Annotated in this window: 79 protein-coding genes, 1 pseudogene and 1 riboswitch; of the genes and pseudogenes, 29 read left to right on the plus strand and 51 right to left on the minus strand. The window is 70.9% G+C overall.

Annotated elements, in window-relative coordinates; all coding sequences use genetic code 11:
• The 10 genes and pseudogenes from OKJ99_RS22880 to hisD form a co-directional block, all read right to left on the minus strand.
• Nucleotides 1–346: pseudogene (locus OKJ99_RS22880) on the minus strand (LuxR family transcriptional regulator); the annotation flags it as partial.
• A gap of 126 nt (nucleotides 347–472) precedes the next feature.
• Nucleotides 473–1,405, minus strand: a complete 933-nt coding sequence (gene bdeA / locus OKJ99_RS22885) for a bis(hydroxyethyl) terephthalate hydrolase (protein WP_456115197.1) — start codon at nucleotides 1,403–1,405, stop codon at nucleotides 473–475.
• Nucleotides 1,406–1,531: 126 nt separating this feature from the next.
• Nucleotides 1,532–2,287 (minus strand): imidazole glycerol phosphate synthase subunit HisF, encoded by a 756-nt coding sequence (gene hisF, locus OKJ99_RS22890; RefSeq protein ID WP_326019217.1) that lies wholly within the window; start codon nucleotides 2,285–2,287, stop codon nucleotides 1,532–1,534.
• Nucleotides 2,284–2,688, minus strand: coding sequence for a RidA family protein (locus OKJ99_RS22895; protein ID WP_326019219.1), 405 nt, complete (start codon nucleotides 2,686–2,688; stop codon nucleotides 2,284–2,286). The genes hisF and OKJ99_RS22895 overlap by 4 nt, the downstream gene beginning before the upstream one ends.
• Complete coding sequence (gene priA / locus OKJ99_RS22900; protein ID WP_326019220.1) at nucleotides 2,685–3,422, minus strand: bifunctional 1-(5-phosphoribosyl)-5-((5-phosphoribosylamino)methylideneamino)imidazole-4-carboxamide isomerase/phosphoribosylanthranilate isomerase PriA; 738 nt, start codon at nucleotides 3,420–3,422, stop codon at nucleotides 2,685–2,687. Before priA ends, OKJ99_RS22895 begins: the two co-directional genes overlap by 4 nt.
• The gene (hisH, locus tag OKJ99_RS22905) at nucleotides 3,419–4,066 is read right to left on the minus strand and encodes an imidazole glycerol phosphate synthase subunit HisH (RefSeq protein ID WP_326019222.1); all 648 of its coding nucleotides are present in this window, start codon (nucleotides 4,064–4,066) and stop codon (nucleotides 3,419–3,421) included. The genes priA and hisH overlap by 4 nt, the downstream gene beginning before the upstream one ends.
• Complete coding sequence (locus OKJ99_RS22910; protein ID WP_326019224.1) at nucleotides 4,066–4,230, minus strand: hypothetical protein; 165 nt, start codon at nucleotides 4,228–4,230, stop codon at nucleotides 4,066–4,068. The genes hisH and OKJ99_RS22910 overlap by 1 nt, the downstream gene beginning before the upstream one ends.
• Complete coding sequence (hisB, locus tag OKJ99_RS22915) at nucleotides 4,227–4,826, minus strand: imidazoleglycerol-phosphate dehydratase HisB (RefSeq protein WP_326019226.1); 600 nt, start codon at nucleotides 4,824–4,826, stop codon at nucleotides 4,227–4,229. The genes OKJ99_RS22910 and hisB overlap by 4 nt, the downstream gene beginning before the upstream one ends.
• Nucleotides 4,823–5,941: a histidinol-phosphate transaminase gene (locus tag OKJ99_RS22920; RefSeq protein WP_326019227.1), complete on the minus strand. Its 1,119-nt coding sequence runs from the start codon at nucleotides 5,939–5,941 to the stop codon at nucleotides 4,823–4,825. The genes hisB and OKJ99_RS22920 overlap by 4 nt, the downstream gene beginning before the upstream one ends.
• Nucleotides 5,938–7,281 (minus strand): histidinol dehydrogenase, encoded by a 1,344-nt coding sequence (gene hisD, locus OKJ99_RS22925; RefSeq protein WP_326019228.1) that lies wholly within the window; start codon nucleotides 7,279–7,281, stop codon nucleotides 5,938–5,940. Before hisD ends, OKJ99_RS22920 begins: the two co-directional genes overlap by 4 nt.
• A gap of 152 nt (nucleotides 7,282–7,433) precedes the next feature.
• Here hisD and OKJ99_RS22930 point away from each other — a divergent pair, with 152 nt between their 5' ends.
• The 4 genes from OKJ99_RS22930 (at nucleotide 7,434) to ybaK (ending at nucleotide 11,612) form a co-directional block, all read left to right on the plus strand.
• The gene (locus OKJ99_RS22930) at nucleotides 7,434–9,017 is read left to right on the plus strand and encodes an oxidoreductase (RefSeq protein WP_326019229.1); all 1,584 of its coding nucleotides are present in this window, start codon (nucleotides 7,434–7,436) and stop codon (nucleotides 9,015–9,017) included.
• Between the two features lie 273 nt (nucleotides 9,018–9,290).
• On the plus strand, nucleotides 9,291–10,268 hold the full coding sequence (locus OKJ99_RS22935; RefSeq protein ID WP_326019304.1) for a hypothetical protein: 978 nt from the start codon (nucleotides 9,291–9,293) through the stop codon (nucleotides 10,266–10,268).
• Between the two features lie 5 nt (nucleotides 10,269–10,273).
• Nucleotides 10,274–11,059 carry an LON peptidase substrate-binding domain-containing protein gene (locus tag OKJ99_RS22940; protein ID WP_326019230.1) on the plus strand — a complete coding sequence of 262 codons (786 nt, stop codon included), beginning with the start codon at nucleotides 10,274–10,276 and terminating at the stop codon, nucleotides 11,057–11,059.
• A gap of 49 nt (nucleotides 11,060–11,108) precedes the next feature.
• Complete coding sequence (gene ybaK / locus OKJ99_RS22945) at nucleotides 11,109–11,612, plus strand: Cys-tRNA(Pro) deacylase (protein WP_326019231.1); 504 nt, start codon at nucleotides 11,109–11,111, stop codon at nucleotides 11,610–11,612.
• A gap of 140 nt (nucleotides 11,613–11,752) precedes the next feature.
• Here the strand turns inward: ybaK and OKJ99_RS22950 are convergent, their stop codons facing one another.
• Entirely contained in the window at nucleotides 11,753–12,448 is a 696-nt protein-coding gene (locus OKJ99_RS22950; protein ID WP_326019233.1) for a FadR/GntR family transcriptional regulator, read from the minus strand.
• Between the two features lie 162 nt (nucleotides 12,449–12,610).
• On the opposite strand from OKJ99_RS22950, the gene OKJ99_RS22955 reads away from it, so the two are divergent.
• Nucleotides 12,611–13,552, plus strand: a complete 942-nt coding sequence (locus OKJ99_RS22955; protein ID WP_326019235.1) for a dihydrodipicolinate synthase family protein — start codon at nucleotides 12,611–12,613, stop codon at nucleotides 13,550–13,552.
• Nucleotides 13,549–15,015, plus strand: coding sequence for a sialate:H+ symport family MFS transporter (locus OKJ99_RS22960; protein ID WP_326019237.1), 1,467 nt, complete (start codon nucleotides 13,549–13,551; stop codon nucleotides 15,013–15,015). The genes OKJ99_RS22955 and OKJ99_RS22960 overlap by 4 nt, the downstream gene beginning before the upstream one ends.
• A 54-nt stretch (nucleotides 15,016–15,069) precedes the next feature.
• Here OKJ99_RS22960 and OKJ99_RS22965 read toward each other — a convergent pair whose 3' ends face one another.
• The 4 genes from OKJ99_RS22965 to OKJ99_RS22980 all read right to left on the minus strand — a co-directional run bounded on the left by OKJ99_RS22965 (nucleotide 15,070) and on the right by OKJ99_RS22980 (nucleotide 19,019).
• Nucleotides 15,070–15,753 (minus strand): DUF2567 domain-containing protein, encoded by a 684-nt coding sequence (locus OKJ99_RS22965; RefSeq protein ID WP_326019239.1) that lies wholly within the window; start codon nucleotides 15,751–15,753, stop codon nucleotides 15,070–15,072.
• A gap of 34 nt (nucleotides 15,754–15,787) precedes the next feature.
• On the minus strand, nucleotides 15,788–16,624 hold the full coding sequence (locus OKJ99_RS22970) for an ABC transporter permease (RefSeq protein ID WP_326019240.1): 837 nt from the start codon (nucleotides 16,622–16,624) through the stop codon (nucleotides 15,788–15,790).
• Entirely contained in the window at nucleotides 16,621–17,601 is a 981-nt protein-coding gene (locus OKJ99_RS22975) for an ABC transporter ATP-binding protein (RefSeq protein ID WP_326019305.1), read from the minus strand. Before OKJ99_RS22975 ends, OKJ99_RS22970 begins: the two co-directional genes overlap by 4 nt.
• Before the next feature lie 167 nt (nucleotides 17,602–17,768).
• Entirely contained in the window at nucleotides 17,769–19,019 is a 1,251-nt protein-coding gene (locus OKJ99_RS22980) for an NYN domain-containing protein (protein ID WP_326019241.1), read from the minus strand.
• Between the two features lie 278 nt (nucleotides 19,020–19,297).
• Between OKJ99_RS22980 and OKJ99_RS22985 the strand changes: the two genes are divergently transcribed.
• The gene (locus OKJ99_RS22985) at nucleotides 19,298–19,468 is read left to right on the plus strand and encodes a hypothetical protein (protein WP_266720614.1); all 171 of its coding nucleotides are present in this window, start codon (nucleotides 19,298–19,300) and stop codon (nucleotides 19,466–19,468) included.
• An 81-nt stretch (nucleotides 19,469–19,549) separates the two neighbouring features.
• On the opposite strand, the gene dnaE is transcribed toward OKJ99_RS22985, so the two are convergent.
• Complete coding sequence (dnaE, locus tag OKJ99_RS22990) at nucleotides 19,550–23,089, minus strand: DNA polymerase III subunit alpha (RefSeq protein ID WP_326019243.1); 3,540 nt, start codon at nucleotides 23,087–23,089, stop codon at nucleotides 19,550–19,552.
• A 180-nt stretch (nucleotides 23,090–23,269) separates the two neighbouring features.
• On the opposite strand from dnaE, the gene OKJ99_RS22995 reads away from it, so the two are divergent.
• The 4 genes from OKJ99_RS22995 to OKJ99_RS23010 all read left to right on the plus strand — a co-directional run bounded on the left by OKJ99_RS22995 (nucleotide 23,270) and on the right by OKJ99_RS23010 (nucleotide 28,012).
• Nucleotides 23,270–24,595 carry a DUF2252 domain-containing protein gene (locus tag OKJ99_RS22995; RefSeq protein ID WP_326019245.1) on the plus strand — a complete coding sequence of 442 codons (1,326 nt, stop codon included), beginning with the start codon at nucleotides 23,270–23,272 and terminating at the stop codon, nucleotides 24,593–24,595.
• Between the two features lie 55 nt (nucleotides 24,596–24,650).
• Nucleotides 24,651–25,331, plus strand: a complete 681-nt coding sequence (locus OKJ99_RS23000) for a hypothetical protein (protein WP_326019247.1) — start codon at nucleotides 24,651–24,653, stop codon at nucleotides 25,329–25,331.
• Nucleotides 25,332–25,400: 69 nt separating this feature from the next.
• Complete coding sequence (locus OKJ99_RS23005) at nucleotides 25,401–26,252, plus strand: thioredoxin domain-containing protein (RefSeq protein WP_326019249.1); 852 nt, start codon at nucleotides 25,401–25,403, stop codon at nucleotides 26,250–26,252.
• A gap of 86 nt (nucleotides 26,253–26,338) precedes the next feature.
• Nucleotides 26,339–28,012 carry an alkaline phosphatase D family protein gene (locus OKJ99_RS23010; protein ID WP_326019251.1) on the plus strand — a complete coding sequence of 558 codons (1,674 nt, stop codon included), beginning with the start codon at nucleotides 26,339–26,341 and terminating at the stop codon, nucleotides 28,010–28,012.
• Between the two features lie 7 nt (nucleotides 28,013–28,019).
• On the opposite strand, the gene OKJ99_RS23015 is transcribed toward OKJ99_RS23010, so the two are convergent.
• On the minus strand, nucleotides 28,020–28,589 hold the full coding sequence (locus OKJ99_RS23015) for a dienelactone hydrolase family protein (protein WP_326019252.1): 570 nt from the start codon (nucleotides 28,587–28,589) through the stop codon (nucleotides 28,020–28,022).
• A gap of 62 nt (nucleotides 28,590–28,651) precedes the next feature.
• On the opposite strand from OKJ99_RS23015, the gene OKJ99_RS23020 reads away from it, so the two are divergent.
• Nucleotides 28,652–29,758: a mechanosensitive ion channel family protein gene (locus tag OKJ99_RS23020; protein WP_326019253.1), complete on the plus strand. Its 1,107-nt coding sequence runs from the start codon at nucleotides 28,652–28,654 to the stop codon at nucleotides 29,756–29,758.
• A 7-nt stretch (nucleotides 29,759–29,765) separates the two neighbouring features.
• Here the strand turns inward: OKJ99_RS23020 and OKJ99_RS23025 are convergent, their stop codons facing one another.
• The 6 genes from OKJ99_RS23025 to OKJ99_RS23050 all read right to left on the minus strand — a co-directional run bounded on the left by OKJ99_RS23025 (nucleotide 29,766) and on the right by OKJ99_RS23050 (nucleotide 35,404).
• Nucleotides 29,766–30,512: an SDR family NAD(P)-dependent oxidoreductase gene (locus OKJ99_RS23025; protein ID WP_326019254.1), complete on the minus strand. Its 747-nt coding sequence runs from the start codon at nucleotides 30,510–30,512 to the stop codon at nucleotides 29,766–29,768.
• Between the two features lie 41 nt (nucleotides 30,513–30,553).
• Nucleotides 30,554–32,140, minus strand: coding sequence for a Na+/H+ antiporter (locus OKJ99_RS23030; protein WP_326019255.1), 1,587 nt, complete (start codon nucleotides 32,138–32,140; stop codon nucleotides 30,554–30,556).
• A 126-nt stretch (nucleotides 32,141–32,266) separates the two neighbouring features.
• Nucleotides 32,267–32,746 carry a GNAT family N-acetyltransferase gene (locus tag OKJ99_RS23035; RefSeq protein WP_326019256.1) on the minus strand — a complete coding sequence of 160 codons (480 nt, stop codon included), beginning with the start codon at nucleotides 32,744–32,746 and terminating at the stop codon, nucleotides 32,267–32,269.
• Complete coding sequence (locus tag OKJ99_RS23040; protein WP_326019257.1) at nucleotides 32,743–33,684, minus strand: RluA family pseudouridine synthase; 942 nt, start codon at nucleotides 33,682–33,684, stop codon at nucleotides 32,743–32,745. Before OKJ99_RS23040 ends, OKJ99_RS23035 begins: the two co-directional genes overlap by 4 nt.
• Nucleotides 33,685–33,767: 83 nt before the next feature.
• Nucleotides 33,768–34,376, minus strand: a complete 609-nt coding sequence (lspA, locus tag OKJ99_RS23045; RefSeq protein ID WP_326019258.1) for a signal peptidase II — start codon at nucleotides 34,374–34,376, stop codon at nucleotides 33,768–33,770.
• 98 nt (nucleotides 34,377–34,474) lie between these two features.
• A complete protein-coding gene (locus tag OKJ99_RS23050) occupies nucleotides 34,475–35,404 on the minus strand; it encodes a TraR/DksA C4-type zinc finger protein (RefSeq protein WP_326019259.1) in 930 nt (309 codons plus the stop codon).
• Nucleotides 35,405–36,031: 627 nt separating this feature from the next.
• Between OKJ99_RS23050 and ileS the strand changes: the two genes are divergently transcribed.
• Nucleotides 36,032–39,169 carry an isoleucine--tRNA ligase gene (ileS, locus tag OKJ99_RS23055; protein ID WP_326019260.1) on the plus strand — a complete coding sequence of 1,046 codons (3,138 nt, stop codon included), beginning with the start codon at nucleotides 36,032–36,034 and terminating at the stop codon, nucleotides 39,167–39,169.
• A 224-nt stretch (nucleotides 39,170–39,393) separates the two neighbouring features.
• On the opposite strand, the gene OKJ99_RS23060 is transcribed toward ileS, so the two are convergent.
• The 16 genes from OKJ99_RS23060 to rsmH all read right to left on the minus strand — a co-directional run bounded on the left by OKJ99_RS23060 (nucleotide 39,394) and on the right by rsmH (nucleotide 57,401).
• A complete protein-coding gene (locus tag OKJ99_RS23060) occupies nucleotides 39,394–40,572 on the minus strand; it encodes a DivIVA domain-containing protein (RefSeq protein WP_326019261.1) in 1,179 nt (392 codons plus the stop codon).
• A 55-nt stretch (nucleotides 40,573–40,627) separates the two neighbouring features.
• Nucleotides 40,628–40,912, minus strand: a complete 285-nt coding sequence (locus OKJ99_RS23065; RefSeq protein WP_326019262.1) for a YggT family protein — start codon at nucleotides 40,910–40,912, stop codon at nucleotides 40,628–40,630.
• Nucleotides 40,913–40,987: 75 nt separating this feature from the next.
• Nucleotides 40,988–41,632 carry a cell division protein SepF gene (locus tag OKJ99_RS23070; RefSeq protein ID WP_326019263.1) on the minus strand — a complete coding sequence of 215 codons (645 nt, stop codon included), beginning with the start codon at nucleotides 41,630–41,632 and terminating at the stop codon, nucleotides 40,988–40,990.
• A 126-nt stretch (nucleotides 41,633–41,758) separates the two neighbouring features.
• On the minus strand, nucleotides 41,759–42,487 hold the full coding sequence (locus OKJ99_RS23075; RefSeq protein WP_326019264.1) for a YggS family pyridoxal phosphate-dependent enzyme: 729 nt from the start codon (nucleotides 42,485–42,487) through the stop codon (nucleotides 41,759–41,761).
• 6 nt (nucleotides 42,488–42,493) lie between these two features.
• Nucleotides 42,494–43,234 (minus strand): peptidoglycan editing factor PgeF, encoded by a 741-nt coding sequence (gene pgeF, locus OKJ99_RS23080; protein ID WP_407700746.1) that lies wholly within the window; start codon nucleotides 43,232–43,234, stop codon nucleotides 42,494–42,496.
• A gap of 45 nt (nucleotides 43,235–43,279) precedes the next feature.
• Nucleotides 43,280–44,518: a cell division protein FtsZ gene (gene ftsZ / locus OKJ99_RS23085; RefSeq protein ID WP_326019266.1), complete on the minus strand. Its 1,239-nt coding sequence runs from the start codon at nucleotides 44,516–44,518 to the stop codon at nucleotides 43,280–43,282.
• A gap of 298 nt (nucleotides 44,519–44,816) precedes the next feature.
• Complete coding sequence (locus tag OKJ99_RS23090; RefSeq protein ID WP_326019267.1) at nucleotides 44,817–45,620, minus strand: cell division protein FtsQ/DivIB; 804 nt, start codon at nucleotides 45,618–45,620, stop codon at nucleotides 44,817–44,819.
• A gap of 28 nt (nucleotides 45,621–45,648) precedes the next feature.
• Nucleotides 45,649–46,737, minus strand: coding sequence for an undecaprenyldiphospho-muramoylpentapeptide beta-N-acetylglucosaminyltransferase (gene murG, locus OKJ99_RS23095; protein WP_326019268.1), 1,089 nt, complete (start codon nucleotides 46,735–46,737; stop codon nucleotides 45,649–45,651).
• 6 nt (nucleotides 46,738–46,743) lie between these two features.
• Nucleotides 46,744–48,072 carry a putative lipid II flippase FtsW gene (ftsW, locus tag OKJ99_RS23100; RefSeq protein WP_326019269.1) on the minus strand — a complete coding sequence of 443 codons (1,329 nt, stop codon included), beginning with the start codon at nucleotides 48,070–48,072 and terminating at the stop codon, nucleotides 46,744–46,746.
• A gap of 91 nt (nucleotides 48,073–48,163) precedes the next feature.
• Nucleotides 48,164–49,561, minus strand: coding sequence for a UDP-N-acetylmuramoyl-L-alanine--D-glutamate ligase (gene murD / locus OKJ99_RS23105; protein WP_326019270.1), 1,398 nt, complete (start codon nucleotides 49,559–49,561; stop codon nucleotides 48,164–48,166).
• 23 nt (nucleotides 49,562–49,584) lie between these two features.
• Entirely contained in the window at nucleotides 49,585–50,658 is a 1,074-nt protein-coding gene (mraY, locus tag OKJ99_RS23110; protein WP_326019271.1) for a phospho-N-acetylmuramoyl-pentapeptide-transferase, read from the minus strand.
• On the minus strand, nucleotides 50,658–52,058 hold the full coding sequence (locus tag OKJ99_RS23115) for a UDP-N-acetylmuramoyl-tripeptide--D-alanyl-D-alanine ligase (RefSeq protein ID WP_326019272.1): 1,401 nt from the start codon (nucleotides 52,056–52,058) through the stop codon (nucleotides 50,658–50,660). Before OKJ99_RS23115 ends, mraY begins: the two co-directional genes overlap by 1 nt.
• 4 nt (nucleotides 52,059–52,062) lie before the next feature.
• Nucleotides 52,063–53,610 (minus strand): UDP-N-acetylmuramoyl-L-alanyl-D-glutamate--2,6-diaminopimelate ligase, encoded by a 1,548-nt coding sequence (locus OKJ99_RS23120; RefSeq protein ID WP_326019306.1) that lies wholly within the window; start codon nucleotides 53,608–53,610, stop codon nucleotides 52,063–52,065.
• Between the two features lie 190 nt (nucleotides 53,611–53,800).
• Complete coding sequence (locus OKJ99_RS23125; RefSeq protein WP_326019273.1) at nucleotides 53,801–55,831, minus strand: peptidoglycan D,D-transpeptidase FtsI family protein; 2,031 nt, start codon at nucleotides 55,829–55,831, stop codon at nucleotides 53,801–53,803.
• Between the two features lie 4 nt (nucleotides 55,832–55,835).
• Nucleotides 55,836–56,408 carry a septum formation initiator family protein gene (locus tag OKJ99_RS23130; protein WP_326019274.1) on the minus strand — a complete coding sequence of 191 codons (573 nt, stop codon included), beginning with the start codon at nucleotides 56,406–56,408 and terminating at the stop codon, nucleotides 55,836–55,838.
• Nucleotides 56,409–56,444: 36 nt separating this feature from the next.
• Nucleotides 56,445–57,401, minus strand: coding sequence for a 16S rRNA (cytosine(1402)-N(4))-methyltransferase RsmH (gene rsmH / locus OKJ99_RS23135; RefSeq protein ID WP_326019275.1), 957 nt, complete (start codon nucleotides 57,399–57,401; stop codon nucleotides 56,445–56,447).
• Nucleotides 57,402–57,861: 460 nt separating this feature from the next.
• Between rsmH and OKJ99_RS23140 the strand changes: the two genes are divergently transcribed.
• The 4 genes from OKJ99_RS23140 (at nucleotide 57,862) to OKJ99_RS23155 (ending at nucleotide 63,533) form a co-directional block, all read left to right on the plus strand.
• Complete coding sequence (locus OKJ99_RS23140) at nucleotides 57,862–58,437, plus strand: beta-class carbonic anhydrase (protein ID WP_326019276.1); 576 nt, start codon at nucleotides 57,862–57,864, stop codon at nucleotides 58,435–58,437.
• A gap of 226 nt (nucleotides 58,438–58,663) precedes the next feature.
• Nucleotides 58,664–59,707, plus strand: coding sequence for an AAA family ATPase (locus OKJ99_RS23145; protein ID WP_326019277.1), 1,044 nt, complete (start codon nucleotides 58,664–58,666; stop codon nucleotides 59,705–59,707).
• Nucleotides 59,707–61,137, plus strand: coding sequence for a DUF58 domain-containing protein (locus OKJ99_RS23150; RefSeq protein ID WP_326019278.1), 1,431 nt, complete (start codon nucleotides 59,707–59,709; stop codon nucleotides 61,135–61,137). The genes OKJ99_RS23145 and OKJ99_RS23150 overlap by 1 nt, the downstream gene beginning before the upstream one ends.
• Nucleotides 61,134–63,533 carry a transglutaminase TgpA family protein gene (locus tag OKJ99_RS23155; protein WP_326019279.1) on the plus strand — a complete coding sequence of 800 codons (2,400 nt, stop codon included), beginning with the start codon at nucleotides 61,134–61,136 and terminating at the stop codon, nucleotides 63,531–63,533. The genes OKJ99_RS23150 and OKJ99_RS23155 overlap by 4 nt, the downstream gene beginning before the upstream one ends.
• Before the next feature lie 151 nt (nucleotides 63,534–63,684).
• Here OKJ99_RS23155 and OKJ99_RS23160 read toward each other — a convergent pair whose 3' ends face one another.
• From OKJ99_RS23160 to OKJ99_RS23170, 3 genes are all read right to left on the minus strand, one after another.
• Nucleotides 63,685–64,101, minus strand: coding sequence for a DUF3040 domain-containing protein (locus OKJ99_RS23160; RefSeq protein WP_326019280.1), 417 nt, complete (start codon nucleotides 64,099–64,101; stop codon nucleotides 63,685–63,687).
• Between the two features lie 283 nt (nucleotides 64,102–64,384).
• On the minus strand, nucleotides 64,385–65,188 hold the full coding sequence (locus tag OKJ99_RS23165) for a class I SAM-dependent methyltransferase (protein WP_326019281.1): 804 nt from the start codon (nucleotides 65,186–65,188) through the stop codon (nucleotides 64,385–64,387).
• Nucleotides 65,189–65,304: 116 nt separating this feature from the next.
• On the minus strand, nucleotides 65,305–65,868 hold the full coding sequence (locus OKJ99_RS23170) for an SAV_6107 family HEPN domain-containing protein (protein ID WP_326019282.1): 564 nt from the start codon (nucleotides 65,866–65,868) through the stop codon (nucleotides 65,305–65,307).
• Between the two features lie 161 nt (nucleotides 65,869–66,029).
• Here OKJ99_RS23170 and OKJ99_RS23175 point away from each other — a divergent pair, with 161 nt between their 5' ends.
• The 4 genes from OKJ99_RS23175 to OKJ99_RS23190 all read left to right on the plus strand — a co-directional run bounded on the left by OKJ99_RS23175 (nucleotide 66,030) and on the right by OKJ99_RS23190 (nucleotide 71,470).
• The gene (locus OKJ99_RS23175; protein ID WP_326019283.1) at nucleotides 66,030–66,827 is read left to right on the plus strand and encodes an ATP-binding cassette domain-containing protein; all 798 of its coding nucleotides are present in this window, start codon (nucleotides 66,030–66,032) and stop codon (nucleotides 66,825–66,827) included.
• Complete coding sequence (locus tag OKJ99_RS23180) at nucleotides 66,799–68,883, plus strand: YhgE/Pip domain-containing protein (protein WP_326019284.1); 2,085 nt, start codon at nucleotides 66,799–66,801, stop codon at nucleotides 68,881–68,883. Before OKJ99_RS23175 ends, OKJ99_RS23180 begins: the two co-directional genes overlap by 29 nt.
• A 35-nt stretch (nucleotides 68,884–68,918) precedes the next feature.
• Nucleotides 68,919–69,545 (plus strand): TetR/AcrR family transcriptional regulator, encoded by a 627-nt coding sequence (locus tag OKJ99_RS23185; RefSeq protein ID WP_326019285.1) that lies wholly within the window; start codon nucleotides 68,919–68,921, stop codon nucleotides 69,543–69,545.
• Between the two features lie 428 nt (nucleotides 69,546–69,973).
• Nucleotides 69,974–71,470, plus strand: a complete 1,497-nt coding sequence (locus OKJ99_RS23190; protein ID WP_326019286.1) for a phytoene desaturase family protein — start codon at nucleotides 69,974–69,976, stop codon at nucleotides 71,468–71,470.
• A 116-nt stretch (nucleotides 71,471–71,586) separates the two neighbouring features.
• On the opposite strand, the gene OKJ99_RS23195 is transcribed toward OKJ99_RS23190, so the two are convergent.
• The 6 genes from OKJ99_RS23195 to OKJ99_RS23220 form a co-directional block, all read right to left on the minus strand.
• The gene (locus OKJ99_RS23195; RefSeq protein WP_326019287.1) at nucleotides 71,587–72,489 is read right to left on the minus strand and encodes a hypothetical protein; all 903 of its coding nucleotides are present in this window, start codon (nucleotides 72,487–72,489) and stop codon (nucleotides 71,587–71,589) included.
• 45 nt (nucleotides 72,490–72,534) lie between these two features.
• Complete coding sequence (metF, locus tag OKJ99_RS23200) at nucleotides 72,535–73,455, minus strand: methylenetetrahydrofolate reductase [NAD(P)H] (RefSeq protein WP_326019288.1); 921 nt, start codon at nucleotides 73,453–73,455, stop codon at nucleotides 72,535–72,537.
• Between the two features lie 105 nt (nucleotides 73,456–73,560).
• Nucleotides 73,561–74,208, minus strand: a complete 648-nt coding sequence (thiE, locus tag OKJ99_RS23205; RefSeq protein ID WP_326019289.1) for a thiamine phosphate synthase — start codon at nucleotides 74,206–74,208, stop codon at nucleotides 73,561–73,563.
• 80 nt (nucleotides 74,209–74,288) lie between these two features.
• Nucleotides 74,289–74,654 (minus strand): Rv2175c family DNA-binding protein, encoded by a 366-nt coding sequence (locus tag OKJ99_RS23210; protein WP_326019290.1) that lies wholly within the window; start codon nucleotides 74,652–74,654, stop codon nucleotides 74,289–74,291.
• Nucleotides 74,655–74,738: 84 nt separating this feature from the next.
• Nucleotides 74,739–75,980: an NAD(P)/FAD-dependent oxidoreductase gene (locus OKJ99_RS23215; protein WP_407700747.1), complete on the minus strand. Its 1,242-nt coding sequence runs from the start codon at nucleotides 75,978–75,980 to the stop codon at nucleotides 74,739–74,741.
• A 119-nt stretch (nucleotides 75,981–76,099) separates the two neighbouring features.
• Nucleotides 76,100–76,447, minus strand: a complete 348-nt coding sequence (locus OKJ99_RS23220) for a hypothetical protein (protein WP_326019291.1) — start codon at nucleotides 76,445–76,447, stop codon at nucleotides 76,100–76,102.
• Between the two features lie 52 nt (nucleotides 76,448–76,499).
• Nucleotides 76,500–76,613: riboswitch (TPP riboswitch) on the plus strand.
• A gap of 6 nt (nucleotides 76,614–76,619) precedes the next feature.
• Here OKJ99_RS23220 and thiO point away from each other — a divergent pair.
• The 6 genes from thiO to OKJ99_RS23250 all read left to right on the plus strand — a co-directional run bounded on the left by thiO (nucleotide 76,620) and on the right by OKJ99_RS23250 (nucleotide 82,378).
• Nucleotides 76,620–77,798: a glycine oxidase ThiO gene (gene thiO / locus OKJ99_RS23225; RefSeq protein WP_326019292.1), complete on the plus strand. Its 1,179-nt coding sequence runs from the start codon at nucleotides 76,620–76,622 to the stop codon at nucleotides 77,796–77,798.
• A complete protein-coding gene (gene thiS / locus OKJ99_RS23230) occupies nucleotides 77,795–77,995 on the plus strand; it encodes a sulfur carrier protein ThiS (protein WP_326019293.1) in 201 nt (66 codons plus the stop codon). Before thiO ends, thiS begins: the two co-directional genes overlap by 4 nt.
• A 7-nt stretch (nucleotides 77,996–78,002) precedes the next feature.
• On the plus strand, nucleotides 78,003–78,815 hold the full coding sequence (locus OKJ99_RS23235; protein ID WP_326019294.1) for a thiazole synthase: 813 nt from the start codon (nucleotides 78,003–78,005) through the stop codon (nucleotides 78,813–78,815).
• A 136-nt stretch (nucleotides 78,816–78,951) separates the two neighbouring features.
• Nucleotides 78,952–80,907: a Stk1 family PASTA domain-containing Ser/Thr kinase gene (gene pknB / locus OKJ99_RS23240; protein WP_326019295.1), complete on the plus strand. Its 1,956-nt coding sequence runs from the start codon at nucleotides 78,952–78,954 to the stop codon at nucleotides 80,905–80,907.
• Nucleotides 80,908–80,955: 48 nt separating this feature from the next.
• Nucleotides 80,956–81,819 (plus strand): deoxyribonuclease IV, encoded by an 864-nt coding sequence (locus OKJ99_RS23245; protein WP_326019296.1) that lies wholly within the window; start codon nucleotides 80,956–80,958, stop codon nucleotides 81,817–81,819.
• 67 nt (nucleotides 81,820–81,886) lie between these two features.
• Nucleotides 81,887–82,378 carry a DUF4396 domain-containing protein gene (locus OKJ99_RS23250; RefSeq protein WP_326019297.1) on the plus strand — a complete coding sequence of 164 codons (492 nt, stop codon included), beginning with the start codon at nucleotides 81,887–81,889 and terminating at the stop codon, nucleotides 82,376–82,378.
• 46 nt (nucleotides 82,379–82,424) lie between these two features.
• Here the strand turns inward: OKJ99_RS23250 and OKJ99_RS23255 are convergent, their stop codons facing one another.
• Nucleotides 82,425–83,057 (minus strand): sulfite oxidase-like oxidoreductase, encoded by a 633-nt coding sequence (locus OKJ99_RS23255; RefSeq protein WP_326019298.1) that lies wholly within the window; start codon nucleotides 83,055–83,057, stop codon nucleotides 82,425–82,427.
• Nucleotides 83,058–83,232: 175 nt separating this feature from the next.
• On the opposite strand from OKJ99_RS23255, the gene bfr reads away from it, so the two are divergent.
• Nucleotides 83,233–83,712 (plus strand): bacterioferritin, encoded by a 480-nt coding sequence (gene bfr, locus OKJ99_RS23260; RefSeq protein WP_326019299.1) that lies wholly within the window; start codon nucleotides 83,233–83,235, stop codon nucleotides 83,710–83,712.
• Here the strand turns inward: bfr and OKJ99_RS23265 are convergent.
• Both OKJ99_RS23265 and OKJ99_RS23270 read right to left on the minus strand, forming a co-directional pair.
• A complete protein-coding gene (locus OKJ99_RS23265) occupies nucleotides 83,709–83,957 on the minus strand; it encodes a (2Fe-2S)-binding protein (protein WP_326019300.1) in 249 nt (82 codons plus the stop codon). The two genes, bfr and OKJ99_RS23265, sit on opposite strands and share 4 nt — an antisense overlap.
• Before the next feature lie 158 nt (nucleotides 83,958–84,115).
• Nucleotides 84,116–85,468 carry a class II 3-deoxy-7-phosphoheptulonate synthase gene (locus tag OKJ99_RS23270; protein WP_326019301.1) on the minus strand — a complete coding sequence of 451 codons (1,353 nt, stop codon included), beginning with the start codon at nucleotides 85,466–85,468 and terminating at the stop codon, nucleotides 84,116–84,118.
• A 291-nt stretch (nucleotides 85,469–85,759) separates the two neighbouring features.
• Here OKJ99_RS23270 and OKJ99_RS23275 point away from each other — a divergent pair.
• Nucleotides 85,760–86,898: chorismate-binding protein (locus OKJ99_RS23275; RefSeq protein ID WP_326019302.1), on the plus strand; the 1,139-nt coding region annotated here is incomplete at its 3' end.

The following is an 86,898-nucleotide window of genomic DNA, read 5'->3' on the forward strand; positions in this document are numbered from 1 at the left end:
CGGCCAGTTCCGCGCCGAGCGCCGGGTCCGGGTAGGGCGCGCCGAGGAGTCGGTGCAGCAGCCCCGCCGACCGCTGCCGCTCCCCCGTCGCCGCGGCGGCGAGCAACCGGTGCGCGGCCCTGCGCCGCTCCGGCGGCACGGTCTCGTAGAGCCTGCGCCGCCCCGGCAGCCGCAGCTGGCCCTCGGGGCCGCGCCTCAGGCCCGCCCGCTCGGCCGCGTCCAGGGCGTCCGCGCCGAGCCCGGCGGCCGCCGCGGCCCGCAGCACGAGCCCCGCGTCGACGCCGGGCCCCTCGGGGTCGGCCTCGTACGCGGCGGCGGCAAGCAACAGGACGGTTCTTCCGCTCACTTGCCGCACGCTAGTGGCGAACCGCCGCACGCACAGCGCCGGTTGGGCAGCAACCCAACCGGCGCGTTCGTACGCTGTTCCAGCGCACAGGGCGCCGGAACCTCACGACATCACAACGTCACAACGTCACGACGTGTGCGGGCAGTTGCCCCGGTACTCCGCGATCGTCAGGCTCGAACTCGGCAGCGGGCAGAGGAACTGCTCGTACCGGGTGTCGTTGTCGATGAAGCGCTTGAGCCACGAAATGCTGTACTTCGCGATCGTGGTGTTGGACGTGTTCGGCGTGAAGTGGGTGGCTCCGCGCAGCTCCAGGTACGCCTTGTCCAGCGATCCCGGCAGGCTCTGGTAGAAGGGCTCGGAGTGCGAGGCGACGGGCGCGATGGTGTCGCCGTCGGCGCCCACCACGAGCGTCGGGGTCTTGACCTCGGGCCAGGTCTTGTCGGTGTTCCAGCCGGTCAGCGGGATCGCGGCCTGGAGGGACGGCCTGCTCTTGGCCGCTTCGAGCGTGCCGCCACCTCCCATGGAGTGACCCATGACGCCGAGCCGGCTCGTGTCGATGCGGCCACGCACCGAGCTCTGCTGGGTCAAGTAGTCGAGCGCGGACAGGAGTTGGCGGCCCCGGCTGTCGGGCTGGTCGAGCGTGGTGTTGGTGTCGATGGTGAAGACGACGAAGCCCTGCGAGGCGAGGCGCGGTCCCAGCCAGGAGATGGACGACTGGTACGCCGTGTAGCCCGGCGAGATCGCGACCGCGCCGAACGTGCCGTCGGCCGTCGACGTCGGATAGTAGATGGTGCCGCCCCCGAAGCCGCTCACGCTCAGCGAGGAGACGGTGGTCTGCGAGACGGCGTAGGAGCCGCGCGAGGCCTCGATGCTGGAGACGGTGGGGGCGGGGCCGCGCTCGTAGGGGTTCTCTGCGGCCTGAGCGGTCAGGGCCTGCTGGGTGGCGAGGCCGCCGAGGGCCAGCAGGGTGGCAAGTCCCGTACGGATCAAGCGGGTTCGGAACTTGCTCGCGGCTCGCCCGGCGTGCACGGGGGGCGCCGCACTTCTGTGCTGCTGCACGATGACGGGTTCCTCTCGGGAGGGCGGAGCCCGTCCCGAGGGCGCCGCCGTGGTCACTGATTGCGACCACGGTGGCGCCGGTCCCGCCTCACCCGCATCGGCGAAATCACCGGTCTCGCGGGGACGTCAGCGGACGGGGTGCCCCGCCTCGCGCAGCGTGTCCTTGACCTCACCGATGCGAAGGTCGCCGAAGTGGAAGACGGAGGCGGCGAGCACCGCGTCCGCGCCCGCGGCGACGGCCGGCGGGAAGTGGTCGAGCCTGCCCGCGCCGCCCGAGGCGATCACCGGCACCGACACGTGCTTGCGGACGGCCTCGATCATCTCGATGTCGTAGCCGTCCTTGGTGCCGTCGGCATCCATCGAGTTGAGCAGGATCTCGCCCGCGCCCAGCTCGGCGGCCTGGTGCGCCCATTCGACGGCGTCGATGCCGGCCGACTTTCGCCCGCCGTGCGTCGTCACCTCGAAAGAACCCGACTCGGTGCGGCGCGCGTCCACGGACAGCACGAGCACCTGGCGGCCGAAGCGCTCGGCGATCTCACGGATCAGCTCCGGGCGGGCGATGGCGGCGGTGTTGACCCCCACCTTGTCGGCGCCGGCCCGCAGCAGCTTGTTCACGTCGTCGGCGGTGCGCACGCCGCCGCCGACTGTGAGCGGGATGAAGACCTGCTCGGCGGTGCGGCGCACCACGTCGTACGTGGTCTCGCGGTTGCCGGAGGACGCTGTGATGTCCAGGAAGGTCAACTCGTCGGCGCCCTCGGCGTCGTAGACCTTCGCCATCTCGACGGGGTCGCCCGCGTCGCGCAGGTTCTGGAAGTTGACGCCCTTGACGACGCGGCCGTTGTCCACGTCGAGGCAGGGGATGACTCGGACGGCGAGCGTCACGGGGTGGCTCCTCGGAAGGCTTCGAGTTCGACTTCGACCAGGATGCGTGGGTCGACGAAGCCCGAGACGACCATGAGGGTCGTCGCGGGGCGCACCTGTCCGAAGACGTCGTTGTGGGCGCGGCCGACCTCGTCGACGTCCCGCGCGTGGGTCAGATACATCCGGGTGCGGATCACGGACCCGGGGCCGAGCCCGAACTCCGCGATCGCTTCGAGGGCGTTCGCGAAGGCGACGGTCGCCTGCTCGTACGGGTCGCCCTCCCCGTACAGGACGTCCTCGCGGAACGAGACGGTGCCGCCCACGACGACCCGGTCGCCGGCGGCGACGGCCCGCGCGGAACCGAAGGACTCCTCCCAGGGACTCCCGGACCGCACGCGCCGTACGTCGTCGGATGAGGTCATCGGGACACGGCCTCCAGGGCCTCTTCCAGCGTGAACGCCTTGGCGTACAGCGCCTTGCCGACGATGGAGCCCTCGACGCCGAGCGGCACGAGCTCGGAGATGGCGCGCAGGTCGTCGAGGGACGAGACGCCGCCGGAGGCGACGACCGGGCGGTCGGTCGCCGAGCAGACGTTGCGCAGCAGCTCCAGGTTCGGGCCCTGCAGCGTGCCGTCCTTGGCGATGTCCGTGACGACGTACCGGGAGCAGCCCTCGGAGTTGAGGCGCTCAAGGGTCTCGTACAGGTCGCCGCCGTCACGGGTCCAGCCGCGGCCGCGCAGCGTCGTACCGCGCACGTCGAGGCCGACCGCGATCTTGTCGCCGTGCTCGGCGATGATCTTGGCGACCCACTCGGGGTCCTCCAGGGCGGCGGTGCCGATGTTGACGCGGGTGGCGCCGGTGGCGAGCGCGGCGGCGAGCGAGTCGTCGTCGCGGATGCCGCCGGACAGCTCGACCTTGATGTCCATGGCCTGGCTGACCTCGCGGATCAGGGCGCGGTTGTCGCCGGTGCCGAACGCGGCGTCGAGGTCGACCAGGTGCAGCCACTCGGCGCCGGAGCGCTGCCAGGCGAGGGCCGCCTCAAGCGGGGAGCCGTAGGAGGTCTCGCTGCCGGACTCGCCGTGCACGAGGCGGACGGCCTGGCCGTCGCGGACGTCGACGGCGGGGAGGAGTTCGAGCTTGTTCTGGGTTGCGGTCACAGTACGGAGATCCAGTTCTTCAGCAGCTGCGCTCCGGCGTCGCCGGACTTCTCGGGGTGGAACTGCGTCGCCCACAGCGCGCCGTTCTCGACGGCGGCGACGAACGGGCCGCCGTGCGTGGACCAGGTGACCTTGGGCGCACGCATGGACGGGTTGTGGACTTCGAGCTCCCAGTTCTGCACGGCGTACGAGTGCACGAAGTAGAAGCGCTCGTCGGTGTCGACGCCGGCGAACAGCTGGGAGCCCTGCGGGGCGTCCACGGTGTTCCAGCCCATGTGGGGGACGACATCGGCCTTCAGCGGCTCGACGACACCGGGCCACTCGTCGAGGCCCTCGGCCGCCACGCCGTGCTCGATGCCGCGCTCGAACAGGATCTGCATGCCGACGCAGATGCCCATCACGGGGCGCCCGCCGGCGAGGCGGCGGCCGACGATCCAGTCGCCGCGGGCCTCGTTGAGGCCCTTCATGCACGAGGCGAACGCGCCGACGCCGGGCACGAGCAGCCCGTCGGCGTTCATGGCCTTGTCGTAGTCGCGGGTGATCTCGACGTCGGCGCCCGCGCGGGCGAGGGCGCGCTCGGCGGAGCGCACGTTGCCGAAGCCGTAGTCGAAGACGACGACGTTCTTGCTCTTGTCGGCCGACATCAGTAGAGCCACTCCATCCGCAGGACTCCGGCGACGAGGCACATCGCGGAACCGATTCCCATCAGCACCACGACGCCCATGGGCAGTTTCTGCTTCTTGAAGGACCAGGCGCCGCCGCCGAGGAAGAGGCCCACGAAGATCAGCACCGCGGACAGGCCACTCACAGCGCGCCCTTCGTGGAGGGGAGGATCCCGGCGGCTGCCGCGCGCGGGTCGATCTCGCTCGCGTAGCGCAGGGCGCGCGCGAGGGCCTTGAACTGGCACTCCACGATGTGGTGCGCGTTGCGCCCGTACGGGACGTGGACGTGCAGCGCGATCTGGGCCTGCGCGACGAAGGACTCCAGGATGTGCCGGGTCATCGTCGTGTCGTACTCGCCGATCATCGGCGCCATCTTCTCGGGCTCGGTGTGCACGAGGTACGGGCGGCCGCTCAGGTCCACCGTCACCTGGGCGAGCGACTCGTCCAGCGGGACGGTGCAGTTGCCGAAGCGGTAGATGCCGACCTTGTCGCCGAGCGCCTGCTTGAAGGCAGCGCCGAGCGCGAGGGCGGAGTCCTCGATGGTGTGGTGCGAGTCGATGTGCAGATCGCCCTCGGTCTTCACCGTGAGGTCGAACAGGCCGTGCTTGCCGAGCTGGTCGAGCATGTGGTCGTAGAAGCCGACCCCGGTCGCGACATCGACCTTTCCGGTGCCGTCGAGGTCGATCTCGACGAGGACCGAGGTCTCCTTGGTCGTACGTTCAACACGTCCTACGCGGCTCATGCGCCCCGCTCCTGACTGTTCGTTCGGTCCTTCTTCACTTCACGGGCCGCGTCGAGGAACGCGTCGTTCTCCTCGGGGGTGCCGACGGTCACCCGCAGGCGTCCCGGGACTCCGTTGTCACGGATGAGGACGCCGCGGTCGAGGAAGGCCTGCCACACGGCGTGCGGGTCCTCGAAGACGCCGAACTGGATGAAGTTGGCGTCGGCGACGGTGACGTCGAAGCCGAGCCCCTCCAACTCCCCGACCACGCGGTCGCGTTCGGTCTTCAGCTGCTCCACGTACTGGAGCAGCGTGTCGGTGTACTCCAGGGCGGCGAGCGCCGTCGCCTGGTTCACGGCCGACAAGTGGTAGGGCAGGCGCACCAGTTGGACCGCGTCGACCACGGCCGGGTCGGCGGCGAGATAGCCGAGCCGAAGACCGGCCGCACCGAAGGCCTTGGACATCGTCCGCGAGACGACGAGGTTCGGGCGGCCCTCAAGGAGCGACAGCAGCGAGGTGCCGTGGCTGAACTCGGTGTACGCCTCGTCGACGATCACCATCGCGTCCCGCCCGGCGGCCTCGTACAGCGCGAGGACGTCCTCGGCCGCCACCGCGTTGCCCGTCGGGTTGTTGGGGCTGGTGATGAAGACGACGTGCGGCCTGTGCGTCCGGATCGCCTCGACGGCGGCCGGCACGTCGAGCGAGTAGTCCTCGCGGCGCGGGGCGCTCACCCAGCCGGTGTTGGTGCCGCGGGCGAGCAGCGGGTGCATCGAGTACGAGGGCTCGAAGCCGAGCGCCAGGCGGCCGGGGCCGCCGAAGGCCTGGAGGAGCTGCTGGAGCACCTCGTTCGACCCGTTGGCCGCCCACACCTGCTGGTACGTGACCTCGTGGCCGGTCGTACGGGTCAGGTACCTGGCGAGCTCCGTGCGCAGCTCGACCGCGTCCCGGTCCGGGTAGCGATTGAGCTCGCGGGCCGCGTCGGCGACGCGCTCGGCGATCCGCTGCACGAGGGGCTCGGGCAGCGGGTACGGGTTCTCGTTCGTGTTCAGCCGGACGGCGACGTCCAACTGCGGTGCTCCGTAAGGGGACTTGCCGCGCAGTTCCTCGCGTACGGGAAGATCGTCGATCCTGGTCACTGGTTCCGCTGCTCCTTCGACTGCTTCGGCACCTTCCACTCGAAGCGAGCCTTGATCGCCGCGCCGTGCGCGGGCAGGTCCTCCGCGTCGGCGAGCGTCACCACGGTGGACGCGACCTCGGCGAGGGCGTCCTTGGTGTAGTCGACGATGTGGATGCCGCGCAGGAAGGACTGGACGGAGAGGCCGGACGAGTGGCAGGCGCAGCCGCCCGTCGGCAGCACGTGGTTGGACCCGGCGGCGTAGTCACCGAGCGAGACCGGCGCCCACGGGCCGACGAAGATCGCGCCCGCGTTCTTGACGCGCTGGGCCACGGCGGAGGCGTCGGCGGTCTGGATCTCCAGGTGCTCGGCCCCGTACGCGTCGACGACCTTGAGGCCGTCGTCGAGCGAGTCGACGAGGACGATCGCGGACTGCTGCCCCTTGAGGGCGGGCACGATCCGGTCCTCGATGTGCTTGGTGGCGGCGACCTGCGGCTCCAGCTCCCGCTCCACGGCAGCAGCGAGTTCCTCGCTGTCCGTGACGAGGACGGCGGCGGCCAGCGGGTCGTGCTCGGCCTGGCTGATCAGGTCGGAGGCGACGTGCACCGGGTCGGCGGTGGAGTCGGCCAGGACCGCGATCTCGGTCGGGCCGGCCTCGGCGTCGATGCCGATGCGTCCCGTGAAGTAGCGCTTGGCGGCGGCCACCCAGATGTTCCCGGGCCCGGTCACCATGTTCGCCGGGGCGCAGGACTCGGTGCCGTACGCGTACATGGCGACGGCCTGGGCGCCGCCGACCGCGTACACCTCGTCGACGCCGAGCAGCGCGCAGGCGGCGAGGATCGTCGGGTGCGGCAGGCCGCCGAAGTCCTTCTGCGGCGGCGACGCGAGCGCGACGGACTCGACGCCCGCCTCCTGCGCCGGTACGGCGTTCATGATCACGGACGACGGGTAGACGGACCGGCCGCCGGGCGCGTACAGACCGACGCGCTCGACCGGCACCCACTTCTCGGTGACGGAGCCGCCGGGCACGACCTGCGTCGTGTGGCTGCCGCGGCGCTGCTCGCGGTGGACGATGCGGGCCCGGCGGATGGACTCCTCCAGGGCGGCGCGCACGGCGGGGTCGAGATCGGCGAGCGCCTTGTCGATGGCCTCGGCCGGAACCCGTACGGATTCCAGCGTCACTCCGTCGAATTTCTCCCCGTACTCGATCAGCGCCGCGTCGCCACGATGATGCACGGCCTCACAGATCGGACGCACCTTCTCCAGGGCGGCCGAGACATCGAAGTCGGCTCGGGGCAGCAGGGAGCGCAGGGCCTGGCCCTCGGGGAGGGCGGCGCCGCGCAGATCGATTCGAGAGATCACAGAACAATTCTCTCAGACGCGGGTTTACGCTCGGCGCCCTGTATCAGTGGCTGATATCCCGGCATGCGACCTGACCACCGGCGTTCAGACGGTCACACAGCGGGCATGAACAGTTGTACGAACCAGCGGTCGCACGGGGAGGCAGGACAGCAGTGGTCGAGGGGACGACCGGCAACGGCAACGGGGACGTGCCGGACGGGCTGACCGCCACCGAGGTCGGGATGTGGCAGGCATTCCGCAATGGAAGCGTCTACGACCTCCGCACCGGGGACAGCGGACGGGACGATCCGCACGGCGGCCACCCCTGGGGCCCGGAGCGCAGCGTGCGGGCGCGCATCCTGGCGTGGCTGCTGCTCGACGGCCCGCCGGCCCTCGACGGCCGGGTCTCCTCGCTCAAGCTCCAGGGCGTACAGATCACGGACGTGTTCGACCTCGCGGGCGGCAACGTCGTCCCGTACGTGGAGATGAAGGGCTGCCGCTTCGAGAAGGAGGTGCTCCTCCCGGAGGCGCACTTCACGACGGTGCGCCTCATCGACTGCTCGGTGCCCCGCCTGGAGGGCGCGCGGGTCCACACGGAGGGCGATCTGCACCTCGCCCGCTGCCGCTTCCACAACGGGATCCGGCTCACGGACGCGCACATCGGCACGGACCTGCTGCTCAACCAGGCCGTCGTGTTCAGCGACCGGCGCAAGAAGTCGATCATGGCGGACGGGCTCACGGTCGGCCAGGACCTCCAGGCCGAGCTGCTCGAGACGCACGGCGAGCTGAGCCTGCGCGGCGCGACGGTCGGCGTCTCGCTGTCGCTGCGCGGCGCCAGCCTGAGCAACAGCCGGGGCCGCCGGGCCCTGAACGCTCCGCAGGTGTCGGTCGAGCGGACGCTGTACCTCGGCCCCGCCGCGCTCGGCGGCCCGTTCCAGAACGGCGGCGGGACGCCCGCGCGCGGCACCCGCGTGCAGCGCTTCGAGTGCGTGGGCGGGATGCGGCTCGACGACGGCCGGTTCGGCGACGCGGTCGACCTGGACTCGGCGCGCTTCACGATGGAGAACGAGCAGGAAGTCTCCATGCGCCGCATCCAGACCCCGGAACTCCGCTTCCTCTGCGACAAGCCGGAGCGCGGGCGGATCGTGCTGTCCGGGGCGCGGACGACGAACCTGGTCGACAGATCGACCAGCTGGCCGGGCCCCGGCCAGCTCCGCCTCGGCGGATTCCAGTACGAGAACCTCATACCGTCCGGCCCCTTCCCCCTCGCCCGCCGACTCGACTGGCTCGCCGCCGCGACACCCGAGTACAGCCCGGAGCCGTACGAGCAGCTGGCCACGGTGCTGCGCAACAGCGGCGAGGACTCCGACGCGCGCGAGGTGCTGCTCGCCAAACAGCGCAGGCGCCGCGAGACGCTGCCGATCGCGGCGAAGGTGTGGGGCTACATCCAGGACTGGACGGTGGCGTACGGGTACCGGCCCGGCCGGGCCGCGCTGTGGATGGCGCTCCTCTGGGCGCTCAGCGCGGTCGTCTTCTCGCAGGCCCCGCACCCCCGCATCAAGCCGGGCGAGGGCCCGGTCTGGAACCCGGCCCTCTTCACCCTGGACCTCCTCCTCCCGGTCATCGACCTCGGCCAGGCCGGCAGCTGGCAACTCCGCGGAGCCTGGCAGTGGGCCTCGGCGATCCTGGTCCTGCTGGGCTGGATCCTGGCCACAACAGTGGCAGCAGGCGCCACCCGCCTCCTCCGCAGAAGCTAGGCCAATCAAGCCCCGCCGGCGATTGAGGCGCGGGGCTTGATCTATCAAGCCCCTGCGGCGATTGAGCAGCGGGGTCCGGGGCAGAGCCCCGAAACCCCGGTGCCGCGCACCCATGGGGACGCCCCAGGCCACGACACGGCAAAGAACCCCGCACCGCATGCAACCTTCCACCCCCCTCGACCGTCATCCCACCGCGACCCGCAACCACGTCCCCACGCGCAGAAGAAGGAGACCCCCGTGCCCTTCCTGCGCGCCCTCATCCGCACCACCCGCATGCTCCGCCACACCGCCCCCCTGGGAATCGGCCTCCCCCCGGACGAGGAACTCCTCCTCGACGCCCCGGACGACCGCCTCGCCCCCGCCCTCGTGGCCGCCGGCGGCGGCGACCACGGCCCCGCCGCGAAGGCCCTCGCCCAGACCCGCGAGGCCGCCGAGTGGGAGAACCGGGACCGCGCCGTGCAGCGCCTCGCCGCGTTCGCCGCCGCCCGCCCCGAGTGGTTCGAGGCCTGGCAGGAGGCCTCGCCGCACGACCCCGACCTGCTCCTCGTCAAGGCCGAACTCGCCGTCACCCGCGCCCTCGCCTCGCCCGCCCACGCCGAGCTGCTGCGCGAGGTCACCCCGCTGATCCTGGCCGCGGCCGAGTCCGACCCCCGCGACCCGGTCCCCTGGCGCATCGCCCTCGACCACGCCCGCGGCACCAACGCCCCGCACACCGAGTTCGAGCAGCTGTGGGCGCGGGCGGTGCGCCGCTCCCCGCACCACTACGGCTGCCACGTCGCGGCCCTGCGCTATCTGTCGGCCGCCTGGTACGGCTCGCACGTCGAGTGCTTCGACTTCGCGGAGCGCGCCGCGCAGGACGCCCTGCCGGGCTCGCTCCTCAAGGCGCTCCCGGCCCGCGCGGCCCTCGCGTATCTGACGTCCGGCGCCCCGCGGACCGGCATCCCCCGCGCCCGCCTGGACGCCGCAGCCGACCTCGCCGCGGAGCTCTCCCGCTCGTACGAGCCCGCCGACCCGTGGCCCGCCGAGGTGCGCAACCTGCTGACCTGCGTACTGGTCGAACTCGAACGCTGGGAGGACGCCCTCGGGCAGCTGCGGCTCATTGGTCCGTACGCGACGTCGTTCCCCTGGGACCGGCTCACGGACGACCCGCTGGGCCATTTCATGGAGCTGCGCGGACAGGTCCGCCTTGAAGTCGCGGCGACGATGCCACTGCGCGGCGGACCGGCCGGCCCCGACGACCATTACGCTTGACCGACGTGACCACCGTCCGACTTCCGCTGTTCCCGCTCAACTCGGTGCTGTTCCCGGGACTCGTGCTCCCGCTGAACGTGTTCGAGGAGCGCTATCGCGCCATGATGCGCGATCTGTTGAAGGCGTCGCCCGACGATCCGTCGGAGCCCGACACCGAACCGTCCACCTCTGAGGAGCCCCGCCAGTTCGTGGTCGTCGCGATCCGCGACGGCCACGAGGTCGCGCCCACCTCGTCCGGCATGCCGGACGAGGTGACGACGAAGGAAGCGGGCGCGGGCCCGGCCGCGGGCTTCGGCGACGACCCCGTCACGTCCTTCCACGCCATCGGCTGCATCGCGGACGCGGCGACGATCAGGGAGCGCGCGGACGGCAGCTTCGAGGTGCTCGCCACGGGCACCCGCCGGGTGAAGCTGCACTCGGTCGACGCCTCGGGCCCGTATCTGACGGCCGAGGTCGAGGAGTTGCCCGAGGAGGACGGCGAGGAGGCGGGCGCCCTCGCGGAGGGCGTGCTGCGCGCGTTCCGCTCGTACCAGAAGCGCCTCGCGGGCGCCCGTGAGCGCTCGCTGACGACGGGCGCGGAGCTGCCGGACGAGCCGTCGGTGGTGTCGTATCTGGTCGCGGCGGCCGCGGTCCTCGACGTACCGACGAAGCAGCACCTGCTGGAGGCCGAGGACGTGGCGTCCCGGCTGCGCGAGGAGCTGACGCTGCTGCGCGCGGAGACGGCGATCATCCGCCATCTGCCCTCGCTGCCGGCGACCGAGCTCACGCGGCAGTCGACCAGCCTCAATTGACGTCACTCACCTCACTCACCTCACTCAACTCACTCAGGGAAGCGGCACGTTGGCGAAGAAGGCCAAGAAGCAGAACCAGCCCGGAGGCACTCCCGCGACCGTCGCCCTCACCACCGCGGGCACCCCCTTCACGGTCCACTCCTACGAGCACGACCCCGCGCACGCCTCGTACGGCGAGGAGGCCGCGGAGGCGATGGGAGTGTCCCCTGACCGCGTGTTCAAGACGCTCGTCGCGGACGTGGACGGCGCCCTGGTCGTCGGCGTCGTGCCGGTGGCGGGCCGGCTCGACCTGAAGGCGCTCGCGGCGGCGGTCGGCGGCAAGCGCGCCACCATGGCCGACCCGGCGCTCGTGGAGCGCACGACCGGGTACGTACGCGGGGGCATCTCGCCGCTCGGGCAGCGCAAGCAGCTGCGTACGGTCATCGACTCCTCCGCCGACGAGTACGCCACGATCTGCGTCTCCGCGGGGCGCCGCGGGCTGGAGGTCGAGCTGGCGCCTGGGGACCTGGCGGCGCTCACGGACGCGGTCCTCGCGCCCGTCGGACGTGCGTGACCCCTCGACGTATCCCGCCGCTTCGGCTAAGTACCCAGGACATGTCGAAGAAGACACGCAAGCGCAAGTGGCGGATCAAAAAGGGCAAGTCCAACCACGGGCGACGGCCCGCCTGAGAGCCCGTGACCGGGCTCTGAGGATCAGCGCGCGCTCAACCGGCCGCGGATGTCGTCGAAGTGCGCATGCACGGCGGCCTCCGCGGCCTCCGCGTCCCCGGCCCGCACGGCGTCGACGATCCGGCCGTGCATCCGGGCCAGCTCCGCTCCGTCGGCGTTCTCGGGGGCTCGGCCGATGTCCTGCGGCCGCGACTGGTGAAAGGCGCTCCAGAACGCGTCGAGCAACTCGCTGAGCAGCCGGTTCGCCAGCGGCCCGTACAGCGCGAGATGGAACTCCCTGTCGGTCGCGGCGTCGATCGCCCCACCCCCTGCGACCTCCTCGTGCATCCGTCGTACGAGCCCGTCGAGCACGCCGAGCTGCGCCTCGCCGAGCCGCCCGACGAGGCTGCTCATCAGGCCCGCCTCCAGCGCCTCCCGCATCTGCAGCAGTTCGAGCAGGCTGTCCTCGCCCCTGCGGTGCCCGACGACGGTGCGGAACGCGAGCCCGTCGATCAGCGGTTCGAGCGACATCGACCCGACGTACGTCCCGAACCCGCGCCTGATCTCCACGATGTGCTTGGCCTGCAGCGACTTCAGTGCCTCGCGCAGCGAGTTGCGGCTGACCGCGAACCGCTCCATCAGCTCGGTCTCGGTCGGCAGCGGGTCGCCGGGTCCGAGGCCGCCCTCGACGATGAATTCCTTGATCTTCTGCTGCGCGTCGTCCGCGACCAGCGCTCGCATCCAGGCCCCTCCTGTGGTCTCGCCCGTGATCTTTCCTGTGATCCGCCGGACTCTTCGAACCCTTGACAGTGTGCTCGACGGTGGAGCACCGTCACCTCCAGGACGTAGGACATCCTACGTCCCACCTCCGTACACCGTCAGTTAACCGTGGAGACCACCGCCATGACTCTCCGAGCCCCGCTCCCCGCCCCCTTCCGGGGCGTCGTACCGCCGCTGGTCACCCCGCTCACCGCCGAGGGCGAGGTGGACGTCGCCTCCGTGAGCCGGCTCGCCGAGCATCTCATCGGCGCCGGGGTGCACGGCCTCTTCATGCTGGGCTCCAGCGGCGAGACCGCCTACCTCACCGATGCCCAGCGCCGCACCGCCCTGGAGGCCGCCGTCGACGCGGCGGCGGGCCGGGTCCCGGTCCTCGCCGGCGTCATCGAGACGACCACGGCCCGGGTCCTGGAGCGCGCCCAGGACGCGGTGAAGGCGGGCGCCGACGCGCTCGTGGCGACCGCCCCGTTCTACACCCGCACCCACCCGGCCGAGATCGCGGGCCACTTCCGGCGGCTGCGCTCCGGCGCGGACCTGCCCCTGTTCGCGTACGACATCCCGTCCGCGGTGCACACCAAGCTCGGCCGCGACACGATCCTCGAACTGGCCACCGACGGCACCCTCTCCGGCCTCAAGGACTCCAGCGGCGACGAAGGCTCCCTGCGCCGCCTGCTCGCCCCGCTGCGCGCCGCGGCCCCCACGTTCTCGGTGTTCACGGGCGCCGAACTGACCGTGGACGGCGCCCTCCTCGCGGGCGTCGACGGCGTGGTCCCCGGCCTCGGCAACGTCGACGCGCACGGCTACGTCCGGCTCTACGAAGCCGCGCGCGCCGGCGACTGGGACGCGGCCCGCGCCGAGCAGGACCGGCTCGCCGCGCTGTTCTCGATCACGGACGCCGGCGACCCGGCCGTCATGGGTGGCTCGTCCTCGGCGCTCGGCGCGTTCAAGGCCGCCGTCCACCTCCAGGGCGTCATCGACTGCCCCGCCACGGCCGCTCCGCAGATCCCGCTGGGCGAGGCCGAGTTCGCGTACGTCCGCCGCCACCTGGTCGAAGCGGGTCTGCTGTGACGACGGCCGTGCGGGAACCCTGGTACTCCGACATCGGCCCCGCCCGGTGGAAGTCCTTCTTCGCCGCCTGGATCGGCTACTTCCTCGACGGCTTCGACTTCGTCCTGATCACCCTCGTACTGACCGAGATCGGCGACGACTTCGGGCTTTCGTCGGTCGAGCAGGCGAGCCTGGTCTCCGGCGCGTTCATCACGCGCTGGCTGGGCGGCGCGGTCCTCGGCGCGCTCGGCGACCGGTTCGGCCGCAAGGCGGCCATGGTCGCCTCGATCGTGCTCTACTCGGTCGGCACGTTCGCCTGCGGTTTCGCGTGGGACTACACGAGCCTGTTCACCGCGCGCCTGCTGATCGGCATGGGCATGGCCGGCGAGTACAGCGCGAGCGCCACATACGTCTTGGAGAGCTGGCCCGCGAAGCTGCGCAACCGCGCGTCCGGCTTCCTGATCTCCGGCTTCTCGCTCGGCGGCGTCCTCGCGGCCGAGGTGTACGAGCTGGTGGTCCCGGGCCACGGGTGGCGCTGGCTGTTCTACATCGGGCTCTTCCCCGTGGCGATCGCGCTGTGGGTGCGGCGGGCGCTGCCCGAGGCGGAGGAGTGGCAGGAGAGGGTCGCGGAGGCCGGTCAACGGCCCAACCCGTTCCGGCCGCTGTTCGCCACGCGCCGCCTCGCGACGGTCAACACGGTGCTCGCGGTCGTGGCGACAGGCGCCCTGTTCGCGGTGTTCACGCCGCTCGGCGGGGGCGCGGTGCCGCTGCTCTCCGTGGTGGCGGCGGCCTGCCTGCTGGCGTTCACGGTCCAGTTGGGCGGGCGGAAGCGGTGGCTGCTGTACGTGGCGCTGACCGTGACCGTGTTCTGCGCGTTCCTGTACAGCTGGCCGGTGCAGGCGCTGCTGCCGACGTACCTGAAGACCGAGCTGGGCTACTCCCCCGGCGAGGTCACCGACGCCCTCTTCTGGGCGGGCTTCGGCACGGCCGTCGGCTGCGTCGTGGCGGGCTTCATCGGCGACCGGTTCGGCACGCGGCGCGCGTACGCGGTGACGCTCGTCGTCGGCCTGGCCTTCGTCTACCCGGTGTTCGCGGTCCACGACAGCCCGGTGGGCCTCGGCATCCTGCTGTTCTGCATGCTCGCGTGCATGCAGGGCATCTCGGGCCTGCTCCCGAAGTACATCGCGGGCCACTTCCCGACGGAGACGCGCGCGGCGTCCCTCGGCTTCACGTACAACGTGGGGGCCCTCGGCGGCGCGGTCGCCCCGGTGCTCGGCGCGCGGCTGGCCTCGGGGATGTCGCTCGGCCAGTCCCTGGCGATCCTGACGTTCGCGCTCACGCTGCTGGTGATCGTCCTCATCGGCTTCGACGTCCCGAACCGACTGGCACGCTTGGTGAGCGACGAGGGCCCTGCGGACTATCTGGCCGAGGAACCAATCGAGCCACGCGCGAAGGTGGGTAAATCAAGCCCCTGCGGCGATTGAGCAGCGGGGTCCGGGGCAGAGCCCCGAGACCGCAACGCCGGTACGGCTGAGCCGCTACGGGGCCGTAGGCGTGGCGGAGCCGTCGTGCTGCGGCCCGTAGGGCGTAGCGAAATACGGGTCCGGGTCCCGCGGCCCGAACAGCCCGGTAAGGCCCAGGTGCACCACCAGCGCGGCCAACGGCCACGCCAGCAGCGCCCCCTTGGCGTTCAGCTCCAGGGGGGCGTCGAACACCACGCCCTTGCCGACTTCCTTGGCGTGCGCGGCGACGTTCTGCGTCGGCCCGAGCCAGACGCCGAAACGCCAGGCGAGCACCCCGCCGAGCAGGCTGCCCACGGCCAGCGCCACGACCAGCGGCACGCCCCCGCGCCTGCGCCACAGGAAGACGGCGGCGCCGGTGACGACGCCGAACGCGAGCCCGAGCAGGGCAAACGTTCCGTCGATACCGATGGCCTGCTCGCCCTCGGTGTCCTTGAGGTAGACCGCCGAGGCGTCCGAGACCAGCGGGACCCGGGGCGCGAGCCACAGCCACAGCGCGCCGAGCGCGAGCCCCACCACCGCGACGCCGACCGTCACGACGACGGCCTCGCGCAGTTCGGCCCGGAGCCCCGGACCGTCTTCCTGCGGGGCGGCGGGCGCGGGAGGCAGATGTCCGGTCATGGGGTCGGGGGCCTGCCAGGGGTCGCTGTTCCCGTTGTTGTGCGGGGGCTGATGGGGCGGCGGTGTCAGCGGTGCGGTCACCCTGCCATCGTGCCAGGCGTCGCTGTGCGGCGCGTCACCGGACGGCGGCCCGACGGTAGGCCCATGTCGCCACGGCCAGTGAGGCGACGCCGACGGCCGCACAGACGCCCAGGTCGAGCAGGACCACGCCCCAGTCGGGGTGCTCGGCGAAGGTCCGCGCGAACGCCTCGACCCCGTACGTCGAAGGGAGCAGGTCCCTCGCCCACTGCACGAACTCCGGCATCCGGTCGGCCGGCAGCACACCGAGCAGCAGCGCCGCGGACATGCCCAACTGGCCGAGCAGCGTGGCCAGTTCGGGCCGGGGCGCGAGCAGCCCGAGCGCGGCGCCGAGGCCGGCGAGAGCGGCGCCCGCCAGCGGGATCACCGCCGCGAGCACCCACAGGTGGGTGAGCGGCAGCTGGAACATCGCACAGCCGACGACCGCGGTGACCACGGTCCCCGGCACGGTGAACGAGGCGTACGCGCCCGCGGCGCCGAGCACCACGGAGGCGGGCGGCACCGGCAGCGTCGCGTAGTGGTCGAGCCCGCCGGCCGCCCGCAGCTGCCCGAAGTACTGGGCGAGCAGGTTCAGCGCGACGAACGCGACGACGAGCACCGCGGACCCGGCCACCACGGCCTGCGCCTCACGGCCGCCCTGCTCGACGACGCCGCGCATCAGGATCATGATGCCGATGCTCTGGAACGTCGCCACGAAGAGCAGCGGGATCCGGGCCACGCGGGCCCGGCTCAGCTGCGCCCGGTAGACGGCGGCGAGCGCCGGCAGGAAGCGGGCGCGGGGCGCGAGCGCCTCCTCGGCGGGGCCCGGCGCGGGCGCGGGACGCGCGGGCGCGAGTTCGGCGGCGACCGCGGGAGCGGTGGGAACGACGCTCATGCCTTCACCAGGCCCTTCACACCGCTGCGGCTCCCGCCGAGCGCCAGGTACACATCCTCAAGGCTCGGCGTCGCGAGCGTGAAGTCGTCCAGGAAGTCGAAGGCCGGGCCGCCGGTGACGGCGGCGACGGCGGAGCGGGCCGCGTCCGGTTCGAGCCGCAGCGACCAGCGCCGCCCTGATTCCACGGCGTACGCGCGCAGCCGCGCCACCTCGTCGAGCTCCATCGGAGCCTTCTCCCGCCACACGAGTTCCACGCGCACCTCACCGGCGACGCGTTGCTTGAGGCCCGCAGGGGTGTCGCAGGCGATGACGCGGCCCTGGTCGAGCACGGCCACCCGGTCGAGCACGGTCTCGGCCTCGATCACGTTGTGGGTGACGAGCAGCACGGTCGCGCCCTGCTCGGCCCGCCGCCGGTCGACGGCGCCCCAGACCGCGCGCCGCGCGACGGGGTCCATCCCGGTGGTCGGCTCGTCGAGCACGAGCAGCGGTCGCTCCCCGACGAGCGCGGACGCGAAACAGGCGAGCCGCCGCTGCCCGCCGGACAGCTTCTTGATCGGCCGCGCGGCGAGCGGGGTGAGCCCCAGCTCGTCGAGCACGTCGTCGCGGGCGGCCCGCGCGTCCTTGAGCGAGAGCCCCCGCAGCCGCCCGGTGGTCTCGGCGGCCAGCGCGACGGTCAGCTCGTCCAGCGCGGTCGACTCCTGCCCGAGGTAGGCGAGGATCCGGGAGGCCCGCTCGGGGTGCCGCACGATGTCGTGCCCCAGGATCTCGACGCTGCCCGCGTCGGGGCGCATCAGCCCGGTCAGCTGCCGTACGAGGGTGGACTTGCCCGCCCCGTTCGGCCCGAGGAGTCCGAAGATCTCCCCGCGCCGGATGTCGAGCCGTACGTCGTCCGTGGCCCGCAGCTCCGGCGTAGCGGGCACACCGCGGCGCCCGCGTGAGGCCGGATATGTCTTCCGGAGCCCCCGCACCGCGCACACCACAGCGCCCGCGTTACGCTTCGGGGCGACGTCATCGGTGCGCATACTCACGAGGAACGAGCCTACGGGGTCCGGCGTTCACGATTGCACGCGGGGCGGGACATTTCCCACGCTTGCCGTACGCCCTGCTCACCCACCCCTACGCCACGGGGCTCCGCCCCGCCCGCCTATTCGGCGGCAGCCGCGTGCTCGGCGGTGCGGACGTCGATCTCCTGCCAGAATCCGGCCCGGATCGCATACCGGTCGTGCTCGTCGATCTGGTCGTCCTTGTGCGCGAGCAGCCCGAACCGCGCCGCGTACCGCAGCAGCTCGCCGTCGATCCGGTGCGGCACCCGCGGATACATGGTCGCCAGCTTCTGGAGCTGCGTCTGGTCCCCAAGACGCTCCCGCCACCGCCGCGCGAACACCTGCCCGACCTCGTACGGGTCCCCGCCGATCGCGGTGATGTCCTCCTCGCGGTCGGCCCACCGCTGCTCGGCCGTGGTGAGCTGCGCCAGCGTCGGCAAGGACGCCACGTCGGCGGGTTCCCCGCCGCCACCGGGCCGCTCGACCCACCCCTTGTCGGACGACCACCGCAGCGTCGCGTTCGCGGGGTGCTGCGCGGCCTGCGCCCCCGGCCCGCGCAGCGCGGCGAGGTCCTTGGGCGTGGGCACGCCCTTGGCGCCGCCCGCCCGGTCCTCCTCCGATGCCGCCGAAGCCGCCGCACCGTTCTCCCCGTGCGCGGCCGGCGCGTGCTGCACGGGCGCCGCGCCCCCGGGATCCTCCACCGGGCGCCCCGCCGAGGAGAGCGCCGACTCGGGCAGCGGCGCGGACAGGATCGCGGCGATCTCCGGGCGCGGCACGGGCTGCGGCACGCAGATCCCACCGAGCTCCTTGGCGCGTACGGCCTTGGTGATCCAGACCCGGTCGAGCACCCGCCGCTCGTCGGCCTCCGCGACCAGGTCCTCGGACTGGTTGTAGTCACCGTCGGCGGCCTGCACCGCCCACAGGTGGACGGCGACGCCGTGCTCCTTGGCCGCCATCATGCCGGGCAGCAGGTCCCCGTCCCCGGTCACGAGCACGATGTCCGAGCAGGCACGATTGCGGGCCAGCTCGGTCAGCTCGGCGTGCATCGCCGCGTCGACGCCCTTCTGCGCCCACCGCCCGTCGGACCGGGTCAGCGCGCCAAGGCGGACGGTGACCCGCGGCATCACCCGCAGCCGCCGGTGCTCGGGCTGCGGCACCCGGTCGGGCGCCCCGTCGAACCAGTAGATGCGCAGCAGTTCGCGCCCGGTCTCGGCCTCGGCGCGCTCGCGCAGGCCCTGGATGAGGGCGGCGTGATCGACATGGATCCGGGAGCGGGAGGGTTCGCCCGCGAGCAGGCTCGCCGCGGCCCCCAGCAGATATCCGGCGTCCACCAGAACGATGCAACGGTCCACGCGATCCACCCTCTTTCGCCGACTTGCCAGCAGTCCGGACGCGGTCCACGGGGCGGCTCCCGCGGCTTCGCTTCGGGTTTCCTTCGAGTCTGCCCGACCGCGCGGGGGTTAACGGCCCGAACTGGATCTTCGGCGTGGCGGAAGCCGTGAACTCGGGGTAGGCACCCCGCGACGGGCGTCCGCTACGAACCGTAATACCCCGAAATGCGTTCTTGCTCCGCCTGTGTGAATCTGAAGCCGGCCCTGGCCCCTAGATCCCCCGCAGGAGGCAGATCACCATGGCCAAGAACCGTAAGCAGAACCGCCATCAGCAGAAGGCGGCCCAGGCCGCTCAGCCGGACGAGCAGGCCCGGTCCTCGGCCATGGAGGCCCAAGCAAAGTCGGCCGTGGAGGCCACGCCGGGCGACGTCGCCCGGAAGCACCGCGAGCGCCGCTTCGGCCACAACTGAGGCGTATCGCAGGGCAGTTGGCATACAGCGAGGGGCGCACCCGGAAGTCCGGGTGCGCCCCTCGCGCGTGTCTCGTCGAGGTCAGCCTGTCAGGCAGGCCGGGCCGAGCAGCACCTTCAGGTCGCCGTAGAGCGACGGGTCGGGCTTCACCCGGTGCCGGTCGAGCCGCAGCACCGTGGTCTTGCGCGGCCCTTGGAGCTTGATCCGCACCTCGCTGTCGCCCCGGTGGTTGGTGAGGATCTCGCCGAGCCGGCTGATCATCGGCGGGGTCACCTTCAGGGCCGGGATCGTGAGGATCACGGGCGCGTTGGTGCCCGCGTTCGACAGGTCGGGGACCTGCATCTCCATGGCGACCAGGCGCGGCACGTCCTCCCGCTTGTCGAGGCGGCCCTTCACGAACACCACGGCGTCCTCGACGAGCTGCGTGGACACCAGCTGGTACGTCGCCGGGAAGAACATGCACTCGATGGAACCGGCGAGGTCCTCGACGGTCGCGATCGCCCAGGCGTTGCCCTGCTTGGTCATCTTGCGCTGGAGGCCCGAGATGATGCCGCCGACCGTGACGACCGCGCCGTCCCCGAAGTCACCGCCGGTGAGCTGGCCGATGCCCGCGTCCGCCTTGTCGGAGAGCACGTGCTCCAGGCCGAAGAGCGGGTGGTCGGAGACGTACAGGCCGAGCATCTCGCGCTCCTGGGCGAGCAGATACGTCTTGTCCCACTCGTCGGTGGAGAACTCGACGTCGAGGCCGAAGCCCGGCTCGTCGCTCTCCCCCTCGCCCATGCCGCCGAAGAGGTCGAACTGCCCCTCGGCCTCCTTGCGCTTCACCGCCACGACGTTGTCGATCATCGGCTCGTACTGGGCGGTGAGGCCCTTGCGCGTGTGGTTCATGGCGTCGAACGCGCCGGCCTTGATCAGCGATTCCGTCGTCCGCTTATTGCAGGCGGCGGCCTCGATCTTGTCGAGGTAGTCGGGGAACGAGGTGAACTTCCCCTTCGCCTTGCGGGCGCGGACGATCGACTCCACCACGTTCGACCCGACGTTGCGGACCGCCTCCAGGCCGAAGAGGATCACGTCGTCGCCCTGGGCGGCGAAGTTGTGCACCGACTCGTTCACATCCGGCGGGAGGACCTTGATCTTCATGCGCCGGCACTCGTTGAGGTAGACGGCCGACTTGTCCTTGTCGTCCTTCACCGAGGTGAGCAGCGCGGCCATGTACTCGGCCGGGTAGTTCGCCTTCAGGTACGCGGTCCAGTAGGTGACCAGGCCGTACGCGGAGGAGTGCGCCTTGTTGAACGCGTAGCCCGCGAACGGGACCAGGACGTCCCACAGGGCCTGGATCGCCTGGTCGGAGAAGCCCTTCTTCTTCGCGCCCTCCTGGAAGAGGACGAAGTTCTTCGCCAGCTCCTCGGGCTTCTTCTTGCCCATCACGCGGCGCAGCACGTCGGCCTCGCCGAGCGAGTAGCCCGCGACGATCTGTGCGGCCTTCTGCACCTGCTCCTGGTACACGATCAGGCCGTAGGTCAGGCCGAGCGTCTCCTTCAAGGGCTCTTCGAGCTCCTTGTGGATCGGCGTGATCTCCTGCCGGCCGTTCTTCCGCTCCGCGTAGTTGATGTGCGAGTTCATGCCCATCGGGCCCGGCCGGTACAGGGCCGAGACGGCGGAAATGTCCTCGAAGTTGTCGGGCTGCATCTGGCGAAGGAGCGAGCGCATCGGCCCGCCGTCGAACTGGAACACACCGAGCGTGTCGCCGCGGCAGAGCAGTTCGAAGGTCTTCGGGTCGTCCAGCGGGAGATCGAGCATCTCCAGGTCGATGCCCTTGTTGGAACGCACCATCTTGACGGCGTCGTCCATGATCGTCAGGTTGCGGAGCCCCAGGAAGTCCATCTTCAGGAGGCCGAGCGACTCGCACTGCGGGTAGTCCCACTGCGTGATCGTCACGCCGTCGGTGTGCCGGGTCCACAGCGGGGCGTGGTCGACGATCGGCTCGCTGGACATGATGACGCCGGCCGCGTGCACACCCATCTGCCGGACCAGGCCCTCGACGCCCTTGGCGGTGTCGATGACCTTCTTGACGTCCGGCTCGTTCTCGTACATCCCCCGGATCTCGCCGGCCTCGCTGTAACGCGGGTGCTGGGAGTCGGTGATGCCGGAGAGGTCGATGCCCTTGCCGAGGACGTCGGCGGGCATGGCCTTGGTGAGGCGGTCGCCCATCGCGTACGGGTAGCCGAGCACGCGCGCGGAGTCCTTGATCGCGTTCTTGGCCTTGATCTTGCCGTAGGTGCCGATCATGGCGACCTTGTCGGCGCCGTACTTCTCCGTCACGTACCTGATCACTTCGACGCGCCTGCGCTCGTCGAAGTCGATGTCGACGTCGGGCATGGAGACGCGCTCGGGGTTGAGGAACCGCTCGAAGATCAGGCCGTGCGTGATCGGGTCGAGGTCGGTGATGCCCATGGCGTACGCGACGATCGAACCGGCCGCGGAACCACGGCCGGGGCCCACCGCGATGCCGTTGTTCTTGGCCCACATGATGAAGTCGGCGACGACCAGGAAGTACCCCGGGAACCCCATCTGGATGATGATGTCCATCTCGTACTCGACCTGCCGCTGGCGGTCCTCGGGGACGCCGCCCGGGTAGCGGCGGTTCATGCCGACCCGGACCTCCTCCTGGAACCAGGTGATCTCCGTGAAGCCGTCCGGGATGTCGAACTTCGGCATGAGGTCGCGCTTCTCGAACATGCCGGTCGTGTCGATCTGCTCGGCCACCAGCAGCGTGTTCCGGCAGCCCTCCTGCCAGGCGTCCGAGGAGTCGATGGCGTACATCTCGTCCGTCGACTTCAGGTAGTAGCCCGTGCCGTTGAACCGGAAGCGGTCCGGGTCGGAGAGGTTCTTGCCGGTCTGGATGCACAGCAGCGCGTCGTGCGCCGTCGCCTCGTGCGCGTACGTGTAGTGCGAGTCGTTCGTCACCAGCGGCGGGATGCCGACCTTCTTGCCGACCCGCAGGAGGTCCTCGCGGACCCGGTGCTCGATGTCGATGCCGTGGTCCATCAGCTCCAGGAAGTACCGGTCCTTGCCAAAGATGTCCTGGTACTCGGCGGCCGCCTTGACCGCCTCGTCGAACTGACCGAGGCGCAGCCGGGTCTGCAGCTCACCGGAGGGGCAGCCGGTGGACGCGATGATGCCCTCGCTCCACTGGGAGAGCGTCTCCTTGTCCATGCGCGGCCACTTCTGCAGCCAGCCCTCGGCGTACGCGTCCGATGACAGCTTGAACAGGTTGTGCAGCCCCGTGCTGTTCGCCGCCCACATCGTCTTGTGGGTGTAACCACCGGAACCCGAGACGTCGTCGCGCTTCTGGTGCGGCTGGCCCCACTTGACCTTCTGCTTGTTGCGCCGGGACTCCGGGGCGACGTAGGCCTCGATGCCGATGATCGGCGTGATGCCCGCCTTCTGCGCGGTGTGGAAGAAGTCGTACGCCCCGTGCAGGTTGCCGTGGTCGGACATCGCGATGTGCGTCATGCCCATGTCGCCGGCGGCCTTGAACATGTCATTGAGCCGCGCCGCACCGTCCAGCAGCGAGTACTGGGTGTGCACATGCAGGTGCGTGAAGGGCGGCTTGGACACGGTGGGGGCCTCCAATGGAAAACACCGGGCGACTGACGGGGGACAGCTTGGAAGTCTACGACCGGTCACTGACAACGGCCGGGCACTCCGGAGTACGGTCGTGCGTTGGACAGGCCAGAACATCTGTCCCACGCGTCAGTACGGCGTACCGGACCATCCCGCACCAGGAGGCACCCAGCGATGTCGGAACCGCAGCCCACCGCTGAGCAGCGCGGCGAGCAGATCCTCTCCGTCTTCGACACCGCGTTCGGCGAGCTCCTCGCCGCCGACCCCGCGGCCTTCCGGGTCAAATTCCGCAAGATGGCGGCCTCGGCCTTCGCCTTCTACCGGGGCACGGCCTGCCTGTTCTACGGGGACGTGGAGCGCGAGCAGCACGGCGGGCCCTACCTGGACGAGCGCACCAGCCGGGTGTGGATCCACGGCGACCTGCACGCGGAGAACTTCGGCACGTACATGGACTCCACGGGCCGGCTGATCTTCAACGTGAACGACTTCGACGAGGCGTACGTGGGCCCCTTCACCTGGGACCTCAAGCGCTTCGCCGCCTCCGTCGCGCTGGTCGGCTACTCCAAGGCGCTGAGCGACGAGCAGATCACGGACCTCGTGCGCACGTACGCGGCGGCCTACCGCGAGCGCATCCACGCGCTGGCGACCGGTGCCAAGAGCGACGAGGTGCCGCCCTTCACGCTGGACACGGCCGAGGGGCCGCTCCTGGAGGCGCTGCGCGACGCCCGGTCGCTGACCCGTTTCAGCCTGCTGGAGTCCATGACGGAGATCCGCGAGTTCGAGCGCCGCTTCGCGGAGGGCGGCGGCTCCATCGAGCTGGACGCGGCGACGCGCTACAAGGTGCTCGCGGCGTTCGACGGGTACCTGGAGACGCTGCCGGAGGCCTCCCTCTCCCGTCCGGACTCGTACCGGGTGAAGGACGTGGTCGGGCGCCGCGGCATCGGTATCGGCTCCGCGGGCCTCCCCTCGTACAACATCCTTCTCGAGGGCAACAGTGACGCCCTGGAGAACGATGTCGTGATCTACATGAAGCAGGCCCAGACCCCGGCCGTCTCGCGGCACATCACCGACCCGGCGGTCCGCGGGTACTTCCAGCACGAGGGCCACCGCACGGTCATCTCGCAGCGCGCCCTGCAGGCGCACGCCGACCCGTGGCTGGGCTGGACGGAGCTGGACGGCGCCGGGCAGCTGGTCGCCGAGATCTCGCCGTACGCGGTGGACCTGGACTGGAGCGACATCGACGACCCGGAGGAGATCGCGGCGGTCGTCGCCGACCTCGGCCGGGCCACGGCGACGATGCACGCGGCGGCGGACGACCAGTCCGGCGAGTCGCTGGTGCCGTTCTCCACGGAGCGCGCCATCGACGCGGCGATCGCGGCCGACGAGGAGGGCTTCGCTCCCCTGCTGGTCGACTTCGCGCACTCCTACGGGGCACGCGCGCGTGCGGACCACCAGATCTTCGTGGACCTGTTCCGCAACGGCCGCATCCCCGGCCTGTAACGCACAGGAACCCTTTAGGCATCGCTTACCGGAAGGCATGGCACACTCTGCCGCGATGGACGACATATCCGGGACCCAGCTACGAGTGACGCGCGCGGCGCTGTTCACGGCTTGCGTCGTGACGCTGTCCGTCGCGTCGCACGTGCTGCTGTCCCGGGCCCCGCTGCCGCTCACGACGATCGCGGCGATCGCCGCGGCCGTCTTCGTGATCGCGTACGCGCTGGCGGGACGTGAGCGCGGCTTCGGCCGGATCGCGGCCCTGCTCGTCCCGCTGGAACTGGCCGCCGACACGGTCTTCACGACCGGCCAGCACGTCTGTTACGGCCAGGCCGGCGGCCCCGTCGCGGGACCCCTGCGCCAGTTCGGCTTCGACGTGCTGTGCGCCGGGAACGTGGGCACCCCGCTGGCCCGCATGACGGGCGGCGGCACGGAGCGGGCCGCCGCGCTCTTCGCGCACACCGACCCGGCGGCCTCCTGGCTGCTGCTCGGCGCGCACGTCGCCGTCGGCCTGCTCGCGGCCGCCTGGCTGCGCCGCGGCGAGCAGGCCCTGGCCCAACTGCTGCGCGCGGTGGCCGCCTTCGCGTTCCGGCCGCTGCTCATCGCGTTCGCCGCGGTCACCGTCCGGCGCGAGCCGGATGTGCGGCTGCCGCGCCCCGCCACGCGCGTACCGGCTTCCCGCACCCGGCTCTGGGTGCACTCCGTAGGACGGCGCGGGCCGCCGTGCCCGGCCGCCTGAGCCACCACCCGGCTCGGGCTCCGGCACGGCAGTCCCTCTACGTATGTCACTTACCTACGGAGCACGACCATGAGCAAGCGCAACACCCAGCAGTCGAAGTCCGCGGCCCGTGAGCGGCTGCGCGCCGAACGCGAGCGCCAGGCCAAGCGGGACAAGACGAAGCGGCAGGCGATCGTCGGCGTCTCCATCGTCGCGGTCCTGGCGATAGCCGGCGGCGTCGGCTACGCCGTGATGCAGGCCAACAAGCCCTCCCACTGGGAGACGGCGATGGACGCCAAGTCCTCCGCCGTGAAGGCGCCCAAGAACACCTCGGGCAAGGACGGCACGACCGTCGTCATCGGCAAGGCCGGCGCCAAGAAGACCATGAAGATCTACGAGGACTCGCGCTGCCCGGTCTGCGCCTCCTTCGAGCAGACGGTCGGCCCGCAGCTCCACAAGGACGTCGAGGCCGGCAAGTTCAAGCTCCAGTACGTCGGCGGCACGTTCCTCGACGGCGACGACTCGGCCAAGGGCGACGTCGGCACCAACGGCGAGGGCTCGAAGAACGCGCTGAGCGCGCTCGGCGCGGCCCTCAACGTGAGCCAGGACTCCTTCCTCGACTTCAAGACGGCGCTCTACTCGGCGAAGTTCCACCCCGAGGAGAACGAGGACAAGCTGAAGGACGACGACTACCTGATCAAGATCGCCGACACCGTGGACTCGCTCAAGGGCAACAAGGCGTTCCAGAAGGACGTCACGAACGGTACGTACGACGACTGGGCCATGAAGATGTCCAAGTCGTTCGACACGAACAAGGACGGCGTCACCGGCACGCCGAGCCTGGTCGTGGACGGCAAGAAGCTGACCGGTTCGGACGGCCAGAACGCTCCGATGACCGTGGCCGAGTACAAGACCGCGACGGAGAAGGCCCTCAAGGGCTGACGCCGGGTCCACGCACGGACGAAGAGCGGGCGAACCTTTCGGGTTCGCCCGCTCTTTGTATCTACCAGTCAGTAGTCTGACCGGCTGTGACCAGTCGACTTCAGCAATCCGTTCCCAGATCCACACCGGGCGCGCCCAGCGCCCCGAGCCGCCGTACGGTCGTCAAGGCCGCGGCCGCGGGTGCCGCGCTCGCCGCGCCGTTCGCCGCCGCGGCCCCCGCCCACGCCGCCGAGGCGCCCGCCTTCCTGCACGGCGTCGCGTCCGGCGATCCGCTGCCCGACGGGGTCCTGCTGTGGACGCGCGTGACGCCGGGCGCCGACGCGGTGCCCGGCTCCGGCAAGGGCCCCGACGTGCGGGTGAGCTGGGAGATAGCAACGGACAAGGCCTTCCGGCAGATCGTCGGCCGGGGAACCGTGACCGCGAGCGCCGCCTCCGACCACACGGTCAAGGCCGATGTAAGGGGCCTGCGCCCGGCGACCGCCTATTACTTCCGCTTCTCCGTGGACGCCACCCGCTCCCCCGTGGGCCGCACCCGCACCACCCCCGCCACCGACGCCTCCCCCGACGGCCTGCGCTTCGGCGTCGTCTCCTGCGCCAACTGGGAGGCCGGCTACTACTCCTCGTACCGGCACCTTGCCGCCCGCACCGACCTGGACGCGGTCCTGCACCTCGGCGACTACCTCTACGAGTACAAGACGGGCGAGTACCCGACCGCCGACTACACCGTCCGCGAGCACCGGCCGGCCCACGAGATCGTCTCGCTCGCCGACTACCGCACCCGGCACGGCCAGACCAAGACCGACGCCGACGTCCAGGCGATGCAGGCCGTGCACCCGCTGATCGCGATCTGGGACGACCACGAGTTCGCCAACGACGCCTGGTCGGGCGGCGCGGAGAACCACACGCCGGGCACCGAGGGCGACTGGCAGGCGCGCCAGCAGGCCGCGAAGCAGGCCTACTTCGAGTGGATGCCGGTCCGGCCGTCCACCGCGGGCACGGTCTTCCGCCGCCTGCGCTTCGGCAACCTGGCCGACCTCCACCTGCTCGACCTGCGCTCGTTCCGCTCCGAGCAGTCGAGCGTCGGCAACGGAGCGGTGGACTCCCCGGAGCGTACGATCACCGGCCGCGCCCAGCTCGACTGGCTGAAGTCCGGGCTCACCGCGTCGAACGCGCGCTGGAAGCTGGTCGGCACCTCGGTGATGATCTCGCCGGTCGCCTTCGGTTCGCTGCCCGCCCACATCGCGGGCCCGCTGGCCGAGTTGCTCGGCCTTCCGAAGGAAGGCCTGGCGATCAACGTCGACCAGTGGGACGGCTACACGCACGACCGCGCCGAGCTCATCTCCCACCTGCGCGAGCACGCCGTCCGCGACACCGTCTTCCTGACCGGCGACATCCACATGGCGTGGGCCAACGACGTGCCGGTCAAGGCGGCGACGTATCCGCTGTCCCCCTCCGCCGCGACGGAGTTCGTGGTCACGTCCGTGACCTCCGACAACCTGGACGACATCCTGCACGTCGCCCCGGACACGCTCTCCACGGTCGCCGAGGGCGCCATCAAGGCTGCCAACCGGCACGTGCGCTGGCTGGACATGGACCGCCACGGATACGGCGTCCTGGACGTCACGGCCGAGCGGACGCAGATGGACTTCTACGTGATCTCCGACCGCGCGGACCGGAGCGCGACATCGGCCTGGCAGCGCTCGTACCGCACCCTCACCGGCACCCAGAAGGTCGAGCGGGCGGACGCCCCGGTCGCGTAACGAGCGCCTACAGCGTTTCGAGGAAGCCGAGCGCCACCCGCCAGGTGGCCTCGGCGGCCTCCTCGTCGTAGTCCGGCAGATCGGGGTCGGTGTAGATGTGCCCCGCGCCCGCGTAGCGGTAGACCTCCACGTCGGCCCCCGTGCGCCCCATCTGCAGGTACCAGGCGGTCAGCCAGTCGTCCGTCTCGAACGGGTCGGGCTCGGCGACGTGCAGCTGGACCGGGAGCTCGTCCACGCTGACGCCCTCCGCGATGTCGGACGTGCCGTGCAGGAGCAGCAGCCCCTTCGCCTTGTCGTCGCCGAGGGCGAGGGTCTGCGCGGTCGCGGCGCCGAACGAGAACCCGGCGTAGACGAGACCACGGTCGGAGTAGGGCGCGGCCGCGAGGACGGCGCGCTTGAGCAGCTCGTCCTTGCCGATCTCGTCCTTGAAGGCCATGCCCTCCTCGACGGTGTCGAAGGTGCGGCCCTCGAAGAGATCAGGGGTCCACACCTCGTGTCCGGCGGCCCGCAGCCGGTCGGCCGCGGCCTCCACGGCGGGCCGCAGACCGAACGCCGAATGGAAAAGCATGATGTTCATGGGCTCCATGGTGCCAGGGCCCCCGCAGGTTGGGCGCGCCCGATCCCGGTTACCGTCGTGGCATGGAGAACGTACTGCGTCCACTGATCGTCATTGGTGGCTCGGTCGTGCTCACGCTGTTGGTGGGGTGGGCGGTCGACCGGCTGCTGCTCCGCACCGACCAGCGCCACCACGAGACGCCGTTGTGGGGACTGCTGCGCCGCTGTCGGCTGCCGCTCCAGGTCGTGCTCTGCGCGGCGCTCCTGAGGGGTTCGTACGACCAGTCGGGGCTCGCGAAGGGGCACGGCGGCACCGTTGGAGAAACGCTCAACCTGGTCCTGATCGGCGCCACCGCCTGGCTCGCCGTCCGGATCTCCTCGGCCGTCGTCGAGTCGTCCTACGCCCGCTACGCCACCGCCCAGCGCGACCCGGCCCGGGTCCGCCGCGTGCGCACCCAGGTCACCCTGATCCAGCGCGTCGTCATCGCGGTCGTCGGCGTGGTCGCGGTGGCCGCGATGCTCCTGACGTTCCCCGCCTTCAGAGCGGCCGGGGCCTCACTGCTCGCCTCGGCCGGCATCCTCGGCATCGTCGCCGGTGTCGCCGCGCAGTCCACGCTCGGCAACCTCTTCGCGGGCCTGCAGATCGCGTTCGGCGACATGGTGCGGATCGGCGACACCGTGGTCGTGGACGGCGAGTGGGGCACGGTCGAGGAGATCACCCTCACCTTCCTCGCCGTGCGCACCTGGGACGAGCGCCGGATCACCATGCCGGTCTCGTACTTCACGTCGAAGCCGTTCGAGAACTGGTCGCGCGGCGGCGTCCAGATGACCGGCACCGTCTTCTTCCACCTCGACCACAGCGCGCCCGTGCCCGAGATGCGCGAGAAGCTGCACGACATCCTGCGCGAGTGCGCCGCCTGGGACGGCCGCGACTGGGGCCTCGCCGTCACCGACACGACGCCCAGCACGCTGCAGGTCCGCGCCCTGGTCACCGCCAAGGACGCGGACGACATCTGGACGGTGCGGGTCACCGTCCGCGAGCAGCTCGTGCGCTGGCTGACCGAACAGCACCCGTACGCGCTGCCGCGGATCAACACGGCGACGGCCCTGGTCGCCCCGGACGAGGCGGACTCCCTGCCGGACCACGTACTCAGCCGCAACGGCCGCGCGCCCCGGACGGGCCGGGGCTAGTGCCGTTCTAACGTCCCAGGAACTCCCCGCCGTTGACCTGGACGATCTGCCCGCTGACATGGCCGCCGCCCGGCGACGCCAGCCACAGCACGGTGGCCGCGATGTCGTCGGGCGTCCCGGCGCGACCGGTCAGGGTGGCGTCGACCCGGCGCCGGTACTCCGCCTCGGGCATCGAGGGCCCGAAGAAGTCGGTGTCCTCGATGTAGCCGGGCGCGACGGTGTTCACCGTGATGCCGCGCGGACCGAGGGCCTTCGCGAGGTCGTACGTGTACGGGTGCAGGGCCGCCTTCGAGGCTCCGTACGAACCCTGGCCCGAGCCGCGCAGCGCCGCGATGGAGGACACGAACACGATCCGGCCGCCGGGCGAGGCAAGGTGCTCGCGCAGCGCCTCGGTGAGCAGGACCGAAGTGAGCGTATTGATCCGGAAGTTGGCGTTCCAGTCGTGGGCGACGGCGTCGAGCGGATCGGCCCCTTCCGGAGCCGGGAGCAGCCGGCCGCCGAGCCCGCCGGCGCTGTGCACCATCACGTCGACCGTGCCGTCGAACGCCTCGAGCGCGAAGTCGGCGGCGCCGCGCGCCCCTTCGACCGTACTGAGGTCGGCCGGGTACTTCAGGGCGCCGATCACCCCGGCCTTCTCCAGGACCTCGATCCGCCGCCCGACCAGCAGCACCCGGTCCCCCTCCGCGGCGAAGGCCCTGGCCGCCGCGAGTCCGATGCCCGTACCGCCGCCGGTGATTATCACGTTGCGTGCCATACGCACGAGCCTAGGCCGCCACACGGTCCCCGGCCCGATCTCTAGCGCAAACTGCGCACATCCAGTTTCCTGAGCACCCGGTCGACCACCTCCGGATCGGAGCCCGCTTCGCTGCGGGCCGCGAGCACCTCGTGCCGGGCCGCCGACATCATCTCCGCCTGGATCCGGCGGATCCGCTTGATCCGGGCGTCCCGCTTGGTCTGCTTCTCGCGCCGCTCGTCCGCACCGATCTCCGGGTTGATGCGCAGGCCGATGTCGAACGCGCGGCGCAGCATCTGCTCCTGCACCTCCTCCGGCAGCTCCTCGACCTCCTCGATCTCCTTGAGCCGCCGCTTCGCCGCCTTCGCGGCCCGCACCGCGAGCTGCCGCTCGTACTCCCGCTCGGCGGTGTCGTCGCTGCGCACCCCGAGCTTGCGCACCAGCCACGGCAGGCTCAGGCCCTGCAGCACCAGGGTCGCCATGATCACCCCGAACGCGAGGAAGACGATCTCGTCCCGGTCCGGGAAGGGCGAACCGTCGTCCATGGTCAGCGGGATGGCGAGGGCCAGGGCCACCGAGGCCACGCCGCGCATTCCGGCCCACCACATGACGACCGTCTCGCGCCAGCTCACCGGGATGTCCTCGTCGACATCGCGCCGCAGGTGCATCCGCCGTGTCACCCATGTCATCGGCAACAGCCACAACAGCCGTACGACGATGACGACCCCGACGACCGCGCCCGCCCAGCCGAGCATCTCGCCCCAGCGGCCCTCCGCGGTCCTGACGACGTTGTGCACCTCCAGGCCGATGAGGCCGAACGCGACGCCCGTGACGAGGGTGTCCACGACGTCCCAGAAGGCCCGCCCGGTGAGCCTTGTGAGCACGTCGTCGGCGTCGAAGGCGTGCTCGGCCAGGAACATGGCCGTGGTCAGGACCGCGAGCACGCCCGAGCCCTTGAGCTCCTCGGCGAGTACGTACGAGGCGTAGGGGATCAGGAGCGTGAGGCCGATCTGGAGCGTGGCGTCGCCGAGATAGCCGATGAGCTTGTTGGCGATCCAGCCGAGGGCCCAGCCGACGGCGATGGCGACGACCGCGGACAGGACGAGTTCCAGCGCGGCGTGCGGCAGCGAGAAGGTGCCACTGACGGCGGCGGCGATCGCGACGTGGTAGAGCACGATCGCGGTCACGTCGTTGAACAGTCCCTCGCCCTCCAGGATCGACACCATGCGCCGGGGCAGGCCGAGTTGGCCCGCGACGGCGGTCGCGGCGACCGGGTCCGGCGGCGCCACCAGCGCGCCGAGCGCGACGGCCGCGGCGACCGGCAGGCCCGGCACGATGGCGTCGGCGGTGAAGGCGACCGCGGCCGTGGTGACGAAGACCAGGGCGACGGCGAGCAGGAAGATCGGCCGTTTATTGGCCGCGAACTGGCGCCAGGACGTGCGGTGCACGGCCGCGTAGAGCAGCGGTGGCAGCACGAGCGGAAGGATCAGATCCGGGTTGATGTCGACGTTCGGCACCGCCTGGATCAGCGCCAGGGCGATGCCGAGCAGGGTCATCAGGACCGGGGACGGCAGGCCGAGCCGGTCACCGAGCGGGACGGTCAGCACTGCCCCGAGCAACAGCACGAACAGCAGGGCCAATTGATCCACAGGGGACTCCGACCAGACTCGACGATCATGTGCGTTCCGGCCTCAAGAGTGCCACGCGCTTCAGATCAAACCGGTCTTTTTGGGTCCGGGGGCCGCGACGCCGCAAGGCCGCGATACCGCCGCCGACTAGCCGAGCGTCTTGCGCATCGCCCGGTGGTCGATGCCGGCGTCGAGGAACTCGGGCCCGTACGCGACGTATCCCAGGCGCTCGTAGAACCCCAGCGCGTGCGTCTGCGCGTGCAGATCCACGGCGGCGAGCCCGCGCGCGCGGGCCGCGTCCTCGATGGCCCGCACCAGCGCGGCGCCGACGCCGAGGCCACGCGCCGCCTTCGTCACGGCGAGCCGCCCGAGAGCGCCGACGTCCCGCGCCCCGCCGTTCTTCACGGCGGCGGCCTCGCCCGTCAGCAGCCGCCCGGTGCCGAGCGGCTCCCCGTCCTGCCGGACGGCCAGGACGTGCACGGCCCCGGCGTCGTACGCGTCGTACTCGATGTCCTCGGGCACGCGCTGTTCGACGACGAAGACCTCCTTGCGGACGGCGAAACAGGCCTGCCGGTCCACTTCGTCCTCGGCGACACGGATCACATACGCGGGGAGGGGGGTGCTCACTCGCTCTCCGCCCTGACCCTGTCGAGGGCCGTCTGCAGATCGTCCGGGTAGGCGCTCTCGAACTCGACCCACCGGCCGTCCGCCGGGTGCTCGAAACCGAGCCGCACCGCGTGCAGCCACTGCCGCGTGAGACCGAGCCGCTTCGAGAGCGTGGGGTCCGCGCCGTACGTCAGGTCGCCCACGCACGGGTGCCGGTGAGCGGACATGTGGACGCGGATCTGGTGGGTGCGCCCCGTCTCCAGCTTGATGTCCAGGAGCGAGGCGGCACGGAAGGCCTCGATGAGGTCGTAGTGCGTGACGGACGGCTTGCCCTCGGCGATCACGGCCCACTTGTAGTCGTGATTCGGGTGGCGCCCGATCGGGGCGTCGATGGTGCCGCTCATGGGGTCGGGGTGGCCCTGCACCAGCGCGTTGTACCGCTTGTCCGGGACGCGCTCCTTGAACTGGCGCTTCAGCGACGTGTACGCCCGCTCCGACTTGGCGACGACCATCAGTCCTGACGTGCCCACGTCGAGCCGGTGCACGATGCCCTGGCGCTCGGCGGCGCCGGACGTCGAGATCCGGTACCCGGCGGCGGCGAGGCCACCGATCACGGTCGTCCCGGTCCAGCCGGGGCTGGGGTGGGCGGCGACTCCCACGGGCTTCATGATCACGACGATGTCGTCGTCGTCGTGCACGATCTCCATGCCCTCGACGGGCTCGGCGACGATCTGTACGGGAGCGGGCGCCTGCGGCATCTCCACTTCCATCCAGGCGCCGCCGTGCACCCGCTCGGACTTGCCCACGACCGAGCCGTCCACCGCGACCTTTCCGGCGGCGGCCAGCTCGGCGGCCTTGGTGCGGGAGAAACCGAACATGCGGGAGATGGCGGCGTCTACGCGCTCGCCCTCCAGGCCGTCGGGAACGGGCAGGGTGCGGACCTCGGGAATCGTGCTCACCCATCGAGTATGCAGGAGCCCACCGACACTCCCGCACACGAGCCCTGTGACCTCGGTCTTCGTGTGCCTGTGGGACCCGCGCCTCAGTCCTTGTGGACGGACCCGTCGGGGTCGATGCCGCGGAAGGACAGCAGCACGATCAGGATGCCGCCGCACACGATCGCCGAGTCGGCGAGATTGAACACCGGGTAGTGCTTCGGCGCGATGAAGTCCACCACGGCGCCCTCGAAGACGCCCGGTGCCCGGAAGATCCGGTCCGTGAGGTTGCCGAGCGCCCCGCCGAGCAGCAGGCCGAGGGCGATCGCCCAGGGCGTGCTGTAGAGCTTGCGGGCGAGCCGGGCGATCACGACGATCACGGCGGCGGCGATCAGGGTGAAGATGATCGTGAAGGCCTCGCCGATGCCCCAGGCGGCGCCCGGGTTCCTGATCACCTCGAGCTGCAGCCAGTCACCGATGACGTGGATGGCGTCGCGGTGCTCCAGCTTCGCCACCACGATCAGCTTGCTGCCCAGGTCCAGGACGTACGCGAGCGCGGCCACGATGAACAGCGCGGCGATCCGCCGCCTGCCCCTCGGCGCGTCCTGGACCTGCTCCTCGGCCTGTTCCGGAACCTGCTTCTCGGCCTGCTCCGGCTCGGGTGCCCCCGCATCCGGGGAATCCGGCGTACCGATGATGCGCTCCGCCTCTGCCACGTGAGTCCCTCAACCTAGTACCTGACTGAGGACGAGAGTACGGCACGCCCGGACGCACCCACACGGTGTGGTACCCGGGCGCGGGCCCAGCGCGATGCTCAGTTGCGCCGCTCCTGCTTCTGCTTGCACTCGACGCACAGGGTCGCGCGCGGGAACGCCTGCATGCGCGCCTTCCCGATCGGGTTCCCGCAGTTCTCGCAGAGCCCGTACGTCCCCGCGTCCAGGCGCTCCAGGGCCCGCTCGGCCTGGAGCAGCATCTCGCGGGCGTTGGCGGCGAGCGACATCTCGTGCTCGCGGGTGATGTTCTTGGTGCCGGTGTCCGCGTCGTCGTCGCCGGCCCCGTCCCCGGAGTCGCGCATCAGCCCCGCGAGGCCCTCCTCCGCGGCGGCGATCTCGCTCCCCAGCTGCAGCACCTCGGTCTGCAGCTCGGTGCGCGCCTCCTCGGCCTCCTCCGGGGTCCAGGGATCCTCGCCCGGGCGGACGGCCAGCTCACCGGGTTCGGCGGTGCCGCGCGCCTTGGGAACCGCGCCCGGCTTCTTGGTCGCCGTGGCCGTGCCCTGAGTCTTCTTCGCAACCACTGTCGTGGCTCCCGTCGTCTTCGCGGCCTCGGCCGCGTCCTCGGTCGCGGAGGCGACCGTCTTCTTCGCGGCCGTGGTCGACCTCGCCGCGGCCTTCTTCTTGGGCGCGGACTTCTTGGCGCCCTCGACCCCGGCCTTGCCCGTAGCCGTCTTGCTCGTAGCCGTCTTCTTGGTCGCGCTCTTCGCCGGCGCCGCCTTCGTGGTCGTGGCCTTCTCCGGTGCCGCCTTCGTAGACGTGGCCTTCGTGGACGTGGCCTTCGCACTCGTCTGCTTGCGGGCCGTCGTGTGCGACGCGGCGGTCGACTTCTTCTTGCCGGTGGGCGTCTCCTTCGGCTCGGGCGTCTCCGACGCCCTCGCTCCGGCTGCGGCCTTCCCGGCACCGCCGGAGGCCGCCGCGCCCGTGGTTCTGCCGGACTCCGACTGCTGAACGGCGGTCTTCTTCGCCACCATGGTCGCGGCCCCTTCACAATTTGTGATCTTGCTCGCGAATCGTGCTGGGACGATAAATCGACTCCAGGCCCGCGGCAACGGGGCGCACCACAGGACCCGGCCCCGCGCGACGGTTTCGTGACCGCCCCGCGACGAACCTGCAAGCGTTGTGCCCAGCTCCCCGCTTGGTAATCCGCCGGTATCCCGTCCGCCCCGGGCCCGCCCGGCGACCGGCCGGGATCGGACGGCCGGCGTATGGCCATTCGGGTCACCGGACGCACCCGCACCCCGCCCTCCCGGGCCCCCGCGAAATCCGGTCGGCCGCCTCCTCCCGGGCGCCGTACACTGGGCGGAGCGAGAAGCGTGGATGGGGCCGAGTAGCGGCGTACGCAGCCAAGAGCGAACCGGGGACGGTGGAAGCCCGGCGGCGAGCGCGACGCGAAGATCACCCCGGAGCCGCCGGAAGAACGCCGCAGCGCACAGCCAGCGGCCAGTAGACCCGGCATCGCGACCCCAATGAGGGGGCTCACCGGAGCGCAGCACGCCCCGGCGGGCCAAGGAGGGTGGTACCGCGGGAGCGCGCCGCACACGGCGCAGCAGCCTCTCGTCCCTCCGACGGAAGAAGGCAGATCCGCCGGAGGAAGACTGATGACGCAGTACCGCCAGGTGCCCGCCCAGGTCGACCTGCCCGCCCTCGAGCACGCGGTGCTCGACTTCTGGGACGAGCAGAAGATCTTCGCCAAGACCCTGGAGCAGTCCGAGGGGCGCCCCGAGTGGGTGTTCTACGAGGGCCCGCCCACGGCCAACGGCATGCCGGGCGCCCACCACATCGAGGCCCGCGTCTTCAAGGACGTGTTCCCCCGGTTCCGTACGATGCGCGGCTACCACGTGGCCCGTAAGGCGGGCTGGGACTGCCACGGCCTCCCGGTGGAGCTGGCGGTCGAGAAGGAGCTCGGCTTCAGCGGCAAGAAGGACATCGAGGCGTACGGCATCGCCGAGTTCAACGCCAAGTGCCGCGAGTCCGTGACCCGGCACACCGACGCCTTCTCCGACCTGACGACCCGCATGGGCTACTGGGTCGACCTCGAGGACGCGTACCGGACGATGAACCCGGAGTACGTCGACTCGGTCTGGTGGTCGCTGAAGGAGATCTTCAACAAGGGCCTCCTGGTCCAGGATCACCGCGTCGCCCCCTGGTGCCCGCGCTGCGGCACCGGCCTCTCCGACCATGAGCTGGCCCAGGGCTACGAGACGGTCGTGGACCCCTCGGTCTATGTCCGTTTCCCCCTCACCTCCGGTCCGCTGGCGGGCCAGGCCTCGCTCCTCATCTGGACGACGACCCCGTGGACCCTGGTGTCCAACACGGCGGTCGCCGCGCACCCGGACGTGACGTATGTCGTCGCCACGAACGGCGAGGAGAAGCTGGTCGTCGCCGAGCCGCTCGTCGAGAAGGCGCTCGGCGAGGGCTGGGAGACCACCGGCGAGTCCTTCACCGGCGCGGAGATGGAGCGCTGGAAGTACCAACGTCCGTTCGAGCTGGTGGAGTTCCCGGCCGAGGCGCACTACGTCGTCAACGCCGACTACGTGACGACCGAGGACGGTACGGGTCTGGTCCACCAGTCCCCCGCCTTCGGTGAGGACGACCTCAAGGTCTGCCGCGCGTACGGCCTGCCGGTCGTGAATCCGGTGCTGCCCGACGGCACCTTCTCCCCGGAGGTCCCCCTCGTAGGCGGTGTCTTCTTCAAGAAGGCCGACGAACAGCTGACCGAGGACCTCCAGAACCGCGGCCTGCTCTTCAAGCACATCCCGTACGAGCACAGCTACCCGCACTGCTGGCGCTGCCACACGGCACTGCTCTACTACGCGCAGCCGTCCTGGTACATCCGCACCACGGCCATCAAGGACCGCCTCCTTCAGGAGAACGAGAAGACCAACTGGTTCCCGGAGACCGTCAAGAACGGCCGCTTCGGCGACTGGCTGCAGAACAACATCGACTGGGCGCTCTCCCGCAACCGCTACTGGGGCACCCCGCTGCCGATCTGGCGCTGTGAGGAGAACCACCTCACCTGCGTCGGCTCGCGCGAGGAGCTCACCCAGCTGACCGGCACGGACCAGTCAGAGCTCGACCCGCACCGCCCGTACATCGACGACGTCACCTTCACCTGCACCCACGAGGGCTGCTCCCTCGAAGCGGTGCGCGTGCCCGAGGTCATCGACGCCTGGTACGACTCGGGCTCCATGCCGTTCGCGCAGTGGGGCTACCCGTACAAGAACAAGGAACTCTTCGAGTCCCGCTACCCGGCGCAGTTCATCTCCGAGGCCATCGACCAGACGCGCGGCTGGTTCTACACCCTCATGGCGATCGGCACCCTGGTCTTCGACAAGTCGTCCTACGAGAACGTGGTCTGCCTCGGCCACATCCTCGCCGAGGACGGCCGCAAGATGTCCAAGCACCTGGGCAACACGCTGGACCCGATCCCGCTGATGGACCGGCACGGCGCGGACGCGGTGCGCTGGTTCATGGCGGCCGGCGGCTCCCCGTGGGCGGCCCGCCGCGTCGGCCACGGCACCATCCAGGAGGTCGTCCGCAAGACGCTCCTCACGTACTGGAACACGGTCGCCTTCCAGGCCCTGTACGCGCGTACGACCGAGTGGGCGCCGAGCGAGGCGGACCCGGCCCCGGCCGACCGCACGGTGCTCGACCGCTGGCTGCTGTCCGAGCTGCACCAGCTCACGGACGAGGTCACGACGGCCCTTGAGGCGTACGACACCCAGCGCGCGGGCAAGCTGCTCTCGGCGTTCGTCGACGACCTCTCCAACTGGTACGTGCGTCGCTCGCGCCGCCGCTTCTGGCAGGGCGACAAGGCCGCGCTGCGCACCCTGCACGACGTGGTGGTGACGATCACTCAGCTGATGGCGCCGCTCACGCCGTTCATCGCGGAGCGCGTGTGGCAGGACCTGGTCGTGCCGGTCACCCCGGACGCCCCGGAGTCGGTGCACCTGTCCTCGTGGCCCGAGGCCGACCGCGCGGCGATCGACCCTGAGCTGTCGACGCACATGGCGCTGGTCCGCCGACTCGTGGAGCTCGGCCGCGCCACGCGCGCGGAGTCGGGGGTCAAGACCCGCCAGCCGCTCTCGCGCGCGCTGGTCGCGGCGACGGGCTTCGCCAACCTCTCCCCCGAGCTCCAGGCCCAGATCACGGAGGAGCTGAACGTCTCCTCCCTGGCCTCGCTCTCGGACGTCGGCGGCAGCCTGGTGGACACCACCGCCAAGGCGAACTTCCGGGCGCTCGGCAAGCGGTTCGGCAAGCGCGTCCAGGACGTGGCGAAGGCGGTCGCGAACGCGGACGCCGCGGCGCTCTCCCTGGCCCTTCGCGAGGGCAACGCCGCGGTGGAGGTCGACGGCGAGAAGATCGACCTCGCCCCGGATGAGGTCATCATCACGGAGACGCCCCGCGAGGGCTGGTCCGTGGCCTCGGACTCCGGTGCCACGGTGGCGCTCGACCTGGAGCTCACGGAGGAGCTGCGGCAGGCCGGCCTGGCCCGTGACGCGATCCGCCTGATCCAGGAGGCCCGCAAGAACAGCGGCCTGGACGTGGCGGACCGGATCGCCCTGCGCTGGACGTCCACGGACCCGGCGGTGATCTCGGCCCTGTCCGAGCACGCGGGTCTGATCGCCGACGAGGTCCTCGCCACGGACTTCGCCCAGGCCGAGCCGGACGACACGTACGGCTCCGCCTTCACGGACGAGGGCCTGAGCCTGACCTTCCACCTCCGCAAGGCGTAACCCCTGCTGGGGCGGGCGACCCGGGTCGCCCGCCCCAGCCGTCTCCCCAGAAACGTTTCTGGGGAGACGGCCCTTCGGCGTTTCGTACCCGGGACGCACACCAGAACGCCCACCCGAGCGGCACGCAAAAAGACCTTGGCCCGGATCGCAGAAACGATCCGGGCCAAGGTCTGAATGAATGCCGACGCCTAGCTACTACCTGGCGCTACGAGCAAACGCGCCGCTCAGTTGTCGTCCTCGTCGATGAGGAAGCCTCGCATCGGCGACGGAGCCTGTCCCATCGGCTGCGGACCCTGCGGCCGCACCGGAGCCATCGGCTGCGTCATCGCGGGCGACATCTGCTGCTGGCCGCCGCCGTACGACGGGCCGCCGTTCTGCTGGTTGCCACCCATCGGCTGGTTGCCGCCGTAGGACGGCGCACCCGCACCGGCCGGAGCCATGGAAGGCGCCGGGGACGGCGGCAGGCTCGCGGTCGCGGGGGTACGCGGCGGGGCCAGCGAGTCGTCGGCCTGGGTCTCCAGCTGGCGCAGCTGCGACTCCAGGTACGACTTCAGACGCGTGCGGTACTCGCGCTCGAAGCCGCGCAGGTCCTCGACCTTGCGCTCCAGCGTGGCGCGAGCGGACTCCAGGGAGCCCATCGCTACGCGGTGCTTCTCCTGCGCGTCCCGCTCCAGGGCGTCGGCCTTGGCACGGGCGTCACGCTCAAGACCCTCGGCACGGCTGCGCGCCTCGCCGACGATCTTGTTCGCCTCGGAGCGGGCCTCGGCGATCGCCTGGTCGGCGGTCTGCTGGGCCAGCGAGAGGACACGGGCGGCGCTGTCGCCACCGGGGCCCTGACCGGGCTGCGGCAGCTGCGGGCCACCGTGGCCGCCCATGGGGCCGCCCATCGGGCCACCCAGCTGCGGCTGCTGGCCCATCGGACCCTGGCCCATCGGGCCGGGACCCTGCTGCGGTCCACCCTGCGGGCCGTGTCCACCAGGACCGGCCGGCAGCTGCGGGGCACCGCTCGGCAGCTGGGGCGGGCCACCCATGGGGCCGCCCATCTGCTGCTGCGGCGGGCCCGATATACCCGCGGGCACCGGGGCGCCCGGGCCTCGCATGCCCTGCGGGGGGCCCTGCTGCTGCTGGTCCTGCGGACCCTCGGGTCCACCGGGACCGCCAGGCCCACCGGGGCCACCAGGTCCACCGGGACCCTTGCGCATGCCGCCCTGCTGCTGATTCTGGGCAGCGGCACGGGTGGCTGCGGCAAGTTTCGCCCGCAGGTCCTCGTTCTCACGTAGGAGACGAGTCAGTTCGGCTTCGACCTCATCGAGGAAGGCATCGACCTCGTCCTCGTCATAGCCTTCTCGGAGGCGGACGGTCGTGAACTGCTTGTTCCGCACGTCCTCGGGGGTCAACGGCATCTCTTCACCTCAACGTTGTCGTCGGCATTCGGCAAGACCGTAGTTGACATCGCGCTCACACCGAGCCCACGAGGGTAATCAGGATGTAGACGATGATCATCAGTACGAAGAAGGACAGGTCGAGCGCCACGCCCCCGAGACGCAGCGGCGGAATGACCCGCCGCAGAAGCTTGAGCGGTGGATCAGTGACAGTGTAGGTGGCCTCCAGAACGACCACCATCGCCTTGCCGGGTTGCCACGAGCGGGCGAACTGGAAGACGTAGTCCATGACCAGCCGGAAGATCAGCACGATGAGGAAACACATCAGCGCGATGTAGACCACATCAAAAAACACGCCCATGTCGGCGGTTCCCTCTCCCCTGTGTCTCGTGCCTTGTGACTAGTTGGTAGCTAGCCGTTCGTACTTTGCTGCGTCTCAGCTCTGGTTGAAGAACCCGCCCTCTGCGATACGGGCCTTGTCCTCCGCCGTGACATCGACGTTAGCAGGCGACAACAGGAACACCTTCTGTGTCACTCGCTCGATGCTCCCGTGAAGACCGAACACAAGACCGGCGGCAAAGTCGACAAGTCGCTTCGCGTCGGTGTCGTCCATCTCCGTCAGATTCATGATCACCGGGGTGCCCTCACGGAAGTGTTCCCCGATGGTACGGGCCTCGTTGTAGGTCCGGGGGTGCAATGTGGTGATGCGGTAGGGCTCCCGCTCGGACACGACCTTGGGCATGATCACCGGTGCGTTCTTCTCCAGGCTCTGACGTTCAGGTGTGATGGATGCCACGGGGGCGATTCGTGCCGGACGTCCGGATTCAGCGGCTAGCGAAGCGGATTGGCGCGCCGGCTCACGCTGAGCCGGAGGCTGCACCACTCTGACCGATTCCTCCACATCCGTCGTAGCATGGGAGTTGTGTGACTGATGCGACGGCTCGTGCCGTCGACGGTCACGCTCGGGCTCCGGGTCGAGTTCGGGCTCGAAGTCGTCATCGGGGTCGAACCCCCGGCCGTCGTACCCATCGTCCTCCACGAGGCCGAGGTAGACCGCCATCTTGCGCATCGCGCCGGCCATTCTCTGAGTCCTCCGCTCTGTGGTGGATCGGCTGACGTCAACCAAAGTGCCCGCGATCCACGTGGCCTCCCCGCCCATCAGCGAGAATGACCATATTTTCTGCTGTGGTCCGACTTCTTCGCGACGTTACCCGAGCCGGGGTCGGACACCGAGGACCGCGGTACCGACGCGCACATGTGTCGCTCCGGCCGCCACGGCCTGCTCAAGGTCCGAACTCATCCCTGCCGAGACCATGTTCGCAGCCGGATGGGCCGCGCGCATGGCAGTCGACAAATCCATGAGCCGCTCGAACGCCGCCTGTTGCCGCCCCGCGTAGTCCCCGGTGAGCGGCGCGACGGTCATCAGTCCGTCGAGCCGCAGCCCCGGAGCCTCGGCCACGCGCGCGGCCAACTCCTCCACTCCACCCGGGCCGATGCCCCCGCGCTCCCCCCGGCCGTCCGCACCGGCGTCGAGCGCGACCTGGATCAGGCAACCCAGTTCGCGGTCGGCCCGCACGGCTTCCTTGGAGAGCGCCGTGACGAGCTTGCCCCGGTCAATGGACTGCACCAGACCGGCATAACTCGCCACGGAACGGACCTTGTTGGTCTGGAGCTGACCGACAAAGTGCCAAGTGAGCGGCAGATCCGAGCAATCCGCGGCCTTGGGCGCCGCGTCCTGGTCCCGGTTCTCCGCCACGTGCCGCACGCCGAGGCCGGACAGGATCCGCACATCGCTCGCCGGGTAGGTCTTCGTGACCACGATGAGGGTCACGTCGTCCCGCTTGCGCCCGGCCGCCGCGCAGGCCGCGGTGATACGTTCCTCCACCGTGGCCAGGTTCGCGGCGAGCTCTGCCGTACGTTCCTGAAGGTTCGTCATGTCGTCTCAGTCCAGCCAGACATAGCCGGCGAGTCGGCCGGTGGCCTTGTCGCGGCGGTACGAGAAGTGATCGTGCGACTCAAGTGTGCACACCGGCGACCGCTCCCGGTCACGCACCCCGAGCCGCTCCAGCTGGGCGTGCACACCGGCGGTCACATCGACGGCCGGTGTGCCCCAGCTGGTCTCGGCGTACGCCGCCGGTTCCACCGCCGCGACCTCGGCCCGCATCTCGGCCGGCACCTCATAACAGCGTCCGCAGACCGCGGGCCCCGTGCGGGCGATGATCCGGGCCGGCTCGGCGCCCCGCTCCACCATCGCCCGGACCGCGGCCGGCACCACTCCGGCGACCATGCCGGGGCGTCCCGCGTGCGCGGCGGCGACGACCCCGGCGACCGGGTCCGCGAGGAGAACGGGGGTGCAGTCCGCCGTCAGCACGGCGAGCGCGAGTCCGCGCCGCGTCGTGACGAGGGCGTCGACGCACGGAATGTCGGCTTCGGTGGGCCAGGGCCCGTCCACCACCGTCACGTCGGGGCCGTGCACCTGGTTCATCCACACGACACGGGAGGCGTCGAGACCGAGCGCCTGGGCTGCCAGCTCCCGGTTGCGGAGCACGGCTTCGCGGTCGTCGCCGACCGCGCCGCCGAGGTTGAGCTCCTCGTACGGAGCGGCGCTCACCCCGCCCCACCGGTCGGTGAAGGCGAAGTGCGCGCCACTCTCGGAAGCCACTGTGTGAGGTTGTCCTGTCACTGCGGTGATCCGACCTGCTCCACGATCACGTTCAGAAACACGTGATCACTTGAGGAAGTCCGGCACGTCGAGCTCCTCGGCCTGGCTGTCCGGGTAGGACGGCCGCGGAACCTGCGGCGGGGCGGGCGGGGCCACCGGCGCCTCGTTCACCGGGGCGGGTGCCTCGGCCGGCGGGGTCGGCGTCTGCGGCTGGGACTCCTCGCGCTGGGTGACGCTGCCGAGGTTGCCGAAGGACGGACGCGCGGGCTCGGGGGCCGGCGTCGAAGGCCGCGGCGGCGCCGACTCGTCACGCTTGGCGGTCGACGAACCGACCACGTTGTCCCGCTTGTTCGGCGGCTGCCCGCCGTCGAAGCCCGCCGCGATGACGGTGACCCGCACCTCGTCGCCGAGCGCGTCGTCGATGACGGCGCCGAAGATGATGTTCGCCTCGGGATGGGCCGCCTCACTGACCAGCTGCGCGGCCTCATTGATCTCGAAGAGACCGAGGTCCGAGCCGCCGGAGATGGACAGCAGCACGCCGCGGGCGCCGTCGATGGACGCCTCGAGGAGCGGCGAGGAGATCGCCATCTCGGCCGCGGCCACCGCGCGATCGTCTCCGCGGGCGGAGCCGATCCCCATCAGAGCCGAACCCGCCTCGGACATCACGGACTTCACGTCCGCGAAGTCGAGGTTGATGAGCCCCGGGGTGGTGATGAGGTCGGTGATGCCCTGGACACCGGAGAGCAGGACCTGGTCCGCCGACTTGAAGGCGTCGAGGACGGAGACCTGCCGGTCCGAGATGGACAGGAGCCGGTCGTTCGGGATGACGATGAGGGTGTCGACCTCTTCGCGGAGCTCGGCGATGCCGTCCTCCGCCTGGTTGGCCCGGCGCCGTCCCTCGAAGGTGAACGGCCGCGTGACCACACCGATCGTCAGGGCGCCGAGCGAGCGCGCGATGTTGGCCACGACGGGTGCGCCGCCGGTGCCGGTGCCGCCACCTTCACCGGCGGTGACGAAGACCATGTCGGCCCCCTTGAGGACCTCCTCGATCTCCTCGCGGTGATCCTCGGCCGCCTTGCGGCCGACGCCCGGATTGGCTCCGGCGCCGAGTCCGCGGGTGAGTTCACGGCCGACGTCGAGCTTGACGTCCGCGTCGCTCATCAACAGGGCTTGCGCATCGGTGTTGATGGCGATGAACTCGACGCCCTTGAGACCGACCTCGATCATCCGGTTGATGGCATTGACACCACCGCCGCCGACACCGATGACTTTGATGACTGCGAGGTAGTTCTGCGGTGCTGCCACGTCGAAGGCCTCTCGCCTCGAGTTACGTGTCGCCGCCTCGCGTTCTACGGTGCGACGACTGATGCCGAATTGGGGCGGTCCGGACTACTAGTTGACTACTAGTCGACTGCCGACCCGAACCCTAACGCTGAAGTTTAGGGTTACCAGTGTGTCTGTTTCCTGGACTCTTCCGAACCTGACACTAAGTCGACAAGTGGCGCCCGTTCAACGAACACGCCGAACCTCCCGTTTTTCTTTTCACCCTATGTGATCAGCCGTGTCGATGCCCAACCAGGGTGCTGGCCTGCATCAATGTGCGTCAACTCCCGGACACGGCAGGGGCCGTGGGAACACTCACGTCCAAGTGCCTGGCCTTCGGCGCGGCTTTCATGAGAGCGGTGAGAGTACGTGCCTTCGTGTCACCCTGCTCGGCGCTCCCCCAGGCGACGGTCCGCCCTCCGGACAGCTCCAACGAGATGGCGTCGTACGAACGGACCTTGACGGTCCGCGTGTCACGCGCGACCGGCTTCGGAAGCTGCCCGGCGACCCGCACCGCCTCTCGCACGAGCCGACTGGGGCCGAAACGCCGCAGGCTGGCCTCGGCGCTCCCCTGATCCGGCGTCAATTCGAGGCGGGGAACACCCTTCAGGGGCTTGTCCACCGTCGCGAAACGAACGCCTTCACGGTCGACTTCGACGAACTTGTCTGAATTTCTGCCGTCTTCGACAATCAGAACCGGCTTGCGCTCCGTCACTTTCAGCCCGATTCCGTGCGGCCATGAACGGACCACGTCAACCGAGTCGATTCGGGGCAATTCCCGGCGCAGCCGGTCCTCAATGGCGTCCGTGTCCACGGAGATCAGCGGGGCACCCACCGGCACGGCGGCCGCGTCGCGGACCTGAGAGGGAGTCAGGACCCGGGTGCCGGAGGGCTTGACGCGCTCCACGCGCAGCCACGGCGAGCCGTACAGCAGCCAGGTGCCGCCCGCGCCGAGCAGCACGAGCAGCACTCCGGCCACGACAAGGGTGCGCACGCTCGGCATGCGCACCCATCCCGCGGCGGGGGGCGGCTCGGACGCCTCGGACGACTCTTGTTCGCGATCCGTAGTAGTGGGTCCGGCCACTGTCCCCTGCCTTACCTTCGTCTACTCGCTAACGACGCGAGTTGATCGCCTCGTACACCATCCCGACGAGCAGGTCGTCGGCGTCCCTGCGGCCGAACTCGGCGGCCGCGCGGGACATCTCGTACAGCCGGTGCGGGTCGGCGAGCACGGGCAGGACATTGGCCTGGACCCACTCGGGGGTCAGCTCCGCGTCGTCGACCAGCAGGCCGCCGCCCGCCTTGACCACCGGCTGGGCGTTGAGCCGCTGTTCGCCGTTGCCGATGGGCAGCGGGACGTACGCGGCCGGGAGCCCGACGGCGGAGAGTTCGGCGACGGTCATCGCGCCCGCGCGGCAGAGCATCATGTCGGCCGCGGCGTACGCGAGGTCCATCCGGTCCACGTACGGTACCGGGATGTACGGGGGCATCCCCGGCATCTGCTGGACCTGCGGCAGTTCGTTCTTCGGGCCGACCACGTGCAGCACCTGGATGCCGGACTGCTGGAGGAACGGCGCGACGCGCGTGACGACCTCGTTCAGGTGCCGGGCACCCTGGGAGCCGCCGGAGACGAGCAGCGTCGGCAGGTTCGGGTCGAGGCCGAACGCGGCGCGCGCCTCGGGCCGCTTTTGCGCCCGGTCGAGCAGCGCGATGGTGCGGCGCAGCGGGATGCCGATGTAGCGCGAGTTGCGCAGCTTGCTGTCGGGCGAGGAGACCGCGACCTGCGCCGCGTACCGCGAACCGATCTTGTTGGCCAGACCTGGCCGCGCGTTGGCCTCGTGCACCACGATCGGCACGCCCAGCCGCTTGGCGGCGAGGTAGCCGGGCAGCGCCACGTATCCGCCGAAACCGACGACCGCGTCCGCCTTGGTGCGCTCCATGACCTGCTCGGCCGCCTTGATGGTGCCGCGCAGCCTGCCGGGAACCGTGATCAGTTCGGGCGTGGGCTTGCGCGGCAGCGGTACGGCGGGGATCAGCGCCAGGTCGTAGCCGCGCTCCGGTACGAGGCGGGTCTCAAGGCCGCGTTCCGTGCCCAGGGCCGTGATGCCCACGGTCGGGTCCGCCCTGCGCAGGGCGTCCGCGAGGGCGAGCGCCGGCTCGATGTGGCCGGCGGTCCCCCCACCGGCGAGTACGACATGCACCGAAATTCACCGCTCTCTGGACGGGCGCGCCGAGGCGCGCCGTCGCATCGTGTTCCATCTCATCCCCCGGCCTCCCGGGCTCCGCCGCATGGCGAGTGCAGCCCGCGCCGCCGGCTCGTCCCGCGCGAACGCGATCAGCAGCCCCACGGCGAACATGGTCGGAAGCAGTGCGGACCCCCCGTACGAGAACAGCGGGAGCGGGACTCCGGCGATCGGCAGCAGGCCGAGCACCGCACCGATGTTGACCACGGCCTGTGCCGTGATCCACGTCGTCACGCCTCCCGCGGCATAGCGAACGAAGGGGTCCTCCGTGCGTCCGGCCACGCGGATACCCGCATAGCCTAGAGCCGCGAACAGGGCGAGCACCGACAGCGTCCCCGCCAGGCCCAGTTCCTCACCAGTGATGGCGAAGATGAAGTCGGTGTGCGCTTCGGGAAGTTGTCCCCACTTTTCCACACTTGCCCCGAGGCCGGAACCGAAGAGTCCGCCGGAGGCCAGGGCGTAGATCCCGTGCAGTCCCTGCCAGCACATGTCGCCGGGTCCCGCGTCGGCGCTGCCCAGGCAGGCGAGGCGGGCCATCCGGTTCGGGCTGGTCTTGATGAGGAGCAGCCCGATCATGGCGGCCACCGACAGCACGCCCACGAAGAGCCGCGTCGGTGCCCCGGCCGTCCACAGCAGGCCGAAAAGGATCGCGGTCAGCAGGATCGCCGTGCCCATGTCGCCACCGAGCATGATCAGCCCGAGCAGCATGAAAGCCACCGGAACGAGCGGCACCAGCATGTGCTTCCACTGGGTCAGCAGCCGCTTGTCGTGTTTACGCGCCAGCAGATCGGCGCCCCACAGGATCAGCGCCAGCTTCCCGAACTCGCTGGGCTGCAGCATGAAGGGGCCGCCGAGCGTGATCCAGTTCTGGTTGCCGTTGATCGACACCCCTATCCCCGGCACCTGCACGAGGACCATGAGGAAGACACTGACGGCGAGGATCGGGTAGGCGAGCGCCCGGTGCAGTTTCACCGGCATCCGCATCGCGATCAGCAGCAGGACGCCGCCGATGACGGCCGCGACGAACTGCTTGCGGAAGAAGTACGAGCTGGACAGGCCCATCTGCAGGGCCGTGATCATCGAAGCCGAGTAGACCATGACCAGGCCGAGGACCGTGAGCAGCAGCGCGGCCCCGATGATCAGGTAGTACGCCGTGAGCGGCCGGTCCCAGGCGCGCTTGGCCTGGGCGTACAGGCGGCGCGCCGGGTTGACCCGGGCCCGGTAGACCTTGCTGGTCTTCCGCGGGGGTGCGGCGGGGCGCCCGGTCGTGCGGGGAGGACTGCTACCGGCCATGACCGTCCCCCACCGATGAGCCGTACGTCTGCGCTGCCACGTTCCCCTCCCGAAGGGTGCCCGGCGTCACCGGGCGCCCTCTCGAGCCCCGTCAGACGCTGGTGGCGCCGAGTTCGCGGACCGCTTCCGCGAACGCCTCGCCACGCTTGTTGTAGTTGGTGAACATGTCCATCGACGCGCAGGCCGGGGCCATCAGCACGGTGTCCCCCGTGCGGGCGAGCCGCGCAGCCTCCTGGACCGCCGCCGACATCGCCCCAGTGTCGGTCCGGTCGAGGTCGACGACCGGTACTTCCGGGGCGTGTCGCTGCAGGGCTTCCCGGATCAGGGCCCGGTCCGCGCCGATCAGGACGACGCCGCGCAGCCGCTTCGCCGCGCCCGTCACCAGCTCGTCGAAGGTCGCGCCCTTGGCGAGCCCGCCTGCGATCCACACGATGGACTCGTACGAGGCCAACGACGCCTGCGTGGCATGGGTGTTGGTCGCCTTGGAGTCGTCCACGTACGCGACGCCGGCCACGTCGGCGACGTGCTCGATGCGGTGGGCGTCGGGGCGGAAGTTCCGCAGCCCCTCGCGTACGGCCCGGGGCTCGACGCCGAAGGCGCGGGCGAGGGCCGCCGCGGCGAGGGCGTTGGCGACGTTGTGCGGGGCCGGCGGGTGCACGTCCGTGACCTCGGCCAGCTCCTGGGCGCTCTTCTGCCGGTCCCCGACGAAGGCACGGTCGACGAGGATGCCTTCCACGACGCCGAGTTCGGAGGGGCCCGGGGTGCCGAGGGTGAAGCCGATGGCGCGGCAGCCCTCCTCGACGTCGGCCTCGACGACCAGGTCCTCGGTCGCCTTGTCGGCCACGTTGTAGACGCAGGCGACCTGGTTGCCCTCGTAGATGCGGCCCTTGTCGGCGGCGTACGCCTCCATGGAGCCGTGCCAGTCGAGGTGGTCGGGCGCGAGGTTCAGGACGGCGCCGGAGTGGGCGCGCAGCGAGGGCGCCCAGTGCAGCTGGTACGAGGAGAGCTCGACGGCGAACACGTCGTAGGCCGCGTCCCCTTCGAGTACGACGTCGATGATCGGCGTGCCGATGTTGCCGACGGCGGCCGTGCGCAGGCCCGCCGCCGCCAGGATCGACGCGAGCATCTGCGTCGTCGTGGTCTTGCCGTTGGTGCCGGTGATCGCGAGCCAGGGCGCGGCGTTCGGGCCGCGCAGGCGCCAGGCGATCTCGACATCGCCGACGACGTCGACGCCGGCCGCGGCGGCCGCCGCGAACAGCGGTGACGAGGGCTTCCAGCCGGGCGAGGTGACGACGAGCTCGGTGCCATCGGGCAGCGTGGACGCGTCTCCGAGCCGTACGGAGATCCCCGCTTCTTTAAGAAGGGCGGCCTTTTCGCGGTGGGCCTCGCTGTCGCCGCCGTCCACGACGGTCACCGATGCGCCGAAGCCGGCCAGGGCGCGGGCGGCGCTGATGCCGCTCACGCCGAGACCGGCGACGGTGATGTTCATATGCTGCCATGAGGAAGGGGTCGTCACTTCTTGGCTGCCCATCCTGCGTAGAAGAGGCCGAGTCCGACGATCACGCACATGCCCTGGATGATCCAGAACCGGACCACGACAAGGACTTCGGACCACCCCTTGAGTTCGAAGTGGTGCTGGAGTGGCGCCATCTTGAAGACCCGCTTGCCGGTCATCTTGAAGGAGCCGACCTGGATCACGACGGACATGGTGATCAGGACGAACAGGCCGCCGAGGAGCGCGATCAGGAGCTCCGTACGGGAGCAGATGGCGAGACCCGCGAGGGCGCCGCCGAGGGCCAGCGAGCCCGTGTCACCCATGAAGATCTTGGCGGGCGAGGTGTTCCACCACAGGAAGCCGAAACAGGCGCCCATCAAGGCCGATGCGACCACCGCCAGGTCGAGTGGGTCTCTGACCTCGAAACACGCCCCTGGGTTGGTGAGCGTCTGCGCGTTGGCGCAGGACTCCTGGAACTGCCAGACACCGATGAAGGTGTACGCGCCGAAGACCATCACGGAGGCGCCGGTGGCGAGGCCGTCGAGGCCGTCCGTCAGGTTCACGCCGTTCGACATCGCGAGGATCATGAACAGCGCCCAGACCACGAACAGGACCGGGCCGATCGACCAGCCGAAGTCCTCCACGAAGGAGAGCTTGGTGGAGGCGGGCGTATTGCCGCGCACATCCGCGAACTGCAGTGAGATCACCGCGAAGGCGATGCCGACGATCAGCTGGCCGGCCATCTTGGCCTTGGCTCTGAGGCCGAGCGAGCGCCGCTTGACGATCTTGATGTAGTCGTCGAGGAAGCCGACGAGCCCCATGCCCGCCATCAGGCCGAGCACGAGCAGCCCCGACAGGGTCGGAGGGGCTCCGGTGATCAGCTTGCTGAGGAAGTACGCGATGAGCGTCGCCAGGATGAAGGCGATACCACCCATGGTCGGCGTGCCGCGCTTGCTGTGGTGCTCGCGCGGGCCGTCGTCACGGATGAACTGACCGTAGCCCTTGCGCGCAAGGAGCTTGATCAGCAGCGGCGTTCCGGCAAGCGTCAGGAAGAGACCGATGACGCCCGCGAACAGGATCTGCTTCATCATCAGGCATCAACCCCACCCTGCACGTCCGCGAGCAGCACCTGTGCCACGCTCTCCAGGCCCACCGACCTGGATGCCTTCACGAGCACGACGTCTCCCGGGCGCAGCTCGCTGCGCAGCAGGTCGATCGCCGCCTGTGCGTCGGACACGTGCACCGACTCCTCACCCCACGAACCCTCGTTATAGGCGCCCAGTTGCATCCAGGACGCTTCCCTGCCCCCGACTGCAACGAGCTTGCTGACGTTGAGCCGGACGGCGAGCCGTCCGACGGCGTCGTGCTCGGTCAGCGACTCGTCGCCGAGCTCGGCCATCTGCCCGAGCACCGCCCACGTCCTGCGCCCCCTGCCCATGGCCACCAGCGCGCGCAGCGCCGCTCGCATGGACTCGGGGTTCGCGTTGTAGGCGTCGTTGACGATCGTGACGCCGTCCGAGCGCTCGGTGACCTCCATCCGCCAGCGGGACAGGTTGCCCGCCTCGGAGAGCGCGAGGGCGATCTCCTCCACGGACATGCCAAGGTCATGGGCGACGGCGGCCGCGGCGAGCGCGTTCGACACGTGGTGCTCACCGTACAGGCGCAAGGTCACTTCGCTGCACCCGGAGGGTGTGTGCAGGCTGAAGGCGGGCTGTCCGCTCTCCGTGAGCCGGACATTCTCGGCGCGTACGTCGGCGCTTTGGGCCTCTCCGAAGAACAGCACCTTCGCCTTCGTGCGCGAGGCCATGGCGCGCACCAGCGGGTCGTCCGCGTTGAGGATGGCGGTGCCCTCCGCGGGGAGGGACTCCACCAGTTCGCCCTTCGCCACCGCGATCTGCTCGCGGCCGCCGAACTCGCCGATGTGCGCGGTCCCGACGTTCAGGACGACTCCGACCTTCGGGGGCGTGAGGCCCGTCAGGTACGTGATGTGGCCGATGCCGCGAGCACCCATCTCCAGGACGAGGAACTGCGTCTCGTCGGTGGCGGTGAGCGCGGTCAGCGGCAGGCCGATCTCGTTGTTGAACGAGCCGGGCGTGAAGACCGTGTCGGCCTTGCTGCGGAGCACCTGAGCGATCAGGTCCTTGGTGCTGGTCTTGCCTGCGGAGCCGGTGAGCGCCACCAGGGTGGCGCCGAGGCGCGCGACCACGTGCCGGGCGAGTGCGCCGAGCGCCGCCTGGACGTCGTCGACAACGATGGCGGGCACACCGACCGGGCGCGACGCCAGTACGGCGACGGCTCCCTTGTCGACGACCTCGCGCGCGTAGTCGTGGCCGTCGACCCGCTCGCCCACGAAGGCGGCGAACAGGCTTCCCGGCTCGACCTTGCGCGAGTCGATGACGACCGGCCCGGTGACCCGGACCCGCGGGTCCGGTATGTCGTACGTCTGCCCGCCGACGGCTGAGGCGATCTCGGCGAGGGAGAGGGCGATCACAACTTCATCCCTGGGTTTTCTGGTGGTCGACGGTGGCTGCGGCCGTCTCGATGGAGGCGCGAAGCACCTGGCGGTCGTCGAACGGGCGGATCACACCGGCGATGTCCTGGCCCTGCTCGTGGCCCTTGCCCGCGATGAGCACCGTGTCGCCGGGCTCGGCGCGCGCCACGGCCGCGGCGATGGCCGCGGCCCGGTCCTCGAACACGGCGACGTCGCCCCGCTCGTGGGCCGGCACGTCGGCGGCGCCCGCCAGCATCGTGGCGAGGATCGCGAGGGGGTCCTCGGAGCGCGGATTGTCGGAGGTGAGGATGGCCGTGTCGGCGAACCGCGCCGCGGCCGCGCCCATCGGCATCCGCTTGGTCTTGTCGCGGTCGCCGCCGCAGCCGAGCACGATGTGCAGCTTGTTCTCCGTGACCTTGCGCAGCGCCCGGAGCACGGACTCCACGGCGTCGGTCTTGTGCGCGTAGTCGACGACGGCGAGGTACTTCTGTCCTGCCTCGACGCGCTCCAGGCGGCCGGGCACGCCGGGTACGGCGGCGACGCCGTCGGCCGCGGTCTGCGGGTCGATCCCGGCGACGGCGAGGGTGACGATCGCGGCGAGGGTGTTCGCGACGTTGAAGGGGCCCGCGAGCGGCGCCTTGGCGGTGATCCGCTCGCCCTTGGGGCCGACGACGGTCAACGTCGAGTCGAAGGGGCCGACTTCGACGTCCTCGGCGCGCCAGTCGGCGTCCGGGTGGCCCTCGGCGGAGAAGGAGACGACCGGGACCTCGGACTCGTCGATGAGTCGGCGCCCGTACTCGTCGTCGAAGTTCACGACGCCCTGTTTGCTGCGGGCCCGGGTGAACAGCTGCGCCTTCGCCTGGAAGTAGTCCTCCATGTCGGAGTGGAACTCCATGTGCTCCGGGCTCAGGTTGTTGAAGACCGCCACGTCGAAGACGCAGCCGTCGACCCGGCCCAGCACGAGGGCGTGGCTGGAGACCTCCATGGCGACGGCGTCGGTGCCGCGCTCGCGCATGACCGCGAACAGCGCCTGGAGGTCGGTGGCTTCCGGAGTGGTGCGCTCGGACTTGATCCGCTCGTCACCGATCCGCATCTCGACCGTGCCGATGAGGCCGGTGCTGCGGACCGTCCTGAGACCGCCCTCGATGAGGTACGCGGTGGTGGTCTTGCCCGAGGTGCCGGTGATGCCGAGCTGGAGCAGGTCCTTGCCGGGGTGGCCGTAGATCGTCGCGGCGAGCTCGCCCATCCGGCCGCGCGGGTTCTCCACGACGAGCGGCACGAGTCCGGCATCGGAGACGCGCTCCCAGCCCGCCGGGTCGGTCAGCGCCGCGACGGCTCCGAGCGAGGCGGCCTGCGCGGCGAAGTCGGCGCCGTGCGCGCGGGCTCCGGGCAGGGCCGCGTACAGGTCGCCGGGGCGCACCGCACGGGAGTCGTGGGTGATGCCGGTGACCTCTGCTGTGGCCTGGGGCGCGGGAACCCCCAGTTGATCGGCGAGTTCCGCGAGGGGTGTGGCGGAGACCTCAGCCGGTCGCGGCGGCCCGGGGTATGTCACGGGTGCGCCCTTCTGGGTGATTTGGGACTGATCAGCGTGTGGCACGGCGTGAGCGTACCGGGCCCACCCCCCGCCGGGCGAAGCGAGGGGCGTGGCGCGGGGCGGTTCCCCGGATCGGAGGTGATGGCTGTCACGGCGCCCTCACGGCTAGTAAGTGATCATGGGCACGGCCCGTCCTGGCTGGAATGCGTCACGGCTCGAACGTCACGGGCAGCCGGGCCGGCTTGTTGCCCGTGGGCGGCGCCTGAAGCGTCTTCAGGGCGAACTCCATGACCTTCTTGTAGATCGGTCCACAGATCTGGCCGCCGAAGTAGCCGCCCTTGGTGGCGTTCTGGATCGCGCAGTAGACCGTGACGCGCGGCTTGTCGGCGGGCGCGAAACCGGCGAACGACGACGTGTAGCCCTTGTAGCGTCCGGTGGCCGGATCCACGCGGTTGGCCGTGCCCGTCTTGCCCGCGACGCGGTAGCCCGGGATGCGGGCCTTCGCGCCCGTGCCCTCTTCGTCGTCGACCACGGACTCCAGCATCTGTGCGACGGTCTTGGCCGTCTTCTTGCTGACGACGCGGGTCTCCTTGGGCTTCGGCGCGGGCCTGAACCGCCCGTCGGGGCCCTTGGTGCCGCGGACCAGGGTGGGCTGCACGCGTACGCCGTCGTTGGCGATGGTCGAGTACACGGAGGCGGCCTGCATCGCGTTGATGGAGAAGCCCTGGCCGAACGGGATCGTGTACTGCTGCGACGTGGACCACTTGGCGGCGGGCGCGAGGATGCCGGACGTCTCGCCGGGGAAGCCCAGGCCGCTCTCCCGGCCGATGCCGAACCGGTGCAGGTAGGAGTAGAGCGAGGCGTTGGCGGCCGGCTGCGTCTTTCCGAGCTGGCCCGTCGCCAGGATGGTGCCGATGTTGCTGGACTTGGCGAGTACGCCGTTGAGCGTGAGGTGCCAGGTCGGGTGGTCGACGTCGTCCTGGAAGAGCCGGTCGCCGCGGTGCAGCCGGTTGGGCACGGTGACATGGGTCCCCGGCGTGGCCGCCTCCTCTTCGAGGACGGCGGCCATCGACATGACCTTGGCGGTGGAGCCCGGCTCGTACGCGTCCTGGAGCGCGGCGTTGCCCAGGGCCTCCGCCTTGGCGTCCGCCAGGTCGTTCGGGTCGAAGCCGGGCGCGTTCGCCATGGCCAGGACCTCGCCGGTCTTGGTGTCCTGCACTATCACGTAGCCGCGGTCCGCCTTCGACTCCTTGACCTGCTCATCGATCGCGTTCTGCGCGGCCCACTGGATGTCGCGGTCGATGGTCAGCTCGACGTCCGAGCCGGGGACCGCGGGCTGTTCGGTGCTGCCCGCGGTCGGCACCTGCTGGCCGCCGGACTGGGCGTAGCGGATCTTGCCGGCCTTGCCCGCGAGCTCCTTGTCGAGCTGCTGCTCCACGCCGCCGCCGCCCTTGCCGTCGGCGTTGACCCAGCCGAGGACGCCCGCGGCGAGGTCGCCGTTCGGGTAGACGCGCTTGCTGCTGGGGTCGGCGACCACGCCGGAGAGCACGCTCGCCGCGCGGCCGGCGGCGTTCGCCTTCTCGTTCAGCGTGGTCCTGAGGTCCTTGATCTGCTTCCAGACCTGCGGCGTCTGCCGTGGGGCGAGCCGCACGTACCGCGTGTTCTTCGTCCTCAGCTTCTTGGTCAGCTCGGCCGCGTCGACCCCGATGATCGGCGAGAGGAGCGCCGCCGCCTGCTCCGGCGCGTCGTCGACCTTGGTGGCCTTCTTCGTGAACAGCGTCGGGTCGGCGGTGATGTCGTACGCGTCCACGCTCGCGGCGAGCTCGACGCCGCCCCGGTCCGTGATGCCCCCGCGCTCGGCGGCGATGGAATGACTGACGTATCGGTTCAGCGAGGCCTTCGCCGCGTACGCGCTGGCGTCGACGCCCTGCACCTGGAAGAGGCGGACGACGAAGACCATCAGGACCAGCGTGAGGCCGAGGCTCACCATGCGCAGGCGCGGCTTGGGGCTGCCCAGGCGCAGCCGGGAGGCCGCCTTCGGCTTCGGCTTCGACGGGGCGGGGCGGGGGCGGCGGGCGGCCGGGCGGCTCTGCTGCGCGGCCTTGGGACCGGGCTTCGGCACGGGCCTGGCGACGCGCTTGGCCGCCCCCTTCGGCGTGGGCTTGGGCGCGGGCCTTCCGGTGCGCGGCGGGCGCGCGGGTCCTGGCACGCGGCGGCGCGGGGGTTCCCTGTCGGTCATGGCGTCACCTGCCGGTGCTCGAAGGGGAAGGCTCGACCGAGGAGTTCGGACTCGCCGGCTCGGACGGTTTGGCGGAGGGGAACGCGCTGTCCGATGGAGACGGGCTCGCGGAGGGCGACGCGCTCGCGCTCGGGGTGGCGCGTGCGGGCTCCTGCGTCTTGGCCGGCTCGACGCGGGGCGGGGCGGGCGGCCCGGCGGCCGGGCTCGGCCTGCCCTTGACGGTGCCGTTCGGCTCCAGGAACGCCGGGTCGCCGCCGGGCACCATGCCGAGCCCGCGGGCGCGCTGCAGGAGGGCGTCGGGCGCCGAGTAGGAGTCGACGTCGCGCTGAAGCTCCTGCTCGTCGTCGGTGAGCTCGGTGGTCTGCTTCTTGAGCTTGGTGAGCTGGAACGAGCCTTCGTTGAGCGAGGAGTTCAACATCAGGAGCGTGATCAGCCCGCCCCCGAGGAGCAGCACGACGAGGAGGACGAACGGGGTGCGTGCGGCCTGCGGGCCGCCGGACGGGCCGAGCGGGAGCAGGCGCGCAAGGCGGGCGGCCCTGCCGCGCAACGAACCTTTCGAGCCACTGCTGGCGCTCATGACCACCCCTCCACGCGCGCGTACGTCACTCGGCCGTCACCTCTCGACATCCTCGCGGATGCGCTGCGCACCCCGCAGCCGTGCCGGAGCGGCCCGGCGGTTCTCCGCGACCTCTTCCTCCGTGGGGAGTTCGGCGCCGCGCGTGAGCAGCTTCAGCCGGGGCTGGTACTGCTCGGGTACGACGGGCAGTCCGGGCGGCGCCGTATTGTCGGCCCCGGCCGCGAACACCTGCTTGACCAGGCGGTCTTCGAGCGAGTGGTACGACAGGACGGCGATCCGGCCGCCGACCGCGAGCGACTTCACGGCCCCCGGGATCGCCCGCTCCAGCACGCTCAGTTCGCCGTTGACCTCGATGCGCAGGGCCTGGAAGGTGCGCTTGGCCGGGTTGCCGCCGGTGCGCTTGGCGGCCTGCGGCAGGGAGTCGCGGATCAGCTCGACGAGCCGGGCGCTGTTGCTGAACGGCTCCTTGACGCGCTCGCGCACGATGGCCGAAACAATGCGCTTGGCCTGCTTCTCCTCGCCGTACTGGCGGAGAATCCGCACCAGTTCGCCCGGCGGGTACGTGTTGAGCACCTCGGCGGCGCTCATCCCGGCCGACTGGTCCATGCGCATGTCGAGCGGCGCGTCCTGCGCGTACGCGAAACCGCGGTCGGCCTCGTCGAGCTGCATGGAGGAGACGCCGAGGTCGAACAGGATGCCCTGCACCTTCGGGATGCCCAACCGGTCGAGAACCTCGGGCAGTTCGTCGTAGACGGCGTGCACCAGGGTGGCCCGGTCGCCGAAGGGCGCGAGTCGCTCGCCGGACAGCCGCAGCGCTTCCTTGTCCCGGTCGAGCGCGACGAGGCGGCACGAGGGGAACGTGGAGAGCAGCGCCTCGCTGTGCCCGCCGAGGCCGAGCGTGCAGTCGACGACGACCGCCCCCGGCTGGGCGAGTGCCGGAGCCAACACGTCCAAGCAGCGTTGGAGCATGACCGGAACGTGTCGCTGGCTCAAGGGTCCCTCTCAAGTCCGGCGTGGGGGACGTACGCACTGCCGGGTCCCCGCCCGCTCGTGAAGGGGAAGGTGGTCCGTCGGCGCCGGGGAAGTGACGCCGACCGACCGGAGCGGGAGGAGGCCGAGCCGTACGTACGCGCCGCGCACGCGGGGAGCGTTCCGACAGGTGCCGAGGCGGCAGCGCCGGGATCTCCGTGTTGCATCGTTGCGTGGTTATCTGGGGTCGGCGTCACTTTAGTCCACGGTGCCCCCCGGTCAATCAACCGGCCGCCCCGGCGGACTGCGCGTCGCGGCCGCCATGGCCCGACACCGCGAATCGGGTGAATTCACCCGAGCGGCCGAGGCCGTGCCCCGCCCGTCGGTTCGCTTGTGGGTTCGCTTGCGGGTCCGCTTGTGGGTTCGCTCACAACAAGGCTCAATGATGTTCTTTGTCCGCTCTCACAGCGGGCCCGGACCAGGCATGACGGCTACCGTCATAGTCATGACGACTTCTGCTCACCTCCCCTCTGGAGCCCCCTCCGAAGGCGCCATATCCGCCGACGCCAGCGTGACCGACCGTCTCGTCGACGCGAACGGGCAGTACGCCGCGGCGTTCGCCGACCCCGGCATGGACGCGCGCCCGGTGCTGCAGGTCGCGGTTGTCGCGTGCATGGACGCCCGCCTCGACCTGCACGCCGCCCTCGGCCTCGAGCTCGGCGACTGCCACACGATCCGCAACGCGGGCGGCGTCGTCACCGACGACGTGATCCGCTCCCTCACCGTCAGCCAGCGCGCGCTCGGCACCCGCAGCGTGGTCCTCATCCACCACAGCAACTGCGGCCTCGAAGGCCTGACCGAGGACTTCAGGACCGACCTGGAGATGGAGGTCGGCCAGCGCCCCACCTGGGCGGTCGAGGGCTTCCGCAATGTCGACCAGGACGTGCGCCAGTCCATCCAGAAGGTGCGCACCTCCCCGTTCCTGTTGCACACCGACGACGTGCGCGGCTTTGTCTTCGACGTGAAGACGGGACTGCTGCGGGAGATCGAACCGGCCTGACACCCCGTCCGATCGCGGTCGACCTTCCTCTCAAAAAGCCCTAAGACGTGACATATCGCGGCCAGTTGTCCACAGGCGAGTGACACGAACCGGTAACGCCAACAAGAATGCGTGTGTGACATCCGCACGAGCGGCGAACATCTCGTGCGCGCTGTCCGTGTATCGGGGTGGGCCGGTTCGTGTTCGTAGCGCGTCGGCCCGGAAAGTACGGGCCGAGGAGGGCCGGGTGACGACCTATGACGATCGAGCGAGCCTTACTGATCTGACCACCACCGCAGAGCGCGTGCGCGGGTCGGTGGAGGGTGTGATCGAGGGCAAGCCGGAGGTCGTAAGGCTCTCGCTGACCGTGCTGCTCGCTGAGGGGCACCTGCTCATCGAGGATGTTCCGGGCGTCGGCAAGACGATGCTGGCGAAGGCGCTCGCGCGGTCCATCGACTGCTCGGTGCGCCGCATCCAGTTCACGCCCGACCTGCTGCCCTCGGACATCACCGGGGTGTCCATCTGGGACCAGCAGCGGCGGGACTTCGAGTTCAAGCCGGGCGCGATCTTCGCGCAGATCGTGATCGGGGACGAGATCAACCGCGCGTCCCCGAAGACGCAGTCCGCGCTCCTGGAGTCCCTGGAGGAGCGCCAGGTCACCATCGACGGCACGACGTACGAACTGCCCAGCCCGTTCATGGTGGTGGCCACCCAGAACCCGGTCGAGATGGAGGGCACCTACCCGCTGCCCGAGGCCCAGCGCGACCGCTTCATGGCCCGCGTCTCCATCGGCTATCCGAGCCCGGAGGCCGAACTGCAGATGCTGGACGTCCACGGCGGCGTGAACCCGCTGGACGACCTGCAGCCGGTGGCGCACGCGCACGAGATCGTGAAGCTCATCGACGCCGTGCGCACGGTCCATGTCGCCGACGCCGTACGGCGCTACGCGGTGGACCTGGTCGCCGCCACGCGCACCCACCCCGACCTCAGACTCGGCGCATCCCCGCGCGCGACGCTGCACCTGCTGCGCGCGGCCAAGGCGGCCGCGGCCCTCAGCGGCCGTGAGTACGCGCTGCCGGACGACGTGCAGACGCTGGCCGTGGCGGTCCTGGCGCACCGTCTGCTGCCCACCGCCCAGGCCCAGTTGAACCGGCGCACCGCCGAGCAGGTCGTCCTCGACATCCTGCAGCGCACCCCGGTGCCGGCCGCCGAGCCCCGCGCCGCGCAGACCTACGATTCGACGACGCCCCCGCTGTACGGCCAGCAGCCGCCCGGTCCGCGGAGGCTGTGATGACGCCGGGGGGACGCATCGGGCCCTACGCGCCGGATCCGGGGGGCGGATTCACGGACGGTGGCGCGGGCAGGAACGTCGGCGACAAGAGCGGTCTGCGCACCGCCCTCGCCGGACTCACCACGCGCGGCCGTTCGTTCCTGGCCGCCGGCATCGCGGCGGGGATCTGCGCGTACGTCCTCGGGCAGAGCGATCTGCTCCGGGTCGGCCTGCTGCTCGCGGCCCTGCCGCTGGTCTGCGCGGGCGTCCTGTACCGCACCCGCTACCGGGTCGCGGGCAGCCGCCGCCTCTCCCCCGCGCGCGTACCCGCGGGTTCCGAGGCACGCGTGCACCTGCGCATGGACAACATCTCCCGGCTCCCGACCGGCCTGCTGATGCTCCAGGACCAGGTGCCGTACGTGCTCGGGCCGCGGCCCCGATTCGTCCTCGACCGGGTCGAGGCGGGGGGCCGCCGCGAGGTGTCCTACCGGGTCCGCTCCGACCTGCGCGGCCGCTACCCGCTCGGCCCGCTGCAGCTGCGCCTCACGGATCCCTTCGGCATGTGCGAACTGACCCGGTCCTTCTCGACGTACGACAGCCTGACGGTGATCCCGCGCGTGACGGCGCTGCCGCCGGTGCGGCTCACGGGTGAGGCCAAGGGGTACGGGGACGGGCGGCAGCGCTCGCTCGCGCTGGCCGGCGAGGATGACGTGATCCCGCGCGGCTACCGGTACGGGGACGATCTGCGCCGCGTGCACTGGCGCTTGACCGCGCGCTACGGCGAGCTGATGGTGCGCCGGGAGGAGCAGCCGCAGCGGGCCCGCTGCACCGTGCTGCTCGACACCCGCGCGCCCGCCTTCCAGGGCGCCGGGCCCGACTCGGCCTTCGAGTGGGCGGTGTCCGCCGCGGCCTCCGCCCTGGTGCACATGCTCGAACGGGGCTTCTCCGTCCGGCTGTTGACCGACACGGGCAACGCGGTGCCGGGCGAGGGCACCGACGGCTTCGCGGGCGCCAGCCAGGAGTCGGCCGACGCGGCGGGCCTGATGATGGACACGCTCGCCGTCGTCGACCACTCCGACAGCGGGTCGCTCTCCGCCGCGTACGACGTGCTGCGCGGCGGCAACGAAGGGCTTCTGGTGGCCTTCTTCGGTGATCTGGACGAGGAGCAGGCCTCCGTCGTCGCCAAGATGCGCCGCCGCAGCGGTGGCGCGCTCGCCTTCCTCCTGGACAGCGGCTCCTGGACCCAGGGTCCTGGCGCGCCGGTTTCGGAGCGCTGCACCGAGCGGCTGCGGATGCTGCGGGAAGCGGGCTGGACCGCGGTGGCCGTGCCGCACGGCGCGTCCCTGGAGGAGCTCTGGCGGCAGGCGGACCGGGAGCGCACGGGTCTTTCCTCGCCGACCGGCGCCGCGGATTCCCTTGGTTCCCCGAACACCCCAGGGGGCTGGTCATGAGCGGCGGCGCCCGCCTTGCGATCTGCGCCACGCTGGCCACGTTCCTGGCCTCGTGCGCGCTGCTGCCGCTGGTCGACCGGTCCACCTGGCTGCTGCAGATCGCGATCCTGCTGGTGATCCAGGCCTCGGTGGGCGCGCTCGCCCGCCGGGTGCCGCTCGCCCGCCCGCTCACGGTGGCGGCGCAGGCCCTGGTGTCGCTGCTGCTGCTCACCCTCCTCTTCGCCCGCGACCAGGCGATCGCCGTGTTCCTGCCGGGCCCCGAGGCCTTCCGGCACTTCGGCCTGCTGCTCCAGGCGGGCGGCGAGGACGTGGGCCGGTACGCCATACCGGCGCCGCTGACCGACGGCATCCGGCTGATGCTGGTGGGCGGCGCGCTGGTGATCGGTCTTTTCGTGGACGCCCTCGCGGTGACGTTCCGCAGCGCGGCCCCGGCCGGTCTTCCGCTGCTCGCCCTGTACTCGGTCGCCGCCGGGCTCTCCGAGGGCGGCGCCGACTGGCTGTGGTTCCTGCTCGCGGCCGGCGGCTACCTCCTGCTGCTGCTCGCGGAGGGGCGCGACCGGCTCTCCCAGTGGGGCCGGGTGTTCGGCGGCGCGGGGGGGCGGGCGCCCGGTGCCGCCACGCCCGTGCAGGAGGGCGGGCGCGGCGCCCTCGCCCCGGTCCGCACCGGCCGCCGGATCGGCGCCGTCGCCCTGGGCCTTGCCCTGGTGGTGCCGCTCACTCTGCCCGCCCTGGACGGCGGGATCCTCGGCCCGTCCGGCAGCGGTGTGCGCGGCGGGGCCGGGGGCGGTGGCACGATCTCCGCGGTCAACCCGCTGGTCTCGCTGCAGAACAGCCTGAACCAGCCGGAGGACCGGCAGGTGATGTCGTACCGGACGGATGCGGACCAGACGTCCGACATGTATCTGCGGATCGTGGCGCTCGACGAGTTCGACGGCACGACCTGGCGCCCCTCGGTGCGCAGCATCGACGACGTGCCGTCCACCCTGCCGGACCCGCCGGGTCTGGGCGCCGACGTGCGCAGGACCCAGGTGCGGACGACGATCTCGGCGGCCGACTGGTACGCGCAGGACTGGCTGCCCATGCCCTATCCGGCGACGCAGGTGGGGATCGACGGACGCTGGCGGTTCGAGCGGGTCGGCCGGACCCTGGTGGGCGACCACGGGCAGACCACGCGCGGGAAGACGTACACCGTCGACAGCCTGATCGTGCGGCCGACACCGCAGCAGCTCGCCGAAGCGGATACGCCGCCGGGCGGCATGGTCCGCGAGTTCACCAAGGTGCCCGCCTCGCTGCCGGACGTGGTGCGCACGACCGCGCTCAAGGTCACCGAGGGCGCGTCGAACAACTACGAGCGTGCGGTGAAGCTGCAGGACTACTTCGCGGTCAGCGGCGGCTTCACGTACAACACGGAGGTACGGGCCGGCAGCGGTTCCGCGGCGATAGCCCGGTTCCTGCAGCAGAAGGAGGGCTTCTGCGTCCACTTCTCCTTCTCGATGGCCGCCATGGCCCGCACGCTGGGCATTCCGGCCCGCGTCGCGGTCGGCTTCACGCCGGGCGTGCCCGCGGGCGGGGGCAAGTACTCGGTGGGCCTGCGCGACGCGCACGCCTGGCCCGAGCTGTACTTCGAGGGCATCGGCTGGACCCGCTTCGAGCCCACGCCCAACCGCGGCACGGCCCCGGACTACACGGTCGAGAACAACCCCGAGGGCAGCCCCAGCAATCCGGCGGCGCCCAGCGACTCCGCCTCCGCCGCGCCCTCGGCCCCGGAGCCCTCGACGTCCGAGAGCTGCTCGATGGCCCAGCGCAAGGAGGGCAGCTGCGGCAGCGCCGCGCCCGCGGTCGTCGGCGGCTCGCCGGACGACGGGCCGCCGGTCGGCACGATCGCCGGAGTGTCCCTGATCGCACTGCTGGTCATCGGGGTGCCGCTGTTGCCGATGCTGTGGCGCAGGCGGGTCCGGGCCGTGCGGCTCGGCCCGGCGGGTCGCACGGACTCCGATGCCGCGGGGCGCACCCTGGCCGCGTGGCGCGAGGTCACGGACACGGCGTGGGACCACGGCATCGGTCCTGACGACTCGCAGACCCCGCGGACGGCGGCGGCCCGCATCGTCCGGATCGGCGAACTCGAGCCGACCGCGGCCGACAGCGTGCACCGGGTGGCCGCGGCGGTGGAGCAGGTCCTGTACGCGCCGCGGCCCCGGCCCGCGTCGGGTCTGGGCGAGGACGTGCGCCGCGTGCACGACGACCTGCACGCGAAATCGAGCCGGTCGACACGGCTCCGCGCGACGTTCGCGCCCCGCTCGGCCGTCCGGGTGGTGTGGGCGACGGCGCGGCGCTGGGAGGCGTTCACGCTGAGCGTGCGCGGCCGGTTGACCCGGCCGACGCGGCAGGAAGGCTGAACCGGCGGGTTACGCGGAAGTCGGGTTACGCAGAAAGGGTGACCGCGCGAAGCGGTCACCCTTTGTGCATGTCGTCCGTGCTTGTCGTCTGTGCCTGTCGTCCGTGCTTGTCGGCATGGAGGCGGGCGGTTGCCGCCCGCTGCTCAGCTGCTCAGCGGCCGCCCTGCTCGTCCCTGCGGCGCTGCCAGCGCTGCTCGATGCGGTCCATCATGGAGCGCTTCTGCTTGCCCTGCCGCCGGGTCGTCGGCGCGCCCGGCACCGTCCCTGCGGCTCCGGCTGCCGGCTGCTCCCCTGGTTTGGGCGCCTTGCGCCAGCCGGTGACGGCGAGCACCGCACATCCCAGCATGACGAGGAACCCCACCACGCTGATCCAGATCTGCTGCGCGACCATTCCTGCCATGAGGAGCGCGATACCCACCAGGAAGCCCACGACTGCCTGGTAGACCCGACGTCGGGTGTATGTACGCAGCCCGCTTCCCTCAAGCGCTGTCGCGAACTTGGGATCTTCGGCGTACAGCGCTCGCTCCATCTGCTCGAGCATGCGCTGCTCGTGCTCCGAGAGCGGCACGGAGTCCTCCTCATCGTGCAGTCGCCGGGGCGACCGGGGGTCCCCTTCAGGATAGGCAGGGAATCGCCCCCGTGAAACCCGCCCCTCTACGCCAACTTCGCCATTACCAACCGCGGCACGGCGCCCCGGCTCACAGGGCGACATGCCCCAGCGGCCGACCCGTCATGCCGGACGGTCACCTCAGATCATACGGCGCCGAGCGTCCATCCGGGGGGCCTGTGGCGTACTCCATCAAACGCTGCGCCGCTGATCAGCGGCAGCTCCCGACCATCGGGCGGCCCGGTCAGTCCTCTTCGGCCACTCGCTTCTCACCGAGTACGTGCAGTTGCGTGGCCACGGCATGGAAGGCGGGCAGTTCGGCGGCGGCCGCCTCGAGCTTCAGCAGCTCCCGCTGCGCGCTCGGCTCGGTGTCCACGAGGACGCCCGGGACGAGGTCCGCGAAGACCCGCACGCCGTGTACCGCGCCGACGTCCACTCCGGCCCCGCCGAGGAGCTCCGTGAGCTGCTCGGCCGTGAAGCGGCGCGGCACCGGGTCGCCCTCGCCCCAGCGGCCCGCCGGGTCGTCGAGGGCCTGCCGGGCCTCCTTGAAGTGTCCCGCGAGGGCCCGCGCGATGACGGCGCCGCCGAGGCCCGCGGCGAGCAGGCTGAGCACGCCGCCGGAGCGCAGCGCGCCCACGACGTTGCGCACGCCCTCCGCCGGTTCCTCCACGTACTCGAGGACGCCGTGGCACAGGACCGCGTCGTAGCCGTCACGCTCGACGACGTCGAACAGGCCCGAGACATCGCCCTGGACGCCGCGCACCCGGTCGGCGACGCCGGCCTCCGCCGCCCTGCGCTCCAGGGCGAACAGCGCGTTCGGACTCGGGTCGACGACGGTGACGCGGTGGCCCAGCTGGGCGACCGGCACCGCGAAGTTGCCGCTGCCGCCCCCGGTGTCGAGGACGTCGAGGACCTCGCTCCCCGCCGACTTGGCGCGCCGGTCGAGGGCGTCCTTGAGGACGTCCCAGACCACGGCGGTACGGAGGGAGGCGCGGGGCCGCGAGGAGTCGGAGCGCGGTGACGTGGTTCGAGGGCGGTGATCCGACACGGCAGGTGACTCCTCGGGGCGGCTCCGACCGGCGGCGGAGCAAGTACTGGCTCGGGCGCCTCCACCCTAATGGGCGCGGCCCGGCACCCACGCCATCCGTGCACGGGCCCCGTGCGCTACCCGGCGTCCTGCACCTTCCGCCCGTTCGTGCGCTCGTCCCCCTCCTGCCGGGGCTGGGGCAGCACCGGTTGCAGCACGAGCGCGCGCTCGACCAGGCGCAGGAACATCGCCACGTCACGCAGCAGGTCGTCGGCGTCGCGGGCGGTGGCCGCGTCGCGTATCCCCGCCTCCGCGCGGGCCCGCTTGGTGGCGCCCGAAGCGAACAGGGCGCTCCACTCCGCCAGTTCGGGAGCTATCTCGGGGAGCACTTCCCACGCGCTGCGGATCTTGGCGCGGCGCCTGGCAGTGGACTCGGGCCTGCCGCGGGCCGCGAGCACGGCGGCGGCGATGCGCAGCGCCGCGAGATGCGCCGTGGCGTACCGCTCGTTCGCCGTCTCGAGCACGGACGCCTCGTCGAGTCCGGCGCGGGCCTGGGCGAGCAGGTCGAGGGCGGCGGGCGGGGCGCCGGCCCGGCGGAGCACCGGGTGGATGTCGCTCGCCGGTCCGGTGGGTGAGGGGGCAGGGCCGGTGGCGCCGCGGCGGCGGGTGGCAGCTGCGGTGGGTGCCTTGTGTCCAGCCATGACGAACCTCCTGTCGTCTGTGTGACGGCACTGTGGCCGTATGTGCCCATCGTGGGGTACGCCACTGACAATCGGCCCTGACCAGGCATTTTGCTTCGATCGGAAGTTCGGGCTAACTTTTGCACTGACCAGTCAGTTCAAAGATGTGCCCTGGGGGAACCATGGACGGCCCGGCAAGCGGGACGACGAGCGCGGACGAGCACGGGGCGGCGGCCGGAGCCTCACTGGCCGCCACGGGGTTCGGCCTGAAGGGGCCGCGCGGCTGGGCCTTCCGAGGCATCGACGTCGACGCGGCGGCGGGTTCGCTCGTCGCCGTCGAGGGCCCGTCCGGCAGCGGCCGCACCTGCCTGCTGCTCGCGCTGACCGGACGGATGAAGCCGAGCGAGGGGACGGCGCGGGTCGGCGGGATGCGGCTGCCGAAGCAGCTGACCGCCGTACGCAGGATGAGCGCGCTCGCGCACGTGCCCGGCGTGACGGAGCTCGACCCCGCCCTGACCGTCGCCGAGCACCTGCGGGAACAGGCGCTGCTGCAGCGGAGGTTCGACGGAACGCTCCGCGGGCTGCTGCGTACGCCCGCCGAGCGGCGGGCCGAGGCGAGCCTGCGCATCGACGCCGCGCTCGCGGCCGCGGGGCTCGACACCGAGACGCTCCCGAAGGGCTCCCGCACCTCCGTGCGCGACCTGGAGCGCCTCGAAGCACTGCGCCTGTCCCTGGCGCTCGCGCTCATCGGCCGGCCGCGCCTGGTCGGCGTCGACGACACCGACCTGAAGCTCGCGGACGCCGAACGAGCCGAGATCTGGGCCCAGTTGCGGACCGTAGCCGACGCCGGAACGACGATCGTCGCCGTGTGCAGCGAGGCTCCCGAAGGGGCGGTCGTCGTGTCGACCGCCCCGGTGAACACCACCAACGACACCACGAAGGAGACGGCCGATGCGCTCGCCGAAGCTGGCCGCGCTTGAGCTCAAGCGCTTCGGCAGGGGGAAGCTGCCGCGCGCGGCGCTCGTCGCGCTTCTGCTGCTGCCGCTGCTCTACGGGGCGCTGTACCTGTGGTCCTTCTGGGACCCGTACGGGAAGCTCGACAAGATCCCCGTGGCGCTCGTCAACGACGACAAGGGCGCGTCGGCCGCGGGCCAGAAGGTCACCGCGGGCGACGACATCACCAAGGGCCTCTACGACAGCGACACCTTCCAGTGGCACGAGGTCAGCTCCGCGCAGGCCGAGAAGGGCGTGGAGGACGGCACGTACTACCTGTCGCTGACCATGCCGAAGGACTTCAGCAAGCGCATCGCGTCCAGTTCGGGGGATTCCCCCGAGACCGGCGCCCTCCAGGTGCGCACGAACGACGCGAACAACTACATCGTCGGGCAGATCTCCCGGACGGTCTTCTCCGAGGTGCGCTCCGCGGCCTCCACCAATGCGTCGCGCTCGTTCCTCGACAAGATCTTCGTGTCCTTCTCGGACATCCATGACGCGACGCAGAAGGCGGCCAAGGGCGCGGATCGGCTCGAGGGCGGCATCGGCAAGGCCAAGAAGGGTTCGAAGGACCTGGCCGACGGCCTGAAGGACGCCAAGAAGGGCAGCGGTGACCTGGAGAGGGGCCTGACGAAGCTCACCACCGGAGCCGGTGACCTGGAGACGGGTTCCCGACAGGTCTCCGACGGCACGCAGTCGCTCGCCGACAAGGTGAACGGCGCCGCCGATCAGGTACGCCCCTTCCTGAAGGGCAACAAGAAGGCGATCGCCGACACGGCGCGCCTCGTCGCCGACTCCGCGCAGGGCGTCCGGCACAACCTGGACGACCTGGTGAGGATCGCCCCCACCGCGCGTACGGGCGCGCACGCCGGCTCCGACGCCCTGGACGCCGTCTACGAAAGGCGCTGCGAGAAGGCGGTCATCGACGACCCTGCCTGCCCGGACCTGAAGAAGGCGAAGACGGCGGCGAACGACGTCGCCACGATCTCCGACGACCTGAACACGCTCATCCAGGACGAGCACGGCAACCTCGGCCAGATGGACAGCCACTTGGCGATGCTCCAGAAGCAGTCCGAGAACCTGGCCGCGCACGCCCCGACGCTCGACCAGGACGTCGAGAACGCGGTCGCCCAGATCAACAAGCTCAACAAGGGAGCGGGCCAGGTCGCCGCGGGCGCCGAGAAGCTGCACACAGGGCTCGGCACGGCGAAGACCGGATCGACGGAACTCGACAGTGGCGTCGGCGAGTTGGAGACCGGCGCGAACGACCTGAACGGCGGCATGTTCCAGCTGGCCGACGGCTCGGGCAAGCTCTCCGGCGGACTGCACGACGGCGTGCGGAAGATCCCCGACTACGACAAGAAGGACCGTGATCAGCGCACCGGAGTGATGGCCGACCCCGTCCAGCTGGCCTCCCAGTCGCTGCACAAGGCGCCCAACTACGGGACGGGTTTCGCGCCCTACTTCATCCCGCTCTCCCTGTGGGTGGGCGCGATGGTCGCCTACATGTTGATCCAGCCGCTCAACCGGCGCGCCCTCGCCGCCGGTGCCTCGTCCTGGCGGGTGGCGTTCGCGGGCTGGCTGCCCGTGGCCGCGCTCGGGCTCCTTCAGGTGGCGGCACTGATGTCCGTACTGCACTGGGCCCTCGGTCTGGAGATGCTGCACGCGGCGGGCACGGTCGGCTTCCTGGGCCTGGTCACGGCGTGCTTCGCGGCGATCGTGCAGTGGCTGAACGCGCGCTTCGGGGCGGCGGGCCGCATCCTCGTGCTCGCCTTCCTGATGCTGCAGCTGACGTCGGCGGGCGGCACCTATCCCGTACAGACGAGCCCCGGCTTCTTCAACGCGCTCCACCCGTTCCTGCCGATGAGCTACGTCGTGGAGGCCCTGCGGCGACTGATCTCCGGTGGCGGTCTCGGGCCCGTGTGGCAGGCCTGCGTGGTGCTCACGGCGTTCACGGTGGGCGCGCTCGCCCTCACCGCGTGGACGGCCCGGCGCAAGCAGGTGTGGACACTGGACCGGTTGCACCCGGAGCTGAGCCTGTGAGCGCGCCCACAACGGCTCCTGTGAGAATCAGGGGCATGGAAAGCAGCACACGGCGTCAGGCCACCCGGCAGAAGCTCTACGAGGCCGCGGTCACACTCATCGCGGAACAGGGCTTCTCCGCCACCACGGTCGACGAGATCGCCGAGCGGGCCGGGGTCGCGAAGGGCACGGTCTACTACAACTTCGCCAGCAAGTCGGTCCTCTTCGAGGAGTTGCTGCGGCACGGCGTCGGGCTCCTCTCCGCCTCCCTCCGGGAGGCGGCACAGAAGTCGGACGAGAACGGCGGCAGCAAGGTCGACGCCCTGGACGCGATGATCCGTGCGGGCCTCGTGTTCATCGATGAGTACCCGGCCTTCACCCAGCTCTACGTCGCCGAGCTGTGGCGCACCAACCGTGCCTGGCAGTCCACGCTCGCCGTGGTCCGCAACGAGACGGTGGCCGTGGTCGAGGACGTGCTGCGGGCCGCGGTGGAGAGCGGTGAGCTGAGCGAGGAGATCGACGTGCCGCTCACGGCGGCGGCCCTCGTGGGCATGGTCCTCGTGGCCGCCCTGGACTGGCAGGCGTTCCAGCCGGAGCGCTCGCTGGACGATGTGCACGGCGCGCTCTCGCTGCTGCTCCAGGGGCGGGTGGGCGGCGGGCAGCCGCTGACGGGCAAGGCCTGAGGCACAGCGACAGGCCCTGCCGGACCGGCACAAATGAAGCGCCGGTCCGGCAGGGCCTGTGGTCGTTCTCAGGCCTCACCGGACCGGCGCATCCCCCGTTGTTCCCCCGTTGGACCCCCGTTCGGTCTCCCCCAGGGTCCCCCGTCCTCACTCCCGCCCTTGCGGGCGAGAGGAGCGGCAAGAGGCACTCGATCCGTTCCGCCGCCCCGTGTCGGCGGTGCCGCATCCGTGCCCCTGTCCGTGTCCTCCACTCTCCCGTCTGCGCAGGTCGGGCCCCATCCGCGTACCTACTCATCTCCCCGACTAGGTACGGATACTCAGACGTGCGCGCTCAAGCCCAGGCGGACTCCGTGCCCGCACTCAGCGGACCACTGCAGCCGTGCGACCTGGCGGCGGTGTTGTCAGTGGTGGCGGATAAGGTCCCTGGCATGGCACGAATTGCGGTGATCGGCGCGGGGATGGGCGCCATGGCGGCCGCCGCTCGGCTGGCCGTCGCGGGCCACCGACCGGTGGTCTTCGAGCGCGCGTCGACATACGGCGGGTCGCTGGGCCGCCTCGATCGCGACGGCTTCGCGTTCGACACGGGCCCGGGGCTGCTCCATCTGCCCGCCGTCCAGCGGGACTTGTTCATCAAGACCGGCAAGGAGCCGCTGGAGGACCTCGTCGGCCTCACCCAGATCGAGCCCGCCGTGCGGCACGTCTTCGCGGACGGCACGACGACGGACCTGCCGAACGCGCGGCGGGCGGGCGTCGCCGAGGCGCTCGACGCGGCGGTCGGTCCGGGCGCGGGCGGGCGCTGGTCGGCGTTCATGAACCGCGCGCGGGAGGCCTGGGACCGCTCGCGGCGCCCGCTGCTCGAAGAGCCGCTGTGGCCGAACTGGCAGGTGCTGGCCGACCGCGAGCCGTACCCCTCGGTCGTGCACAAGCGGGTCCTGCGCAAGGACCGCGCGGCGGGGACCCTCGCGGAGATCGGCGCGCTCGAACTGGGCGGGGAGCCGCGACTGGTGGCGCTCCTTGAGCAGTACGCGCTGGCGTGCGGCCTCGATCCCCGTACCGCCCCCGCGAGCGCGGCCGTGCTGCCCTACATGGAGCAGACGTTCGGGACGTGGGCCGTGGCCGGCGGGATGCGGGCCCTCGCGGACGCCGTGCACGCGCGCTGCCTGCAGCGGAAAGTCGAGTTCAGATTCGGTTCGGCCGTCACCCGGATCGTGGAGAAGGACGGGCGCGCGGCCGGTGTGGAGCTGGCCGACGGCACGGTGGAGGAAGCCGAGTTCGTGGTGGCGGGCGTCGCTCCGGGCATGCTCAGTGGGCTGCTTCCGGGGCGGCCCGTGCGCGCCGAGGGGCCGTCCCAGCGCGAGTCGGCGTGGCCGAGCCGGCTGACCGTGCACCTCGCTCTGCGCGGGGCCCGGCCGCAGGACACCCCGCACCGCACGGTGGTGCACGCGGCGGACCGGGACGCCGAGTTGGCATGGCTCTTCGAAGGCGGCCCGGCACCTCAGAGACCGACGGTGGCGGTGCTGCGTACCGGTGACGCGGCGGCGGTGCCGGACGCCGAGCACGAGGCGGTGACCCTCACGGTGACCGTTCCGGCCCACGCGCGCGTGGGCGAGGACGACGTGGAGCGGGTCCTCGCGGCGGCCGAGCGTGCGGTGCCCGAGCTGCGCGAGCGGCTGCTGTGGCACGAGGTGCGCACCCCGCAGGACATCGCCGAGGCCACCGGAACCGAGGGCGGCGCCGTGCCCGCCCCCGCGCTCGCGGCGGCGGGCGGCAAGCTGCTGCACGCGTCGAACACCACGGCCCTGCCCGGCCTGACGACCGTGGGCGGCTGGTCCCACCCGGGCGGCGGGCTGCCGCACGCGGGCATGTCCGGCGCGCTGGTGGCGGGCCTGATCGTGGAGGGCCCGGGCTTCCAGGGCTCACAGTGAGCCGCGGGCGCCTGCGTGAACCGCGGGAGCCCCCGACGCAATGAGCCCCGAGCGCCTCAGCTGCTCGGGGCTCCGCGTTCAGTACCTGCGTTCAGTACCTGTGTTCAGTACCTGATTCAGTACCTGTACTGCTGCTCGTTGTATCCGTTGTTGTCGTATCCGGTGTTGTCGTACCCGTTGTTGTCGTACGCGGTGTTCGGGTCGTGCTGCGGGTACGACGGGTACTGCTGCTCGGGCGGCAGTTCACCGCCGTAGTCCTGCTGCCCGTCGCCGTTGCGCTGCTGCGGTACCCACACGCCGCCGGGGGGCGTCTCCCCGCCGTAGCCCGCCGCCGTCGCGTACGGGTCCGCGTAGCCCTGCCCGGTGGCGTACGGGTCGCCGTACTGGGGCTGCGCCGGGTAGGTCTGCGTCCCGATGTACGGGTCCGAGTACGGGGCGGCGTAAGGCTGCTGAGCCGGGTCATAGCCGTAGGCGTAACCCTGCTGGTCGTAGCCGTAGGACCCGGCGTCGTAGCCGTAGTCCTGCATCCCGGGTGCCGCCTGGGCGGTCTGGGCGTACGCCGCGTCCTGGTAGACGCCGTACTGGCTGGTGTCGTCGGGCATCGGCTCGGGGGCGTACACCGCCGTGCTCTCGGCCGCCGACTCCGGGACCGGCGCGTACTCCTGCCGGGCCGGCTCGAACTCCAGGTCCGAGACCTGGAGGGTCGGGTCCTGGTGCAGCTCCTCCCCGGAGCGGCGCTTACGGTCGACGCCCGGGACGCCCGGCACGCCCTTGAGCGACCAGCCCGCGGCGAAACCGCGGCGGAACGACAGCGTGACGTACGTCTGCCCGATCGCGAACGCGATGGCCCCGGCCCCGATGACGTACACCGAAGGCATCAGGACACCGAGCACGACTCCGAGGAAGCCGCCGAAGGCCAGCAGCCGCCAGCGCAGCCGTGCCTTGTACTGCAGCAGGACCTCACCGAGGAGCCACAGTGCCACCAGTCCGAACGCGACATAGAGGACCGCCCAGCCCATGTACGCCCCTCTCGTACGGCCGTAGCCCTTGTGGGTACGGCGAAATCAGCCCCGCTCGTGGTGCAGGTCCAGGTTCTCGTAAATCTCCAACGTCGCCGTGGAGTTGTTGAGGGTAATGAAGTGCAGACCCGGCACTCCCTCGTCAAGCAGCTTGGCGCAAAACTCCGTAGCGAACTCGATGCCAATGGAGCGTACAGCGGCTGGATCGTCTTTTGCTGTGAGGATTCGCTCTTTCAACTCCGGAGGGAAGTCCGCGTTGCTCAACTTGGGCAGGCGTTCGAGCATGCGCACACTCGTCACCGGCATGCATTCCGGGATGATCGGCGTCTCGCAGCCGGCCGCGGCGACCTTGTCGCGCAGCCGCAGATACTCCTCCGGGTTGAAGAACATCTGCGTGATCGCGTAATCGGCGCCCGCACGGCACTTGTCGACGAAGTGCCGCACGTCGGAGTCCCAGTCCGCCGAGCGCGGGTGCATCGAGGGGAATGCCGCGACGCCGACGCAGAAGTCCCCGGACTCCTTGATCAATTCAACGAGTTCGGCCGCGTACGTGAGGCCTTCGGGGTGCGAGATCCAGTCACCCATGGGGTCGCCGGGCGGGTCACCGCGCACCGCGAGCATGTTCCGGATCCCGGCGTCGGCGTACTGGCCGATGATGTTGCGCAGTTCGGCGACCGAGTGTTCGACGGCCGTGATGTGGGCCACCGGCGTCAGCGTCGTGTCGGCGACGATCTGCTGTGTCTCCTTGACGGTGCCCGCGCGCGTGGAGCCGCCGGCGCCGTACGTCACGGAGACGAAGTCGGGTGAGACCGCCTCGACCCTGCGCAGGGCGTTCCACAGGTTGCGCTCGCCCTTCGGGGTCTTCGGCGCGGAGAACTCGAACGAAAAAGCCGTCTTGCCGGGCGCGAGCATGTCGCGCACGGTGCGGGCACGATCAGTCCTGGTGGAAGCAGTACCTAGGGCCATACGGGCAGGTTACTGACCGATATCCAAAGCCCCTAATCCCCGTCCACCTTGCGGACAGGCGGGCGGGACGGCCGTTACCGGCGGGTTCCTCCGGGATCGCGCAGGTCACACGGCGCGCAGGCGCTTCGCGAACTCGGCCGCCGCGGCGGCCGGATCGTCGGCCTCCGTGATGGCCCGGACGACGACGGCCCTGCGGGCGCCGGCCTCCAGCACCTCGTCCAGATTCGTCAGGTCGATGCCGCCGATCGCGAACCAGGGGCGGTCCGTGTCCAGGCCCGCCGTGTAGCGCACCAGGTCAAGGCCGGGGGCGTACCGCCCGGGCTTGGTCGGGGTCGGCCAGCAGGGGCCCGTGCAGAAGTAGTCCACACCCTCCTGGACGGCGGCCGCGGCGGCCTCGTCCGCGGCGTGCGTGGAGCGGCCGATGAGCACGTCCTCGCCGAGGACGGCGCGGGCCGCGGGGACCGGCAGGTCGCCCTGGCCCAGGTGCAGCACGTCCGAGCGGGTCGCGTGGGCGACGTCCGCGCGGTCGTTCACCGCGAACAGCTTGCCGTGCCGGCGGGCGGCCTCGGCGAACACCTGGAGGTGCTCCAGCTCCTCGCCGGCCTCCATGCCCTTGTCGCGCAGCTGCACGATGTCGACGCCGCCGGCCAGCACGGCGTCGAGGAACTCCGGCAGATCGCCCTGGCGCCTGCGCGCGTCGGTGCACAGGTAGAGCCGCGCGTCGGCGAGCAGTGCGCGCCTGGAGTCCGCCATGAAGTCCCCCCGTGGGTCGTGCGGTGTCGGTGGCGTGCGCACCACGAGGGTCGCGGTGCGCACGCCGGACGGTTGTCAGGTCAGACGGCGAGCGCCTGGGCGCGACGCTTCACCTCCGTGCCGCGATTCTCGCTCAAGGCCTGCGCGGGCGTGCCCGGCAGGGTCGGGTCGGGGGTGAAGAGCCACTCCAGCATCTCTGCGTCGCTGAAGCCGTCGTCCCTCAGAACCGTCAGGAGGCCGACGAGCCCCTTGACGATCTTGTCGCCGTCGATGAAGGCGGCGGGCACGTGCAATGCCCTGTTCTCACCGCGGCGCACGGCGATCAGCTGGCCTTCCTTGACCAGCTGCCGCACGCGCGTCACCTCGACATCGAGGTGTTCCGCGATGTCGGGGAGGTTGAGCCAGGCAGGGACGAGAGCATCGATCTTTGCGTCAATCTCGGTCACAGGACAAGCGTGCCATCCCGGACTGACACTCGGAAGCCGGGCCGGTGCGGATGGGCCACGACTCCTCCCGTTTGCCCCCGTCTGTCACGCCTTGGGTGCCACCGCGGACTTCAGCGGGCGGGCCGGATCCGCGAGGAGCTCCGGGTCGAGCACGGTCCCCGCCTGGATGAGCTTGCGCCCCTGGGCCAGGTCACGCGGCTTCCCGACGGCGAGGACCGCCACCAGGGCACCGTCCCGCAGCCAGCACACCGACCAGGCGGCACCGGCGGGGTCGCCGCGCCACACCGTCGCGTCGGCGCCCGCGTGGTGCCCGGCGTACTGCACGAACCGGCCGAACTGCTCGGACCAGAAATAGGGCACCGGGTCGTACACCGCCGGGGTCTCGCCGACGATGTTCGCCGCCACCGTGCGCGGCCCCTGCAGCGCGTTGTCCCAGTGGTGGACCATGAGGCGCTCTCCGTAGCGCGCCGAGGGGAACGAGGAGCAGTCCCCCACCGCGTACACGTCGGGCACGGAGGTGCGCAGCCCGTCGTCCGCGAGGACCTCGCGGTGGGCGCCCAGCTCGATGCCGGAGCCGGCCAGCCAGCGGGTGGCGGGGCGGGCTCCGATGCCGACGACGACGGCTCCCGCGGGCAGCCGCGTGCCGTCGTCGAGGACCACGACGCCGGGCTCGACGCGCTCCACGCGCGCGCTGGTGCGCAGCCGGGCTCCGGCGTCGGCGTACCAGGTAGCCATGGGGGCGGCGATCTCGGCGGGCAGCGCCCCGGCCAGCGGCCGCTCGGCGGCCTCCACCACCGTGACCCGGCAGCCGGCCTCACGGGCCGCGGTGGCGAACTCGGCGCCGATCCAGCCGGCGCCCACGACCACCACGTCCTGCTGCCCGGCGAGGACGGGCCGCAGCCGCTCGGCGTCGTCGAGCGTGCGCAGCAGGTGCACTCCGGGGGCGGATCGCGCGCCCGGCAGCTGGACGGGTTCGGCGCCGGTCGCGACGACCAGCACGTCGTACGGGACCGGCCCTTCGGCCGTGTCCAGCTCGTGGTCACCGGGCCGCAGCCCCGTCACCTCGCGGCCCAGCTCCAGGGAGACGCCGAGCGCCTCGAAGTCCACGTCGAAGGCCGAGCCCTCGGCCTTGCCGAGCAGCACCGCCTTGGACAGCGGAGGCCGGTCGTACGGCTGGTGGGGTTCGGCGCCGAGCAGCGTGACAGCGCCGGTGAAGCCCTGTTCGCGCAGCGCGACGGCGGTCTGCACACCGGCCATGCCCGCGCCCACGATGACGACGTTCCGCTGCCCCGAAGGCGCTCCGCTCCCGCTCCGCTGCTCACTCACGGGATCACTTTAGGCACCTGATCTTGCGTCAGTCAGCGGCCTGGGCCACTCCCGCGCCGTGACGTCCTGCACATGTGCCAGCGGTTTATCGATCAAGGAAAAGGGCGCCGCTCCGGCGTTCATGCCGGTCCGGCGAGCTCCTCGACCACGCTGGTGCCGCTGCCCTGCTGCGACTCCCACTCCCAGGTCTCGTCGAGGCGCACCCGGCCGTCGGGGAGCTCGGACACGGTCGAGACGCAGTGCCCGGAGGAGGTGGTTCCGTCGGTCTTCAGCTGGACGTAGCGGAAGTCGATCCGGTCCCCGGCGCGCGTGCCCACGAGGTGCCCCTCCACGACATCGCCGCCTACGTAGGCGGCGGAAATACGGCCGTCCCGCTCCCGGTACGTGAAGCGGGTCCGCGTGCCCACCTGCCCCGGGGCCTGGTCGGCGACAGGGGACAGAACAAGACCGTCGAGAGAACGGGCCACGGGCTGAGACTCCCTTACTGGAGGCCATGGTGAACGGCTAGGGTGGCCAACGTAGAGCACTCGCGGGAGCCCGTACGCAGCGGGCTGAGAGGGAGGCTGGAGCGGCCTTCGACCGTACGAACCTGATCCGGGTCATACCGGCGAAGGGAGGGGCTTGACGCCCATGTCGTCCATGCCTTCAACGCACCCCGTCCACCCGCACACCTGCGACGTCCTTGTCGTCGGTGGCGGCATCATCGGTCTGGTCACCGCCTGGCGGGCCGCGCAGCGCGGCCTGTCCGTCGCGGTCGCGGACCCCGAACCCGGCGGCGGGGCCGCCCAGGTGGCGGCCGGAATGCTGGCCGCCGTCACCGAACTCCACCACGGCGAGCAGACGTTGCTCGGCCTGAACCTCGCCTCCGCACGCCGCTACCCGGACTTCGCGGCCGAGTTGTCGGAGGCCACCGGGCAGGACCTCGGCTACCGCGCGTGCGGCACGCTCGCGGTCGCGCTCGACGCCGACGACCGCGCCCACCTGCGCGAACTGCACGCGCTGCAAACGAAGTCGGGGCTCGAGTCCGAGTGGCTCTCGGGCCGCGACTGCCGCCGCCTGGAGCCGATGCTCGCCCCGGGCGTGCGCGGCGGACTGCGCGTCGACGGGGACCACCAGATCGACCCGAGAAGGCTCGCGAGCGCCCTCGTGACGGCCTGTGAGCGCTCCGGCGTGACCTTCCACCGGTCGTGGGCCGAGAGGCTCTGTGTCGTCCGCGACCGGGCGCGCGGCGCGGTCCTCGCCGACGGCACCGAACTCGCCGCGGAACAGGTGGTGCTGGCCGCGGGCAGCCGCGGCGGACAGCTCGCGGGCGTGCCCGACGCGGTGCTGCCGCCGGTGCGCCCCGTCAAGGGCCAGGTGCTGCGCCTGACGGTGCCGAAGCGGTACGCGCCCTTCCTCAGCCGCACGGTCCGGGCGGTCGTGCGCGGCGGCAACCTCTACCTGGTGCCGCGCGTCAACGGCGAACTCGTGGTGGGCGCGACCAGCGAGGAACTCGGCTGGGACACCACGGTCACCGCGGGAGGCGTCTACGAACTCCTGCGGGACGCCCACGAACTCGTCCCCGGCATCACCGAACTCCCGCTCACCGAGACCCGCGCGGGCCTGCGCCCCGGCTCCCCCGACAACGCCCCGCTCCTGGGACCGACCGCCCTGCCCGGCCTCCTCCTGGCGACCGGCCACTACCGCAACGGCGTGCTCCTGACGCCGATCACCGGCGACACCATGGCGCACGTCCTGACCACCGGTGAACTCCCTGAAGAGGCCCGCCCGTTCACGCCGAAACGCTTCGGCACCGCCCTCGTGGAGCAGCCCGTATGAACGTCCACGTCAATGGCGAGCCGCGCACGGTGACCGCGGGCATCACGCTCGACCTCCTGGTCACCACGCTCACCACCGCGCCCGGGGGCGTCGCCGCCGCCCTCAACGAAACCGTCGTCCCCCGCACCCAATGGCCCGCCACGGCGCTCTCCGAAGGAGACCGCGTCGAGGTCCTCACGGCCGTACAAGGAGGCTGAACCGTCCATGGCCGACGACACTTTCGTCCTCGGGGGCGACCCGTACTCCTCGCGCCTGATCATGGGCACGGGCGGAGCACCCAGCCTCGACGTCCTGGAGCGCTCCCTGGTGGCCTCCGGAACCGAACTCACCACCGTGGCGATGCGCCGCGTGGACGCGAGCGTGCACGGCTCGGTGCTCTCCGTCCTGGAAAAACTCAACATACGGGTGCTGCCCAACACGGCCGGCTGCTTCACCGCGGGAGAGGCCGTACTGACGGCCCGCCTCGCGCGCGAGGCACTCGGCACGGGCCTGGTGAAGCTGGAGGTCATCGCCGACGAGCGCACCCTGCTGCCCGATCCGATCGAGCTGCTCGACGCCGCGGAGACGCTGGTGGACGACGGCTTCACGGTCCTGCCCTACACGAACGACGACCCGGTTCTGGCCCGCAAGCTGGAGGACGTCGGCTGTGCGGCGATCATGCCGCTCGGCTCCCCCATCGGCTCCGGGCTCGGCATCCGCAACCCGCACAACTTCCAGCTGATCACCGAGCACGCGCGCGTACCGGTGATCCTGGACGCGGGCGCCGGCACGGCATCCGATGTGGCACTCGCCATGGAACTCGGCTGCGCGGGTGTGATGCTCGCCTCGGCGGTGACCCGCGCGCAGGAGCCCGTCCTGATGGCCGAGGGCATGCGGCACGCGGTGGAGGCGGGCCGCTTCGCGTACCGGGCCGGGCGCATCCCGAAGCGGCACTTTGCGGAGGCGTCGTCTCCTGCGGAGGGGCGGGCGGTGCTTGATCCGGAGCGCCCGGCGTTCTCGGCGGCCCGCACCGTGTGACGGACACGGGGCTCTGCCCCGGACCCGCGCCTCAACCGCCGGCGGGGCTTGAGAGTGGTCACAGCTGTGCTGCAGGACGGGCCCAGTCCTGCGGCACGGAAGCTGCGTGTCGGTGACTCCTCGTACACTCGCCTGCGTGGACACGACCCTTCAGGACCCGTTGCTCGGGCACGTGCTCGACGGCCGGTACCGCGTCGACGCACGCATCGCGGTCGGCGGGATGGCCACGGTCTACCGGGCCGTGGACACCCGCCTCGACCGCGTGCTCGCGCTCAAGGTGATGCACCCCTCGCTGGCCGCCGACGCCTCGTTCGTGGACCGTTTCATCCGCGAGGCCAAGTCGGTGGCCCGCCTCTCGCACCCCAACGTCGTGGGGGTGTACGACCAGGGCACCGACGGCGCGTACGTGTATCTGGCGATGGAGTACGTGGCCGGCTGCACCCTGCGTGACGTACTGCGCGACCGGGGAGCGCTGCGGCCCCGCGCCGCCCTCGACATCCTGGAGCCGGTCCTCGCCGCACTGGGCGCGGCCCACCGCGCGGGCTTCGTGCACCGCGACATGAAGCCGGAGAACGTCCTGATAGGGGACGACGGCCGGGTCAAGGTGGCGGACTTCGGCCTGGTCCGCGCGGTGGACACGGTCACGAACACGACGGGGGCGGTCCTCGGCACGGTCTCGTACCTGGCGCCCGAGCAGATCGAGAACGGCACGGCGACAGCGAGCGTCGACGTCTACGCGTGCGGTGTCGTGTTCTACGAAATGCTCACGGGAGGCAAGCCGCACGCGGGCGAGTCCCCCGCCCAGATCCTCTACAAGCACCTTCACGAGGACGTGCCCCCGCCCTCGGCCGCGGTCCCCGGCCTCCCCTTCGAGCTCGACGAACTGGTCGCGTCGGCGACCGCGCGCACCCCCGAGGTGCGCCCGCACGACGCCGTGGCGCTGCTCGCGCAGGCCAGGTACGCCCGGTCGACGCTCACCGATGCCCAGCTGGACGCGGTGCCGCCGCAGGCCCGCGATACGGCGTACGTGGGGGCCGACGACCGTACGAGTGTGATCCCGCGCGCGGTGGGCACGCCCGTACAGCTGCCGCTGCCCACGGACTCCGCGGGCCAGGCACGGCTCAACCGGACGAGCCGCCTGGAGATGCCGCCGTCCCCGCCGCCCGCGGCCCCCGGACCGGCGCGCGGCAGCGCTCGCGGCCGCGGCCCGCAGCGCCGCACCCTCGCGATCCTCGCGGCCGTCCTGCTGGTCCTCGGTGTCGGCACGGGCGTCTGGTACATCAACTCGGGCCAGTTCACGAAGGTCCCGTCCGTCCTCAACCAGACGCAGACGCAGGCCGAGAAGCGGCTTGCCGGCGCGGGCCTGGAGAGGGGCACGGTCGCCCGCGAGTACAGCGACACGTACAAGCGCGGCACCGTGATGGACAGCGACCCGGGATCCGGCGACCGCATCCGCAGCGGCGGCTCGGTGGACCTGACGGTGTCCAGGGGCTCGAAGACCGTGAAGGTCCCCGACCTCAGCAGCACCCCGCTGGGCACGGCGAAGAGCGACCTCAGGAAGCGGGACCTCGAACCCGGCATGACCACCAAGGAGTTCAGCGACGAGATCGCCAAGGGCTCGGTGATCCGCACGGATCCCGACGCGGGCAAGACCCGCAAGGCCGGTTCCGCCGTCGCCCTGGTCGTCTCCAAGGGCTCCCCGATCGACGTCCCCGACGTCACGGGCGAGTCCGAGCAGGACGCCATCGCCGACCTGGAGGACGCGGGTCTGAAGGCCGAGATCTCCACGAAGCGGGTCAACTCCGAAGAGGACAAGGGCAGCATCGCCCAGCAGTCCCCCGCCGAGGGCAAGCAGCTCGCCGAGGGCGACACGGTGACCCTCACGATCTCCAAGGGCCCCGTCATGGTCGAGGTCCCCGACGTCACGGACCTCAAGGTCGACGAGGCGAAGTCGCAGCTCAGCGCGGCGGGCTTCGAGGTGGAGGAGAACCGCGGCCTGCTCGGCCTGTTCGGCGACACGGTCAAGAGCCAGTCGGTGGAGGGCGGCGACGAGGCCCCGAAGGGCTCCACGGTCACGATCACCATCCGGTAGCGGCAGCCCGGCCCCTGGCGTTCGGCGGCCCATGACACCCTGGGCCGGGTGAACAGCAGCATCCGCAATCCGATCGGCGGCCATGTCCCCGTGGCCGGCGGCCTCGCGACCGTAGGGCTCTCCTACGCCCGCGACCTCAAGGCCGAAACCGTCCAGGTCTTCGTGGCCAACCCCCGCGGCTGGGCCACCCCGCCCGGAAACCCCAAGCAGGACGAGGACTTCCGCGACCGGTGCGCCGCGGAGAACATCCCGGCGTACGTCCACGCCCCGTACCTGATCAACTTCGGTTCGCACACCGAGGCGACCGTCGACAGGTCCGTGGACTCCCTGCGCCACTCGCTGCGCCGGGCCCGCGCGATCGGCGCCCTCGGCGTCGTCGTGCACACCGGCTCCGCGACCGGCGGCCGGGACCGCGACGTCGCCCTCGCGCAGGTCCGCGAGCGCATGCTGCCGCTGCTCGACGAGCTGACCCACGACGACGATCCGTTCCTGCTCCTGGAGTCGACCGCGGGCCAGGGCTCCTCGCTCTGCTCGCGCACCTGGGACTTCGGCCCGTACTTCGACGCCCTCGACCGCCACCCCAAGCTGGGCGTCTGCCTCGACACCTGCCACATCTTCGCGGCGGGCCACGACCTCACGGGCCCGGCCGGCATGAAGCAGACCCTCGACCTGCTCGTGGACACGGTCGGCGAGGGCCGGCTCAAGCTGATCCACGCCAACGACTCCAAGGACGTCGTGGGCGCCCACAAGGACCGGCACGAGAACATCGGATCCGGTCACATCGGCGAGGACCCGTTCCGCGAACTGCTTGCCCACCCCGCGACCGAGAACGTTCCCCTGGTCATCGAGACGCCCGGCGGCAAGGAGGGGCACGCGGCCGACGTCGCGCGCCTCAAGGAGCTTCGCATCTGAGGAATACCCCTAGGGGGTATATGGGTTCCCCCTGGTGACAGCATCCGCAGCGACCACTGGGGGAACCATGCGGCACCAGACGCACACCGGGCACGAACACCACGGCGCACACGGCACCGGCGGCAAGGTCACCTGGTCCATGGCCGCCCAGGCCACCCTGCACTGCCTCACCGGCTGTGCCATCGGCGAGGTCCTCGGCATGGTGATCGGCACCGCGTTCGGCTGGGGCAACGTACCGACGATGGTCCTGGCGATCGCGCTCGCCTTCTTCTTCGGCTACGCGCTCACGCTGCGCGGCATCCTGCGCGCGGGCGTCGACTTCAAGACGGCCTTCCGCGTCGCGCTCGCCGCGGACACCCTGTCCATCGCGGTCATGGAGCTGATCGACAACGGCGTCATCGTCCTCTGGCCGAACGCCATGGACGCCCACCTGTCGGACGCCCTGTTCTGGGGCGCGCTCGCCGTCTCGCTGGCGATCGCCTTCGTGGTGACGACCCCGGTCAACCGCTGGATGATCGGCCGCGGCAAGGGCCACGCGGTGGTGCACCAGTACCACTGACCCCCAGGGGGTACATCGCGGCCTGGCGAGGGCCCGGAAGACGGACCTAGAACTCGGGCCCTTCTCCGGGCCCCTCCTGGTACGAATACCGCTGCTCGCGCCACGGGTCGCCCACGTTGTGGTACCCGCGCTCCTCCCAGAACCCGCGCCGGTCCGCCGTCATGTACTCGACGCCGCGCACCCACTTCGGGCCCTTCCAGGCGTACAGATGGGGCACGACGAGGCGCAGCGGGAAACCGTGCTCCGCGGTGAGCAGCTCGCCGTCCTTGTGCGTGGCGAAAATGGTCCGCTCGGAGACGAAGTCGGACAGTCGCAGGTTGGACGAGAATCCGTACTCGGCCCACACCATCACATGGGTGACATCGGGCCCGGGAGGGGCGAGCTCCACGATCGTGGAGGCGCGCACGCCGCCCCATTCGGCGGCGAGCATGCTGAACTTCGTGACGCAGTGCAGATCGCCGACCACGGTCCCGTACGGCAGCGCCGAGAACTCCTCGTGGTTCCAGCAGTGCTTGTCACCGTCGGCGGTCGAGCCGAAGACCCTGAACTCCCAGCGCTCGGGCCGGAACTTGGGCACCGGGCCGTAGTGCGTGACGGGCCAACCGCGCTGCAGACGCTGCCCCGGTGGAAGCTCCGGCTGCACTGCTCCCCCAGACTCGCGACCCACCGGATGACCCATGGCTCCATCCTGACAGACCTGGAGCAGTGGACGTGACCACGCCCACCCCGCCCGGACCTGCCAAGAGCGTTGATTCGGGCAACTCCTACTAAGCATGCACTTACTGGACGCACTCCTGTGCCGGTGCAAGGATGCGCGAAACCTGCCCAGTAACCGCTTGGAAGGAGCCTCTGCGATGCAGGGCGACCCCGAGGTCATCGAGTTTCTCAACGAGCAGCTGACGGCCGAGCTGACGGCGATCAATCAGTACTTCCTGCACGCGAAGATGCAGGACAACTTCGGCTGGACGAAGCTCGCGAAGTACACGCGCTCCGAGTCGTTCGACGAGATGAAGCACGCGGAGGTGCTGACCGACCGGATCCTGTTCCTGGACGGTCTGCCCAACTACCAAAGGCTCTTCCACGTCCGGGTCGGCCAGACGGTCACCGAGATGTTCCAGGCGGACCGGCAGATCGAGGTCGAGGCGATCGACCGTCTGAAGCGGGGCATCGAGGTGATGCGCGGCAAGGGCGACATCACGTCCGCGAACATTTTTGAGTCGATCCTCGAGGACGAGGAGCACCACATCGACTACCTGGACACGCAGCTGGAACTGGTGGAGAAGCTGGGTGAGGCGCTGTACATCGCGCAGCTCATCGAGCAGCCGGACAGCTAGGCGGCCTTCGGCATTTCCGTCGGCGGCGCGAGGGCCGCGGTCGCCTCGCCCTGCTCGACGAGCTCCCGGCGGGGGCACGCGCTCCGGCCGAGCAGCGCCTGGATCCGGCGGACGCACGAGCCGCAGTCGGTGCCGGCCTTGCAGGCCGACGCTATCTGGCGGGGGGTGCAGGCACCGTCCTCCGCGTGCTTCTTGACCTGCGCCTCGGTGACACCGAAGCAGTTGCAGACGAACACGCGGTTCACCTCCCGGTCGGACTGTCGTCGGGACTCATAGGAAACGCCGTCCCGATTGATCGGTGAGGCTAACCTAACCTTACCCGGCCGACCAGAAGCACAAAAGTGCCGTGGGGCGCGGATCTCTGTGATCCGCGCCCCACGGCGTTACGTACAGCGAGCGACGCTCACTGGTCGCGGTACATCTCCGCCACCAGGAACGCCAGGTCGAGCGACTGGCTGCGGTTCAGGCGCGGGTCGCAGGCCGTCTCGTAGCGCTGGTGCAGATCGTCGACGAAGATCTCGTCGCCGCCGCCCACGCACTCGGTGACGTCGTCACCGGTGAGCTCGACGTGGATGCCGCCCGGGTGCGTGCCGAGCGCCTTGTGGACCTCGAAGAAGCCCTTGACCTCGTCGAGCACGTCGTCGAAGCGCCGGGTCTTGTGACCGGAGGCCGCCTCGTACGTGTTGCCGTGCATCGGGTCGGTGATCCAGGCGACCTGTGCGCCGGACGCCGTGACCTTCTCGACCAGCTCGGGCAGCTTGTCGCGGACCTTGTCGGCGCCCATGCGGACGATGAAGGTCAGCCGGCCGGGCTCGCGGTCGGGGTCGAGGCGCTCGATGTACTGCAGCGCGTCCTCGGCCGTCGTCGTCGGGCCGAGCTTGATCCCGATGGGGTTGCGGATCTTCGAGGCGAACTCGACGTGCGCGTGGTCCAGCTGACGCGTGCGCTCGCCGATCCAGACCATGTGGCCCGAGACGTCGTACAGATTGCCCGTACGCGAGTCCACGCGGGTCAGCGCCGACTCGTAGTCGAGCAGCAGCGCCTCGTGGGAGGCGTAGAACTCGACGGCCTTGAACTCGGCCGGGTCGGTACCGCAGGCCTTCATGAAGTTCAGCGCGTTGTCGATCTCGCGGGCGAGCTTCTCGTAGCGCTGCCCGGAGGCGGACGCCTTCACGAAGTCCTGGTTCCAGGCGTGCACCTGGCGCAGGTCCGCGTAGCCACCGGTGGTGAAGGCACGCACCAGGTTGAGCGTGGAGGCGGAGGCGTTGTACATCTGCTTCAGGCGCTCGGGGTCCGGGACGCGCGCGGCCTCGGTGAACTCGAAGCCGTTGACCGAGTCGCCGCGGTAGGTCGGCAGGGTCACGCCGTCGCGGGTCTCGGTGTTCTTGGAGCGCGGCTTGGAGTACTGGCCCGCGATGCGGCCGATCTTCACGACCGGCACGGAGGCCGCGTACGTGAGGACGGCGCTCATCTGGAGCAGCGTCTTCAGCTTCGCGCGGATGTGGTCCGCGGAAACGGCGTCGAAGGCCTCGGCGCAGTCGCCGCCCTGGAGCAGGAACGCCTCTCCCTTGGCGACGGCCGCCAGGCGGTTGCGCAGCTGGTCGCACTCGCCGGCGAAGACGAGCGGCGGATACGACTCGAGGTCCGCGATCACATCGCGCAGAGCCTCGGCATCGGGGTACTCGGGCTGCTGCGCCGCGGGCAGGTCTCGCCAGGTGTTGCCAGCGCTTGCGCTGGTCTTAGCGTTCACGGTCACCTCGTAAACACTACGGGGTCGACCCGCCGGTCCATTCCCCCGCTCATCTTTTGAGACGGACCCGACACGTCTGAGCCGTCCTGCCCGGCCATCGGGTACGGTGACGCTCATGTTCGCGCAACTTCTGCACCGCACCTGGTGGTGGACCGCACATCCGGCGGCCCACTGATTGCGCGTACCTGAAACCGCGAAGGCCGCCCGAGGGGCGGCCTTCAGTGTTTTCACGGGCTGTTCCTCCCTGACGACTCCCGAAGTCAGCGACTCCCGAAGTCGCCGGAAGGAACCTCCCTCATGCTGGACGCACTGCTCACCGACGACCGACCCTTCGCCCTCCTGCGCCGCCGCACACCCGGCCGCGAGCACGACACGGTCGAGGTCCTGGTCGGTCAGGTCGGCGCGTACGAACGCCTGGCCGACATCCCCGAAGGGCTGGCCCTCGTCCCCTTCCGGCAGATCAGGGAGCGCGGCTTCGACGTCCGCGACGACGGCACCCCGCTCACGGTCCTCACCCCCGAGGAGTCGTACGAGCTCCCGCTCGCCGAGGCCCTGGAACAGCTCCCTCGGCACGACGTGGACGTCCGTGACGGCGGCTTCGACGTCGACGACGACGCGTACGCGGACATCGTCGGCCGGGTGCTGCGCGAGGAGATCGGGCAGGGCGAGGGCGCGAACTTCGTGATCCGCAGGACGTACGAGGGTGAGATCGCGGGGTTCTCGCGGGCCGACGCCCTCGCGCTGTTCCGGCGGCTGCTCGACGGGGAGCGGGGCGCGTACTGGACGTTCGTCGTGCACACCGGGGACCGGACGCTGGTGGGCGCCAGCCCCGAGGTGCACGTCCGGATGTCCGGCGGCACCGTCGTCATGAACCCGATCAGCGGCACGTACCGTTACCCGGCCGAGGGCCCGACGCCCGAGCACCTGCTGGACTTCCTCGCCGACGGCAAGGAGATCGAGGAGCTGTCGATGGTCGTCGACGAGGAGCTCAAGATGATGTGCACCGTCGGCGACATGGGCGGTGTCGTGGTCGGTCCGCGGCTCAAGGAGATGGCGCACCTCGCGCACACCGAGTACGAGCTGCGCGGCAGGTCGACGCTCGACGTGCGGGACGTCCTCAAGGAGACGATGTTCGCGGCGACCGTCACCGGCTCACCCGTGCAGAACGCCTGCCGGGTCATCGAGCGGCACGAGGTCGGCGGCCGCGGCTACTACGCGGGCGCGCTCGCGCTCGTCGGCCGGGACGCGGGCGGGGCGCAGACGCTCGACTCCCCCATTCTGATCCGCACCGCCGACATCGACGCCTCCGGGCACCTCCGGGTCCCGGTCGGCGCGACGCTCGTGCGTGGCTCCGACCCGGCGAGCGAGGTCGCGGAGACGCACGCCAAGGCGGCCGGTGTGCTGGCCGCGCTCGGCGTGCGTCCGGCGCGCCCGCG

It is taken from the genome of Streptomyces endophyticus (assembly GCF_035798155.1).
Classification (GTDB): Bacteria; Actinomycetota; Actinomycetes; order Streptomycetales; family Streptomycetaceae; genus Streptomyces; species Streptomyces endophyticus.

Bases quoted from the DNA above. Each gene is read 5' to 3' on its own strand.
- OKJ99_RS22895 (WP_326019219.1), bottom strand. From the start codon at position 2,688: ATGACCTCATCCGACGACGTACGGCGCGTGCGGTCCGGGAGTCCCTGG.
- hisH (WP_326019222.1), bottom strand. From the start codon at position 4,066: ATGTCGGCCGACAAGAGCAAGAACGTCGTCGTCTTCGACTACGGCTTC.
- hisB (WP_326019226.1), bottom strand. From the start codon at position 4,826: ATGAGCCGCGTAGGACGTGTTGAACGTACGACCAAGGAGACCTCGGTC.
- OKJ99_RS22935 (WP_326019304.1), top strand. From the start codon at position 9,291: ATGCTCCGCCACACCGCCCCCCTGGGAATCGGCCTCCCCCCGGACGAG.
- OKJ99_RS22950 (WP_326019233.1), bottom strand. From the start codon at position 12,448: ATGCGAGCGCTGGTCGCGGACGACGCGCAGCAGAAGATCAAGGAATTC.
- OKJ99_RS22955 (WP_326019235.1), top strand. From the start codon at position 12,611: ATGACTCTCCGAGCCCCGCTCCCCGCCCCCTTCCGGGGCGTCGTACCG.
- OKJ99_RS22970 (WP_326019240.1), bottom strand. From the start codon at position 16,624: ATGAGCGTCGTTCCCACCGCTCCCGCGGTCGCCGCCGAACTCGCGCCC.
- OKJ99_RS22985 (WP_266720614.1), top strand. From the start codon at position 19,298: ATGGCCAAGAACCGTAAGCAGAACCGCCATCAGCAGAAGGCGGCCCAG.
- OKJ99_RS22995 (WP_326019245.1), top strand. From the start codon at position 23,270: ATGTCGGAACCGCAGCCCACCGCTGAGCAGCGCGGCGAGCAGATCCTC.
- OKJ99_RS23000 (WP_326019247.1), top strand. From the start codon at position 24,651: ATGGACGACATATCCGGGACCCAGCTACGAGTGACGCGCGCGGCGCTG.
- OKJ99_RS23005 (WP_326019249.1), top strand. From the start codon at position 25,401: ATGAGCAAGCGCAACACCCAGCAGTCGAAGTCCGCGGCCCGTGAGCGG.
- OKJ99_RS23015 (WP_326019252.1), bottom strand. From the start codon at position 28,589: ATGAACATCATGCTTTTCCATTCGGCGTTCGGTCTGCGGCCCGCCGTG.
- OKJ99_RS23020 (WP_326019253.1), top strand. From the start codon at position 28,652: ATGGAGAACGTACTGCGTCCACTGATCGTCATTGGTGGCTCGGTCGTG.
- OKJ99_RS23025 (WP_326019254.1), bottom strand. From the start codon at position 30,512: ATGGCACGCAACGTGATAATCACCGGCGGCGGTACGGGCATCGGACTC.
- OKJ99_RS23050 (WP_326019259.1), bottom strand. From the start codon at position 35,404: ATGGTGGCGAAGAAGACCGCCGTTCAGCAGTCGGAGTCCGGCAGAACC.
- ileS (WP_326019260.1), top strand. From the start codon at position 36,032: ATGACGCAGTACCGCCAGGTGCCCGCCCAGGTCGACCTGCCCGCCCTC.
- OKJ99_RS23060 (WP_326019261.1), bottom strand. From the start codon at position 40,572: ATGCCGTTGACCCCCGAGGACGTGCGGAACAAGCAGTTCACGACCGTC.
- OKJ99_RS23065 (WP_326019262.1), bottom strand. From the start codon at position 40,912: ATGGGCGTGTTTTTTGATGTGGTCTACATCGCGCTGATGTGTTTCCTC.
- OKJ99_RS23070 (WP_326019263.1), bottom strand. From the start codon at position 41,632: ATGGCCGGCGCGATGCGCAAGATGGCGGTCTACCTCGGCCTCGTGGAG.
- OKJ99_RS23075 (WP_326019264.1), bottom strand. From the start codon at position 42,487: ATGACGAACCTTCAGGAACGTACGGCAGAGCTCGCCGCGAACCTGGCC.
- ftsW (WP_326019269.1), bottom strand. From the start codon at position 48,072: ATGGCCGGTAGCAGTCCTCCCCGCACGACCGGGCGCCCCGCCGCACCC.
- murD (WP_326019270.1), bottom strand. From the start codon at position 49,561: ATGAACATCACCGTCGCCGGTCTCGGCGTGAGCGGCATCAGCGCCGCC.
- mraY (WP_326019271.1), bottom strand. From the start codon at position 50,658: ATGATGAAGCAGATCCTGTTCGCGGGCGTCATCGGTCTCTTCCTGACG.
- OKJ99_RS23125 (WP_326019273.1), bottom strand. From the start codon at position 55,831: ATGACCGACAGGGAACCCCCGCGCCGCCGCGTGCCAGGACCCGCGCGC.
- OKJ99_RS23130 (WP_326019274.1), bottom strand. From the start codon at position 56,408: ATGAGCGCCAGCAGTGGCTCGAAAGGTTCGTTGCGCGGCAGGGCCGCC.
- OKJ99_RS23140 (WP_326019276.1), top strand. From the start codon at position 57,862: ATGACGGCTACCGTCATAGTCATGACGACTTCTGCTCACCTCCCCTCT.
- OKJ99_RS23150 (WP_326019278.1), top strand. From the start codon at position 59,707: ATGACGCCGGGGGGACGCATCGGGCCCTACGCGCCGGATCCGGGGGGC.
- OKJ99_RS23155 (WP_326019279.1), top strand. From the start codon at position 61,134: ATGAGCGGCGGCGCCCGCCTTGCGATCTGCGCCACGCTGGCCACGTTC.
- OKJ99_RS23170 (WP_326019282.1), bottom strand. From the start codon at position 65,868: ATGGCTGGACACAAGGCACCCACCGCAGCTGCCACCCGCCGCCGCGGC.
- OKJ99_RS23175 (WP_326019283.1), top strand. From the start codon at position 66,030: ATGGACGGCCCGGCAAGCGGGACGACGAGCGCGGACGAGCACGGGGCG.
- OKJ99_RS23180 (WP_326019284.1), top strand. From the start codon at position 66,799: ATGCGCTCGCCGAAGCTGGCCGCGCTTGAGCTCAAGCGCTTCGGCAGG.
- OKJ99_RS23185 (WP_326019285.1), top strand. From the start codon at position 68,919: ATGGAAAGCAGCACACGGCGTCAGGCCACCCGGCAGAAGCTCTACGAG.
- OKJ99_RS23190 (WP_326019286.1), top strand. From the start codon at position 69,974: ATGGCACGAATTGCGGTGATCGGCGCGGGGATGGGCGCCATGGCGGCC.
- OKJ99_RS23195 (WP_326019287.1), bottom strand. From the start codon at position 72,489: ATGGGCTGGGCGGTCCTCTATGTCGCGTTCGGACTGGTGGCACTGTGG.
- metF (WP_326019288.1), bottom strand. From the start codon at position 73,455: ATGGCCCTAGGTACTGCTTCCACCAGGACTGATCGTGCCCGCACCGTG.
- thiE (WP_326019289.1), bottom strand. From the start codon at position 74,208: ATGGCGGACTCCAGGCGCGCACTGCTCGCCGACGCGCGGCTCTACCTG.
- thiO (WP_326019292.1), top strand. From the start codon at position 76,620: ATGCCTTCAACGCACCCCGTCCACCCGCACACCTGCGACGTCCTTGTC.
- thiS (WP_326019293.1), top strand. From the start codon at position 77,795: ATGAACGTCCACGTCAATGGCGAGCCGCGCACGGTGACCGCGGGCATC.
- OKJ99_RS23235 (WP_326019294.1), top strand. From the start codon at position 78,003: ATGGCCGACGACACTTTCGTCCTCGGGGGCGACCCGTACTCCTCGCGC.
- OKJ99_RS23250 (WP_326019297.1), top strand. From the start codon at position 81,887: ATGCGGCACCAGACGCACACCGGGCACGAACACCACGGCGCACACGGC.
- OKJ99_RS23255 (WP_326019298.1), bottom strand. From the start codon at position 83,057: ATGGGTCATCCGGTGGGTCGCGAGTCTGGGGGAGCAGTGCAGCCGGAG.
- bfr (WP_326019299.1), top strand. From the start codon at position 83,233: ATGCAGGGCGACCCCGAGGTCATCGAGTTTCTCAACGAGCAGCTGACG.